Source organism: Bacillus sp. TSO22 (genome assembly GCF_020223595.1).
Lineage (GTDB): Bacteria > Bacillota > Bacilli > Bacillales > Bacillaceae > Bacillus > Bacillus inaquosorum.
This window is the reverse complement of record NZ_JAHAWO010000009.1, coordinates 1-115,343: the sequence shown is the minus strand read 5'-3', so window position 1 is coordinate 115,343 and position 115,343 is coordinate 1. Positions and strand designations below refer to the sequence as shown.

Sequence of the window (115,343 nt, the reverse complement as noted above, 5' to 3'; positions counted from 1 at the left end):
CTTTACTTTTACATATGACCCGCAAGGAGTGGAGCGATGAGATTTGCAATCAATTTGGTATTTCTACAGGTATTTGTCCTCCGCTGATTGAATCTCATGATTGTGTAGGATCGCTGCTTCCGAACGTTGCGGCGAAGACCGGGTTGTTAGAAAAAACAAAAGTGTACGCTGGGGGAGCAGATAATGCTTGCGGTGCTATTGGGGCCGGTATTCTTTCTTCTGGAAAAACATTATGCAGTATTGGGACGTCCGGGGTCATACTTTCTTACGAAGAAGGCAAAGAAAGAGACTTTAAAGGGAAAGTGCACTTTTTTAATCATGGAAAAGAGGATTCTTTTTATACGATGGGAGTCACGCTCGCTGCAGGATACAGCTTAGACTGGTTTAAAAAAACGTTTGCACCAAACGAATCGTTTGAGCAATTATTGCAGGGGATAGAATCTATTCCGATAGGATCAAACGGACTGCTATTCACTCCTTATTTGGTTGGTGAAAGAACGCCGCATGCTGATTCTTCTATTCGGGGAAGCTTGATCGGAATGGATGGAGCCCACAAAAGAGAGCACTTTTTGAGGGCGATAATGGAAGGGATCACATTCTCTTTACATGAATCAATTGAGTTATTCCGCGAAGTAGGGAAATCAGTTCATACTGTTGTTTCTATTGGCGGGGGAGCTAAAAATGAAACGTGGCTGCAAATGCAAGCTGATATTTTCAATGCGAGGGTGATCAAGTTAGAAAATGAACAAGGTCCAGCCTTGGGGGCTGCGATGCTAGCTGCCTTTGGAAGTGGGTGGTTTGAATCCCTTGAAGAATGTGCAGAGAAGTTCATTCGTGAGGCTGCTGCATTTTATCCAAATGAACAAAATGTTCAAAAATACAAAACACTATTCGATTTGTATAAAAAAATTTACACTCACACAAAGGATCTAAATACAGCTTTAAAGAGCTTTCGAAAAAACTAATGATAAATGACGTAAGAACAATTAACGGCTAATCATCATCAAAGCCCTTTGATGACTCACTACAGATGCATCATTGGGTTTATATATCTGGTAACCAAATTAAAAGCGGCATCAAAAAATCAGTTGCTCCATTCTATTTCCCATCAAAAACATAAAGCTATTACATGATAAACGAAACTTTTTATTAGGTTAGCAGGAACAATAATATAACTGCCTTGTGAAAGGTGGTGAGTAAACAAAACATTACGGTACCTAAATACAATCTAATCAAACTGGAGGCATACCAAATGAAACAAAAAAGAATGAAGTTTTTGTTAGCAGTTTTATTTAGTCTAGCGCTGACATTACCTGCATGGTCCGCACAGGCGGCAACTACAATCACCTCAAATCAAACCGGCTCCCACGATGGCTATGATTATGAACTGTGGAAGGATCACGGGAACACCAGTATGACGCTCAATAGCGGCGGCGCGTTTAGTGCCCAGTGGAATAACATCGGGAATGCGTTATTTCGAACAGGCAAGAAATTCGACTCTACCAAGACTCACTCACAACTTGGAAACATATCAATTCATTATAACGCAACCTTCAATCCAGGCGGAAATTCCTATCTGTGTGTGTATGGATGGACGAAGGACCCGCTCGTTGAATATTACATCGTCGATAATTGGGGCACCTATAGACCGACCGGAACGCCGAAGGGTAGTTTTACTGTTGATGGAGGCACATATGACATTTATGAAACGATTCGAATTAACCAGCCTTCTATTATAGGTATCGCAACCTTTAAACAGTATTGGAGTGTCCGCCAGACAAAACGAACGAGCGGAACTGTATCTGTCAGCGAACACTTCAAGAAGTGGGAAAGCTTAGGAATGCCAATGGGTAAGATGTATGAAACCGCGCTTACGGTAGAGGGATATCAAAGTAATGGCAGTGCTAATGTAACGACTAATGTACTGACTATTGGAGGAAAAAGAAATTAATCCTTTTAAGTTTTGATTCGTGTTTCAGTCCGAATTCTTGATTTACGATAAAACCGAAAGTAAGTTTCATACAAAAATATCCCCTCACCTTAACGTGAAGGGTGCTTTTTTATTATCTAAATAGCTGTTTTTACGTTAGTCAACAAGATTCATGTTTAAAAAGCAGGATTAACTCTAACTATTAGGAATATACAGATCTCTGGCATTACTTACACAGCAGAAAATTTAACAGGCATAGTTGTCATGATCTCTGTCTGTTTTAGCTTGGTAAGCAGAATGGAAACTAGACAAGCCAGAGCTTTTTTTCTAATTCAATTTGCAAACGCTTCTGTTCCTCCAGTTGACGCTGCAGCATAAGAGGTTTTATTTTCATTTGCATTAGAAGTTTCACTCAATTCTTTAAAAGTTGCATTCTGCTTTGTTGTTGCTTATTCAACCGCAGGGTCTTTCTATTTCACACAGCCATTAAATCCTCTATTAGTCACATATCCATTCCTGCTCCAGATTGAACGTTTTTCTGATTTTGCCTCTTGCTCATCTAGTCTGAATTGGTCTATGTATTTGGTGTTTGGCTCATATACATATGCTACTCTGGCCAACCCTTCTTTCAATAATGTCTCTTGAACAGATTTGCCGTCAACATAAACGTAAGCTAACAGTCTTCCATACTTATCTCTTCGATCGCCTTTATCGAACTCCAGCTGCAGCTCACCGCTGTTGACCAATTCTTTATTTCGTTTTGACGCATCTTCACCGTACGGCTGAACACAAGAATTCGGTTTCTTCGTCTCAGGTGTATCAACGAGCAAGTAGCGAACTGTGTCTTTCTTTCCATTGTAAATAACCTTAATCGTATCTCCATCCACTGCTCTATCTAATGTAACATCCGCTAATTTCTTATGTTTTTTTGAATATGATGTGCCAGCCTTTTGTTCTTGCTGTTTATCAACATTAGATGGAGTACCTTGAGAGACCTGTTCTTTTTCATTCGTTTTTGAATGGCTTTTTTCTGCGTGATTTGATTCACAGGCTGCCAAATTCATGCTTAAAACCAATGTGATAATACTCATTAAAACTTTCTTCATTTTGATTCCTTCTTTAGCAAGTAAGTTCTTGTATGCTTTTCTTTTAATCGGTTAACTTCATCATTATAACGATATGGACATTTTTTGTGAATGGATATAACCATAACTTCATGGGAGCTTCATACAATGAATTTACAAACGGTAAAATATGAACTTGCCAATAAAATAACCAAAACATATCCTCGAAAAGATAAAAACAAATAATTCTGAAAATTTTATTGACTTAAAACCCTTTTGGAATTATGATAATATCAGAAATGACAATAAAGTGACAAAAACATCACTACAACATAACAATTAAGGGTTTGTGTGTTTTTTTGGTGAAAATTGAAAGCGATTACAAATGCAGAGTCGGAAATCTAAGATAGACATGATTTTCAAACGATCTTACTTTTAGTTAAAATTCTATATCCTTGTTTCAATAGCCATACCGAAAGGAAATTATTAAGTATTCTTAATAAAGGCAGGGGAAATGGATATGAATGAACATCAAAATCGCAGATTGAAATTAATTATGATTTCAGCAACATTTGGAGGGCTTCTCTTTGGATATGACACCGGAGTTATAAATGGAGCTTTACCTTTTATGGCGAGAGCAGATCAGCTTCATTTAACACCGGTTACAGAAGGGCTTGTGACAAGTATTCTTTTATTAGGTGCGGCGTTTGGAGCGTTGTTATGCGGCAGATTAGCTGATCGCTATGGCCGCCGGAAAATGATCCTTCATCTTTCTTTTTTATTCTTCCTGGCATCTCTCGGAACAGCATTAGCCCCTAATGTTTCAATCATGGCGATCTTTCGTTTTTTGCTCGGGCTGGCTGTTGGTGGAGCTTCAGCGATGGTTCCGGCCTTTTTGGCAGAAATGGCACCGCATGAGAAGAGAGGACGTATGGTAACCCAAAATGAGCTAATGATTGTCGGCGGGCAATTTTTAGCATATGTTTTTAATGCGATCCTTGGCGTTACAATGGCAAATACCGGACATGTTTGGAGATACATGCTTGCCCTTTGTGCCGTTCCGGCTATCATGTTATTTGCCAGTATGCTCAAGGTGCCAGAAAGCCCGAGATGGCTAACCTCCAAAGGGAAAAAAAGTGAGGCGCTGCGTGTTCTTAAAGAAATTCGAGAAGATAAGCGTGCAGAAGCTGAATTTAGAGAAATTCAAGCAGCGGTAGAAAAAGATACAGAACTAGAGAAGGCATCACTCAAGGACTTTTCTACACCATGGCTGCGCCGTCTTTTACTGATTGGAATCGGTGTTGCCATAGTGAATCAAATTACAGGTGTTAACTCGATTATGTATTATGGCACTCAAATCCTTAAAGAATCTGGTTTTGGTACAAAAGCGGCTTTAATCGCTAATATTGGGAATGGGCTGATATCAGTCATAGCAGTTATATTTGGGATTTGGCTGGTCGGAAAAGTGAGCCGGCGCCCAATATTATTGATTGGTTTGGCGGGAACGACTACAGCACTTTTATTCATTGCAATATTCTCAATAGTGCTTGATGGATCTGAAGCACTCCCTTATGTTGTACTTTCCTTGACCGTTTTATTTCTTGCCTTTATGCAAGGGTGCGTAGGCCCTGTGACTTGGCTGGTCATTGCGGAAATATTCCCTCAAAGATTAAGAGGGCTTGGTTCTGGAATAAGTGTTTTTTTTCTGTGGATATTAAACTTTATGATCGGTTTTGCTTTTCCGATTTTGCTTAGCTCTGCAGGTTTGTCTTTTACATTCTTTATATTCGTCGCTTTGGGTGTATTGGCAATCGGTTTTGTGTACAAATGCATGCCGGAAACAAAGGGGCGTACACTTGAAGAACTAGAAGAGCATTTTCGTTCTCGACACGTTAAAGATACCCCTGAAAAGTCAGTTATTGAGGTGTAATTATTTATAATAAAATCATTGAACTGAAAGAGTACTCCCACTACGCAAGTATATAGCAAAGCAAATTATACAACCAATCGTTTTGTAAAAGACAGTCAGATTATTTTGGCTGTCTTTCTTGTGTTGTATAAATAAAAAATAAATGGAGTCGGCCGGTCTAAAAACTTTGCCTGACTCTTGTGACAGTAGCTTTCAGAGAAGTTAAACGTAGTGCTTGAATGGGCGGAGAACAGCAAAACCTTTCAATAATCATTTTTGATAGGGAAGTGATAAAATAATGAGGCTGATTAAATTAGAAAAACTAATTAAAATTTGTAAAGTAAGTGAGTTATAAGAAAGAAGAGCGGTATCAAATGGCAGTCGATTCTTGTTACGCTAACCTAACAGTTGAGTATGATTTTAGAGAGGGGTTTATATGAAAAGGGGAGTTAGTTTTCAAATACCGAATGAATATGGAAATGTCCTATGGAGAATACTGCAACCGTTTGAAATCACTCATTATATGTGGAAAATGAGGGGAGAAACTTATTTTGTAACAGATGGGAGCTAGATGATCAGGAATTCTTCAAAGACAACTCAGTTGTTGAAGGGGCAGTCTTTGCGAATCACTTAAAAACCAATCAGTACTATACCATTTTCGTTGAATTGCAAGCATATCCATTTGGACAAGCGGTTAATCTAGTCCAGACATACGAAGAGTTTGTTGACAGTGATTGCGAACTTGTCCTATTGTTGGCAGATAGCAGCTATGTTTCGATATACTGTAAAGACAGAAATGTCATTGAAAAGCTTTTCATTAATGCTCTAAAGAACGATTCTGAAGAGGTTCAACTTATAACTGATGACAATGACACAAGAACAGGCCTTACCATATAATAATTCTATAATTAAAGGGAGTAATACATATGACAATGCAAATTAAAATCAAATATCTAGATGAAACACAAACAAGAATCAGCAAAATTGAGCAAGGAGATTGGATTGATCTTCGGGCTGCCGAAGGTGTAACAATGAAAAAAGATGAATTTAAACTTGTCCCATTAGGTGTAGCAATGGAGTTGCCTGAGGGTTACGAAGCACATGTCGTTCCCCGTTCAAGTACATATAAGAATTTTGGCGTTATTCAAACAAACTCAATGGGGGTAATTGATGAGTCATACAAGGGAGACAACGATTTTTGGTTCTTTCCTGCTTACGCATTACGTGATACAGAAATTAAAAAGGGAGACCGTATCTGTCAATTTAGGATTATGAAAAAAATGCCGGCACTTGAATTAATTGAAGTTGAGCGTTTAGGGAATGAAGATAGAGGCGGGCACGGTTCTACGGGAACGAAGTAAATAATAAAACCTTGGCTGCCTTCATGTTGTGTAATTGACCTTATGGAGGTTACAGCCAAGGTGCATATTACCTTATGGATAGATCAAAAAATTACTCAATGTTTATTAGGTATTACTTTTAAAGCGATAAGTTACTCTTTTATAAAACATGCTTAAAATGAAAAAGAGCCAATACCCTATCACAGTTCCTAAGGTGTTAAGAATTAAATCATCTACGTCAAAACTTCTGTAAACAGATCTTATATACACTGAAATCGAAAGCTGTGCTAGTTCAATAAACAAAGATATGAAAAATCCAGTTAGCAAAATTCTTTTTACGTTATTTAATTTCTTAAATAAAAGAGGAAACAGCAAGCCAACTGGCAGTAATAATATTAGGTTTCCTCCAATTGATCTAATTACATAATATTGCAGTCCTTCATGATAAACATCTACAAAAAAGTAAAACGGGATAAAGTTATTTCCTGATACGAATGGGATATAAGAGTCGTATTTCATATCCTTAATTAAATCAGCATCTATTGGCATAGGGAATAATGTAACACTAATCAAGTTGAAAAAGTAAACCAATAAACAAAAGATAACGATATGTTTATGTATGGGTAGCCGGCTTTTTTTGTAAAGGACTCGTCTTATGAGTCTATAAAATATAAAGCAAAAATAAAGAACCATTAAGTATGGCAAGAGAAAAGCTGAGTGAGTCGAGCATAAATCACCACAATTTCCTTTTTGACTCATTTTAACATAAATAGGGAAAAGGGAAGATTCAGATTTCAATAAAAGAATACTTTTATCTAGAATAAAAAAGTAGGACAGGGCAAATAAAAACTACAAATGAAACTAATTTAAAGCCAAGTTAATGACTGTTTTCATAAATAAAAAAGCCCCGGTATGTCACCGGGGGAATAAATAGATGTTTAAGTGATTTAGTGATGTTTTTTATATGATTCGACAAAATCATAGTAATGATCATCGTCATCATAATACTTTTTTTCATAATGATAATCGTGATCATCATAATACTTTTTATCATGATCATGTTTTTTATCATGGTCATAATACTTTTTGTCGCAATCATAATGTTTTTTATCATGATCGTAATATTTTTTGTCACAATCATAATGCTTCTTATCATGATCATAATACTTTTTGTAATACGTTTTTTTCCAAGTGTAATACTCTTCTTTATACTTTTTGTAATAACCCAATTAAAGCCCTCCTTTTATTCTAATCGAAATTAATATATGAAGTTTCAATGATATGGTATAGTCAAATGAAATAATAAAATAATAATTGTAAAAAGAGGCTGTTTAAAATACTTTCTGAAAACAAAAATAAAAAAGCCCCGGTATGTCACCGGGGGAATAAATAGATGTTTAAGTGATTTAGTGATGTTTTTTATATGATTTGACAAAATCATAGTAATGATCATCGTCATCATAAAACTTTTTTTCATAATGATAATCGTGATCATCATAATACTTTTTATCATGATCATAATACTTTTTGTCACAATCATAATGTTTTTTATCATGATCATAATATTTTTTGTCACAATCATAATGCTTCTTATCATGATCATAATACTTTTTGTAATACGTTTTTTTCCAAGTGTAATATTCTTCTTTATACTTTTTGTAATAACCCAATTAAAGCCCTCCTTTTATTCTAATCGAAATTAATATATGAAGTTTCAATGATATGGTATAGTCAAATGAAATAATAATTGTAAAAAGAGGCTGTTTAAAAACTTTCTGAAAACAAAATGGATAAATTACTTATTAAAATAAGAGCAGGAGAATGGATTCAATTACAATAAATTAGATGAAAGTGTATGGAGAAGAAGAGGGACTTTCAGAAAATGATGAAGAATATTTGCTTGGTTAAAAGTCAGGAGCTCTATGATATTATTTCTGATGCTGCTTTGGAAGCTCAACAATCAGTAAAACCAGTCAAAACGATTTAAAGAGGGAATGATCTGTTACTAAATACAATAAAAGAAAGTGCAATGATCAAATGAATGAAATTAGAGGGATTTGTTTTAAACAAAGCCCAATTTCACATGGACAAATGACAATTGATATTGAGGTAAATACAATGCATTAAGCCAAGGGGAGCGAGTGGAGGAATTAATATGTTTAGACAATATCCAATTTGGTACACACAGACACCTTACTATTTTAATTTTCATATGCCTCAATATCAAATCATCTCTTATAATCCTCAACGATGTTATCAACGGTGTATGTTTCAAACTGGCGGTAACTATGAGCTATGTGACAGACTATGTTATAGGGAAATACAGGTGTAAAAGAGGGGGCTAACTCCTCTTTAAGCACACAATGATTGGAATCACAATCTCATTTTATCTGCACATGCATAGTTTTTGCGATAAAATTGGTATCGTAAAATCATTTCTTGAAATGCCTAGAAACTGAAAAAGAAAGAAGGATATGAACAGTCATGACCCAATTTGATAAACAATACAATTCAATTATCAAGGATATTTTAAAAAATGGAATCTCAGACGAAGAATTTAATGTAAGAACAAAGTGGGACTCTGATGGAACACCGGCTCACACACTAAGCATCATCAGCAAGCAAATGAGATTCGACAACTCAGAAGTTCCTATTTTAACAACAAAAAAAGTTGCCTGGAAAACAGCGATTAAAGAGTTGCTCTGGATTTGGCAGCTGAAATCGAACGATGTTACAGAATTAAACAAAATGGGCGTACATATCTGGGATCAATGGAAACAAGAAGATGGCAGCATCGGACATGCATATGGATTCCAGCTGGGCAAGAAAAACAGAAATCTAAATGGAGAAAAGGTAGATCAGGTTGATTATCTTCTGCATCAATTGAAGAACAACCCATCTTCACGGAGACACATTACAATGCTTTGGAATCCTGATGAATTAGACTCAATGGCCTTAACACCATGTGTATACGAGACGCAATGGTATGCTAAGCAAGGAAAACTCCACCTAGAGGTAAGAGCACGGAGCAATGATATGGCATTGGGAAATCCCTTCAATGTATTTCAGTACAATGTTTTGCAGCGCATGATTGCTCAAGTGACTGGTTATGAGCTTGGTGAATATATCTTTAACATTGGTGATTGCCATGTGTACACACGTCATATAGATAATTTGAAAATCCAAATGGAAAGAGAGCAGTTTGAAGCACCTGAATTATGGATCAATCCTGAAGTCAAAGATTTTTATGACTTTACCATTGATGATTTCAAGTTAATCAACTATAAACATGGGGACAGGCTTTCATTTGAGGTAGCAGTTTAATGCTGCCTCTTTATTGTTCATTAAAAAGAAAACAAAATTAGAGAGCAATCGAAGCAAAGGGATTGTTAGAAAAGCGTTAGATGGTCTTGCGTACTAGAGAATGACGGATTCTTTGGTCTGAAAAAATTGAATGAACGATGAAAAGGCCGGTTGGATTTATAAGGTGTTAATTGCTGCAAATAATACCATAAGGCTCAAGAATATTGTAATGCAAAGAAAAGCCCATACAATAGCTGTAAAGGGATTGTTGAGTCCCATCCTTTCTTTCCAACTTATATTAGTGGAATGACTGGTTTTGTATTTTGCTAACTGGATACATAAGATCACATTCAAAAAAACTGAAATAACAAGAGCTACAACTAAATAAAGGTTCATTTTCATCAACCTTTCTAGATTTCTTAAACATTTGAATAGCTAAAGTGTAAACCTAATATTAACATATACATATTTTACCTTAAAAGACCAAGATCGAAAATACGATTACTTTGTGCACTTTGAGGGTTGAAATGCAATATTTTTGGTCCTTGAATAAATGCAACCAAAAGAAGATATGAATCTACCCTTAACCATAATTAAAGGGGGCAGTTTCATATTTTTTAGCACGGAATTGTGTTCATGCCATTTCTAAGTGAACTTGGTCTGAAATTCGGCAGAATATGGTGAACAAGCACCATGTCAAATAATATTATACCAAGGGTTACAGTATTATACTGTAACCCTTGCTTCTCTATATTTCCATTAAAAATATTCTTAATATTCGAAAATAACCATTTAAATATATTTCTAGAAATTGTATACTTATATGGTACTAAATGAATACATAGAAAGGACTGTTGTCGATGAAAAAAGTTTTTTGTAAGTTAGCCATTAGTTCCATAGCTCTATTTATCTTAGCTTTTCCTAATGGCAATGTATTAGCTGCTGAAAAAGGGGCAGACAAGCCTGTCTCAATTGAATCACAAGTGCATACCGTATTTGCAAACGAGTCAACTGGCTTAACAAGTAACTCAGGAGGCGGGGAGTTTACTGCGCAATTTGTGAACGATTTTCGTAATGTTAAGATGAATGTTAAAACATATAAAAGCTGGTCTAGCTTTAAAAGAGTTTCTGATAATATAGCAACGGGGAGTAAAGGGGGATCCATTACTGCAAACAAAACAGTTACTTTTACAACAACTGTAAGCGGATCTATTAGTGGTTTAGGAATCTCAACTGCAGGCTCTGTAGCTAGCTCTAAAGGATATACTCTAAATGTTGGAGCTAATAAAAGAGTTTATATGGCATATAGAGTTAGGTATAATGTAGAAGAAGGATACAACTGTCTTAAAGATATTGTTACCGGTAAATGTGTATCAAAGAAAAAATACGTAGTTAAAAAACCTATGTATGGAGAATATGCTCTAAAAAACTATTAATTTCATATAAAAAAAGATTAGCTTTTGAAGCTAATCTTTTTTATTAAGAAGAAAATACCCTAATTTTGAAACTAGATACAAAGTGAAAGCAATCATTAATGTTCTTGAAATAACAATTCCATGAATAGCCAGATCGTATCCAGCAGGTATCAACGCTTTTGTATTAAACATAAAATACATTGATACCAAAAGAGCAATAATAACTAAAATAATCCCAAAAAGACCTGTTTTTCCGTATTTCATACAAATTCCACCCTATATTAAAATATGATATAAATAAACAAAGGAGCTGAAGATTTCGATAATTCACTTTAAAATAATCAAGCAATGACCCAACATTGAACTCTGTTAGTGTAATTGTCAACCTAAGCTTCAAGGTACTTATTTTATTAAAAGAATAATTGAAAGCCCCACAAATGAGGGGCTTTTAATTTTATGTAGTTCAATAGTAATTGAATTAATCATACCAAAGTTATTTCAAAATTTCAACTTTTGTTTGTTACTCTTTTATAATCCTGAAAACAAAAACGTCATATTCTACCGCAAATAAAGTTACACTTAGAAAAGGAAAATGCTTTTGTTAAATCTCTATAGGATTTGGAATCCGAACCGAATTCTTTATGAGGATGGAAAATGATAAGAAAACCGCCTGGCAATGCCGGCGGTCTTTTGTTACTTTATTTATTAACAGAAATCGTAACGTTATTTCCTGAAACAGCAACCTTTGCGAAATCTTGTGTATCTACGACAGGTGTGACAGCTTTATTGTCGATTGTAATATTGTTAAAAGCTGTTGAAAAAGTTGCTTTGATGGCATTACGCTGACTTTCATAAGAAACAGCCGCAGTAGCAAGTGTTTTCCATTTTGAGATCGTGCCGATGTTGGTTCCTTGAATTTCCGTGATAATCCGTCCGGTATAACCGTCATTGTTCGTTCCCCATAGGGTCATACGTGTATTGCCGTTCAAATTTTTATAGATTGTCATTTGGACTGTGCTTCCAGGACGGAAGCCTTTATTGTATGTGAATTTGTCTTTTCCTTCGATGTATGTTTCTTCATTTTTGGACCCAACCTTCATGAGGGGCTTCCAGACGTTGTATTGTTTGCTGTACTGAAGCCCGATATCCGCCTCAGTTCCGCTTTTTGCGCTAAAGCCTGAATAAATGTAAGGCGTAGAGACCGAGTCATCATTTTTTACGGTGTCAGGCAGCTTAATTTTAGCTGTGAAAACTGCGCCAGAACTGTTCAGGTAGGCGCGGCCGCCGATCCCCTTAGGCAGCTGGGAGGCCGCTTTTGCGACTTGAGTGTCTGCCGCGGGCAAGCCTGGTATACCCGATGAAAGTGTTCCGAAAAGAACTGCTGTTCCTACTGCACCTGCAATCAATACTTTTTTCAACAAAATTCCCCCTTTTGATAGTGGTTTCGTCATTCATTATACCTTATTTTGGAACTTGATTTATGTATATAAATCAACAAAATATTTCATTTTATTCATAAATTTCATATTGGATTGTTTATGTAGAGAAACTGCTCCTACAATCTATCTGTTTTCAATCGTTTTAACCGATTTGAAACCTTCCTCAAAATAAAAGCACAAGTGTTTATAGAAACGATAATCAAGAGAACGATCGCTATCGTTTCCCAGCCGGTAAGGAAGGGGTGATCTTTTATAACTGCTTGTCCTTTCAAAATAATAAAAGTACAGAAACCGACTAAGAAAAGAAAACAAATGCTTAGGATCGCTAACGCTTTACGTGTATATGTTTTTATTTCCTCTTTAACGTACAGCAAAACGAAAACAAAGCAGCTAACATTGGCAATCATTCTTATCACATCAAAGCTTTTCATGACAATTGATATAAATAGACAAAGTAAAATGAGATAAAATACTTTATTTTTAGACAAACAATCTCTCCCTTTATGTATGACCCTCAAAAAGTTTACAAAATTTTCATTGTAACTGCAATACTTGGAAGCGGGATAAATATACTTCTATATAAACTAATTAAACTATGTACTAAATATTCATTATAAATTCAGATTCAGTCATTAAGGTCTACATAAAAAAAGGCGGGAAGCTTCAGATTATACGAACAATGGTCAAACAAAAAAACCCGGCATTTAGCCGGGGAAAAAGGAAAACGAGGAGATGTTAATGGAGTTTAGTAATGTTTCTTATGCTTCTTATACTCTACAACATAATCATAGTCTTTTTTGTCGTGATCATAATATTTCTTATCATGGTCATAATATTTTTTGTCATAATCACAGTCGTAATATTTTTTATCATGGTGGTCATAGTATTTTTTATCATATTCGTAATACTTCTTATAATACGTTTTTTTGACCGTATAATACTCTTCTTTATATTTTTTGTAATAACCCATATATACTCCTCCTTTATTGTTAATACGCTTTATTATATGGCGAATAGATTGTGCGGATTGGACAATTTAAATCATAAAGGGAAAAAAGGGCTGTCCAAATTCATAGAAAAAGAGGCAGGTGACACAGAAACAAATCAAAATAAAAAGGCCGATTTTTCATCGGCCAAATCATTTATCCTACATTTGTTTGTCATCTTTGTTTTCTGAATCACTTTTTCTTACATCCTGAGTCAGTCCGCTGGTCGCTTGTTTAAATTCTGATAAGGCTTTTCCAGCAGCACGGCCAAGCGCCGGCAGTTTATCAGGACCAAATACTAAAAAGCCTACAAATAAAATAACGAGTATTTTTGTGAAGCTTAATTCCATGTTCTTTTCCTCCTGATTGAAGTTCAACCTTCTAAACAAATTATAAGAGATGGCGGTTTAAATGGAAATACGTTTATTTTGAACATTTTAAAAACCGCCAGCAGGCGTGTTGAGATAATATTCATAAAACGGCTGCTGCAGAATATAATGTCCAATGCCATTAACAAAAAGATGCGAGGAGGTGAGCTGGATCAAATGCTGTGTTGAGGCTATAGGGATCATATCGCTGCCATACGGGATGGCATATCAGGCACAAAGAAATGACTACGTATAGTACTGTGACTTGCTATGATTGAAATAGAGGAGAGATCTGGATGATGAAATACACTAAGGTAATTGGATTCCTGTCTGTTTTAGGGTTCGCTGCGGTTTTTCCATTAACGGCACAAGCAGAAAAAGCGGGAACCACTGGAGCTGGGGAGTGGGATAAGCTGGGGACTTACACATATACTTATTCAAGTCCGACAGTGTATTCGAGCGGAGGAGATTTTAGAGTATGTCTTTCAGGAAGCACTCCTTTTTCTGTTTCGCTGCACCTATATGAAGATGATGCCGGTGACAATCCTGATGATTATGTAGGGTCAAATTATTTTTCGCCCGGAGAATGTCATACCTTTAGCAGTATCGGGAAATTTGTAGATGGAAGCAATAACAAGGCGGAGTTCTTTGTTACCGATTACTCTGGTAAATCAAAAACCGTTACGTTTTATGATTGATGGACTTAGACTTTCGAAAACAAAAAAGAGAGATACTCTCTCTTTTTTATTCTTCGACAGCCTTACGAAGCCGTTCATTCACAATACCTGTCCAGCCTCCATCCATTTTATCCCGAATGATGGAGCTTTTCTCGTTTGCTTTGCCGATCACTTCATTTGGCTCCTTCCATCCGCTGTGAATAAGGGTAAACCTCGTCTTTTCTCCCAAGTCTTCTAATTGAAAGGTAACGACCCATCCGTCTGTATCCCATTCAAAAGAAAGTTCAGTGGGAACTTGAACAGTCAACACTCTACAAGGAGACGGTCCAAACGGTGATTGTAAGTGGAATACTTGTCCTTCTTTCAGCTGAAAGTCATTGGGCATAAACCACTTGGCGATGCCTTCTGAAGTTGAGACTGTCTCCCAGATCTTCTGAATAGGTGCCTCCAAGGTAATGTTTTTCGTAATATCGGGTAATGTATTCTTATGATTTTGATCCATTTCGTTTACCTCTTGACATATGATGTTTTTTCATTTAAATCATATTATAACTAATAAGATCATGTCCATAGCTTGTATGAATTATGCTGAGTCTGTTGATGAACCTTGTATCAGTCATCCAGTTTAATCTGTGAAAGGGGGAGGGGCTGCGTGTACGAGAAAGAAAATACAGTGAGAGAGTGGAAAGTGTATATTTTCGTCCTTTCACTCATGATTGTTTGTGCAGTAGCAATGGTTATTTTTGAACCAGAAATCCTGTTCAGCCCAATCGTTCTGCGAGGATTTGATGCGTTCATCAGTTTTGTTTTATTAGCTATTGTTTTTCTGGAGGAAGAGCAAACGTATAGCATATGTTTCAGGAGTTTTAGCTGTCATTAATCTCATTATGGTTATATCTCTGGTTTAGAATCTAAAACAGGAGGTTTTTTATGCTTGGAAAAATCAAAGCAGCTATTGATAACAGCCCAGGAAAGCCGGCTAGAATTGTAGTCAGTGAAAAAACGTTTCAGCAATTAGAGGAAGAGATGCGCTTTGTTTACGTTTCAAAACCGAAAACGATAATGGGGATACCTGTGGAAGTTTCAGATCAGGCAGAAAGCTTCAAACTGGAATTTTAGTCTATTCCCGACTGCAAACATGCTCATTTTGAGTCTTTTTTTATGATAAAAAAGGTAAGGAGTGTCAGCATTTTTCCGTTTGTTCTGCATCATTTTCAAACAAGCACTTGTATACATGTTTCAGTTTTTTATACTTAAGTTGTTAATATACTTTTTAAAAATGATGAGGAAGAGATGCGCGAACATAAGGGCAGCAGCTTTAAAACTCTGATAGAAATCTTAATTGTTTCAACAAGACTTGGGTTTACATCATTCGGAGGTCCCATTGCTCATCTGGGTTATTTCTATGAAGAATATATTCGCAAAAGAAAATGGCTGGATGAAAAAAGCTATGCTGATTTGGTTGCTTTGTGCCAGTTCTTTCCTGGACCGGCGAGCAGCCAAGTTGGGATTGGGATTGGTGTTATGCGTGGCGGATTACTCGGCGGTGTCGTTTCATTTCTCGGCTTTATGCTGCGTTGGCTTTCTATGTTTGACAGCTTTTATAGGGCGGGGTCCTTGGTTTTTGGCGGGGGACATGTTGTATTGCCGCTATTGGAACAGGAATTTGTACCAGCTGGAATGGTCAGTAAAGAAGCATTTTTAGCAGGTTATGGTGCAGCACAAGCTGTGCCGGGGCCGTTATTTACATTTGCCGCCTATCTTGGTGCGGTCATGGGCGGCTGGCAGGGAGGAACGTTAGCCGCCATTGCCATTTTCCTGCCTGCGTTTTTGCTTATTTTAGGTGCGTTGCCTTATTGGGATGCTTTGCGGAGGAATCATCCTAAACTAAAGGGAGCTCTTGCAGGAGTGAATGCAGCGGTAGTCGGAATTTTAATTTCAGCTTTTTATTTTCCGATTTGGACAAGTGCGATTTTGAATCAGATTGATTTTGCGTTTGCGGCCGTATTGTTCAGTATGCTTGCTTATTGGAAGCTGCCTCCTTGGGTAGTTGTAGTCACCGGTGTGATTGGCGGCTTTCTTCTGAGCCTTCTTTAATATTGATTTCTCTAAAGCGTGATGAAGACGTTCATCATGCTTTTTTTATTGTGAAAAAAGACGAACATAAATAATAGATGTATGGGAAAAATAATCTTATGAAAGAGAAGGGAATTGACAGATGGATAACATGGTATCAACACTTACTGACTGGACAGTATGGTTTCAAGCATTAGTTGTATTTCTCGTTCCATATGCAATCTATAAAGTGTTTACTTGGATTCATACATAAGAAGGTGCAATCATGAGGTGGCGGAGCAATCAGTACAAAACACAGAAGCAGCATCAAGGATCAGATCATTCAAAAGCTGAAAAGCAGGACCATGATGTGTTAACCGGTAACTTTGAAGACGACATTGAGCTAGTAAAAAGAAAGATCGGACATAACGGAGACGTTCATATCCGGGAACTTGAGATCACTCATTTACATGTGAAATCGGCATTGATCTTTGTTGATGGATTGTCTGATCAGGATATGATTAATAAAGGACTATCAGCGTTAATCATGAATCATCATCAGGTAAGCGATGAAATTTCTCATTCCGGCAAAGACATTTTTACTCCGCAATCTATAAAGAATCAAATCGTATCAATTAGTGATGTTATAGAATCAGAGAAAATCAGTGATATTGTGCTGAATGTTTTCATGGGTTCAACAGCGCTTCTTATCGATGGAATGCCGCAGGCCTTTCTTCTGGGAACAGTAAAAAAACAAAATCGAAGTATCGAGGAGCCGCTTTCAGAAGCGCTTGTTAGAGGGCCGCGCACGGGCTTTACAGAAGAGTTGAGTACGAATACAGCTCTTTTAAGACAGCAAGGAAAAAATGATCAATTAACATTGCAGAAATTTGAAGTAGGGACACGGCTAAAAAAGGATTTAATCATCGCTTATATGAATGACATTGCAGATCCAAAAGTGGTCGAGGAAGTAAAAAAAAGAGTGAGAGGGATTGAGATAGATCATTTGCCGGAATCAGGCTACGTTGAACAGTTAATTGAGGATAATTATTTGAGCCCCTTTCCGCAAGTGCAGAGTACAGAACGGCCTGATCGCGTTATAAGCGGATTAATGGAAGGCAGAGTAGCCATTCTGCTTGACGGTACGCCGTTTGCCTTGCTTGTTCCGGTCACTTTCAGCATGGTGCTTCAATCGCCTGAAGATTATTATGAACGGTGGTTCCCAAGCTCGCTCATCAGATTGCTGAGGTTCATTGCGGCAATCATAACGTTATTTGCGCCGGCTTTATATATATCATTTATTTCTTTTCATCCGGGGTTAATTCCGACCAAACTGGCAATTTCAATTTCCGGGACGCGTATGGGTGTTCCGTTCCCATCCATCATTGAAGCTTTATTTATGGAAATTGCAATCGAAATCTTACGAGAAGCGGGGCTGCGTCTGCCAAAACCGATTGGACCTGCGATAGGCATAGTTGGCGGATTAATCATCGGAGAAGCAGCTGTGCAGGCAGGGATTGTCAGTCCAATTATGGTCATTGTCGTTGCGCTCACAGCAATTTCTTCATTTGCCATCCCGCATTACAGTACAGGCATAGCACTTCGGATGCTTCGGTTTGGCGCGATGTTTTGCGCTGCGGTGTTTGGATTATTTGGTGTCATTATGTATTATCTGCTTCTAAGCAGCCATGTCGTAAAGCTAAAGAGTTTTGGTGTCCCATACGCAAGTCCGGCAGTTCCTTATCATTTGAAAGATTGGAAAGACTTCGTCATCAGAATGCCTCTTTTAGTCATGAAGCGCCGGCCTAAAATGATGAATACAGATAATACCAAACGGGTGAAGTGACGAACTCGACAGGATGGTGATAAAGTCTCATGTTCAGCCCAACCAGTAAAATCACAACCGCTCAGGCAACGATTATCATCATTAATTATATGCTTGCCGCCGGAGTTCTTACACTCCCCCGGACAGTAACAGAACAAACGAAATCTCCTGATGGATGGATTTCAGTTTTATTAGGCGGGGGCATTGCGGTAATAGCCGGGATAATTATAGTTAAATTAAGCCAGCAGTATCCTAAGGAAACCTTTTATGAATACTCCGGACATATTGTAGGAAAATGGCTCGGCCGTTTGATCAGTATTGTTTTTATTACTTATTTTCTGGCACTCGGTGCATTTGAAGTCAGAGTCATGTCCGAAATTGTGGAGTTTTTTCTCCTTGAAGGGACACCGTTTTGGGCCATTATTATGACAGTTCTTTGGATTGGGCTTTATTCGATAACACAAGGGCTCGATCCAATTGCCCGGCTATTTGAAATGATCTTTCCGATTACGGTTATCATCTTTTTAACTGTAGCCCTCATGAGTATAGGTATATTTGAGGTCAACAATTTACGCCCTGTATTAGGTAATGGAATAATGCCGGTCCTCAAAGGAGTTAAGACAACGACACTTTCATTTACGTGTTCAGAAATTATGCTCATTCTAGTAGCGTTTATGAAGAAGCCGAAGAATGCAGTGAAAGCGGTGTTCATGGGCACAGGGGTTGTAACGTGTTTTTATATGATTACCCTGATTATGGTCATCGGTGCACTGTCAGTTGATGGTGTTGTAACGAGAACATGGCCTGGACTTGACCTGATGAGAAGTTTTGAAATACCGGGTTTAATCTTTGAACGGTTTGAATCATTTTTGCTAGTCATTTGGATTATGCAGCTTTTTGCCACATTTATTATCACTTTTTATGCAGCATCTTTAGGAGTCTCGCAAGTTTTCAAAAAGAAACCCATTTCATGCATGTTTGGGCTGCTTCCTGTTATTTATATCCTCTCTTGCATGCCGAAAAATGAAAATGATGTGTTTATTTTGGGTGATATGGTCAGTCATATGGCTTTGTATATATTTGGCGCTTTGCCGATTTTGCTTTTAGTTATATCGAAATGGAGGAAAAGAGGTGAAAAGTAAAATAAAACATCCACTGTCCGCTATCGTCATATTATGTCTGCTGATGATTTGTGTAACAGGGTGCTGGAGCAGCCGGGAAATAGAAGAGCTCGGTCTCACATTCGCTATCGCAATTGATAAAGGGAAAGAAACAAACACTGAGAAAGAATTAAAAGAAGAAGGCGGGAGCTATCCGAAAAAAGACAACATTACGCTGACCTATCAATTTGTTAATGAAAAAGCGGCAGGTGCAGGGACAAGCAGTGGAGGCGGTGGCGGGCAAGGGGCGCAGAAAGCGTATATTAATATTAGTGAAACAGGGGATTCGTTACAGCAGATTGGAAGCGAGATTGCGTTAAGAAGGGACCGTGAAGTGTTTAGCCCGCATTTAAAAGTTGTTGTCATGAGTGAAGATGTGCTGCGTACATATCCTATCGACAAAATACTGGATCAATTTTTTCGTGATAATGAAATTAGGCTGAGCTGTCTTGTTTTATCTGCAAAAGGGGAGGCGAGGGAGGCCCTCCAGCTGAAAGAGAGCGGTGAAATTCCGGCATTTCGGCTGGTTGGATTAGGTGAAAATGAACATAAAGTTTCCAGAATTCTTCCCCCTGTGACACTCGCGAAACTAATTGGCAAACTTCATTCTGGCAGCAGTTTTTTACTGCAAAATGTGGTCGCGGCGAATGGAGCAATCAAGTATTCCGGAGCGGCGGTAATCAACGGGAAGTCTAAAAAAATGATTGGCACTTTAAATGAATATGAAACGGAGGGGATTACATGGATTGCCGGGGAAGGAAAAGGCGGAGTTGTCAAAAGTTATGATAAAAAGAGCCAACAGGTGATTGCGTACGATATCAATTATATAAAAAGCAAAATCAAGCCCATAGTAAAAGGAACAGATATTTCATTCCATGTCGATATTGAATCAGAAGGGGACTTGGTTGAAAACTGGAACACAAAAGAGACTTTGGACACCCAGTTTTTAGAACGTATTGAAACGAATACTGAAAACGAAGTAAAGAAAATAGTCGGTAATGTATTAAAAAAACTTCAGGATGATTATAAAGCAGATGTTGCGGGTTTTGATGAATCATTAAGACTTGAACATCCGGACTTATGGAAAAAGGTGAAAAATAATTGGGAGGACACCTTCAGTAAGGCTACCATCACGTACAGCGTTAAAGCCACAATTACTCATTATGGAACGGTTAAAACACAGCAATGAATCAAATAGGTGCTTAAAATCAGAAGAGAAGAAACATCTCTTCTTTTTCTATGCATTTTTCGGGATTGAGATATACTTTTTTTGGGAGGTAAGCATTTTTAAAATGGTCAATATGCTAATATAGGAATTGCTTGAAATAGAAGGGAGGAGGGGCTGTGAGACAGAAACCGATTTATGTAGAAATCGAAATGAGATCTGATCTGGATAAGCTCTGGGAATATACACAAAACCCATCGCTGCATAAGGAATGGGACCTCCGGTTTTCAAATATCACATATTTGCATAAGCAGCCATACGAAAAGCAGAAGTTTCTTTACGAAACAAGGATAGGCTTTGGATTAAAGGTATCAGGTACAGGAGAAACAGTTGGTGTTATCAACGAAGGTTCATCTGAAAGAGTTTCCTCACTGGCTTTTGGCTCTGATCATCCGTTATCTCTGATTCAGCACGGCAGCGGCTACTGGAAGTACATACAGCAAGATAACGGGAAAATTACTTTTTTAACACAGTACCAATATAAAACAGCCTACGGACTACCGGGAAAATGGATCGATCGTTTATTATTTCGGCCGCTGCTTGGCTGGGCGACTGCATGGAGCTTTGATGCATTAAGGCTTTGGATCGAGCAAAATAAACATCCCAAACACACAATTCGATCTGCTATCGTTTATGTGATAATATGTCTGTTTTTCAGTCTGTTTTGGTTTTATCAAGGCTTTACAGGTTTTGAAACAAGCATTTTTGCAGGAACAGCGGAGATAGGTATGGGTATGTTATGGCTGATTCCTTTAAAGAGAAAATGGATCATTCACGCCGGCCAGGCTTGTATCTTTGCTGGATTCGCTTTTGTAGGTTCCGAGATATTATTATCGATGCTGTTGTGTGTGTTTTCTGCGGCAAGCGGTGTTCTTAGTCTTCAGCTCCCCAGTGCCTGGCACACAAAACGAAAAAGAAAGAAGTGACATTGTGAGTTCGATTTATGAAAAAACGATCATTAACTATCATTTGCTGCATCCCAAGCTGCAAAAACGCTATCAGTTAGACGAATCTCATACATTCAGCGGGACAGGAACGATGTCAGAGATAAGCGGAGGCTCTTTTCTGGTCAGAATGCTGTTAAAACTGGGTGTTTTTTTCAGGTGCTTCTTTTCAGAAAGAGGCAAAGACATCCCTTTTACGATACAAAATAGAGCTTGTCTTATGAATCGGGATCATATCGGGATAGAATGGAATCGTACATTTTACTTTAAAGGCAATAAACGTTTCTTTGACGCGATCATGGTATACGACGAAAAAGAAGATAGAATACTTGATTTCTTCGGCAAACCTCATCTTCTGCTGTCTGTTTTAGCGTTCGAGGCATCTCCTGATGGCTCTCTTACGATTACATCGGGAAAGCAATGGCTATTGCTATGCGGAAAAAGAATACCGCTGCCAAAATGGCTGACGGGTACATCAGTTGTTTGCGAAACGTTTGACGAAAACAAGAATTGCTTCACCATTCAAGTGCATGTGCAAAATACAATTCTCGGTACTCTTTTCTTTTATAAAGGAACGTTTCAGGAAGAAGAGAGAGAATCATGCTAAAACGAAATGGCATGATCAGTACGCTTTGCTTTATAGGATTTTTTGCAGCGGAAGCACCCCATATATCAGTGGCAGAGACACTTGTTTTGCTATCCATTCTTTATTTTGTACCGGGAATTTTTCCTTTTGTCTTTCATCAATCGCCGCTCCGGGCTGCTCAATCTCTAGAATCTGGGTTAATAAAGTGCTATCCGGCAGCCGCTTTCTTTGCGGTACTGGCTCTTGTGACAGACATCGGAGGTTTCGCTCTGATCTGGTGGATGTACACAATTTTTCTTGCATTTTATGGAATCCTTCGCCTTTGGGAAACAAATATACATAGAATTGAAGAGACATCAGTTTTGTTCGGGCTTATCTATTTGGCGGGCGGAGGGTTTTGGTTTTTTGCTTATGCTGCACATTTGAAGATAATGCAATTTGGCCCTCTCATCATTTTGCTGACTGCTGTCCACTTTCACTATTCAGCTTTTCTGATTCCAATCTTTAACGGCTTGCTCGGGAGAATCACCAGAAAAAAGCGGATGTTGTACAGGTGGATAACATGGGTAATTTTATTTTCGCCCCTTCTTATCGCGCTTGGCATCACATATTCAAAAACACTTGATGTCATTGCGGTTGGCATCTATATGGTGGCCCTTTATCTTTACGCTTTTTTGGTGTTCACCACAGCTTTTCGCAGCAAGACGGCTAAAATTCTTATTCGGCTTTCTTCGGCCGTTTTAATGATAACGATCACTTTCTCGATGGTTTATTCATTTGGTGTATTTCGGCAAGAGGTTACATTGAACATCAATCAGATGATTTGGATTCACGGTTTTGTCAACGCGTTTGCTGTTATATTGCCCGCTCTCATTGGATGGAGAATAGAAGCTCCGAAGCCTTTTGATGCAGACAGCGTAAAGACATTCAGCCGTATCTACGGAAAAAGAAGGATTGGAAAAGACTTTTTAGCTAACATTCAAGCTGAAAATAACGCTCAATACAGAGGGCTTGTGGATGATATGGGAAGCCTTCGTTCAAAAGATTTTTCACCGGAAAATCTGGCGCCGTTCATCCTATCGTTTTATGAACAAACCATTGATTATGATGTAAAGGCAAAAGTGACGTGGAGCACATGGTTTCGGCCGTTTGCAATTGTTTACGAATGGTTCAGCAGAAGAACCGGCCAAATACATCTGTCGACGAACCCAGACTGGTATAGGATGTACAGCACGATAAAGGGTGTCAATTCGAAAAAAGACGGAAGAAACAAAGTGCGTGCCTGGATCAGAACAAATGAGAAAAACGAAACCATTTTTACCGCTCTATATTCAGTGTATCGTTCAAATGGAGAAGGGTATATGAACATCTCCCTCCCGCTTCCATTCAGCAGCATGACAGGTATTTTAAAGCCTTATCATCATCAGGAGAAACTAGTTTTGACGAGCAGGCGTAGAAAAAGCGGAGCTGGAGATGAGGGGATTTATCTGCAAACCAGAGCGGGAACTTGTCCGCTGCCTTTGTCTGAAACCTTTCTGATAGAAGCTGCGCATGACAACAGATTAACCGCCATTCATCACATGTGGCTGTTTGGAATAAAATTTCTAACTGTTCATTACAGCATTACACATATTGCCCGCCCAAATGAAAGAACCTAACATAAAGAAGAGGCTTCGGCTGAAAGCTGTTTGACGATTCAATCAGCCACATTCCCATTCTGCGCATCTAGACGGGAAAGGAAGGATATTATGATGTTTTTTATCAGTAGTTTTCTGATTCTTTGGCTGGCTGCGGGATTTGCAGTGGGAATGAAACAACTGTATGTCGATCAGCTGTTTGATAAAGATGTGATCGAAAGGCTGGAAAAAGAGGCGGATGTTCATGGACGCGTTGACCGGTTTATCAAACACCGTGTCCTTTACATCGCAGCAGTGACATTAAGCGGGTTTATCGCTGTTTATCGTGAAGTGAAAACAATCCCGCAAAGGCGAAAAATAAGAAAAATTGAAAAAAACATCATGAAACTGAATAAAGCAAAGAAAAGAAGAATGAAAAGAAGGTAAAAACGCACAGGCCAAAGGGCAGGTGCGTTTTTCTGTTTGATATGGGAATTGGGAAAAAGGTGATGCCAACTTACTTTTCATAAATTCAGAAATGAGAAGAACAGCGCCCGGGCTAATGGTATATAATATTGTGAATTTAACAAAAATTTAACAAGGAGGATGAGAGAATTCGTGCTAAAGCCTCAAAGAAACCGACATCCTGTTTATTTGGACTTAGAGGCGGAGTAGATGAAACCGGCCAAAGTATCCCTGCTCCGCCGTTTGCTCCATTCCTTGAAGCATGTTGATTGTAACATAGCCAAATGTTTTCCATCAACTCTTAAAATTGTAAAAATATTGTTTATTTTTGTGGTGTTCACTCCGATTTCTTCAATATATGCTGAAGATGTATATCAGAATTTTGAGGAATTAAAAAACAATGAAGATCCTTCTGATTACGGCATTGTTACGAAGGAAACCGGCAGCCCTGTCCTTGTTTTAGCCATTCATGGAGGAGGTATTGAAGGCGGGACAAGTGAAATAGCGAGAGAGCTCAGCAAAGAGTACTCGATGTATTTATTTGAAGGCTTGAAATCGTCAGGAAACTCAGTGCTGCATATTACGAGCACGCATTTTGATGAGCCACGGGCCCTGAAGATGACGGGAAGTCATGAATATGTCATTTCATTGCACGGATATGCAGAAGAAGATCAGCAGATCGAAGTCGGCGGTACAGATCGCGGAAGAGCGGCAGATTTAGTTGAGAAACTAAAAAATGCCGGTTTTCCTGCTGTATTGCTCAGTACGGACCATCCGCATGCAGGCATAAGTCCGAATAACATTGCAAACAAATCAAAAACAGGCCTGAGCATCCAGCTAGAAATGAGCACAGGTTTTAGAAAATCTTTGTTCGGCATTTTTTCCTTAGAAAGCAGATCTGTTACCCAAAATGAGAGGTTTTATGATTTTACAGAAGTGGTATCCAGTTTTTTAAAAAGTAACTACTGAAAAATAGGAGGCGACAAGGCAGCCTCCTATTCCTCATGCTTCTCATTCGTAACGTCAGGAAACAGCTCATCTGCGGCTTCTGTTTGATATTGCAGAGTGTTATCCTTGGCTGCCAGTTCATTTCGAAAGGTTTCATCCAGCACATTTTCCAGCAAATACCGATGAAAAAAGTATTCAAAAACAGTAAGACAGGCAGCGGAAAGAAGAGCGGCTGCAAACGGTGGGAAATCGTTTCTTGTTTGAGTTAAAACAAAGACCCAAAGAATAACGAATGAAAGTCCAAAGTCAGCCAATGAAGCTGTAATATTGTTTGTTCTCGGAAGAACGATCATGTCACCGGAAAGGTATGACACAAAACCTAAGAAAAATGCAATAAACAGCACGCTTAAAAATGGCGCGTGATAGACTCTGTCCAAAATTACATATAAAAGGGCGAGAGTGAAAGCAATCTTTGAAGCAAGTGCAATGATATGTTTCATTTGACCACCTAAATTGTTATTTTTGAGGAAACTCCTAGCAAGTAAGGCCATGTTTGTTACAGTCATTATTTTGAACAAACCGATTTTGTTTACACTGGTATTTTTTTCTGGCTGTATGGAACTTTCTTGGAAAAAGAACGTACATATGGGATGATCAGCTTTCGAGGAGGAATGATTTGTGGAGATAAAAGGAATCAATCACTTGTTATATTCAGTTTCTCATCTGGATACATCGATTGAGTTTTATCAAAATGTGTTTGGTGCTAAGCTGCTGGTAAAGGGGAGAACAACAGCATATTTTGATTTAAATGGCATCTGGCTTGCACTTAATGAAGAACCTGACATTCCGAGAAATGACATTAAGGCGTCTTATACCCATATTGCTTTTACCATTGAAGAGCGGGAGTTTGAGGAAATGTCAACAAAATTAAAAAGGTTTCATGCCAATATTCTGCCTGGCAGAGAACGAGATAAACGCGATCGAAAATCGATTTATTTTACCGACCCTGACGGCCACAAATTTGAATTTCATACCGGAACCCTTCAAGATAGGCTTCGTTATTATAAACAGGAAAAAACGCATATGGAATTTTATGATTAAAACACACTCGAGATACACACAGAACATATACATAAATCTCATGTATGGTAAAAATATGGTGAAGGGGGGAGTAGTTGAAAATAAAAATCTTAACTTTATCGGCAGTTTTGATGTGTTTTTTTGGCGTTGGCAGTACCCATGTGACAGCTTTAGATTTTGAGCATAAAACAGACTTTATTTTAAATGACAGTACAAAATCTTTTGTTTTGGAAAATATCAGTGATGTTCCGGCAATCGACTATTTTTTAGGCTATCAGTTTACGATCTTGGGGGCCAATACTTGCTCAGTTGAGATTAAACTTCAGCGGCTGGGGCTTACGGGGGATTATACTACGCTGAGCACGAAGCAATTCAGCGGCAGCTGGTTAGATTTTAGAGCTCAGGATAAGGTTTCTATTGACCCATTTCATCGATACCGTATATTTGCCGAAGAGCATTCAGAATACTGCACAAGTGTTCGAGTAAAGGGCAGTTATGGTATAGAATATTTTCATTTTGATTAAAGCTCACGACGATTAAGGAAGTGAGCTGTTTTTTAGTATATGTTGAACTAACTAAACTATGTACCAAATTTTCATAAAATTCAGTTGGCGCGCTCCTTAAATGAACATGAAGCCTTATCATTCCACGACCTCAGAAAATGAAACATTTTTAAGAAGATAACGTCTAATGTTTTAAACAGACAACATTCATAAAAGTTTCCTGAAGGAAAGAAAATTTCTTGACTTCAACAATCGTTTGGTGGATAATTATGGTGTAAACATGATGTTCTTTTTCCTCCTATTCAGGCTCGCACCTAAAAGTTAGGGCGGGCCTGCTTTTTTTTGAACAATAAACCCCCTCTCCATAAAGGAAGAGGGGGTTGTTTTATGCTTCTGATAGATCAATAGATTAATGGACGGTTCTGAATACGCCAATCACTTTCCCTAGAATGCTGACATTCTGCAAGATGATAGGTTCCATCGTTGGGTTTTCAGGCTGTAAGCGAATGTGAGTATCCTCTTTATAGAAACGTTTTACCGTAGCTTCATCATCTTCTGTCATCGCAACTACAATTTCCCCGTTGTTCGCTGTGTTTTGCTGTTTAACGATTACATAATCCTTATCGAGAATACCAGCGTCAATCATACTGTCTCCCATAATCTCCAGCATAAACACATGCTCGTCAGGGGGAACCATTCGGTCTGGAAGCGGAAAATATTCTTCAATGTTTTCTACTGCTGTAATAGGAGATCCCGCCGTGACTTTCCCGATGACCGGCACATTAACGACCTGGCTTTGCGGAATGTCTACTTCTTCATCAAGAATTTCTATAGCTCTTGGTTTTGTCGGATCCCGTCTGATCAGCCCTTTTGTTTCCAAACGGGCCAAGTGACCGTGGACAGTTGAACTAGAAGCAAGCCCGACAGCCTCTCCGATCTCTCTCACGGAAGGCGGATATCCTTTTGATTTAACCTCTGCTTTAATAAAACGGAGGATATCAAGTTGCCTTTTTGATAGCTTCGTCATTTTTTGCACCTCAAAACGTCGATTTTAAGAAGATTATAGCATGATTTTCCTTACAGTACAAACATAGGTTCGAAAAAACAATTGACAGAAACGTGTGTTCGTATATACTGAAATTATAAAAAGGCGAACAAACATTCCTGTTGGAGGTTATGATCATGAGTAAAGAATCTATTATTTTTGTCGGTCTGTTCACAGTGATTTTGAGCGCGGTTATCCTTTTGCTGTCATATACAAGCAGCGGCCAGGAGCTTAATCAGTATGTTAAAATAGAAGTTCAGCAAGGCGATACATTATGGTCAATTGCTGATCAGGTAGCAGATAAAAAAAATATAAACAAAAGTGAATTTATTGAATGGGTAGCTGATAACAATCATCTTCAGACGTCTGATATCCAGCCGGGAGATGAATTGGTGATTCCGTTGAAAAAGAAGCATCAGGATGCATATGAATTGGCAACTGTAAGATAGAGAGGATAGATAGAAAAAATGAAAGCACTCATTTATGCCCGCGTAAGTACAAATAAAGAACAGCAGGAGACTTCATTAAAGCGGCAGGAGGAGGAGCTTACAGCGATTGCAGCCGAGAACGGCATGGAAGTCGTCAAAGTGATTTCTGAAAAAGCCAGCGGATATGAAATGGATCGGGACGGTGTATTTGAGCTGCTTGATGAGATCAAGAATTCGGGAATTGATGTTATTTTGGTTCAGGATGAGACTAGGCTTGGACGGGGAAATGCAAAAATCGCACTGCTTCATTGTATCTACAGAGAAGGTGTGAAAGTCTATACAACAGCTCACAGAGGGGAACTGGAGTTATCGGAGGCTGACTCGATGGTGCTGGAGATCGTCAGCATTGTGGAAGAGTACCAGCGGAAAATTCACAACATGAAAATCAAGCGGGGAATGAAGCGTGCAGTAAAAAACGGGTTTAAACCGCAAAAAAACCTGAAAAACCAACATGAAAACAGCGGAAAAGAAAGAATAGAGGTACCAATCTCAGAGATCGTCCGCCTAAGAGCGAATAAACTGACGTTCGCAGAAATCGCGGCTACGCTAAGAGGGTTTGGCTATGATGTGTCTAAAGCGACCGTCCACCGGCGGTTTCAGGAATACATAGAGAATGAAGAGACAGCCGAGTGAATCAGTTGTAAAACTCTTTTTGATCTAGTACTATATAGACAAAATGCAATAAAGGAGTTTAACATGATTTCAAACGCAAAAATTGCAAGAATTAATGAACTTGCTGCCAAAGCCAAAGCTGGCGTTATTACAGAAGAAGAAAAAGCCGAACAGCAAAAGCTCCGTCAAGAGTACCTGAAAGGGTTTCGCTCTTCTATGAAAAACACTTTAAAAAGCGTGAAAATCATTGACCCAGAAGGCAATGATGTTACACCAGAAAAACTAAAAAGAGAACAAAGAAATAACAAACTTCACTAATATAAGAGGAATACGGAAATATCGTATTCCTCTTTTGTATATACTATAAGCAAAACTTTTATGTGACAAAATTCAACAAGTTTCTCTCAAATTTAAGCTGAAACAGTTGAGAAAAAGTCGTCAGACATTTATGATGTAAGGGTACAACACATAAGGAAGGGGATTTTTATGGATACAATTGAAAAGAAATCAGTTGCTACCATTCGCACACTGTCAATAGACGCTATTGAAAAAGCAAATTCTGGTCACCCAGGGATGCCAATGGGGACCGCTCCAATGGCATACACACTGTGGACAAAATTTATGAACGTAAGTCCGGCAAACCCTGGCTGGTTTAACCGTGACCGTTTTGTTTTATCTGCTGGACACGGATCAGCACTTTTATACAGCATGCTTCATTTAAGCGGGTTTGATCTTAGCATCGAAGATCTTAAGGGATTCCGCCAATGGGGCAGCAAAACACCTGGACACCCGGAATTTGGACATACTGCCGGTGTTGATGCAACAACAGGTCCGCTTGGCCAAGGAATTGCCATGGCGGTCGGAATGGCTATTGCTGAACGCCATTTAGCAGAAACTTACAACCGTGATTCATTTAACGTAGTCGATCATTATACATACAGTATTTGCGGTGATGGTGATTTAATGGAAGGCATTTCTTCTGAAGCCGCTTCACTCGCAGGCCATCTTCAGCTTGGCCGTCTGATCGTATTATACGATTCTAATGACATCTCTCTCGATGGAGATCTTGACCGTTCATTCTCTGAAAACGTGAAACAGCGTTTTGAGGCCATGAATTGGGAAGTTCTTTATGTTGAGGATGGAAACAACATTGAAGAATTAACAGCGGCTATCGAAAAAGCACGCCAAAATGAAAAGAAACCTACATTAATTGAAGTGAAAACGACAATCGGTTTCGGTTCACCTAACCGTGCCGGCACATCCGGTGTTCACGGTGCGCCGCTTGGTAAAGAGGAAAGCAAGTTAACAAAAGAAGCTTACGCGTGGACGTATGAAGAGGATTTCTACGTTCCGTCAGAAGTATATGAGCATTTCGCTGCAGCGGTTAAAGAATCAGGCGAGAAAAAAGAACAGGAATGGAATGCCCAATTCGCTAAATATAAAGAAGTTTATCCTGAACTTGCTGAACAGCTTGAGCTGGCAATCAAAGGAGAGCTTCCGAAGGACTGGGATCAAGAGGTTCCTGTTTATGAAAAAGGAAGCAGCCTGGCATCCCGTGCATCTTCCGGTGAAGTTCTCAACGGACTTGCGAAAAAAATTCCTTTCTTTGTCGGAGGTTCTGCTGACCTAGCGGGATCAAACAAAACGACAATTAAAAATGCCGGTGATTTTACAGCGGTTGATTACTCAGGCAAAAACTTCTGGTTTGGTGTTCGTGAATTTGCGATGGGTGCAGCCTTAAATGGCATGGCGCTTCATGGCGGACTTCGTGTATTCGGCGGAACTTTCTTTGTCTTCTCTGATTACTTGCGTCCAGCGATTCGCCTTGCAGCATTAATGGGTCTTCCTGTCACATATGTCTTCACACATGACAGTATTGCGGTAGGTGAAGACGGCCCGACGCACGAGCCTGTTGAACAGCTTGCTTCACTCCGTGCGATGCCTAATCTTTCCTTGATCCGTCCTGCAGACGGCAATGAGACAGCGGCAGCATGGAAGCTTGCAGTGCAAAGCACTGATCAGCCAACAGCGCTGGTACTGACACGCCAAAACCTTCCTACGATCGACCAAACAGCTGAAGAAGCGTTGGCGGGAGTAGAAAAAGGTGCATATATCGTATCTAAATCTAAAAACGAAACACCTGACGCTCTTCTCATCGCTTCAGGCTCTGAAGTAGGTCTTGCGATTGAAGCGCAGGCTGAACTGGCAAAAGAAAATATCGATGTTTCTGTTGTCAGCATGCCTTCAATGGACCGTTTCGAGAAACAATCTGATGAATACAAAAACACTGTCCTCCCTGCAGATGTGAAAAAACGCCTTGCGATTGAAATGGGTGCATCATTTGGCTGGGGCAAATACACAGGGCTTGAAGGAGATGTGCTTGGCATAGACCGATTCGGTGCATCTGCTCCTGGCGAAACCATCATCAACGAATACGGCTTCTCAGTTCCAAACGTAGTGAATCGAGTTAAAGCATTACTAAATAAGTAAGTCTTTCAAAGAGGATGAGTCAAATCATCCTCTTTTTCTTGTTTATCCGACAAAAATAGTATTGGCTGTTTAACAGTAATAGACAATTCTTTCTTTTCTTCTTTTGTATAATAGAGAGCAAATGAAATGCTGCCGCAAAAGGGGATGAAAAGATGGAACGTCACTACTATACGTACCTGATAAAAGAGGAATTTGCCAATCACTATTTCGGGCGGGAATCGGTTATGTTTGAGCTGTTTCAAGACTATCATTGGACAAGCCTGACAAAGCAGCAGTATGAAATGACAGAGAAACAGATTCAATATATTACACAGCCAATCCCGATTTTACATATGCATCAGCGGTTAAAAATGAATTTAAACAATGCGGATTACAGGCAGCTGGATTATATTTATAGATTAGCTTTGCCGAAAGCCAAAGGCCATGCGACGTTTATGATGAAGGAGCACATGATAGAAATTGTAGCTTCGGGGGATTACGAGGCAGAAACGATTTTCTTTGAAGTGTTGAGAAAAGTAAGCCCTTGCTTTCTAGCAATGGATTTCAATTCGAAGCGTTATGGATGGCTAAATCCGGTGAAAGAAAGAAATTTTGTCTAAAACCGAAGAAAAAGAGATGTAAATGTTGTATAATAGCTTTTGGTTTAGTACACTTTAAACTAGACAACATGAAGGAGGAAATAAAATGACTTTATGGGTTGGCATCCTAGTGGGCGTTGTTGCATTGCTCATAGGTGTTGCACTCGGGTTTTTTATTGCTCGTAAATATATGATGAGCTACCTTAAAAAGAATCCGCCTATTAATGAACAAATGTTACGCATGATGATGATGCAAATGGGAATGAAACCTTCTCAAAAGAAAATCAATCAAATGATGAAAGCCATGAATAATCAAACGAAATAATACGTAAAGATTATGATATAGAGAAACATGGTTATAAAATAAAAAACCCTTATACGGGTTTTTTATTTTGCAATCAATCATCACCCGCTACTGCTCGAAGGCGCTGCTTTTGATATTGTATGAGAAGATGGTCAAGCTCCTGACTGAGCTCTATCGTAGTATGAGATGTCATTCCGTTCGCCATGACAATTTGCAGCAGCTCTGCTCTTTTTTTTTCGATTTCATTTAATAGATGCTCTCTAATCACAGGGATGTATCCTTTCATACATTAGATCTTCAAAGTGAATGTTTATATTATATCCATATTTATACTAATTTTCAAATGAGAAGGAGTACAATATCTCAATGTCAAATTAAATTATATAAGTTTTTTCTAAAAATAGAAATCCTTCAAGTGAAAGTGTTAAAAAAATGAAATGATTTTGTCATAACTTGAAGGAATGTCAAATCATGAGGGGATGATGACATGGGAGACGTGAATTATTTTTTGACATTTGGAGCGGGATTCCTATCCTTTATTTCACCTTGCTGCCTGCCGCTTTACCCAGCTTTCTTGTCATATATTACAGGGGTCAGCATGGATGATGTGAAAACAGAAAAACTGCTGCTGCAGAAAAGAAGCTTGTTTCATACTTTGTGTTTTTTGCTTGGCTTTTCAGTCATTTTTATCGCTTTAGGCTATGGAACATCTTTTATTGGCAGCCTGTTTAGGGATTATCACGATGCGATTCGGCAAATTGGCGCGTTGCTTATTATTTTGTTCGGTTTCATTACGCTTGGCGTGTTCCGGCCAGAGGCGATCATGAAAGAACGCAGAATCCATTTTAAGCACAAACCAAGCGGGTTTTTAGGTTCCGTCTTAATCGGAATGGCATTTGCGGCGGGATGGACGCCCTGTACCGGTCCGATATTAGCGGCTGTTATCACACTTGCAAGCACAAATCCAGGCTCAGCGGTGCCGTACATGATGTTATATGTACTCGGTTTTGCTGTTCCGTTTCTTTTATTGTCTTTTTTTATCACAAAGCTGAAGTGGATAAGAAAGAACCAGCTTTTAATCATGAAAGCAGGCGGCGTTTTGATGATTGTGATTGGCGTGCTGTTATTCTTTGATTGGATGAGCCTGATTATTATTTTGCTGTCTGATCTGTTTGGAGGATTTACTGGTTTTTGACGTTAAATTACTTTCGCACTACTACTAATCCTTTTGTTTTTGGTACAATAAGACTATTATCTGTGGAAATCGATTTTTGGAGGGGAATATGACAAGAGTTTTAGTTGTAGACGACGCCAAGTTCATGAGGGTGAAAATCAGAGAGATCTTGGAAGAGGCAAATTATATAATCGCAGGCGAAGCGGCGGACGGAGAGCAAGCAGCTGACCTGTATAAAAAACTGCGGCCGGACATTGTGACAATGGATATTACAATGCCAGTGAAAAACGGTATTAAGGCTCTTCGTGATATCTTAACCTTTGATCCTAAGGCGAAGGTCATCATGTGCACTGCCATGCGCCAGCAAAGAATTGTATCTGAAGCGATTGAGCTGGGAGCAAAGGACTTTATTGTTAAGCCGTTCGAGGAAACAAAAGTGTTAGAAGCTGTTAGCCGTGTTATGGGACATTAAAGTCATTTCTTTTCAAAATGGTTTTTTTTATTGTTTTGGAGTATAGTATATAGTATCAACACTCCGAGAAACAAAGGAATGATAAGTATGATGATTATAGTTTCATCGATTATTGCTGTGTTAATGGCTGTAGCTGTAATGGTGGTCAGAATTAAGTCCTCTGACAAGCCCGTTTCACCGAAAAAAATCATTCTTCCGCCGATTTTTATGAGTACGGGAGCGTTAATGTTTTTATTTCCGGTATTTTGGGTAACTGGTGCAGAGTTTTTAGAAGCGATCACTTTAGGCGTGATTTTCTCTATTTTTCTCATCAAAACTTCTAAGTTTGAAATTAAAAATAATGAAATTTACATGAAACGCTCTAAAGCATTTGTATTTATATTAGTCGGTCTTTTAGTGATCAGAATCGTGATGAAATCGATCTTAAGCACATCGATTGACTACGGCGCACTGAGCGGAATGTTTTGGATTCTGGCTTTCGGTATGATTGTACCGTGGAGAATCGCCATGTATTTATCATACCGAAAACTTCATAACGAGCTGCAGTCAGCTAATATTCAAATGAATTAAAAAACCTTTCCTCCTGTCAGGAAAGGTTTTTTAGTTTAAGAAGGGCTTGATAAGGTTCGAGATCGATTTTTTTGTCTCGCAGATGCCTTTTTAAGAAGGTATGGTCTCTTTTAGGAGTTGCGAGAATATACCCTCTGATCATCAGTTGCTGATCAATCTTTGATACCTTTTCTTTTAATGCAAGCTCACCGATTTTACCTGCGATTTTGGCTTTTGCTGCATCTCTGAACAGCTCCGGAACCGGAGATACCAATTCATTCAGAAATTGTTTGTTTTCATCGCTCCACAAGTGCCTGCTGTTTTTGATATAGTAATCCTGCCAATCAAGCTCTGACCTGCCGTCTTCTTTTGGTAAACGCTTTAGAAATTTTCGAAACATAAAAAAACCGCCGATTGATAATAAGACAACCATCATGATCACCCAAAACAGAATAAACCACAAAAACCAGCCTTCCAGCATCAATCATTCCCCCTTATTCTAACCATATTGTATACGAAGAGAGATTAGAAGAACACAGTAAAAAAAGAATAGAAAAAAGTGATAGACGTCTAGTCAAAAGAGATAGTAGATCATATTCTATTGTATAGTGAATCTGCTATTTGGCCATGGGAGAGTCACTAGAGGGTATTTGACGATAAATGGACGGAAAAAAGTCACTTTCATAATAGGGGATGAAAGTGACTTTTTATGTTAGCTGAGAGGAAATTGAAGAGAAAAAGAAGAACCATCTTCTGTTTCTTTATTGACGGCAACTGTGAGTATTTGATTTTCACATTCGGTTTGAATGGTTTTGTCATTTAAATAAAAAGGAAGCATCATTTGTTTTTCAAAAGTCTGTCCTGACGATTTGACCGTTAAGATGAAATCGCATCCAGACAGGGTAACCGTTACTTGTGTCGGCTTTAAAAAAGTCAGATCCGCTTCAATAATATACTGCTGACTTGTTTCATATAAATCAATAGGCAATGTTTCGTCGTACCAGGCGAAGGGGTCTTCAAAAAATTGCCGAAGCCATTCATCCATACCATCGAAATCATTAGCATCATTACGTTTTGAATGGGTCATGGAAGCATTCCTCCACATATCAACCTTGCTTTACATCATATGCGGAGGATCGGAAATGGGTGAACGCATAAAAAAACAGACACTAAGGTCTGCTTTTCTTACATATCATGGCTTGAGTTGTGCTTCTGTCTTGTGTGGTTTCGGTTCTTCACTTTTTTGCTTCCGCTGAGAGGCTCCGGCTGACCCGGATTGTGTCCTTTAGGGGCGTTTTTATGCATATCTTTACTTGTATTTTTATTGGTCATAAAATAAAACCTCCTTAAGAGTCTGGTGTTATTGATTGGTTTTTCTTTTTTTATTATTTTGGCGTTCAGCTTCAGTCAGTACAAGCTGGTCGTTTTCGACGTAGCCGGCGCCTTTGCCTTGGCTTTTCGCGTCATTCATTCCGTTTATTACGTGATTCGCTTTTCTTTTAACCATCATTATCACCTCAATCATAATATGGCTCCTTTTGTTGCGTTATATGAGAGAGCATAAACAGTAATAATTACCGGTACATTTGTCCGATAAGCCGAACTTATTGTATTTAATAAAAACATTGATATTTACTTATGTATGATTTTGTTTTAATATGAAATTGTGAGAAAATTGTGATGGAATTTACGTTCATCTAAGAATGATCTGATCTGAAGGGGGATTTTGGAGAATGGCAAACGAGCAAAAAACTGCAGCAAAAGACGTTTTCCAAGCGAGAAAAACGTTTACTACAAATGGGAAAACATATCATTACTACTCTTTAAAAGCGTTAGAAGATTCAGGTATCGGGAAGGTTTCGAAGCTTCCTTATTCCATCAAAGTTCTTTTAGAATCAGTATTACGTCAGGTTGACGGATTCGTCATCAAAAAAGAACACGTGGAAAATTTGGCAAAATGGGGAACTGCCGAATTAAAGGAAATCGACGTTCCGTTCAAACCGTCTCGTGTTATTTTACAAGACTTTACAGGGGTTCCAGCAGTAGTAGACCTTGCTTCTCTGCGTAAAGCGATGGCAGCTGTCGGCGGAGATCCAGATAAAATTAACCCTGAAATTCCTGTTGATCTCGTTATCGACCACTCTGTACAGGTTGATAAAGCGGGAACAGAAGATGCGTTAGCTATTAATATGGACTTGGAATTCGAAAGAAATGCAGAGCGCTACAAATTTTTAAGCTGGGCAAAGAAAGCGTTTAATAACTATCAGGCAGTGCCGCCTGCAACAGGTATCGTGCACCAGGTAAACCTAGAGTTCCTGGCAAGTGTCGTCCATGCCATTGAAGAAGACGGCGAGCTTGTAACGTATCCTGATACGCTTGTCGGAACAGACTCACATACTACAATGATTAACGGTATCGGCGTTCTCGGCTGGGGTGTCGGCGGAATTGAAGCTGAAGCGGGAATGCTTGGACAGCCTTCTTACTTCCCAGTTCCTGAGGTAATCGGCGCGAAACTTGTCGGCAAGCTTCCAAACGGAACAACAGCTACTGACTTGGCGTTAAAAGTGACACAGGTGCTGCGTCAAAAAGGCGTTGTCGGCAAGTTTGTTGAATTCTTCGGACCGGGAATTGCTGAACTGCCGCTTGCGGATCGTGCAACAATTGCGAACATGGCTCCGGAATACGGTGCTACATGCGGTTTCTTCCCAGTAGATGAAGAAGCGCTCAACTACTTGCGTCTGACAGGCCGTGATCCTGAACATATTGATGTTGTTGAAGCATACTGCAGAAGCAATGGCTTGTTCTATACTCCTGATGCTGAAGACCCTCAATTTACTGATGTGGTTGAAATTGACCTGTCGCAAATTGAAGCAAACTTATCAGGTCCAAAGCGTCCTCAGGATTTAATCCCGCTTTCTGCTATGCAGGAAACATTTAAAAAGCATTTAGTCAGCCCTGCTGGTAACCAAGGATTCGGTTTAAATGCTGAAGAAGAAGATAAAGAAATTAAATTTAAACTCCTTAACGGCGAAGAAACAGTTATGAAAACGGGTGCAATCGCCATTGCGGCGATTACAAGCTGTACGAATACATCAAACCCGTACGTTCTGATCGGCGCCGGACTCGTAGCGAAAAAAGCGGTTGAATTAGGGCTTAAGGTGCCTAATTACGTGAAAACGTCACTTGCACCAGGTTCTAAAGTCGTTACAGGATATCTTGTGAATTCAGGCCTTCTTCCATACATGAAAGAGCTTGGTTTTAACCTCGTTGGGTACGGATGTACAACATGTATCGGAAACTCAGGTCCGCTTTCACCAGAAATTGAAGAAGCAGTTGCGAAAAATGATCTTCTGATTACGTCTGTCCTTTCCGGAAACCGTAACTTTGAAGGGCGTATTCATCCGCTTGTTAAAGGCAACTATCTTGCTTCACCGCCGCTTGTTGTGGCATATGCGCTGGCTGGAACGGTAAACATTAACCTGAAAACCGATCCGATCGGTGTGGGCAAAGATGGTCAAAACGTATACTTTAACGACATTTGGCCGTCAATGGACGAAATTAATTCACTTGTTAAGCAAACTGTTACGCCTGAGCTCTTCCGCAAAGAGTATGAAACGGTATTTGACGATAACAAGCGCTGGAACGAGATAGAAACAACAGATGAAGCATTATATAAATGGGATAGCGAGTCAACTTACATTCAGAACCCGCCATTCTTCGAAGAAATGTCTGTTGAACCAGGCAAGGTTGAACCATTAAAAGGCCTGCGTGTTGTCGGTAAATTCGGCGATTCAGTCACAACTGACCATATTTCTCCTGCAGGGGCAATCGGAAAAGACACGCCTGCCGGTAAGTACTTGCAAGAGAAAGGTGTTTCTCCTCGTGACTTTAACTCCTACGGTTCCCGCCGCGGTAACCATGAAGTCATGATGAGAGGAACATTTGCAAACATCCGCATCAAAAACCAAATTGCGCCGGGTACAGAAGGTGGATTTACAACGTACTGGCCGACTGGTGAAGTAACATCGATCTATGATGCGTGCATGAGATACAAAGAAGATAAAACCGGTCTTGTCGTATTAGCTGGAAAAGACTATGGTATGGGTTCTTCACGCGACTGGGCTGCAAAAGGAACAAACCTTCTTGGCATCAGAACGGTAATTGCTGAGAGCTTTGAAAGAATTCACAGAAGCAACCTTGTATTCATGGGTGTGCTGCCGCTTCAATTTAAACAAGGTGAAAATGCGGAAACACTCGGCTTAACTGGTAAAGAAGTCATCGAGGTAGATGTTGATGAAAGCGTACGCCCTCGTGATATCGTTACAGTAAGAGCAATTGATGAAGACGGAAATGTAAAAACATTTGAAGCACTTGTCCGCTTTGATAGTGAAGTTGAAATTGATTACTACCGCCATGGCGGTATCCTGCAAATGGTGCTTCGCGATAAAATGAAGCAATCCTGATGAATCAATAGGAAGAGAAGGCATTAAGCTTTCTCTTCTTTTTATGACAAAGTGTGCTGCGGAGGTGGCATATGCTGAAAAAATGGCTCGCAGGGATCCTGCTTATCGTGCTTGCCGGTTATATGGGATGGAATTTGTATCAAACATACAGCAAAAAAGAAGTGGGGATTGAAGAGGGACAGCAAGCACCTGATTTTTCTTTGAAAACGCTATCAGGAGAGAAAAGTTCCTTACAGGACACAAAAGGCAAAAAAGTGCTGCTCAATTTCTGGGCAACTTGGTGTAAACCGTGCCGTCAAGAAATGCCAGCGATGGAACAGCTGCAAAAAGAGCACGCTGACGAACTTGCGGTTGTTGCGGTTAATTTCACTTCAGCTGAGAAAAGCGAAAAACAGGTTCAGGCGTTTGCTGATACCTATGACTTAACGTTTCCCATCCTGATTGATAAAAAAGGGATTAATGCTGACTATAATGTGATGTCATACCCAACGACGTATATCTTAGATGAAAAAGGCGTCATACAAGACATACACATTGGCACCATGACAAAAAAAGAAATGGAACAAAAACTGGATCTTGATTAGATTCAGTTTTTTTATGTTCAGATATGCTTACAAGTTTTCAGAATTGGAAAAAATAAAAGAATATGCGGAGGTGAGAAGAGTGAAGAAGATGAGAAAGCGTTCTTTTCATGAGCTCGTCATGGAAAACAAAAAAGAGCTGATGACCAATACAGAGTATTTAAATCAGCTTGAGGAAAAGCTTGAACAGCGATTTAAGCAAAAATAACCTTTAATTTGTATTCATGTTTACCCCTCCTTTTGAGAATCCTATCTATTGAGGAGGGATAAACATGGGAAACAACAAGAAAAACGGTCAGCCTCAATATGCTCCAAGCCACTTGGGTACAAAGCCTGTGAAATATAAAGCCAATAAAGGGGAAAAAATGCATGATACTTCCGGGCAGCAGCCTATCATCATGCAGACAAAAGGCGAGTAACGCCGAACCGAGTTTATTTCTAGGAGGTATATCCGAATGACGAATAACCAAAATCAATATCAGCAGCAGCCAAAACCTGATGATCGTTCTGATAATGTAGAAAAATTGCAGGATATGGTTCAAAACACAATTGAAAACATAGAAGAAGCAGAAGAATCAATGGAGTTTGCTTCGGGAGAAGATAAGCAGCGCATCAAAGAAAAAAATGCAAGACGCGAACAGAGCATCGAAGCTTTTCGCAATGAAATTCAAGACGAGTCCGCAGCGAGAGAAAACGGATACCGCTCTTAAAAACCAGGGAAACCTGGTTTTTTTCTTTCTGATTTGATTATGGTAAAATGGGGCTAAATTGACGTTAAGGGAGCAGAGTAATCTTGCATGTATCAAAAAAAGAAATAGAAGTGCGTTATGCAGAAACAGATCAAATGGGGATTGTCTATCACGCAAATTATCTTGTGTGGATGGAGCTCGGCAGAACGGCCCTCATTAAGGACTTAGGCTTTTTATACAGTGATATGGAAAAGAAAGGCGTTCTTTCTCCAGTCGTTGATATCAATATTTCCTATAAAAAGCCGCTTCATTACGGAGAAACCGCGGTTGTGCACACATGGATAGAGGAATACAACGGCTTTAAAACCATTTATGGTTATCACATTTATAATCCGGCCGGTGAGCTTTCTATCGAAGCCACCTCATCTCATATTTGTGTGGATAAAGAAAGCTTTAAGCCTATTCAGTTCCGCAAAGCTTTCCCAGATTGGCACGCAGCATATGAAAAGGCCAAAAAATAGGGAAGTGAACGAGATATGGCGTTTGGTGTAAAACGTGAGGAACTCAACCGGTGGAAACACGCCGTGAAAAGAGGAGAAATCGCATTTTTAACACATTATTGGCTGGATGACCGGTTTCCAGAAGCAAAGACCGTGACAAAAGCCGGCTGTGCAGATATTGATAAGCTGATTCAATGGGGAGCGGCGTACGGTTTAAAAAAAGAATGGATACATAGAAAAAGTGAATTTCCTCACTTTGATCTGCTGGGTGAGACACAAAAATATATTTTGGAACAAGAAAACCTGACCGATCATCTTACACGATTTCATTTGTAAAAAAAGAACGCACATTATGTGCGTTCTTTTTTATTGGTATTCAAAAACCGGTTCACCAGCGTCCTCTGAATAGCTGACTAGAAGGTCGTGGTTATCGAAGTACCATAGATCACTTTCTTCAATAAAGAAGGTTATGCCGCCGGCTTCTGCAGTGGCTCCAGCCTCTTGTGGGGCATCTTTTGCCACTCCGAGGGAAAATCCCTTTTGAACGTTGCTGCAGCCGCCGTAGCGGACGAAAAAGCGAACTTGGTCTCCGCTTTCTAAATCGAGCTCTTCCTTATACCAGTTCAGTGCGTCTTCGTTAATTGTCATATTCATAACAGAACACCCCTTTGTTCTTCATTTGAATTTTCTCTATTATAAACGTATTAGGCTATTCTGTGTCAAAAGAGAAGGTTTATAACCATTTTACTTTAGGTTCTGTTTTATTGATAATTCGTTTAATGTTCGCCCGGTGTCTGTATATCACAAAAATAGTGAGCAGGGTAACGACAATCAATAAATACTTATCATGGACAAAGAGACTATATATAACAGTATAGATCCCTGTTAACATCGATGACAGAGAAACAAATTTAGTCAAGTATAAAAAGATAAAGAATACCGCAACCATCGTGATAAATAACAGAGGTGCGTAAAATAGCAAAACGCCTCCGGACGTTGCCACGGCTTTGCCGCCTTTAAATTTAGCGAAGATGGGAAACACATGGCCTAAAACTGCAAAGACCCCTGCTAGAAGCGGGTGAATATCAACATGCATGAGAAATGGCAATGCAGTTGCCAGCGTCCCTTTCAAAATATCTCCGGCTATCACGATCGAACCTGCTTTTACGCCCAGCGTACGGAATGCATTGGTAGCGCCTAAGTTGCCGCTTCCGTGCTCCCGAATATCAATTCCCTTGGCAAGCTTGCCCACAATTAAGCCAGATGGAATGCTGCCTATCAAGTAGGCCAAAATAATCAATAAAGCAATTAACATCTACATTTCTCCTTTTTCAAAGTCCCTTCTTTCTATTTTAACATGAGATATCATAATCTGATGATAAGTTTTTTTAAAGTTTGCTTGCAAATTCAATCAAACATGCATCATATTTTGATTTCTTACATTTTGATCATGTAAAATAGATGAAAAAGGAGTGGTACATGATGCAAAACCCTTCCAAAGCGGAAATTAAAGAGATTCTTGAAAGAAGCAAGCGAATTGCAGTAGTGGGGCTTTCAGACCGGCCGGATAGAACGTCGCATATGGTTTCCAAAGCGATGCAGGATGCGGGCTATGAAATCATTCCCGTTAATCCTACAATCGATGAGGCGCTTGGTGTCAAAGCCGTTTCATCTTTAAAAGAGATTGACGGTCCAATTGACATCGTCAATGTATTCCGGCGCTCAGAACAGCTGCCAGGCGTGGCGGAAGAGTTTTTGGAGACAGATGCCCCAGTATTTTGGGCACAGCAAGGGCTGGTAAACGAAGAAGCTTACCAGATGCTAAAAGAAAAAGACAGAACGGTTATCATGGATCTGTGCATAAAAGTGGCGCACGCTGTAACAAAATAGGTGCAGAACTGCAAAAATCCTTGTGAATTCAAGGATTTTTGCTTTTTAATTTTAAGATATTGTTTGCGTATTACGGTGAAACAGATACAATAAAGCTTGAACAGCTTTTTTTGAATACCTTGTCTAGCTGGGTTTCGGCCGTTCGATTTGCGAAGGTCTGCTGCTTTATATATAATAAACAAACATATGTTCTCATAGTGTAAAAACAGCACTAGCCGATGTTTTGCGAACTGATTCGTTAGCTCTATGTTGCGATTGTGAACATATTGGTTATAATGGGGAGTCCAAGGCAGTACCGGCTCGAGGCAAGGTTTTAACAAATACTTTATACAATTGATGCGTAACACTGAAAAAGAGAAAGACAATGTTAGTTTTTGAAAGGGGTTTGTACGTTTGGCTAGAAAACAGCAATTTGATTACAACGAAGATGCCATACAGGTGCTCGAAGGCCTTGAGGCCGTCAGGAAAAGGCCGGGTATGTATATTGGTTCTACTGACGCGCGTGGCTTGCACCACTTGGTTTATGAAATTGTAGATAACTCTGTCGACGAGGTGCTTGCCGGCCATGGAGATCACATAATCGTCAAAATACATAAAGACAACAGTATTTCTGTCCAGGATAGAGGCCGCGGCATGCCGACCGGAATGCATAAGCTCGGCAAACCAACCCCTGAAGTGATTTTAACGGTGCTTCATGCCGGAGGAAAGTTCGGCCAAGGCGGCTATAAGACAAGCGGAGGGCTGCACGGAGTTGGTGCATCAGTCGTGAATGCTTTATCTGAATGGCTGACGGTTACGATTGAGCGGGACGGTTTCGTCTATCAGCAGCGATTTGAAAATGGAGGAAAACCGGTTACATCTCTTGAAAAGATCGGCAAAACAAAAAAGACAGGAACGCTTACGCACTTTAAGCCAGATCCAACGATGTTCAGCGCAACAACTTATAATTTTGAAACGCTTTCTGAGCGCTTAAGAGAATCTGCGTTTTTGTTAAAAGGATTAAAAATTGAGCTGATTGACGAGCGCAATGACCAACATGAGGTCTTTTATTATGAGAACGGCATAGAAGCGTTTGTCGCTTACTTAAATGAGGAAAAAGACGTCTTGTCTGAAGTGGTCTCGTTTGAGGGAGAGCATCATTCAATAGAAGTAGACTTTGCGTTCCAGTTTAACGACGGCTATTCTGAAAACATTTTATCGTTTGTTAACAACGTTAGAACAAAAGACGGCGGGACTCATGAGTCAGGTGCAAAAACTGCGATGACACGTGCTTTTAATGAATATGCGAGAAAAGTGGCTTTGCTGAAAGAAAAGGATAAGAACCTTGAAGGCACTGATATAAGGGAAGGGCTTTCAGCCATTATTTCTGTCCGCATTCCTGAGGAGCTTCTTCAATTTGAGGGACAAACAAAAGGAAAGCTCGGTACTAGTGAAGCGAGGTCAGCGGTTGATGCGATTGTTTCAGAGCAGCTTGCTTACTTTTTAGAGGAAAACCGGGATACTGCAACGCTTCTTGTTAAAAAAGCAATCAAAGCGAGCCAGGCGCGCGAAGCGGCACGCAAAGCCCGTGAAGAAGCAAGAAGCGGCAAAAAACGAAAAAAATCAGAAGCGACATTAAGCGGGAAGCTGACGCCTGCGGGTTCGAGAAACCCGGCAAAGAATGAATTGTATCTCGTTGAGGGTGATTCAGCAGGCGGGTCAGCTAAGCAGGGAAGAGACCGCAGATTCCAAGCGGTTCTGCCTTTACGCGGTAAAGTCATTAATACGGAAAAAGCTAAGCTTGCTGATATCTTTAAAAATGAAGAGATCAATACGATCATTCATGCGATTGGCGGGGGTGTCGGAGCGGATTTCTCAATCGATGACATCAACTATGACAAAATCATCATTATGACAGATGCCGATACCGACGGCGCTCATATTCAAGTGCTGCTTCTCACCTTTTTCTATCGCTATATGAAGCCGCTCATTGAGCATGGCAAGGTGTTCATTGCACTGCCTCCTTTATATAAGGTCAGCAAAGGAAGCGGGAAAAAGGAAATCATTGAATACGCATGGTCTGATGAAGAGATGGATGATGTCCTGAAAAAAGTCGGAAAAGGATATACCATTCAGCGATACAAGGGTCTTGGAGAGATGAACGCAGACCAGCTGTGGGAAACGACAATGAATCCGGAGTCCCGCACGCTTGTAAGAGTCAAAATCGACGATGCGGCACGTGTAGAGAGACGTGTGACGACGTTAATGGGAGACAAAGTAGAGCCGCGCAGAAAGTGGATTGAGAAAAACGTCGCTTTCGGCTTAGATGAAGAAAGCAATATTTTAGAAAATGAAAACTTATCGGTCGCTGAGGAGGTTTAATGATTGTCACAGCCAGAATTATTTCATGATTTACCATTAGAAGAGGTCATCGGCGACCGTTTTGGACGCTACAGTAAATATATTATTCAAGACAGGGCGCTTCCTGATGCAAGAGACGGCTTAAAGCCGGTACAGCGCAGAATTCTGTATGCGATGCATACAGATGGAAACACGTTTGATAAAAACTTCAGAAAAGCAGCCAAAACGGTCGGTAACGTTATCGGTAACTATCATCCGCACGGTGACAGTTCGGTTTATGAAGCAATGGTGCGGATGAGCCAGGATTGGAAAGTGCGAAATGTGTTAATCGAAATGCACGGGAACAACGGAAGCATCGACGGAGATCCCCCGGCAGCCATGCGTTATACAGAGGCACGACTATCTCCGATTGCATCTGAGCTTCTTCGGGATATTGACAAAAATACGGTTGAATTTGTGCCGAACTTCGATGATACAAGCAAGGAGCCTGTTGTACTCCCGGCGATGTTTCCTAACCTATTGGTCAACGGATCTACCGGGATATCAGCAGGATACGCGACCGACATTCCCCCTCATCATCTGGGAGAAGTCATTGATGCTGTCATTAAGCGTATTCAAATGCCATCTTGCTCTGTTGATGAACTCATGGAAGTCATTAAAGGGCCTGATTTTCCGACAGGCGGTATTATTCAAGGCGTTGACGGGATAAGAAAAGCATACGAAACCGGAAAAGGAAAAATCATTATCCGCGGAAAAGCTGAAATTGAATCCATCAGAGGCGGACGAGAACAAATTGTCATTACGGAAATTCCATTTGAAGTAAACAAAGCAAATCTTGTGAAAAAAATGGACGAGTACCGCCTTGATAAAAAGGTTGAGGGCATCTCAGAGGTTCGCGATGAAACGGATCGGACAGGGCTGAGAGTGGTCATTGAACTGAAGAAAGAAGCGGATGCCAAAGGCATTTTGAATTTCTTATATAAAAATACCGATTTGCAGATCACATATAACTTTAATATGGTGGCCATTCATAACCGCCGTCCGATGCTGATGAGCCTGCCGTCTATTTTGGATGCATATATCGGCCACCAGAAGGAAGTCGTCACAAACCGGTCTGTCTACGAGCTTCAAAAAGCAAAAGACAGACATCACATCGTAGAAGGTCTCATGAAAGCTTTGTCCATTTTGGATGAAGTCATTGCAACGATCCGTTCTTCAAGCGATAAACGTGACGCTAAAAACAACTTGATAGCGAAATATAATTTTACAGAGCCTCAGGCTGAAGCCATCGTGTCATTGCAGCTATATCGTTTAACTAATACAGATATCACAGCGCTGAAGGAAGAGGCAGAAGAGCTCGGCAAAAAAATCGAAGAGCTCGAATCCATTCTGAGCAATGATAAAAAGCTGTTAAAAGTGATCACAAACAGCTTAAAAGCACTGAAAAAGAAATATGCAGACACGAGACGCTCTGTGATTGAAGAAAAAATTGAGGAAATTAAAATTAACCTTGAAGTCATGGTAGCGTCTGAGGACGTATATGTGACCGTTACGAAGGATGGTTACCTAAAACGGACGAGCCAGCGCTCATTTGCCGCTTCCAACGGTCAAGATTTCGGAATGAAAGATACGGACAGGATGCTGCATCAGTTTGAAATGAATACGACGGATGTGCTGCTGCTCTTTACGAACAAAGGAAGCTACATCTATTGTCCGGTTCACCAGCTGCCTGATATCAGATGGAAGGACATGGGCCAGCATTTTTCAAATATGATCACCATTGACCGTGATGAAACGATTGTAAAGGCCATACCGATAAAAGAATTTGACCCGTCGGCGTATCTATTGTTCTTCACGAAAAACGGCATGGTGAAAAAGACAGAACTCACCCATTATAAAGCACAGCGTTATTCTAAAGCGCTTGTGGCCTTAAATCTCAAGGGTGAAGACGAACTGATTGATGTACATGTGACAAATGGGGAAAGCCAGATCTTTATGGCCACTCACCTAGGGTACGGCCTATGGTTTGGAGAAGACGAAGTAAATGTAGTTGGCGCACGTGCGGCAGGTGTCAAAGGGATTAACCTAAAAGAAGATGACTTTGTTGTCTCCGGAGAGATCCTTCAAGAATCCGATTCAATTGTATTGTTCACTCAGCGGGGAGCGGTGAAACGCATGAGCCTTTCTGAGTTTGAAAAAACATCCCGCGCAAAACGCGGTGTCGTAATGCTAAGGGAACTGAAGAAGAACCCTCACCGAGTCGCAGCATTGTTTGCTTGCGGTCTTCATCAGCGATTTATGGCTGAAACAGAAAAAGGTGACAGAAAAGAACTGCAGGCAAAAGACTTCCGGACAAACGACAGATACAGCAATGGCTCTTTCTTTATTGATGAAGAGGAGTCAGGCAAGGTCACGGCTGTCTGGCGCCTTCATACAGAACAATAATAAAAAACCCGCTCACATTATGCGAGCGGGTTTCATTTGTTTTTTAATCAGCTTTCATGGCTGGAGAAAAGATCTGTCATGGCATGAATGACTTCGATTCCTTGCCATACAAATAAATTCAGTGCTGTGAAAGAAAATAAGCCTAAAATCACCATTCTTAAGATAAACAACATGTTTAACAGCCTCCTCATATTTTCGTTATATAATCGGGTGATGTTGAACATGAAGTTTGCCGAAATAAGACGATTGATAAAATTTGGCCAGTATAAAGCTTTTTTTCCGCTGGCGCCTGCGGGAGTAACCCGTATTTTTGCTTTCAGCGGTTATAAGCAGAACAGCCATTGCCCATAAAGCAGTCAGCGCAAATGCTCCTGTGATGGATTTCTTTTCATCATCTGCATTTTGCCCAACTTTCATCTCATGCATTTCCTGCTGGTCGGCTACAGCTTTATAATGATGGCCAATATCAAAGGCATGGGGAATTGAGAACAAATGAAAACTGGCAATCGCCAAGAACAAGATGGACGCTTTCAGTATCGTTACCTTTTTCAAATGATCTTCCCCCCTTTAATATTACTGAATATTTTTATAATAATACCCTAATCCATCCTAAAAGTAAACCTGATTTATTAAATTTAAAAATAAAGTTCACTTTGTTAAGTATATATCTTTTTGCTTATTTTTGAAAGAGAAATTTCTTTTATTAGTGTATGTATACCCGGTCTAAGATGTGAATAAAAACGCATTTTAGATGATATGTTTGTTGTTTAGGATTTATGACTTTATGTATCAAAGGAAACAGAAAGTGTCAGGGGAGAAATTCTAATATTTTAAAAGAGAACTCTTTTTAAAATGCAAGCTTATAAGAAATATTTCTATTCATAGGAAAATAATAGAGAGAGACCGAAGGCGTGAACTTCAATCTAGAACAATAATCTTCACGAAAAAACTTCCTAATTCGACATATTGTGATATAATAAGACTCGTTATGTTAAAAAATCTAACATCAAATTTGAATTCACCATGAATTGATGAAAACGGGAGGTAAATATGGGGTCATTTTTCAACAGTTTAATTAATATTCCAAGTGATTTCATCTGGAATTACCTATTTTATATTTTAATAGGGCTTGGATTGTTTTTTACCATACGTTTTGGTTTTATCCAATTCCGTTACTTTATTGAAATGTTCAGAATAGTAGGGGAGAAACCAGAAGGAAATAAAGGTGTCTCATCTATGCAGGCATTCTTTATTTCGGCCGCATCCCGAGTCGGCACAGGGAATTTGACTGGTGTAGCCTTAGCAATTGCGACAGGCGGACCGGGCGCTGTATTTTGGATGTGGGTTGTAGCTGCTGTAGGGATGGCTTCAAGTTTTGTTGAGAGTACGTTAGCGCAGCTTTATAAAGTGAAGGACGGGGATAACTTCCGCGGTGGACCAGCCTACTATATCCAAAAGGGTCTTGGGGTCAGATGGCTTGGCGTTGTTTTTGCTGTCTTAATTACGGTCTCATTCGGTTTAATCTTTAACGCTGTTCAAACGAATACAATTGCAGGGGCGTTGGATGGCGCATTCCATGTAAACAAAATAGTTGTAGCCATCGTTCTGGCAGCTTTAACTGCGTTTATCATTTTTGGCGGTTTGAAACGTGTTGTAGCTGTATCACAGCTAATTGTGCCGGTTATGGCAGGCATTTATATCCTCATTGCTTTGTTTGTCGTTATTACCAATATAACGGCATTCCCTGGCATTATCGCAACAATTGTTAAAAATGCTTTCGGTATTGAGCAAATCGTCGGCGGCGGATTAGGAGGCATCATCGTTATCGGTGCTCAGCGCGGACTTTTCTCGAACGAAGCAGGAATGGGAAGCGCTCCGAACGCGGCTGCGACGGCTCATGTATCGCATCCGGCAAAGCAAGGCTTTATTCAAACATTAGGCGTATTTTTCGATACATTTATCGTATGTACGTCCACAGCGTTCATTATTTTGCTGTATAGTGTAACACCAAAAGGTGATGGTATCCAAGTAACGCAGGCTGCCCTTAATCATCATATTGGAGGCTGGGCGCCTAGCTTCATCGCAGTCGCAATGTTCTTGTTTGCATTCAGTTCGGTTGTCGGAAACTATTATTATGGCGAGACAAACATTGAATTTATTAAAACAAGCAAAACATGGCTGAATATTTACCGTATCGCTGTTATTGCGATGGTTGTCTATGGATCTTTATCTGGCTTCCAAATCGTTTGGGATATGGCGGACCTCTTTATGGGTATCATGGCGCTGATTAATTTAATTGTTATTGCGCTGCTGTCAAACGTTGCTTATAAAGTGTATAAAGATTACGCGAAACAGCGTAAGCAAGGATTAGATCCTGTATTCAAAGCGAAAAACATCCCGGGCCTGAAAAACGCTGAAACTTGGGAAGATGAGAAACAAGAAGCATAAGAACACGGCTGCATTCAATTCATTGAATGCAGCTTTTTATTTGCCCAAAAGAAGCGGAATGTTTTGATTTCATAAAAAAATAACGTGTAAAGTCCTGGTTAAACACTTTTATCTTTGGTTCCGCATGTGTCAGCTGTATCTGAGATAAGACAAAAAGAGCAAATAGACAGGCTTTTAAGCCGTCTAAAAACAAGAAATTAGGTTGATAGACAATCGTGAGAAAGATTTTTACAATGAGTCCGTGCTAAAAAGCGAAAGGGAGGGAGAGCGGTGAGTTACTAGGCATATTTTATATAATTTAAAGGAGGAGAAAATATCATATATGAAACGTTCAGTCTCTATCTTAATCGTATGTTTATTCATTGCATTATTAGCAATCGGCGGTTTGGCGGCTCCAGAAGCATCTGCAGCAGAGGCAAAAACGCCAGTATCCATAAATGGCCAGCTTAGCATAAAAGGTACACAGCTAGTCAATCAAGACGGCAAAGCGGTACAGCTGAAGGGGATCAGTTCACACGGATTGCAATGGTATGGCGATTTCGTCAATAAAGACAGCTTAAAATGGCTGAGAGACGATTGGGGCATTACGGTTTTCCGTGCGGCAATGTATACGGCAGACGGCGGTTATATTGATAATCCGTCTGTGAAAAACAAAGTGAAAGAAGCGGTTGAAGCGGCAAAAGAGCTTGGGGTATATGTCATCATTGACTGGCATATCTTAAATGACGGCAATCCAAATCAAAATAAAGAGAAGGCAAAAGAATTTTTCGAGGAAATGTCGAGCCTTTACGGAAACACGCCAAACGTCATTTATGAAATTGCGAACGAACCAAACGGCGATGTGAACTGGAAGCGTGATATTAAACCGTATGCGGAAGAAGTGATTTCCGTTATCCGTAAACATGATCCCGACAACCTCATCATCGTCGGAACCGGTACATGGAGCCAGGATGTGAATGATGCTGCCGATGATCAGCTAAAGGATGCAAATGTCATGTACGCGCTTCATTTTTATGCCGGCACACATGGCCAGTTTTTACGGGATAAAGCAAACTATGCCCTCAGCAAAGGAGCGCCTATTTTTGTGACGGAATGGGGGACAAGTGATGCTTCCGGAAATGGCGGAGTATTTCTTGACCAGTCGCGGGAATGGCTGAATTATCTCAATAGCAAGAATATCAGCTGGGTGAACTGGAATCTTTCTGATAAGCAGGAATCGTCTTCAGCTTTAAAGCCGGGAGCATCTAAAACAGGCGGCTGGCCGTTGACCGATTTATCCGCTTCAGGAACATTCGTAAGAGAAAACATTCTCGGCACCAAAGATTCGACAAAGGACAGTCCTGAAACGCCAACACAAGATAAACCGACACAGAAAAACAGTATCTCTGTGCAATACAGAGCAGGTGATGGAAGTGTGACCGGCAACCAAATACGACCGCAGATTCACATAAAAAATAATGGCAGCACCACGGTTGGTTTAAAAGATGTCACTGTCCGTTACTGGTATAACGCGAAAAACAAAGGCCAAAACTATGACTGTGACTACGCGCAGATCGGATGCAGCAATGTGACACACAAGTTTATGATGTTACATAAACCTAAGCAAGGCGCAGATGCCTATCTGGAACTAGGTTTTAAAAACGGAACGCTGTCACCGGGAGCAAGCACCGGGGACGTTCAGCTTCGTCTTCATAATGATGACTGGAGCAATTATGCACAAAACGGGGATTATTCCTTTTTCCAATCAAATACGTTTAAAACAACGAAAAAAATCACATTATATAAGCACGGAAAACTGATTTGGGGTACAGAACCCAAATAGTTATGCTTTTGACGGACATCAGCAATAATGATGTCCGTTTTCATCATCTTATACAGCAAATAAGGAGGTTTACATTGTGGATGAAACATTGAAACAGTATATGGTGCTGTTCAAAGAAATGAATGATGTGATCAATGGTCCGGACTATCCAGGTAAGGAAAAAGACATCCAAAATCAAAAAGAACAGATCGAAGTTTACGAAAAACAGCTGCAGCAAGGTTTTTCTACAGATTATGACTACGATGTGTTTGCGGACTCGGTTATCAAATGTGCATATGGCGATATGACGCTGGAAGATTTAGAAGCGGTTTATTATGGATTGACTACGCCATTTTTTTGATTAGAGATTCAACTGTAAAATTTCATTTTCTGTCTCACTAACTTAAGTATACTTTTATATTGAGACAGAAATTCATTTATTTTGTTTACTTCCTAGAATATATATTATGTAAACTGAAAAAGCTAGAGATATAAGCTTTGCTGTTGTACATCCTTCTTCTCCCCCTAATTTATATCTCCTTGACAAGCTGATGCCTTCCGCATTTAAAATGGCAATAAGCATGCAGCTTCAAAACGATGAAAGATATAAAAAAAGCGATTTCCCTATCAGAAAATCGCAAATTCAGACATTCTATGAGTTACGTGCCTTAGGTACCCTTAACGATTTGCGACAAATGTTGTCACGCTTTGAGCTGGAAGATGGGCCCAAAAATGATTGCCCGTTACGTTGAGATTCGTTCCAGGTTGAAGATTGCTGCTGCTGCTCGTGATCCATCTAGATACCTGAGAAGCAGATCCATTCTGCAAAACAAAGTTTTGGTTTACACCTGTGTTGCTTTTGTTAATGGCAACAATAACGACCTTGTTGTCACCTTTATAGGCTGACACGTAAACGTTCGCATTAGGATTTTTCGTTGCATCAATCCTTACATAGCCGGGACGCACAAACTTCGAGAAATGAGCCATATTGTAACCACGTTTGCTGATCGTACCATCTTCTTTCATAGGACCATATGATCTTCGGATATACCACCAGACATAAGCTTGAAAATCTCCCTCTACCATTGAATTGTGAATATGATGTGAAACATCCAACGCCTCGGGCCATCGATCCGCCGAGTTGTTATCACTGTTCGGATAGTATACTTCCGTCATCCAAAGGTCCTTCCCCGCTCCTTTTTGTTTGAAAAGAGGATAAGGGAAATGACTGATCTGAGTGCCGTACAGGTGGGTTCCGAGAATATCCATATTGGCAAGAGCCTGCGGATCGTTCAAAATCGGGTCCGACAAATCCTTCAAGTATTGAAATGACTCAGGCGCAATGACGCGGGCATTGATCGAGCCGGCGTTTTCTCTCATAAAGCGAAGTATTTCTTGCGGCGTCCACCACGTCCACTCGTGAGCGTAATCAGGCTCGTTTTGGACCGAAATCGCGTAAAGATTCACACCATTATTCTTCATGAAGGTAACAAAATCGTTAAGATGCTGCGCATATGCGGCGTATTTATCGTATTTCAGCCGTTTAGCCGATGTATCACCATTACGGTTAAAGGTCTCAACCATATCACTTGGAGGATTCCAGGGAGAAGCAAAAACGATTGCTCCATGTTTGATCGCACTCTTTGCAGTCTCCACTTCTCTGTACCAATTATTTCTATTTTCATCTACATGAATTCTTAAGATTGAAAAGCCTAACTGAATCTGTCCATTGCCAAAAGCAGTTTCTCTTTGAGCTGCTGTCAAATCCCCAATCCAAGCCGGGTGGTTCATTCCTCCAAATCCGCGAATCACTTGTTTTTCTGCAGATACATTAACTGTTACATCACTTGCTGCCAAAACTTCAGTAGCGCATGGACCGGTTAACATTACTGACAGCATAGTGAAACATACCAATAATACACAAATTGGTTTTTTTACGCATGATATCATTTTTTCCTCTCCTTCATATGTCTTTTACGGTATTGGAAAAATACGTTATGGCGAATATCCTATTCAAAATATGTTTTGCAATTGCAGCATACGCAGACTTCCCAGATAAGCAACTCAATAATAAAGCAAGAACCCATAAACATACGCTACACTTTTTACGCATAACTTAACATCCTCCTTTTTCCTTAAAATGGAGGAGTTTCTTTTTAACATTTGGTGACTGGTCAAGAAGAACACATAAAATGGAGTATTTCTAGAATAAACCGTAGCAAACACATGAGTATTACTCGCACTTTTTTTAATAAAAAAATGCCGCTGACTGCCAGCAGCGGCATTTTTCACTAGATCATTTACATTTTGTTAAACTTTGTGTCTCCTGCAAACGATCCCATTGACAGTTGTTCATCAAGAACAAGTCCTTGATGATGCCGTTCTTCAATTCTTTTGATAATAGATTGAATTGTATCCACATTTTCTTCGATATTATAAGGTTCAAAGATCGTCACATGGTCTCCTTTTAATTTGTACTCAAGGTAATGCTGTGCAGTTGATTGCGTCCATCCTCTATCAGTCAAATCACCACACACCAAATGATGTATGTTGGCGTTGACAGCGCCGGAATTGATCAGTTCATTGTGATACGCAAGGTAGCTTCTGAGTTTATCCTTAATCGAAGGAATGGTTAATAACTCTCTATAATAATCCGGAATGATATCCAGATTCAGATGGATGATCTCTTCAGTTTCCTCTTCCGATAAATAAGTCACAGAAACGGCTATTTTAGAATCCAGCATCATAATGTCTGATACGACGCGTCCACGCTTCTCCAAGGCTTTAGCAACCTCAAAAGCCAAATTCGAGCCCGAAGAATAACCAAGCAAAACATAAGGCCCTTTTTCTTGAATGCCTATTATGCTTTCTGCATACCGGTCAACGATCTCTTTCTCATAAGACGGCTCTTCCAAGAAATCAGCGGCATAGACGGTGCAGCTGCCATCAAGTCTTTTCGCCATTTCATTATAAACCAGCCCATACCCGATTAAAGGCGGGAAACAGAACACAGGGATTGAACCGTTCTGATTCATCTTGACGAATACGTTATCCGTCTTGGACTCGAACACCGCTGCTTGAATGGCGCGTGCCATTGCTTCAATGGTCGGAAAATCGTATACGGCTTGATAATGCATTTTGATTCCCATACTGGCGTTAATTTGATGAATAACTTGCAAAACTTTGAGCGAATGGCCGCCAACGTCAAAGAAATTATCTTTAACCCCCGGGTCACTGAGAGCTAAAATGTTCTTCCATATCTCGGCCAGCTGCTTTTCAATTAACGTTTCGGGTGCTGCGTATTCGGTTCCGGTGAGCCTATTTCCCTTAGGAGCCGGCAAAGCTTTCCAGTCGATTTTTCCATTAGCGGTTATCGGCATCTTCTCTACTTGTACAAAATAGGCTGGAATCATATACGCGGGCAGTTTGTTCAGCAAATGCCGCTTCAGCTGCGCCGTATTGAATGATTCGTCTCCTGTCAAGTAGGCGCACAGCTGCTTGGAGCCCTCTTCTTCAATCGCGATGACGACCGCTTCTTTGACAGATTCCAGTTGCAATAAAGCTGTCTCGATCTCGCCGAGTTCAATCCGGTAACCCCGGATTTTCACCTGATGATCAATTCTTCCCAAATACTCGATATTGCCGTCAGGCAGCCATCGGGCGACATCTCCCGTTTTGTACATTTTTTCGCCTGGGGCAAATGGGTGTTCAACAAATTTCTCTGCCGTTAATTCCGGGCGGTTCAAATATCCTCTAGCCAGCCCCTCTCCTGCAACATAGAGCTCTCCCGGTATGCCCATTACCTGAATGCGTTGATATTCGTCCAAAATATACGCTTGCAGGGTAGGAATAGGTTGTCCGATGTTGCTTCTGCCCTCGTCGATTTCTCGTTCCGTGATTTCTTTATATGTGACATGAACGGTGGTTTCCGTGATGCCGTACATATTGATTAATTGCGTTAAAGGATATTTAATCTTCCAGTCTTTCAAGAAGGATGGATTTAACGCCTCTCCGCCAAATATGATTTTTCGGATGTTTAAATTGGATTCGGAATATGCTCTCTCCTCCTGCATCAGTTGGTAGAAATAACTTGGCGTTTGATTTAAAATTGTCACTGCTTCCGACTTTAACAATTGCAAATACCTTTCGGGGTTTTTTGCTGTTTGTTTCGGAACAATCACTAATTTGCCCCCATGCAGCAGCGCTCCGTACATTTCCCACACTGAAAAATCAAAGCAGAAGGAATGGAACAAAGTCCATGTGTCCGATGCGTTAAAATCAAAAAGGTTTTTGTTATTAAATAATAGACGGACCACATTTTTATGTTCAATGAGCGTTCCTTTCGGATTCCCCGTTGTTCCTGATGTATAGATGACGTAGGCTAATTGATTTGGCGCTGTCCTTAGATTGAGATTGGATGCTTCGACGTCGTATGATGACGGATCGTCAAGGAAGACAGCATGACTTTGATAAGCGGTACATTTTAGAAGATGATTTTGCAATAATAATATAGAGACGTTAGAATCTTCAAGCATATAATGGATGCGTTCTTCCGGATATTCCGGATCGACCGGTACATAAACTCCTCCCGCTTTCAAAATAGCGAGGATGCCTAACACCATCTCCGGTGAACGTTCCGCCATAATGCCAACAAGCTGCTCAGCCTGAAGTCCTTTGGCGACCAAGGTTCGGGCCAACTGATTAGCGCGTTCATTTAATGCCCGATACGTCAGCTTCTGACCTTCAAAAACAATCGCCACTTGCTCCGGCGTTCGCTCCGCTTGTTCCTCAAACAATTGATGAATCGTCTTTTTCTTTGGATACTCGGCCGCTGTATCGTTAAACTTGTCTATCAGGAGCGATCGTTCATCCGCTGTTACTATATCCAGTTCTTGGACGCGAGTTTCCTGATCGTCCGCCATTTGCTTAATGATTTGCATGAAGTGCGCCTGCATCCGTTCGACACATGCTTGATCATAAACATCACGATTGTATACAAAACGAATTTCAATTTCTCCGGCCGGCATAACTATAAAAGTAAAATCGTAATGGGTATGTTCTTCCATATGAAAATCGATAATGTCTAATGCTTTGTCATCCTGCTTCATATGTTCTATTTGTTTCTCGACCGGGTAATTCTCAAAAACCATAATATGATTGATCAACTGCTGCTTTTGCTCAGTTTGAGCCTGAATTTCATACAACGGAAATGTATCGTATGCTTGAGAAGCCAGTGCCCGCTCCTGGTTCATTTTCAATACTTGTGCAGCTGTCATTTCAGGTTGCGTATGAATACGTACGGGAATGGTATTGATAAATAAACCGACCATAGTTTCAATTCCCGGGATTTCTGCCGGCCGGCCGGATACGACAGTGCCGAAAACGACATCCTGACTCCCGTTATATCTTTGCAGCAATAAGCCCCATGCGGTTTGTATCCATGTATTGAGCGTGACTTGATGGTGGCTTGCGGCCCGTTTGATCTCGTCTGTGAGCTGCTTTCCTAAACGAAACGCATGCTCTCCTTTTTCGTATCCTTTCGGCTGGTTGGAGGATTGTTCTTGTAACAAAACAGTTTGCCCTTCATAGCCTTCCAAATAATTACGCCAATAGACTGCTGCCTGCTTGTGATCTTTTTTATCCAGCCATTCGATATATTGGCTGTATGGAGTGACGGCTCCCCGTTTCGGCTGCCTCCGCTCAAGAATCGCATAATAGGTTTCAAACACTTCTTTCGTAACAAGAGGCAAACACCAGCCATCCATTAAAATATGATGAAAGCTCCATATCAATCGCGCTTGGTCTACATCTGTCCGCAGGATCGATACGCGCATTAAAGCATCTCGGGTGAGATTGAATCCTCGCGCCTTATCTCTTCTCGCAAAATCGGCAATAAACTCGCTGCGTTGATGACTGTTCATGCTGCGAATATCTTCAACGACCGTTTCAATCGGCTTTTGCCGGAATACAATCTGCAAAGGCTGATCTTTCCATTCTGTATAAAAAAGAGTTCGAAGAATGTCATATCTTTCGGCCAGCTGCGCCAAGCTCATCCTAAATGCCTCGATATCCAAGAAACCTTTCAGATCAAAAGCGGCTTGTTCAAAGTAAGCTTCGGAATCCGAATCGATCAAGCTATGGAACAACATTCCTTTCTGCATAGGGGTTAATGGGTATATATTTTCAATTTCACCAAGGTGATGTGTTTGTTGCACAAATTGATCTAGTTCACCGATCGTTATATCTTTTAATGAAATATCGCTTGGCGTCAGGTGAATTTGATCTTGAGCATCACAATGTTCGATGACTTGCTGCAAACTGCTTTTTAAGAGATCGGCACAGGCTTCCATTGTTTCTCTTTGATATTGTTTACTGCAATAACTGACTGCCAACGACAATTGACCGTTTGAAATCATGCCATTGATATCAAGTGCATAGGTTATGGGGCGCTTGTCACTGACTGTTTTCCCGCTTGAGTACGGAGATACCTCCATCCTGCCGTTTCGGAAATCTTGATCAAATTGACCCAAATAATTGAAACTGATTTCCGGCTGTCCGGTAAATTCGGAAGCCTTCGGGTGATCGGACAAATACTTAATCAGGCCATAACCTATTCCTTTTCGGGGGATCTTACGCAAATTTTCTTTCACTGTTTTAATTCGCTGCGAGATATCCTGGTCTGCCTTAATTTGGAGCGAAACCGGGTATAGGCTTGTGAACCATCCCACCGTACGTGAAATATCAAGGTCTTGAAAAATAGATTCTCTGCCGTGTCCTTCCAGATGAATGAGAATGTCTTCATAACCGGTCCAACGATGAATAGCCGTTCCAAGTCCGGTCAGCAATAAATCGTTAATGTCAGTTGTATAGGCCCGGTTAGATTTTTTTAATAAAGATTCGGTTTCTTCCGCCGTCCATTGGACGATGATCGTTTCCCGGTCTTCGGCCAGACCGGTCTCCTGTTCTTTGTCCTTTGGCAATGTATGTTGCGGGTTATGTTTCTGCCCGAACCAGTATTGATTTTCTGCTTCGAATTCCTGACTTTCTGCATAACGTTTCAATTGTTCAGCCCATAAAAGGTATGAGTCTGTCTTCTTCGGAAGCCGGATCGCTTCGCCGTTTTGAAGCTGCTCATAAGCTGCTGCAATATCCTCAAGTAAAATCCTCCACGATACGCCATCGACGACCAAATGATGAATCGCAATCAGCAAATGATCTCCATCCTGACATTGAAACAATCCCAGTTTCATGAGCGGACCTTCGGCTAAATGGATGGATTGCTGAATGTCATTGGAGATCGTTTCTATCGTTTGGGCAGGGTTGTTTTCTTCAAGTAAGGAGAACACTTCAAGGCTGAATAAATCTCCTTCATCGATCCCCCGGTTTCGGGCTTGATATCCATGTTCTGTCGGAACATAAACCATACGTAAAGCATCGTGATGCTCAGCAATCTTCTTCATGACTTTGCGAAGCTTCGATTCATCCAATTTCTCTTTCCAACAAAGCATGATGGATTGGTTATAATGATGCAAATCCGGATATTGCTGGGCGAAAAACCAATGCTGAATCGGTGTCAGAAGCGACCGGCCTTTAATTTCTCCTTGTTCAGCGATTCGGATGACCGGCTCTGCAAAAGGAACAACCCCAGCGATCGTCGGATGCTTGAACAAGTGTTTGATGTCAAGCTTATACCCTGATTGATATAAGCTTGATGTCACTTGAATCGACTTAATTGAATCTCCCCCCAGCTCAAAGAAATGATCGTCGATTCCGACGCGTTCTGCGCCTAATACCGACTCCCACACTCCGGCTAGGATTTTTTCCAGTTCTGTCCGCGGAGCTGTATAGGTATTGCCCGTGAGATTTCCTGTTGGAACAGGCAGTGCCTGACGATCTATTTTTCCGTTTGAAGTAAGCGGCATCGCTTTCAGCTGTACGAAATAAGCAGGTATCATATAGTCCGGAAGCTGCCGGGACAGATGTTTCCGGATCTCACCTGCGGTTAAAGAACGCTGTGCTGTATAATAGGCGCACAAAGATGTTTCCCCGTTGGTTTCTTGTGCAATAACGAGGGCTTCTTGAATCGGCGGTATATGAAAAAATGCGGCTTCGACTTCACCGATTTCAATGCGGTAACCGCGGATTTTCACCTGATGGTCGATCCTTACGAGGTATTCGATATTACCGTCCGGCAGCCGCCTGGCCAAGTCTCCCGTCCGGTACATTTTCCCCTCCGGTACAAAGGGATGCCGCAGAAACCTTTCCGCCGTTAATTCCGGCCGGTTCAAATAACCTCTGGCAATGCCGTCCCCGCTGATATAAATTTCTCCCGGGACGCCGATTGGCACCGGCTTCATGCTCTTATCCAGTACATAAATGTTCATATTGTCCGCAGCGGTTCCGATCGGCACTGATTCCCGTCTGTCGTTTTGTGGATCAAAGGAATAAATCATACAGCCGACGACTGTCTCTGTAGGGCCGTATTCGTTAAAGATTTCGATTCTGCCGCCGAATTGTCCGCTGATATTTTGGGCGAGACGCGTGCTTAAATTGTCGCCGCCAACAATTAATTTCCGAATGGTGCACTCAGGAGAGATGTTCATTTCTTTTAATAACTGCAAATGAGCCGGAGTTAATTTGATAATATCCACCCTCGGATCCTGCACAATGGAATAAAGCAAGGCCGCCCTGTTTTCTCCTCCGTAGACAATAATGGCATTGCCGGTAATAAGCGGAGTAAAAACAGACGTTACCGTCAGATCAAAAGCGATGGACGAGTATAGCGGAAAGTTGGTTTTTTCTCCTTTGACATATACCCTGCGGGCCCACCAAATATAATTGGTTAAGCCTTGATGCTCAATTGCCACACCTTTAGGCTTGCCTGTGGAACCCGACGTATAGATGACATAGGCCAAATCCTTCATACTGCTGATCGGTTCAAGGTCAGAGCCGTCTTCGTGGTAAGAACTTTCCTCATCGATGAAAACCATTGTGCCCGTAAGTTCCAATTGCTTTCGGAGATGGCTCTGCGTCAAGACGATATCAGCTTGGGAGTCATCTACTATATACTGTATGCGATGCTTCGGATAATCCGGATCAATTGGCACATAGGCACCGCCCGCTTTTAATACGGCCAGTATTCCAACTACCACCTCAATGTTATGATCGCTGATGATGGCTGCGAGCCGATCCGTCCGCATGCCCTTGGCTCTCAACGTTCGGGCTAATTGATTGGCACGTTCATTAAGCTGACGATACGTGAATTGTTTTTCTCCGCAAATAATGGCTGCTTGATCGGGTGTTCGTTTCATCTGTTCTTCGAATAACTGATAGATCGTCTTATCTCGCGGATATTCAGTTTTCGTATGATGATAGTCAACGAGAAATGTATTTGTCTCCGCTTCAGACAAAATATTTACTTCACTGAGAGTGAGGTCCGGTTGAAATAACATGATAGAAAATAGACGGTTTAAATGCCCGATTACCTGCATCATATACTGACGGTCATAGGCTTGTTCATTAAAAAATAACTTTACATCAATCGAGTCTTCCTCCATAGCAAACTGAAATAAGGCATCTGAAGCAGCCGTTTCTATGAAACGCTCAGAATGAATTTGCTCTAATGAAACAACCGTATGGATGATCGGCAAATGATTTGTATTGTAGTTCAGTCGCAGCTGTCCGGCCATTTTATCAAAGGGAACGTCCTGATATAGGATCGCTTCGTCCAGCGTATGTTTCAGTTCATGGAATATAGATTTAAACGTACTGTCGGCATTTATATTTTGTTTGATTAACATGAGTTGATCTAAACGAAGATCTTCATCAGTTTCGTCTTCAAAGGTTGGAACCCCTGTAATTACACCCTCTTCCCCCGTGTATTTGTACAATAGGGACTCAATTCCGATCAGGAGAACCAGATAGACGGCCATTGGCGTTTGATTCGTCATGGTCAGGATGCGCCGTGATACATCTGAACTCAATGAACTGTGAATACAGTCAGATGCACTCGATACATCACGCTTTAATGTTGAGTCGGACACTTGAAACGAAGGGAATGCACTGGGACGGTCTTCCACGTGAAACATGCGGCCCCAGAACAACTCCTGTTGTTTGAATTCTGACATTCATATCCCTCCAGTTGGTTTCATTCCTGTTTTGAAGGCGGCTTGCGGCAGCCGCGGCATTCGTGCCGGGACAGCCGCGCCGGCCATTATTAGAAATCCAATTCGATTGTGCTTGCGAGGTGTTTACTTTTGTTTACTTTTTCGCTTAATTGAATTTCTCTTAAAGGAATGGATGGATTTCGTAAAATCGCCGAGAGGATCATGACGTAATCCTTGGCCAATACAGATATGGTTTTCTTTTTAAATAGCTTCGTGCAGTAATCAAAGCTGCCTTGTATCTCATCCTGGTCTATTACAAAGGTCAGCTGTAAATCAAACTTGGCAGCCGTATTTGTTTGTTCATAAGGTCTGACGGCGAGAGAGTCTACCTCAATATCCGTTTGTTCCGTATTTTGCATGACAAACATCGTATCGAACAATGGATTGCGGCTTAAGTCCCGTTTCACACCCAGTTTTTCAACTAATTCTTCAAAAGGATACTCCTGATTTTCATAAGCCTTCAGCATTGTTTCTTTTGTTTCCGTTATATAATCCATAAATGTCTTTTCCGCCATCGGAGCGGTACGGATGGCTAATGTATTTACAAACATTCCGATGATATGTTGCAAATCTTCATGCATTCTCCCCGCAATAGGTGTACCGACGACGATATCATCCTGGCCGCTGTATTTAGCCAGCAGTATGGAATAGGCCGAAAACAAAATCATATAAGCGGTCGATTCGGTCAATTCTTCCAGCTGCTTTACACCTTGGATGACAGTCTTATCGAGCACAAAATTGTGCCGCTTCCCATCGAAGCTTCTCACCGGCGGCCTCGCAAAATCTTTCGGCAGCTCGAATGACGGAAGCTCCTCATGAAATACACCCAGCCAATACTCTTCCTGCCTCTTGATTCGTTCTCTTTGCTCTTTTTGCAGCTTCCATTCAGTGAAGTCTTTGTATTGAATACGGAGCGGAGCTAACTCTCTGCCGTCATACAATTGAATCAGTTCTTCGACAAAAATATTCATGGAGGCGCCGTCCGTAATGATATGGTGCATGTCAAACATAAAAATATGCCGGTCTTGTTCCAACTCGATGAGTCCAGCCCGAAGTAATGGAGCCTGGCTGAGATCGAATGGCCGCACGAAGGCGCGGAAAAGTTCCTCAACCTCGTCAGGTGCTGCCTTATACCTTTCCATAGAGAACTCCATTTGCGGTTTGATCACCTGCACCAGTTCTCCGCGGATCATTTCAAATCCGGTGCGCAGCGACTCATGACGCTGGATCAGTCTTTGGAAAGCGGTTTGTAAGCGATTCATATCGATTTTTCCTTCTAATGCAAGGATTCCCGGCATATTGTAGCTAAGTTCGCCGCCTTCGATCTGTGTTGACAGGTAAACCATCTTCTGCACGGAGGATACAGGATAGACATCTTTTTCTTTGGCAGCCGGAATATAATCCGGTCCGCAGGCTTCAGCTTCAGCAATGGCCTTTGCCATTTCTTCAACTTTCGGATATTGAAATACTTCTCTTAATGAAATGCTTTTATTGAATTGCTTATGGATTTTGGCAACGAGCGTCATTCCCCGTAACGAGTGGCCGCCCAGATCAAAAAAGTTATCTTTCACGCCTATTTCTTTTACCTTCAAAACGTCTTGCCAGATGCATACCAGCTTCTCTTCCATACTCGTCCGCGGAGCGACGTAGTCAGTCCCGGTTTGCAAACCGACTTCAGGAATCGGTAATGCTCTTCGATTTACTTTTCCATTGGAGGTTAACGGCAGTTTCTCCAGCTGAATGAAGTATGAAGGAATCATGTAGCCCGGTATTTGATCAGCAAGTTTTTCTTTTAGCTGACTGATCGGCAATGATTGTTCCGCTGTAAAATAGGCATACAAATCGTTTTGTCCATCTGCATTTTCTTTTGACAGGACAACGGCTTCCTGAACATGCTCGATGCTTAGCAGAGCGGCTTCCACCTCGCCGAGCTCAATCCGGTAACCGCGGATTTTGACCTGATGGTCCATCCTTCCCGCATATTCAATGTTTCCGTCGGGAAGGTAACGGGCCAGATCACCTGTTTTATACATTCGTTGTTTCGTGTCATATGGGTGCGGAACAAATGTTTCGAGCGTCAAAGACTCCCTGTTATGATAACCTCTGGCTAAGCTGACCCCGGAAATACAAAGCTCACCGACGATCCCGACAGGCTGAAGCGTTCCGGCCTCATTTAAAATGAAAATCTCCGTATTTGAAATCGGTTTGCCGATCGGCTGAAGCTCCTGATCACTATCCGGATCAACGGTATACATGGTCACGACATGCGTTTCCGACGGACCGTAATGATTATGAAGAGTGACATGGTGGTGCGCCAGCATGTCACGCAGTATACTTGTTGTGATGAGCTGTTCTCCCGCAGCGATAATGTGATCCACGCACTCGGCAAACGGTTCGAAATAGTGTTTCTCCGAGCCAAGGAGCCTAAGGAACGCGGTCGGAAGAAATGCTGTTTGTACCCTGTGCGTTCTGACAAAATCATTGAACTGACGTATTTCCCGTTTTGCCTCATTGCTGATGATAAAGAGTGTCCCTCCGCTTGAAAGCGCGGAGAAAATTTCTTGATAGCAGACATCAAAGCTCATGGCAGCAAATTGCAGCACTCTGTCAAAACGCAGCTGCGTATGATCTCGTTCATATGCGAACAGATTCGTCATCGTTTTATGTTCTAATTGAACCCCTTTTGGCTTCCCTGTTGTACCAGATGTGTAAATGACGTACATTAAGTCATTTTCCGAATAGGAAAGTTGAAGATTATCTGTCCCACCTTGATATAGTAACGGATCGTCAAGCAGAAGAACTTCCCCTTCAAAGAGCGGCGGAATGGCATGACCTGCACTAGTCAATAGCACACCGGCACCGCTGTCTTTCATCAAAAAAGCCCGCCGTTCATCAGGAAGTTCCGGATCGATAGGAAGAAATGCTCCGCCGGCCTTTAATATGGCTAAAATGCCGATCATCATTTTTGCTGAGCGATCCGTGAGAACGGCAACCACCTGATCTGTGCCTACACCCTTATCTTGAAGGACGCGCGCCAGCTGATTGGAACGTTCATTCAGCTGACGATAAGTCAGAGTCTGATTTTCAAACAGGACGGCTTCATGGTCTGGGTTAAGCTCAGCCTGCTGCTCAAAAAGTTGATGAATCGTTGGCGGAATACGTTTTTCTGCGGTTGCAGTATCGTTAAAGAGTTTCTGAATTTCACTCTTCTCTTCTTGGGTTATCATATCCAAATCAGCCAGCTCGGCCTCAGGTTGTTTGATAATCGAATCAACCAGCTGCACAAAATGCCCCATCATACGTTCGATCGTTTCCGGTTTAAACAGAGCCGTCAAGTATTCCATCGTGAAATGAATACCCGAGTCTTCTTCCACAGCCGTTAAGGTTAAATCAAATTTAGCCATCGTATGTTCGCTTGGGTATGGTTTGAAAGTTACGTCATTTATATCTAACTGTTCCTGCTCCGTGTTTTGAAGCACAAACATGGTGTCAAACAACGGATTACGGCTCAAATCTCTGGCGATATTCAGTTGGTCAATCAGCGCTTCAAAAGGGTAATCTTGATGCTCATAAGCTTTTAAGGCATTCTCCTTAACCTCGGACAGATACTGAGAGAACGTCTTCCCTTTTTCGGGGTGATTTCTCATCGCCAGTGTATTCACAAACATTCCGATAATGGGTTCCAAATCCGCATGCGGTCTCCCCGCAATAGGGCTGCCGACAATAATGTCTTCCTGGCCGCTGTATTTTGAAAGCAATAATGTATAAGACGCAAGGAGCACCATATATAAAGTAGATTCGTTTTGGGATGCCAATTGCTTTAACCCGGCGCTTTTTTGCTTATCAAGCGTGAAATGCATCGTAGCTCCCGCAAAATCCCGTGCCGACGGCCGTATATAATCTGTAGGCAGATGAAGGACAGGAACGTCGCCGCTGTACAGCTCTAACCAATAGGCTTCTTGGTTTTGGATCTGTTTTAACCGCGCTTCTCCGGTCTGCCATACTGCGTAGTCCTTGTACTGGATGCGCAGGGGCGGTAATGTCTCTCCTTCATAAATCCGAATAAATTCTTTAATCAATACGCTCATAGATGTTCCGTCAGAAATAATGTGATGCATATCAAACAGCAGAATTCCGCGGTCAGGTTGAAGTTCAATCAGCCCCACACGAAGCAGCGGCGGCTTCTCCAGATGAAACGGGCGAATAAATTGGCGGATATAAAGGCCTGCATCATTTTCTTCTGCCTGATACCACTCTACTTCAAACTCTGCGTGATCCAAGACATACTGAACAGGTTCTCCGCCGGCCATTTTAAAACCGGTGCGCAAAGATTCATGACGTTGAATCAGTGCGAGGAAGGCTTGCTGCAGCTTATCACGATCAAGCTTGCCTTCGACAGCCATCAGACCCAGCATGTTGTAACTGAGTTCTCCGCCTTCCAGATGATTGAGAATGTACAATCGTTTTTGCGCCGAAGATACCGGATAATAAGGTCTTTTCTCAATTGCAGGAATCCCGGCATACCCGGTTTGCTCCATCGTCGTGATTTCCCGCGCGAGCTGTTCAATGGTTGGGAAACGGAACACGTTTCGCAAAGGAATTTGGACATGCAATTGCTTTTGTATCTTTGCAATGAGCGCCGTTGCCCGCAGGGAGTGTCCGCCGATATCAAAAAAGTTATCTCGGATCCCCACCTGCTCTAACCCGAGAACATCCTGCCAAATTGCTGCCAGATGGATTTCTGCCGAAGTCTGCGGCGGCACGTATTCTATGCCTCTGTCCCGCTTTTTGACCGGAACCGGTAATAACTGACGGTTCAGCTTCCCGTTTGGCGTCAGCGGCATCTTATCCAGCTGCACAAAATGAGCCGGTATCATATATCCTGGTAAATGCCGTGCCATACTTTCGCGGAGTTCACTGATTTGTATTGGCTTATCCGCAGCATAATATCCGCATAGGTAATATTCTCCATCCGCATCTCTAAGGGCAATTGCGACGGCTTCTTGAATATCAGGAATGTTCAGCATTACCGATTCGATTTCACCGAGTTCAATCCGAAAACCGTGAATTTTCACCTGATGATCAATCCGGCCGATAAATTCAATATTTCCATCCGGCATAAGGCGGGCCAGATCACCGGTTCTATACATTCGGTCCGTCGGGACAAACGGATCGGCAGCAAATTTTTCATCCGTTAGTTCCGGCAGGTTCAAGTAGCCCCGCCCGACACCGTCCCCTGCAATATACAGCTCGCCTTGAACGCCCACAGGCTGCAACCGCTTTTTTGAATCAAGAATGTACATGCGGTTGCTGCCTAACGGCTTGCCTATAGGAACATGAATTTGACTGCGTGCCCAAGCATCGGCAGAACATTCTATGTTGAACAGGGACGCGTCTACGCAAGTTTCTGTAGGCCCATATACATTGGTGATCGAAGGCGCAGCGCCATAATCGCCGAATAATCGCATGAGCTTATTTACCGTTGTTTTGGAAAGAGCCTCTCCTCCGATTAAAAGGTGCCGAAGCGGGACTTCCTGCAAATCACCTGCAGCTATCAAGAGCTTTAAGTGGGCAGGTGTTCCGTCCGTTATGTCAATGCAATGCTGCCGATAGTAACGGCATAATGCTGCACCGTCTGACACGACCTCTTTTGGAGCAATAAACAGGGTATGTCCTAACAACAAGGAAGCATACATTTGCTGAACAGAAGCATCAAAATAATATGGAGCAAGCATGGCTACATTCAGCTCCGCATCATAGGCAGAATAAACTTGGCGGCGAAGTCCTTCAATCAGGTGAATGACCTGGCGATGTTCAATTAACGCGCCTTTAGGCTTGCCCGTCGTACCGGAAGTATAAATGGCATAGGCCAGTTGACTCGACTGACAAGAGAGCGCAAGGCCGTTGTCTTTTTCGTGATAGGCATGTTCCTCTATGAGATCGATACATGTCCCTGGGAAGCCGATGTTATTCTGCAGCTTCTCACGATAAAGCAATACGCTGATGCCCGAATCACTTAAAATATAACGGATGCGTTCAGGCGGAGAATCAGGATCTATCGGCAAATATGCTCCGCCCGCTTTTAAAATCCCTAAAATGCCTACAATCATTTCCAGAGAGCGTTCAGTCATAATGCCGACAAGCTGATCCGCCTGCACTCCTTTTGCCTGCAAGGTTCGCGCTAGCTGATTGGATCGCCGGTTCAGTTCTCCGTAGGTTAATTGTTTACCCTCGAATACAGCCGCCGCATGGTCAGGTGTACGATGCGCTTGTTCCTCGAACAACTCATGAATCGTTTGTTCACGTGGGTAATCCATCTCGTCAGATTGAATACGACTGAGCAGATGTTCTTTTTCTTGCTGAGTCAGAAGCTCCAATTCTTCTATTTTGACAGACGGTTGCTGCAATACTTGCTGCATGAGCTGTTCAAAATGCCCGCGGAGCCGCTCCACTTCTGATTTTTCATATTCGTTTTCATTAAAACCGAAATGGATGGCAAGCTTTTCGCCAGGAATGACAACCACATTCAAATCATAGTGGGAGTGTTCTTGCATATGAAAATTCATGATGTCCAGTCCCGCATCATGATGGCCTGCCTGTTCAACTTGTTGTCCTATCGGATAGTTTTCAAAGATCATGATATGGTCAATCAGGTTTTGCTTTTGTTCCGTTTTTGTCTGAATTTCATATAAAGGATAGGTATCGAATGCTTGGGAAGTCAATGCCTTTTGTTGAACCATTTGCATCGCTTCAGCAAAAGAGCTGTCCTCATCACAGCGGATGCGAACCGGAATGGTATTGATGAACAGGCCGATCATCTGTTCCACACCGGGGATTTCCGCCGGCCTTCCCGACACGACACTGCCAAATACAACGTCCCCGGACCCGCTGTATTTCTGTAATAAAACCCCCCACAATGTTTGGATCAACGAATTTAATGTCACTTGATGCTGATTTGCGATCTGCTGTAATTGTTTTGTCTGTTCGTGATCGAATTGGCAGATCACATTGGCATAAGCGTATTCTTTTTGTTCATGCTGCGGTGTTTTATGAAGAAGCTTGGTTTCACCTTTATACCCTTCAAGATACTCGCTCCAGTACCGTTTGGCAGCTCTCTGATCTTGGCGGTCAAGCCACTCGATATAGTCGCTGTAAGGAGCTGCAGATGGTGGTTCTGTTTCCCTGCCTTCTTGCAAGGCGTTATAATGCTCAAACACTTCCTTCGTGATAAGTGGCAGGCACCAGCCGTCCATGACAATATGATGAAAGCTCCAAATCAAATGATATTTGCGGTCTTCCATACGGAAAATCGCTATGCGCATCAGCGGACCCCGAGTCAAGTCAAATCCTTTTGCCTTGTCCTCTCTTTGGTAGGCAGCGATTTTATCCTCACGCCGGTGCTCCTCTATGTCACGCAAATCTGCAAAATAAATTTGCGGTTTTTGTGTTTTATAGACGATTTGTAAAGGAGTATCGTTCCAGCCGCTGTAAAAACGGGTTCTGAGCACGGCGTATTTTTCAAATAATCGTTCCAAGCTTGCTTTAAACCAATCAATCTTTAACTCTCCCTGCAAATCGAACGATGCTTGTTCAAAATAAGATCTTGTGGCCTCATCCAGCAAGCTGTGGAAGAGCATTCCTTTCTGCATCGGAGTGAGCGGATACACGTTTTCGATCTTACCTGAATGCGGCAGTTGAATGAGGAGCTGGTCCAATTCATCAATGGTCATGCCTTTTAACAAAATATCGCTTGGTGTCAGTTCCGATTGTTCTTTATGAACGCAATGCGTAATGATTGTCCGCAGGCGGCTTTGAATCGTTTCCGATAGCCGCTTGATCGTTTCTCTTGCGTACTGTTTGCTGCTATAACTGATCGTAAGCCTCATTCGGCCCTCGGTTATCATTCCGTTTATATTCAATACATACGGTCTGGCTTGATTCCCGCTTGAGTCTGAACCGCAGGAGTAGGAGGATAATTGAATCGCATGCTGCTGCAAATCTTGGTCAAACTGCCCCAGGTAGTTAAAACTAATCTCCGGATTCAGTTTTGATGGCATTGACCCGCTTAAGTACCTTGCTATTCCATATCCGATCCCTTTATGCGGAATTTGGCGCAGTCCTTCTTTGGTCGTCTTGATATAATCAGAGATTTCTTTGCCTGGCTGCGCGTGAAGCACAACCGGATACAGACTTGTGAACCATCCAACCGTACGGGAGATATCCATATCTTGAATCGTCTGTTCTCTTCCGTGTCCCTCTAAATGTATCGGAATCTGTTCAAGTCCTGACCAATGCGATATGGAAAGACCCAGAGAGGTTAAAAGCAAATCGTTTATTTGAGTGTTATAAGCGCGATTCGCTTGTTTTAATAACAGCTCCGTTTCTTCTATAGTCCATTCCACGGTTTCCGTTTGACTGTCCTTTGAGGTCGTATGTGTTTCATGAAAATCCTTAGGCAGCGGTTTCACATCGGTTTGTTCGATCTCTGTCCAATATTCCTGTTCTTGTTTTATGGTTTCACTTTGCGCATATTCTGAAAGCCTCTTGGCCCATAATTGGAAAGAGTCTGTTTTTTGCGGCAGTTGAATCACTTGCCCGTTCTCAGCTTGTTTGTAACCATTAGCAATATCATCCAATAAAATGCGCCATGAAACCCCGTCTACAATCAAATGATGGATGGCAATCAGCAAGTGATCTCCATCTGCACATTGAAACAATCCGGCCTTCATTAACGGCCCGTCACCTAAACGCATACAGCCTTGTATCTCATTAGCCTTGGCTTCAATTGTCTGCCCCGGGTCGGATTCTGCTTTCAGATTCAGGACTTCAAGGTGGTACAGCCCGCTTTGAGCAATCTCTGCAATCTTTGCCTCGTATCCCTTTTCCGTCTGCTGGAACGTCATGCGGAGCGCATCATGATGTTCTGCAAGCTTTTCCAGGGTTTGACGAAGCAGCGTTTCCCGAAAACCTTCCGGTGCATACAGCATGACGGCTTGATTATAATAATGCGGTTCTATCGTTATGTGATCAAAGAACCAATGCTGAATAGGAGTCAGGCTGACTTTTCCTTTGACTTCACCTTGATCGGCTATACGCAGATTCTGCTTGATATGCGGACTCAAATCGGCAATCGTTGCATATTGAAACAAGTCTTTGATTTCCATTTTGTATCCGCTCTGTTTTAATCTTGATGACACTTGGATTGATTTAATAGAATCTCCGCCAAGGTCAAAGAAATTATCCAGAATACTGACGTTCTCTGCACCTAATACAGCTTCCCAGGCGGAAACTAATATTTCTTCCACTTTTGTTCGGGGAGCCTTATACTCTGCTCTGTCCTGCAGCCCGAAATCCGGAGCCGGCAGCCCTTTTCTGTTTATTTTTCCGTTGGAGGTTAAAGGCATTTCATCCAGCTCGATAAAATAGGCCGGAACCATATAACTTGCCAGAGTATGAGACAATTGTTTCCGGAGCCGGGAAACCGTTATTTGCCCGCCGCTCACGTAATATGCACACAATTGTTTAAACCCGTGGATATCTTCTCTGGCTGTAACAACAGCTTCCTTGATCGCTTCTTCTTGATGCAGTGCCGCCTCGATCTCGCCTAATTCGATACGGTAGCCTCTGATTTTCACTTGTTCATCCATTCTGCACGCATATTCAATGTTTCCGTCAGCCAGCCACTTGGCCAAATCTCCGGTCTTATACATCTTGGCTCCGGGTTCAAACGGGTCATCGACAAATTTCTTTGCCGTCAATTCCGGCCGGTTCAAATATCCTCTTGCCACACCAGCGCCGCTGATATAGATTTCTCCTGGGACACCGACCGGCGCGGGTTTCATATTCTCATCCAGCACATAAATGCTCATGTTTGCTGCAGCCGTTCCAATCGGTACCGATTCCCGCCTGTCCTTCACGGCATCGTAACGGTAAATCATGCAGCCGACAACGGTTTCCGTCGGTCCGTACTCATTGCATATTTCAATTCGGCCTTCGAACTGTTTATGAATACTTTGGGCTAACCGGGTGCTTAGATTCTCCCCGCCCACAATCATTCTTCGGACAGCCGTTTTATCGGCGATATTCATTTCTTTCAAAACCTGTAAATGGGCCGGCGTCAATTTAATGATATCCACCCTCGGGTCCTGCACAATCGATGCAAGCAGTGCTGTTTTGTCCTCTCCGTCATAGGCGATGATTGTATTGCCTGTGACAAGCGGTGTGAAAATAGAAGTCACCGTTAGATCAAAAGAGATTGACGAATACAACGGGAAGTTGGTTTTCTCGCCTTTTACATAAACCTCTTTCGCCCACCAAATATAATTGGTCAAACCTCGGTGCTCGATTAATACGCCTTTTGGCCGGCCTGTGGAACCTGACGTATAAATGACATATGCCAAATGGCTAGCATCACTTATCGGTGCAAGGTCAGAGTCATCTTGGTGATACGAGCTTTCATCATCCAGTAAAACCGTGACGCCTTCATAGGCAAGCTGCTTCCTGACATCTCGCTGCATCAAAACGATTCCGGCTTGAGAGTCATCCAGCATATACCGGATGCGGTCTTGCGGATATTCCGGATCTATAGGGACGTAGGCTCCGCCTGATTTTAAAACGGCAAGGATCCCGACTACTGATTCGATACTGTTTCTGCTGATGACAGCCACAGGATGATCCGCCTGTACGCCCTTCGCTCTTAACGTTCGCGCCAGTTGGTTTGCCCGCTTATTGAGCTCTCCGTACGTGAGCTCCCTGTCCTTATCGATAACGGCCGCTTGATCGGGCGTACGCTGCGATTGTTTTTCAAATAATTGATAAATCGGCGTCTTCGGAAATGGTGCAGCCGTATCGTTAAGAGTATGAAGAAGGGTTCTTTTTTCGTTTTCCGTTAACAATTCCACTTGCTCCACCTGGATATCCGCATCTGTCATGACTTGATGCAAGATTTGCATGAAATGTTCCCGAATCCGCTCTATACTTGAGCGATCATACACACTGGCATTGTATTCAAAATAGATGTTCATCGCTTCGCCCGGTACAACGGTCAAATGAAAATCATAGTTGGTCTGTTCTTCCATTTGCACGTTGGAAATTGTGATGGATGATCCGTTTTGCCGGCCTATGCTTTCCATATACTGATCTACAGGATAATTTTCGAAAATCATTAAATGTGTAATTAAATCTTGCTTTTGCGTTGTACGTGCTTGAATATCGTATAGCGGGTACGTCTCAAATTTTTGAGACGCTACTGCTTTTTCCTGCGCTTCTTTCATAAGTTCGGTAAACGTTGTCCCGGCTTCACATCGGATCCGGACGGGAATGGTGTTAATGAATAAGCCAATCATGGTTTCCACGTTTGGAATTCCAGCCGGTCTTCCGGATACAACACTTCCAAAAACAACATCTCGGCTTCGGTTATATTTCTGCAGCAAAACCGCCCATGCCGTCTGCAGCAGCGTGTTCAGCGTGACATGGTGTTTGCCGACCGTCTGCTTCATTTTCAAAGTGAGGTCGGTGCTTATTTCACATGTCACTTTCTCCGGAATGTATCGCTCATCTTCCGCCGCATGGTGATCCTTAGGGAGGATGGTTTGCTCTTCATATCCCTCCAAATACTGATCCCAATAACGCATGGCCTCTTCTGCATCTTGCCGGCCGAGCCATTCAATGTATTGACTGTACGGAGTAATCGACGGTTGTTCAGGCTGCTTTTGCTGAAGCAAAGCTAAGTAATGCTCGAATATTTCTTTTGTAATCAGCGGCAGGCACCAGCCGTCCATCAAAATATGGTGAAAACTCCATATAAAACGGTATGTCGTGTCATCCGTGCGAAGAATGAATAACCGCATTAACGCGCCTCTTTCTAAGTCAAACCCCTGTAACTTATCTCTTCTGGCATATTCCTGAATCATCTCTTCTTTTTGTGATTCCTTCATGTCGCGTAAGTCAATGAATTCAAAACCGATCTTTTTTGTTCTGAATATGATTTGCAACGGCTGATCTTTCCAGCCTCTGTAAAAATTCGTGCGGAAAATATCATATTTTTGTGATAAGCCATCCAAGCTTTTCGAAAATGAGTCAATATCCAGATCTCCATGCAGATCAAACATCGTTTGCTGAAAATAGGCACCTGAACTCGGGTCAAACAAGCTGTGAAACAGCATACCCTTCTGCATCGGTGTTAATGGATAAATATTTTCTGCTTCGCCCCATTCACGCGTCTGCTCCAAGAGCTGTTCCAGTTCGTCTATTGTGATATCTTTTAACAGAATGTCACTTGGCGTCAGGGTAGTCTGCTGCCGACTTACGCAATGCGCAATGACTTCTTGCAGACTTTCTTTCAATTTTCGCGCAAATTGCGCCATAGTCGATCTTTCGTATTGTTTGTTGCTGTAGCTCAGTGTTATCGATAATTTCCCTTCAGCAATCATGCCGTTCAAATCAAGCACGGCCGTTCTCTCTTGGTTTTCATTCATCGATAACCCTGTGGAAAAAGGCGATATGCGTAAAGCTTGATGCTCCAGATCTTGGTCAAATTGCCCCAAGTAATTAAACGATATTTCCGGATTCAGCTGCAGACTGGCGGCTTCCGGACGCCCGGATACATATTTGATGATGCTGTAATTCATTCCTTTATCAGGAATACGGCGCAGTCCTTCTTTGACGATCTTAATCCGCTGCGACAGATCTTTTCCGGCTTCCATCCTCAGTACGACAGGGTACTGGCTTGTAAACCATCCTATCGTCCGGGAAATATCCGCATCCGGAATAATAGGTTCTCTCCCGTGGCCTTCCAAATTCACGAGAATGTCTTTTATGCCAGTCCACCTGTGAACGGCGAGTCCTAATGAAGTCAGCAGCAGATCATTGATCTCCGTGTTGTAGGCGCGATTCGCTTGTTTTAATAATTGCTCTGTTTCCTCTTTTGTCCATTGAATCGTCACTTCTTCGCTGTCTCTTAATAACGAACCTTTGCCGATGTTGTCCTTGGGCAATGGCTGCGGTTTCATGCTTGACAGCTCAGTCCAATAAGCAATCTCCTGTTCCATGTCGGTTTCCGCCGCATACTTGGACAATTGATCCGCCCAGAATGGAAATGAATCTGTTTTTTGCGGGAGGCGGATCGTTTGTCCGCGCTCTGCCTGCTCATAACCGCTTGCAAAATCCTCAAGTAAAATTCGCCAGGATACTCCGTCAATCGTCAAGTGATGAATTGCAATCAGCAAATGATCTCCGTCCGGACATTGGAACAAACCAAGCTTCATCAAAGGCCCTTTTTCTAATACCATGCTGCTTTGAATCTCATTCGCTTTATCGGCAATTGCTTGAGCCGGATCTGTTTCCTCTTTATAATTCATCACTTCCAGATGGTATAATTCACTTTCATCCGTGCCTGTAATTCGCGGAGCATATCCATTCGGCTTTTTTTCAAAAATCATCCTCAAGGCATCATGATGCGAGGCGATGCGTTCCATCGTCCGGCGAAGCGAAGCCTCTTTAAAGCCTTCCGCCGAATATAACATGACGGCCTGATTGTAATGGTGTGCATTCGGCATTTTTTGTTCAAAAAACCAATGCTGAATCGGGGTCAGACTTGTCCTGCCGTTCACTTCCTCTTGATCAGCCATTCTGCCGAGCGGCACTACAAACTGACTTAGTTCAGCAATCACGGGGTATTTAAACAGATGCTTCATATCCACCTTGTAACCGGCCTGATACAATCTCGAAGACACCTGAATTGATTTAATCGAATCTCCGCCAAAATCAAAGAAATTATCCAGAATTCCTATACGCTCTGCCCCTAATACTTCTTGCCAGATGGACGCCAGCAGTTCTTCTGTTGAGTTTCGCGGGGCTATGTATTCGTTATCCGTCCGCGTTTTTTCTTCGGCAGCAGGCAAAGCTTTCAAATCAATTTTCCCATTGGAAGTGAGCGGTATGTGTTCCAAATGGATAAAATAGGAGGGAATCATATAATCCGGCAGTTTACGGGACAAATCGTCTCTGAACTGCGCAACGGACAAAGAAGGATCGCCGACATAATAGGCATACAATTGCTTGGCTCCGTCTTCGGCTTCCCGCGCAACGACTGCAGCTTCACGAACTTTTTCAAGATTGCACAAGGCTGCCTCTACCTCGCCGATCTCGATACGGTAGCCACGAATTTTCACTTGAAGATCGATTCGCCCTAAATATTCGATTCTTCCATCTGGCAGCCATCTGGCGAGGTCACCCGTTTTATACATCTTTTGACCAGGGAGGAGCAAATGCTGAACAAACTTTTCTTCCGTTAATTCAGGCTGATTGAGGTAGCCGCGGGCCACGCCGGCTCCTCCGACATACAGCTCTCCGGGTACGCCGATCGGCTGGATTTGATGGTGCGCTCCTAAAATATAGGCTTGGTGGTTGGCCACCGGTTTGCCGATTGTGATCTGTTCATCAGCGGACTGGACAGGGTGAAATGTAGATACCACGCTATTTTCTGTCGGTCCGTATTCATTATTGATTCGAATGTGAGGCTGCAGAGAATATAGCTTCTCAACTGTATCTAGTTCCAGCTGCTCACCGCCTACAACAACATGCTGAACATGAATGAAGTCCTCTGCATTCATCTGTTCGATCATCGTTTTCAGAAGACGGGGAGAAGTTGAAAAATGTGTAATCCTCTCTTGTTTCATGGCATTTTGAATGGCGAAAAGGTCTTTATTCTCTTCATTCGGCAAAAGATGCAAGGTTGCACCCGAGATTAGCGGGCCGAAGAAATTTAAAATGAATGCATCAAAAACATAGGGATACAAGACAAGCACTCGATCCTTGGCAGAATGCTTAAAAAACGCCTTTTTCCACTGGAGCGAGTTCACAATGCCGCCGTGTTCAACCATGACCCCTTTCGGCTTTCCTGTTGTGCCCGAGGTGTAAATGACATAGGCTAAATGGTTGTGTTCCGCTATGGGTGATAACAATGAGCAATCGGCATGGTAAGATGCTTCATCATTCAGATCGATCGTCGGTCCGTCAAAGGTGAGGCTGTTTTTCAAATGACGCTGAACAAGGAGAACATCTGTATTCGCATCATGAAGCAAATATTGAAGCCGCTCTTTTGGATATTCAGGGTCCAGGGGCACATAAGCGCCCCCCGCCTTCCAAATGGCTATAATAGACACGATCATCTCTAATGAACGATCAGCCAGAATGGCGACTAACGTATCGGCTTGAACTCCGCAGTTACGCAATGTTCTTGCCAAACGGCAGGCCTGTTCATTCAATTCCCTGTATGTCAAATGGCAGTTTTTGAACTTGACGGCTGCATGATCAGGCGTTCTTTCTGCTTGCTCTTCAAATAACTGATAGACGGTTCTGCTCCCGGAATAATTTGCGCTGGTGTCATTAAAATCAAATAATAGTTTCTGTTTTTCCGCTTCGGGTATGACCTCTGCCTTATGGATCGCAGCTTGGGGCTGAAATAAGATCACAGACAGCAGTTGATCCAAATGAGATACAATTTGATCCATATAGCGCTCATTGTACAGATTGCCGTTATAAAAAAGCTTCAAATGAATCCCGTTGTTCTCCAAATCAAAGTGAAACAGCGTATCGGTTGCAGCATCTTCTTTAAATTGCAAGGAATGAATTTCGTTAAGTGAAACGACGGTATGAATCAACGGTATACGCTCATCATTGTATTGCACGTTCAGATGCTGAACCATTTTTCGAAACGGCAGGTTTTGATTTTTCAGCGAATCATTAACGGCTTCTTTCAGTTGCTCGAATACGGTTTTAAACGTGCTCTGGCTTGAAAGCGTATTTTTCAAAAGGACAATGGTGTTAACGGCTGACTGGCTGCTTTTTTGCTTCGATACCGTTGGAATGCCAAGAATCAGCCGCGTTCGATCCGTATATTTATACAACAAGCATTCAATACCTGCCAATAAAATCAAATAGGCTGCCATTTCAGAATGATTAGACATTGTGATTATTCTTTGGGATACTTTCGGAGATAAGGAACGGCAGATGCATTTTTCCTGATAGCCGGTACGGGCCAATGGCGCCTTATCTGCTGCTTTAAAGTAAGGGAATGCGCTTAGGCTGTCATCTTCATCAAACAGGTTATCCCAGTACGTTTCCTGATTTTTAAATGCCGACATTGGAGCACCTCATTTTGTATAATTTAAACAAATAAATATATGCTTTTCCCTAAAAGTTCAATTGAATAGAATCAAGCATGTTCTCTTGTTCCTCATAGCTGCCGCTCAATCCGATATGTTCAATTAGAATGCTTGGTTGTTCTAAAATCGCGGATAGAATGTGTAAGTAGTCGTTTGATAAAGCCTCGATTCTGCTTTTCTTAAACAGTTTTTTCGAATATTCAAACAGGCCTTGGTAGTTGTCTTGGTCCGCCTGAATCGACAAGGTCAAATCGAATTTGGCAACCGGATGATGAAACTGATACGGCTTGAGCTGAAGGGAATCGAGTGTCAATTCAGCGTGATCGAGATTTTGCAGCACAAACATCGTATCGAACAAAGGATTGCGGCTTGGATCTTTCGAAAGATGTAAATGCTGAATCAATTCTTCTAACGGGTAGTCTTGATTTTTATAGGCATTCAGCATGTTTTCCTTTACTTCGTTTAAGTAGGCATCAAATGTTTTACGGCCCGCCGGCTGATTGCGGATGACTAACGTATTGACGAACATTCCCACGACCGACTCCACATCCAAATGATTCCGCCCGGCAGATGGCGTTCCTACGACAATATCCTCTTGACCGCTGTATTTGGATAAAAGAATCGTATAAGCTGCCAATAAAATCATATACAGTGTTGCTCCTGTGTTTTCTTCCATTTGGCTTAAGCCTTGTTTCAAGTGTTCCGGTATAACAAATTCAAAGGATTCGCCTTCGTAATCGCGTACGGCAGGCCGCTCGTAATCCGCAGGGATGTCCAGTACAGGAATGTCATCACGAAACTGATCCAGCCAGTACGCTTCCTGACTCTTGATATTCCGTTTCTGAATATCTGATTGCTGCCAAACTGCATAGTCTTTATATTGAACAGAAAGCGGATCGGGTTCGTTCCCCTCGTAGAGCCGGCTTAAATCTTTCATCAGAATGTTGACGGATACGCCGTCAGAAATGATATGATGCATATCAACCACAAGCACATGCCGCGCAGGTTCTAGTTCAATCAGTGCGGCCCGCATCAGCGGCGGTTTGGCTAAATCAAACGCTTGGATGAAATCAAGCACACGATCGTCCGCTTCTTCTTCGCTTGCTTGAATTCGTTCTATTGTAAATTCGACGTTCTGATGAATACGCTGTGCCGGTTCGCCTTCATATAATTCAAAGCTGGTCCGCAAAGCTTCATGACGCTCGATTAATTTTTGGAAAGCGGCGTTTAACCGGTCAGGATCAATCGACCCTTCCACTCTCATGGCACCCGTCATATTGTAAGTCAGCTCGCCGCCCTCTGCGTGACTTAACAAATACATTCGCCTTTGAGCTGAAGAAACTGGATAATAGGACATTTCCTTTGCGGCCGGGATCGGTGTATATCGATTTTTGTTCATGTGTAACGCCTTGTCAGCCAATTGTTCAATGGTAGGAAACTTGAATATGTCTTTTAGCGTCAGGTTTACATCCAGCTCTTTATGAATTCTGGCGGCTAAGGCCGCCGCGCGAATGGAATTTCCTCCGAGATCAAAGAAATTATGTTTGATCCCCGCACGGCTTATTCCGAGCACTTCCTGCCATAAATCTGTCAGTTTGGACTCCACCTCATTGCCCGGCGGAACATATTCAGCTGTCTGTTGCAGACTTGCTTCGGGTGCGGGCAGTGCTTTACGGTTTATTTTCCCGTTGGACGTTAATGGCATATGCTCAAGATGGACAAAATAGGACGGAACCATGTAGCCCGGGAGCTCCGATGACAATTGTTCCCTAAGCTGCCCAGCCGCTATAGGTTTGTCGCTTATGTAATACGCGCACAATTGTATTAAGCCGTCTTCTGCTTCTTCGGCTGTAACAGCGGCTTTTTGCACCGCTTCCACGTTATGCATCGCTGCTTCGATTTCACCAAGTTCGATTCGGTGACCCCTGATTTTGACTTGTTCATCGATGCGTCCCACATATACAAGATTTCCATCCCTCAATCGCTTAGCCAAGTCCCCTGATTTGTACATCTTCGCTCCCGGGATATACGGGTTATCAACGAACTTCTCTGCCGTTAAATCTGGGCGATTCCAATACCCTCTGGCAACACCGGGTCCGCTGATATACATTTCACCGATTACCCCGATCGGAACCAGGTTTCTGCTTGCATCCATCACATAAATGTCCGTGTTGGCAGCCGCAGTGCCGATCGGTACAGATTCCCGGTTGTCCCGTTTTGGGTCGTAACGGTAAATCATACATCCGACGACAGTTTCCGTCGGCCCGTATTCATTGAAAATGTCCAGCCGGCCTTTAAACTGCTCGCTGACACTTTTGGCCAGACGGGTGCTTAAATTTTCTCCGCCCACAATCATTTTCCGTATTGTGGTGCCGCCTGCTATATTCATCTCCTTGATTACATGCAAATGTGCCGGGGTCAATTTGATTATGTCGATTCTTGAGTCCTGCATAATCGCAGAAAGCACAGCGCTTTTGTCTTCTCCGTCGTAGACAATGATGGTATTTCCCGTCACCAGCGGTGTAAATATCGAAGTCACCGTCAGGTCAAAAGAAATAGAGGAGTATAATGGGAAGTTGGTTTTCTCTCCTGTCACATAAACTTCTTTCGCCCACCAAATATAATTGGCCAGCCCCTGGTGCTCAATGAGTACACCTTTCGGATTTCCAGTGGAACCAGACGTATAGATCATGTAGGCCAAATCATGCGCATTGCTGAATAATTCAAGATTTGAGCGGTCTTCATGATAAGAGTTTCCCTCATCCAAAAGCACAACTTCACCATCATAAGGTAATCGATCTTGCAGGTTGTGGTGTGTCAACACAATCTTCGCTTTTGAATCCCTCAGCATATAATGGATCCGGTCCTCCGGATACTCAGGGTCAATGGGCACGTATGCGCCGCCGGATTTCAGCACAGCCAAAATTCCAACAACCAGCTCGATACAATGCGGAGAGAGGATGGCAACGAATTGATCCGCTTGTATGCCTTTTCTCCGTAACGTTCGCGCCAATTGGTTTGCCCGTTCATTGAGCTGTCTGTACGTATACCGCTCATTGCCAAAAATAACGGCTTCATGATCAGGCCGCTGTTCCGCCTGAATTTCAAACCATCGAGAAACCGTTTCGTTATGCGGATACGACGTCTTTGTGTCATTCAACTCCGTCAGCAATTGATACCGTTCGGTTTCAGACAGCATAGGAATGGAAGACAACGTCATCTCCGGCTGCTTAACAAGGTTGTGTAAAATGCTGATATAGTGTTTTGTGATCTGTTCAATAATTTCTTGTTCAAACTGTCCCTGTTTAAAATCAAAATGCATCTCTATCTGTTGCCTGGCATCTTCGACCGTCAGCATCAAATCATATAAAGAGACTCCGGGGTTTCGCTCTTTCACCTTAAATGTACATTCATTGTGCGTTATTTCATGAAATTCAATATTTTGAAACACAAACATCGTGTTAAACAGTGATTTTCCTGTTGTTTCCCGCTGTACATTTAATTTTTCAACCAGCCGGTCGAATGGATAGTCTTGGTTTTCGAAAGCGTCAAGCGTCTGCCGCTTTACTTCTTCCAGATAATCCGTAAACTTTCTATTGGCGTGCGGCTTCGTCCGGATTCCGATGGTTTGAATGAAAATACCGATGATATTTTCGACATCCGGATGATTTCTTCCTGAAGCAGGCGTGCCTACGACAATGTCTTCTTGTCCTGTATATTTATGAAGCAGCACTTTGTAGGCGGCCAGAAGCACCGTATAAAGGGTCGTTCCCGCCTTTTGCGCCAGATCTTGCAGCGAACGGATTACATTCGGCCGCAGAGAGCACGTCACCCGCTGCCCCTCGGAAGACCGTACCGCCGCTTTTGAACCATCTGTCGGCAGTTGAAGAACCGGGATTTCTTCTTGAAATTGTTCCAGCCAATATGTCTCCTGCTGTTTCATGGCATCCTCATTCAGCCATTGGTTCTGCCATTCTGCGAAATCTTTATATTCAAATTCAATGTCCGGTAATGGTTTCCGATGATATAAGGCCAGCAATTCATTTGTAAGGATGTTGATGGAATAACCGTCCGAAATGATATGATGCATATCAATGAGCAGCTCGGCCTGCCCGTTATCAATCTTGATCAGCTCCGCGCGAACCAAAGGAGCTTGTTCCAAGCGAAATGGTTTTACGAACCGGTCTGCATAGTCATCAAATTCGTCCCGGCTCATTGTCCGAACATGAACGTTAACATCAACTTCGTTTTCAAGTTTCTGGACAATTTCGCCGTCTGAGATTTCAAAATACGTGCGAAACGCTTCATGCCGTTGCATGACTTGCTGAAGAGAAGAAATCAGGGCCTGCTCATCGTACTGCCCTATAATTGATATTTGGCCGAACATATTTTGAGCCAATTGATCCGGTTCCATTTGGTGAAGGAAATATACTCTTTGCTGCGCCGGTGATGTCGGATAATGCGCTTTTTTCTCAGCAGCCTTCATCGGGAGGTACATGACTTTCTTTTCATTCTCAATGAAACGTGCTAATTCCTTAACAGTCTGGTGATTGAAAAATTGTCCGATGGAAACTTTTTGATGAAATGTCTTCTGAACTTTGGAAAGCATCAGCGTCGCTTGGAGTGAGTTTCCTCCCAGAGCCAGGAAGCGATCTGATCTTCCAACCCGCTCAAGGCCGAAAAGTTCCTCCCAAATCTGCGCCAGCTGTCGCTCCGTTTCATTTACCGGCGCCTCGTAGGCGTCAGCAAAGTTTGTCGTTTTGCTTACTATTGAAGAGACCCGCTGCTGGTGTTCGGCATACAGTTCTTGTAAATCTTGCTGTTCTTCATCGGAAAACATCATCAGGGCGTCAAGAGGGACAGAATCCTCCTCAACCATTTTTTGCAGCAATTTCGTAAAGCCCGCTCCCCACTTTTTCATGATTTCCGGACTGATGACGTTCGTTTTAAAGTCGAAATCAAGAACATATTCTTCATTCGTGTCTGTTATGTTAAGAAATAAATCGTACAGCATGCGTTTCACCGGGTATGCAATGGGCTCCGCCTCCGCCTTTCCGAAATGCAGCTTTCGAAAAGGCCTGTCCAAATTAAAGATAATACGCATATCCGGCACTTGATCGTGCGGAAGCTGTCTGGCTACCAGTGTCATCGGAACAGCTTGATGCTGCATGGCGTGATTCACGTTTTCTTTCATATTGCCAAGATAACCGGATAAAGTGCTTTCTGAAGAAGACGTGTTCTTCACAGGAATCATATTGACGCAATTTCCAATCAGAGCATGATGTTTCATATGCGATTGACCTGCTGCAGGAATCCCGATCATAAGACCCGTCTGTTTGGTCAGCTGGTGCAGAAAAAGATGAAATGCGCCCAGCATCGTCACAAATACACTATTTTTCATCCGAATACTTAATGATTTTAAAGCCTCGCTTAAAGGCCGTCCAAGCCTGATAGTACATCTGTCTCCCTCATATCCGTTAGGATAACGGGCGGAAGCGACGCTCGGCAGGACTGCCTGCTGTATCGGTTCAGAGAAATGATGCCGCCAATAACGGACGCCTTCTTCATAGTGGCCGCTATCAATCTGCGCCTGCTGCCAGTCTAAATATTGACGAAACGAAGGAGCAGCCTCTTTTGGCAGAAACGGTTTTCCTTGTACAATTGCTGTATAGTTGCTCTCCAGCTCTTGAATAAAAACAGCGATTGACCATCCATCGGCAATGACATGATGGAACGTGAGCACAATCAGATGTTCATCTTGAGTCGATGTAAGCACATGGATTCTAAACAAGGGTTTTTGTTCATGAAAATGAAATGGCCGCTTGGCATCTTCTGTTAGCCAATTCTGCATTTCCAACTCCCGTTGCTCATCCGGATGACCGGTAAAATCAATGACAGGAATGTCTATATTTATCCGTTCCTGCACCTGCTGTACCTCGTCATCCACATGAATCACCGTACGTAAAGCCTCGTGGCGGTCGATGATATGCTGCACGGCTTGTTTTAACTGCGGATGCTGCAGTTCACCCTCCACTTTTAGCATAATGGACTGGTTTAAAGCTGCAGAAGCTCCATTCCCATAATGGGATGCCATAACCAATTGTTTTTGTTCAGGTGAAAGCTCGTACGTCCCGGATTTTTTATGGCTGCCGTCGTTAGGGGAATCCGGGCCTTCCGGGATAAATCCGCCTCGGCGAAGATCCTTCACCGTGTCTTTAACGGCTTGAATGATATGTTCAATATCATCCGCGCTATGCGCAGCAGACAAGAAGCAGTTGCGTCCTTCCCATACATAGACCCCTTTATAATTGAGATGGTAAAAGAACAAGTCGTTATCAAGCGATGAGACAAAACGGAATAAAGAACCGAATTGAACCATACGGATAGGCACTTGCGATTGTTCAAAGTAGCGATTTAACTGATCGACCAGGGAGGTAGTGTTTTGATTTAGCTGCTCATACAGGTGTTCTCCCTCGGTTTGTAAATGGTGAAGCACGGCTAATGACATTCTCATGGTAAGCGGGTGAGTATTGAAGGTGCCGGCCACAAACGTGCGTTTCGCCTCATCCTGTGGATAGGAGTCGTCCCCATACTGCCAGGTTCCCCCGTCGATCGCATTCATGAACTCAGCTTTTCCGGCAACTATCCCTAACGGCTGTCCGCCGCCGATGATTTTTCCGTAGGTCACCAAATCGGCTTGAATGCCGAACCATTCCTGCGCGCCGCCGAGACCGATCCGAAATCCGGTAATAATTTCATCCATAATCAGGGCTGTCCCGGATTGCTGCGTGATTGCCCGCAGTTCTTTCAAAAATGCTCCCGGCTGCAAATCCGGCCTGCGGCTTTGTACAGGTTCCACCAATACGGCTGCCAATTCATCTCCAAGACTGCGAATCACATCGAGTGAATCTGGATTGTTGTAATGCAAAATAATCAAATCATCCATAAAGCTCTGCAGTATGCCCGGAGCAAGCGGATTCGCAGACGCAGCTCCACCTTTTGTACTGGCAACCCCTAATACGCCGTCAAACGTACCGTGATAAGAGCCTGAGAACGCCACAACTTTCTTTCTTCCTGTTGCCGCCCTTGCCAAACGAAGGGCAACCATGACGGCTTCTGTTCCGGAATTATAGAAAGCGACCCTTTCTACCCCGGTACATGTGCGGATTCGATCAGCAACTTCACCGGCGACATCCGACATCGGGCCGAGCGGAGGCAATGATGAACGGATTGAATCATCGATAACCTGTGTAATAAAGGGCGGATGATGCCCGAAAAGATTAACCCCGAATCCCATGGTGATATCGATATATTCGTTTCCATCAATATCCCACATCTTGGAACCGTCAGAACGTTGGGCAATAATCGGGTACACGATTTCCTTCCAGTATGAACGGAAACTGGACAAGTTGCGGTTGTTTGCATGAGCAAATCGGGTTTTGTCCGTATATTGTTTGGAACCTTTCGTTTTATCTGCGTATTTCCCAATGAAATCTTCTAAATATCGTCTTTGCTGTGCGGTATAGTGTCCCTGTTCATACAGGTTCTGGGGCTGAAAAGGAACATAGGGTTTCGCTTCTTGAGCCAATTTCTTTTCTGCAGTGACGGTCGGCGTCCCTTGCTTGACAGAAGGAATTGATTTTTCTAGCGCTTTAGCGTAGTCTTTCACATCGGAATGATGTCCGCTGTTTCTCAGCAAATTAAAGCTATTTAATTGAGCCTGCAAGGTATCCTGAATTAATTGATTCTGAGAAGCGATTATTTTTTCGAGCATGTGCTCTTGATGCTCTTCTCTGTGACCAGATTCAGGCTGTGTTTCTGAAATGACCAATTTTTCCTCCGCCGGAACATTCTCTTGAGCCGGTGCGGATGCAAAGGACGATGGAGCGGTATCAGCCAAGTAATCTATGACACTTTGGAGGTTGTTCATCGTATCGAAAAAACGATCCATCGGGATGTCTACACCAAATTCGTCAGCGATGGCTTTTTTGACCTGTGACAGCATGATGGAATCCATTCCGAGCCCGATAAAATGCGCATTCAAATCGAGTTCATCCGCTCTGATTCCCGAAGCATTGCCGATTACAGTTTTCAGAAAGGATTCAATATGCGCCTTCGTTTGATTGATATTCATTGCCGCTTCTCCTCTCTCTCCGTCCTCGTTTAAGCGCAAATGGTCAGCTTCAGCCCAGCAGCGGTTTCGTTCAAACGGATATAAGGGCAATGGCGTTTTTTGTACAGTTTCACCGGCATAAAGCGCGCGCCAATCTATAACGGCTCCTTGCACAAATAATTCGGCGGCGCGATTCAGCCATGTGATTCGTTCATCATGCGTACGCATACACTGCTCAATCAGATCAGCAGCTTGTTTATTCAGCTCTTCTTTATGAGCAGGCAGCATTTCCTTCAAGTTCTTATAACCAATGTGTACCCCGGGAAGATGGCTGTCTCCTTGAACCACGGAGGTCAGCTTGTCACATAATTCTTGCTTACTGAATACAACCATGGCCATACCATGATCCAATTGAGCCCTTCCTGTACTGGCTGTATAGCAAATGGACTTCAATGAAGCTTGGCTGCCATCCGATACATATTGCCGATACTGCTGTGCGAGTTCATAGAGTGAATTTTCAGTATGAGCGGATAAAACAAATAGATGCGGCTCATTTTCGTCCGCGAGTGCTTCCTCACTTTGAGAAATATATTCTTCCAACACCACATGAGCATTCGTTCCGCTAAAACCGAACGAGCTGACTCCGCCCCGCAGCGGCTCATCCCCGGATGTGAACTCCGCAACTTCCTGATTTACATAAAACGGTGAAGAGTGAAAATGGATGAACGGATTGGGTTCATTAAAGTGGGCTAACGGCGGGTTTTTCTTTTGATTCAGCATGAGGACAGATTTGATCAGCCCAACGACGCCTGCCGCTTCAAACAAATGACCGATGTTCGATTTAACAGAACCAATCGCACAAAATTGTTTTTTTGCCGTATACTTTTCAAATGCTTTACAAAGCCCGTTAAATTCAACCGGATCTCCAAGCTTGGTTCCGGTGCCATGCGCTTCGATGAATGACAGCGTTTCAGGAGCAATGCCCGCGTCTTTCCAGGCCGTTTCAATGACCTCAGTCTGAGCTGCCGGGTTCGGTGCAGTAATCCCGGCGGTTGTTCCGTCTTGATTCATCGCGCTCCCTTTGATTACGCCGTAAATATGGTCTCCGTCGCGAACCGCATCCTGCAAAGGTTTTAATAGGACTGCCGCCGCGCCTTCACCTGAGCCCGTGCCGTCTGAATCTTTGCTGAACGTTTTCGTGTATCCGTCCGAAGATTCCATATCAAGTCCGATACGCATCGGCAAGAGCGATGTCCGGATACCTCCGGCAATAGCCATTACACACTCGCCAGAATTTAAAGATTTGCACGCCATATGAACGGCAGCAAGCGATGAAGAACAAGCTGTATCCACTGTGACCGCCGGCCCTTTTAGATTTAAGAAATAAGCGATTCGGCTGGCTAACACTGAAGGAAGATTGCCTACAATATATTGATGAAGTTCCTCCGGATAATTGGCAGAAAGGAGGCGTTCATAATCGTAGCCCACCTTCGAGTACCCTGCATATACCCCGACCCGACTCCCGTTCATGCTGTTTCCGGCATAGCCCGCATCTTCCATCGCATGCCATGCAGACTGCAAAAACAGTCTTTGATTTGGATCCATAAACTGAGCCGTTTTAGGAGCTAAACCGAAGAACGAATAATCAAAGCGGTCGATTTCATCTAAATAGCCACCTTTAACAAACTGATTCTCATTGAATTCACTTTGGATGGACTTTAAATAATCCGCCGCATCTTTCAGCCGAGATGCAGGGTATTCTCGAATGCTGTGCTCTCCTTTTTCAAGCAGATTCCAAAAATCGCTTTTAGTCGATGCTCCCGGGACATTGAGCGACATTCCGATAATGGCAATGTCTTTCGGCGACATTTGGCTTCGCTTCTCTGTCACATAATGCTTGATTTCAGCATGGTTTTCAGACAGAAATGCCGCTAAATCAGTGATGGAAGGATACGTAAAGAGGTCGGAAACGGCAAGCTCGCGCCCAAATTTCTGTTCTATGCACTCAGCAATCTGCGATAACTGTAATGAATTTGCTCCCATATCAAAATAACTATCAGTGAGGTGAACCTTTCTTCCATCGAGAACCTCAGAAAAGATAGACAGCAATTCCGTTTCTATCTCATGAATCGGCGTCTGTCCGGATTTTTCAGGGCTGCTCTCCAAAAATTCATTGATGGCGGCAGACTCTATCGAAAAATTCCCTGCCTCATACTGTCTGGCCAGTTCATATCGCTTAACCTTTCCGCTGGTTGTTTTTGGAAGCTTCCGGATTGGAAGGACTTCTTTTATGTTCCAGCCGCCCCGCTTGTACAAATACTTTTTAATCTCTTTGACAAGCGGTGCAAATTTTTCAGGTGATTTTTTGAAAACAACAAAGAGCACGATTTCTCCGCTTCGCGTCTTTTGATCATATACACCGCAGGCGGCAACCCTTCCTAAGTCAACCTCTTCCATTTCAATCGCGACCCGTTCAATATCGTGAGGGTAGATATTTTTTCCGTTCACGAAAATAATGTCCTTTTCTCTTCCGGTTACGACTAAGTTACCACTTTCACTAATGAACCCAAGGTCTCCTGTTTTTACCCAGCCGTCAGAAGTCAACGCTCTGTCCGTACTTTCGGGGTTGTTATAATACCCTTGCGTCACATTGTCTCCTTTGATCTGGATATGGCCGATGATTCCGTCTTCTGCTCTTTCATTTTCTCCGTTGGAGATTCGAATCTGACAATAGTCAATAGGCTGTCCCACTTCGACGAATGAAGCGCAATTTTGATCTTCTTTGCTGACTTTTACAGCTCTTTCGCCGAGGTTTAAATGATCGCGATGCAAATAAACGGGGACGAATTCTTCGCCTGTTTTAGAGAACGTTGCGCCGACTGAAGCTTCCGCTAAACCGTAAACATTTAAAATGGCGGATCTTTTCATATTGAATGTTGCGCATCTTTTTAAAAATTCGTCACATAGCTCCGGCAATATCGGTTCTGCACCGTTTGCAATGACTCTGATATGGGATAAATCCCAGTCTGGTTCGTTTTTCAGAAATTTAAGGAAGTAGTTGTATCCGAAATTAGGAGAGGATAGAATGCTGGTTTTATGTTCATGAGCTTTTTTCATCCAAAGGATAGGTCTACGAATAAATAATTCTGTAGGCATTAGATTTTGATTGATTCCGACTAAGAAGGGAACAAGGTGGCAGGCGATAAGCCCCATATCATGCGTTAAAGGCATCCAAGATAAGAAAGAGTCTTTCGAATCAATGGACAGAGCATTCCGAATGGCACACGTGTTATGTATTAAGTTGTGATGCGTTAACATGACTCCTTTTGGATGTCCTGTCGATCCTGAAGAAAATTGGATAAAGGCCAGTTCATCCGCATCAGGTTCATATATAGAAGCGGGGTAATCGTAGGTTTGATCTTGAATAATGTCAGATTTCTCGTTTAATTGATGATGAAAATCTTGTAAATCGTGTTCTGCGGCGTATTTCTTTATTTTATCCAATACTTTCTCAGAGGCAATCAGATACGGATGATTTAATATATTCCAAATGCGCCAGACCTTCAGCTTATGGTCATCATCTTCTCCGATACTGACCGGTACCGGGATCATTCCTCCTAATAAACAAGCCCAAAAAGCAACGACAAATGATTTGTTTTCTTGGATTTGAAATACAATTTCCTGCTTCGGCTGAATGCCGATATGCTGTAAATAGCCAAGAAACCCCTGTGCCTCATCAAACAATTGGCGGTAAGAGACAACTGTCTCTTTTTTATCGGATTCGATAAAACGGATCCCGCGATCAGAGATATTGCTTCTTTCCCGAATGACATCGACTAAGGTTTGGAATTGACTGGTATACATAGGTCCCCTCCTGGGCGCTTTATTTTAAAATCCGTAATTGTTCCCAAGCCGGAAGCTGTTTAGCCTCGCAAATTAATTTGCACAAATGGATCGAATGTTCGAGTTCTTGTTCTGAAAGCTCATCTTTATGTATTTCCATTCTCTTTTTCAGCTCTTGGATTTGCGTAAATAATGGCGTCGTCATGTTGGAATAAGCCAATGAATCCTTATTGTAATTTCGCGCAATGGTGGATTGAATCATCAATTTATTCAGTTGTTTTTTGCGTAAGTGGACAATATTTTTATTTCTTTCCGTTGAATTGGAAAGTAGATGAAGATCAGATGTCTGCCCTAAAGAATAAGGTGCAATATGATTCGTTATTTTTCTCAGCAGACTGGCTAAGACATTCTTTGGGCCCATTTCGATGACTTCCGTCACTCCGTGTAAAAGCAAGTAATGCATCGATTCTGTCCATCTTACCGGCAGCGTCATGTGCTGCTTGAGATGTTCGTTGATCGATTTTCCGCTGCTGTAAGGGTGCGTCGTGACATTCGAAATGATCGGCCATGCGGCATCCCGGAAGGAATACAGGTGTAATACAGTCTGGAATTGTTCGGATGCTGATCGTATCATCGAACTGTGAAAAGGCGCACTGACATTCAAATAAGTATATTTGGCCCCCTTTTCCTCCGCTATCCTGATGACACGTTCCACAGCTTGCCGATGTCCGGAAATCACATGCTGCTGGTCTGAATTCATGCAGGCGACACCTGCGGGAAATTCTTCCGTCGACACTTTCGAACATATTTCTTGCAATGTTTGAAGAGGGAGCTGAGTCACGGCGGCCATCGCCCCCTGCTGCTGAGGATCCGCATTTTGCATAAGAATTCCCCGCTGCCTTACAAGTGTAACGGCATCATGAAATGAAAGAGCGCCAGCACAGACAAGCGCAGAGTATTCGCCTAAACTATGACCTGCAAGAAAGCGAGGCTTAACCCCTATCTCCTGCATATACACTTGAAAAGCAATCACACTGACGGTTAAAATAGCGGGCTGCGCATTCATTGTCTTTGTCAGTTCATTTATATCACCGTTAAAACACAGTTTTTTTACATCCAAGGAGATCGCATCGCTCGCTTCTTCAAATAATCTCTTTGCGAGCACAAAATCATTCCAAAAACTTTTGCCCATTCCTACAAATTGAGATCCTTGTCCAGGAAATAAAAAGGCAAGATTGTTCATGAGCTCCCTCCGATCACATTGAACAGAGATACAATATTATACAAAATATCCCTTTATCTAACATCCTAGCATGATTATAATAAATGTGTATAGAATACTTTTGTAGGAGTTATTGTTCGGTTTTACAAAGGGCCTGGATTACATTTGTTTATTAAATATAAAATGGGGCAACACCGAAAAATCAGTCTTTAAGAGAGATGACAGAGTCGGAATGGAAGGCTGTTACCGACTCTTCTTCACTTAGACCGCGCCCTCGATGTTCATATGTTTTAGGTCTATCGGCATAATTGTGTCAGAAATTCCATATTTTTGTTTTTTTATAAAAATTAATCTGTATATCTGTGAAGGATTGTAAACTGATAGCGCTTGTTTATAGATGTTGCACAAGAAATGGATCTTGAGGAGGAAACTCTGCGAGGATGAAATACGACGCAGAACATATGAATGATCCTGCTTGGATACTGATTGATCGCAGTAAATCGGTCCATTACATTGCTGAATGCGAGCTGCATCATCATAAGAGGAATATATCATTAGAAACAAATTGTTTTGGTTCTGGTTCAGTCTTGCTGTAGGCTGATAGGGAATCAAAGCGCGGAACTTTTCAATCTATTGAATTCCGGCTGCTTCTTCTGCTGATTCCTGTTTCCATTATTCTCTTCTTTGTAAGACATTTCGTTAACATTCCGCAACCCCCTTTCGAAACCCGTCATATTTTGTCATCCATATGTGAACAAGGTATTCAGGCACAAAAAACAGCCGTTCAGAGCGGCTGTTTTTTTCAAGAGTATAAGAACTATTGAACGGTATATACGCCGTCAATGACTACGGCCTGACCTTTGGTTTGCCCTTTTTCTACCGTAGCTGTTTGATGTACGGCAATCGTTAAAGGGCGGATCGTTTTGATCGGTTCATTAACGCTTTCAAGCTGAATCTGCATAAAATCAGTGTCCGAGAAGCCTTTATGTAATAAGCATTCACCGCTTCCTGTAAATCGTTGTAAGTGATGAGCTGTTCTCAGCGGGAAATGTGTTTTCCGTCTTGTTCATGGGGACGTCATGGGAAGTTCTCATTCTGACACTGTAATATATTTTTTCCTGATCACGTTTCCCTTCTTTCTCGCATGGAAATCAATGTTAACTAAATAACGTTAACACTTAGGTTCCTAGCAAAATGCGCCAACCCAAACTATCAAAATGGTAACTTAATGAATCTGCAAGACCCCATTACTTTTCATGTTTTGTTCATATTTTATTAATTGTTTATTCAACACTGTCCGCTAAAGTAATCCATATCAACAAATAAGAAAGCCATCCGCATCTTTTATGAAGGGAGGTCAAAGCCGGGTGCCGTTATGCTGAAAGAAAAAATAAAGACATTAGGCCGTTTTTGCACCGTGGGCGTCGGCAATACGCTGATAGATTTTGGTGTCTTCTTTCTTCTCACCGCTTGTCATGTCCCTTATCTGCCGGCGCAGATCTGCTCCTATTCGGCAGGTATCATCAACAGCTATGTGTGGAACCGGAGTTGGACGTTTCGTGTTAAACGTAAGGCCGGCGGGAAAGAGATCGTGCGCTTTCTCATGATTAATATTGCCGCGTCTGGGATTACCTTTTTGCTGCTTTATTTGTTTCAAAAAGGCGGCTGTTCGCTTTTGGTGAGTAAGCTCGCCGCCACTATCGGCGGAATGATGGTGAATTTTATCGGAAACCGAATCTGGGTATTTGGAGATTCGCTGAAAAACATACAGGATCAGGAGTGAAGATGAATGAGAAAAAAAGTGAGAAAAGCGGTCATTCCCGCAGCGGGTTTAGGAACGAGATTTCTGCCGGCGACAAAGGCGCAGCCGAAAGAAATGCTCCCGATCGTCGACAAACCAGCAATCCAATACATTGTAGAAGAGGCCGCAGAGTCAGGAATTGAAGATATACTGATTATTACAGGGAGAAACAAACGCTCGATTGAAGATCATTTTGACCGGTCGGCGGAATTGGAATTCAATTTGCGGGAAAAAGGCAAGACGGAGACGCTTAAGGAAATGCAGCAGATTGCCGATTTGGCCAACATTCATTACATCCGCCAGAAAGAACCGCTCGGATTAGGCCATGCGGTGCTGTGTGCGGAGCATTTTATCGGAGATGAGCCTTTCGCCGTTCTCTTAGGCGATGATATTATGGTGTCTGAAAAACCGGCTCTTCGGCAATTAATGGATGTATACGATGCTTATGGCACAGAGGTTGTCGGAGTACAGTCAGTTCTCCCTGAGGATGTCAGCAAATATGGTATTATAAATACATCAGGCTCTCAAGGGCATGTGTATGAAGTGACAGATTTAGTTGAAAAGCCTTCTCCTGAAGAAGCGCCTTCGGAAATCGCCGTGATGGGACGTTACGTGCTGAATTCTTCGATCTTCCCCGTTTTGAAGTCAATTGGCAGAGGCGCGGGCAACGAAATTCAGCTCACAGATGCGCTTCGTGAGGTTTGCTGTAAGCAGCCTATCCATGCCCGGCTGCTAGAAGGAAATCGATATGACATTGGCGATAAGCTGGGCTGTTTTAAAGCGAGCACTGAAATCGGCTTAATGCGCCCCGAAATGAGATCTCAGCTTTTGGCTTATTTAGAAGATGTGATCAAACGGGAAACGAAAGAAATGCTGCGATAAAAAAATTGTAACCATCTTGCTCGTCAATCAGTCATATAATAGTGAAAAAGATTAGGACAGGTTGTGAAGAATGTGGGCAGTTTGATAAGCGAAATTTTAACATGGCTGACGAATATGGGATATGCGGGCATTGCAATTGGCTTAATGATTGAGATCATCCCGAGTGAAATTGTATTGGCCTATGGCGGCTATATGGTATCGGAAGGCACGATTGGATTTATTGGCGCCATTATTGCGGGTGTTATCGGGGGCACCATTGCCCAGATCTTTATTTATTGGATCGGACGCTATGGCGGCAGACCGTTTTTGGACAAATACGGGAAGTACTTATTGATTAAAAAGCATCATATTGACATGTCAGAAAACTGGTTTCAAAAGTACGGAACGGGTGTTGTCTTCTCGGCACGTTTTATACCAGTTGTCAGACATGCGATATCCATTCCCGCAGGCATTGCCAAAATGCCGTTTCTCAAATTTGTGGTACTGACTGTACTTGCTATCATACCGTGGTCTATCCTCTTTGTTTATTTAGGCATCCAGCTTGGAAGTCAGTGGGATGATGTTGAGAACATTGCAGGTACTTATACAACGCCGATAATGATACTGGCGATTGTCGTTATCGCCCTTTATTTTGTGATTAAAAAACGTGCAGCCATATTTAAACGATAGCTAGCGGATATGCATAGGGATGATTGATTCTCCCCTATGCATATTTTTTTATCTGCGATGCTGGTTTGCCAGCTTCAAATGCTCCGCTAAAAATGCGACAAATACTTCATCACGCACGAGTGATGCGGCATAATTTCTTTTAATAAACCATTCTGCTTCTTCAAATGCTGCGAATGTTTCATCCTGTGTTTCCCCGTTAATTTGGATATTCCACTCGTTGTTTAAAGGGAACAGAAAAAATCTCATTTGTGCGCGATTTTCGTATAGTGATCCGTTCGCTGATCCCTTTAGATTATAGATGTTACGGAAAGCATCAGGCCGGACAGGATCAATCCGGAATGCTTCAGCAACAAACAAATCATATACTTCGTCGGTTATCGAACAGCCTGATGCCTTTGCATGCCCTCCTCCTCCGTATCGGCCGGCGATTTCTGAAACATCGACGTAATCATGAATGGTGCGCAGGCTGACCCGTTTTGACCCCATGCTTAAAATCGCAATGTAATCGAGATGCGGATTTTCTTTTCCGAGCCTGTTTCCAAGCTCTGAATGGTACGATTCTGCGTGAACGATGCCCACACAGTGTTCATGAACAAAGGTTTGCACCATTTCCCTTTTCTTTCTCCGTAGATAGCGCTCGATTTTTGCGTCTTCTAAATCAAGCAGTTTTTCTTCAAAATCATCAAAGAAAAATTCATCATGCGCAGAAAGACGCTGAATCATTTTTTCTTCAAATTCATCAATTGACAGCAAAAAGAAAAGGTCATTAAGCCGCTTCGCCTGTTTTTGATCGTACCGCTCCCACTCCCATGTATCATATTGGCGGACGAGCTCTGTGAATTGATCTAAGGCATTTGTCGGTTTCATGAAACCATTTTCAACGAGATAGCCATATAAAAGCGATGTGGCCGATGAAAGCCGTCCATCATCGTATTCCACTTGAACAAATCCCCATTCATGCTCATTTAAATGAAGGGCTGTTTTATGGTGGTCAATCAGCTTCACTTTTCCGCCCGCATGAACATACTCATTCAATCTCTCTTCGTTTTCTTCGTTGACGGCGAGATCGGTAATGAATAACGCGTCTTGTCTGTTGCTCTCTTTCGCTTTTTCTAAAAAGTACTGGACTTGAGCGTTTAAGCCGTTGACAGAGTTATACCGGACCTCAACATCTTTTCCGAATGCCAATTTTGCTACGATTCCGCACCCTACTCCGTCCAAGTCGTTATGTGAATATAAATGATACATAATGTAGGCCCCTTTTTATGATGAACTGACAATTGCCGCTAGAGGTGCGGCAGCCTTTATTTACTATTCTAAAAAACATAGCATTTTATGCAATGTTGATTAGTTTACATAATGTAATTATTGTAAATATATAAAAGGAGCGCTTTTTTACGCTCCTGAGTCATTGCTTTTATACCGGATACACCGGATGCTTTCGATTTGTAAATGTCATTTCCTTTGTCATGTATGCCTTCAGCCGTTTGTCCAGCTCATCCCGCAGCGAATTGGCTGGGATCACGGCATCGATGATCATCTCTGAAGCCAGGCGGTATATATTAATGTCCTCTTTATATTCCTCCCGTTTGCTGCTGATAAATTGGGCCCTCTCTTCTATCGGCAGCTCGGCGATTTTTTTAGCATAGACGGCATTTACAGCTGCTTCAGGACCCATGACGGCGATTTGAGCGGTTGGGAGCGCTAAGCAGCAATCTGGTTCAAAGGCCGGCCCAGCCATTGCGTACAACCCCGCACCGTACGCTTTTCGGACAATGACAGAGAGCTTAGGGACGGTTGCCTCCGACATCGCTGAAATCATTTTTGCCCCGTGCCTGATAATACCCGCTTGTTCTACCTTTGTGCCGATCATAAAGCCGGGGATATCTGCTAAGAACAGCAATGGGATATGAAACGCGTCACATAAGGTAATAAACTTAGCCGCTTTGTCTGCGGAATCGTGGAATAAGACGCCTCCTTTTACCTTTGGCTGATTTGCAATAATACCGACAGGCTGTCCTTGGATTCGTGCGAGGCCCGTTATTAATTCTGGTGCAAATAAAGCTTTGATTTCAAAAAATGAGCCTTCATCAATGACCCGCTCAATCAGCTCATGCATATCAAAAGGTGCATTTTGGTTTTGCGGAATGACGTCGGCAAGCGGGATGTCGAAGTGTTTTGGCGGGCGTTTCTTTTGCATGGGCGCTTTTTCTTGATAATTTGCCGGAAAGTACGATAAATAAGCCCGTGCCAGACGTATGGCTTCTTCTTCAGTTTTTGCAAGAATATCTCCGCAGCCTGAGATTGAGCAATGCATACGGGCGCCTCCCATTTCTTCGAGGGACACTTTTTCGCCAATGACCATTTCTGCCATCCGCGGCGAGCCTAAATACATGGAGGCGTTACCATCTACCATGACGACAATGTCACAGAAGGCTGGAATATAAGCGCCTCCTGCCGCAGACGGGCCGAAAAGCAAGCAGATTTGCGGAATGCGTCCCGATAATTTGACTTGATTGTAAAAAATTCTTCCTGCACCGCGTCTCCCTGGAAAGACATTGATTTGGTCGGTGATTCTGGCACCCGCTGAATCGACTAAATAGATGAGCGGACAGTTTAATTTTTCGGCTGTTTCTTGAATGCGAATGATTTTTTCAACGGTTTTCGCCCCCCATGACCCTGCTTTAACCGTTGAGTCATTTGCCATCACACAGACGGTTTGGCCGCTGATTTTGCCGATGGCGGTTACGACTCCGTCAGCGGGAAGCCCGTCTGACATGCATTCCGCAAAAAAAGCGTCTTCAAGCTCAATGTCATCGTCAAACAAAAGAGCAAGCCGCTCTCTGACAAAGAGCTTGCCCTTTTCTTGGTTGCTCTTATGATACTTTTCCGCCCCACCTTTTCGTATCCGTTCAGCCCGTTCTGTTCGTTCCTTTTCATAATCCATGAGCATTGCCTCCCTTTTATATTCCCTTGTATACGGCCCGTCTTTTTTCTTGAAACGCCTGAAGCCCTTCTCTCCTGTCTTTTGTCGGAATGGTATGTTCATATGCTTTTTGTTCAATCGCCAGACCTGTAGCAAGATCTGTCTCCAACCCTTTATTGATTGCGAATTTAGCCTGACGGACAGCGATCGGCCCGTTAGCAGAAATGGCTGCGGCCAGCTCTTCTGCTTTTGGCATGAGGTCACAAGAAGCCGTGACATGCTCTACAAGGCCTATCTCTTTTGCTTTGTGTGCAGTTACACGTGTGCCAGTATAAATTAATTCTTTTGCTTTTCCTCTGCCAATCAGACGCGGCAGCCTTTGGGTTCCTCCGGCGCCTGGGATAATGGCTAACCCTGTTTCTGGAAGGCCCAGCACAGCAGATTCAGCTGCGATTCGAAGGTCGCATGCCAATGCCAATTCAAGCCCGCCGCCTAATGCGCTTCCGTTTATCGCAGCTATGACCGGCTGCGGCAAGGATTCAAGTAAAGCCGCGGTTCTTTGAATGAGAGATACACTTTCCAGAACCTGATCTTCTTTCAGTTTTATCCGTTCTTTCAGATCTGCCCCCGCGCAAAACGCTTTTTCACCGGTGCCTGTGAGGATAACGCAGCGGATGTTTGAGTTGAATTCAATTTCCTGAAGAATCAATTGCAGGCTTCTAAGCATTTCCGCTGAAAGAGCATTTGCCGCCTGAGGCCTGTTTAAGGTGATCACGGCAATGTGATCATTTTGGACAGTAAAAAGAATAGATTCTCCCATTGTTTTTGTCCTCTCTTTAATCAAGATGATTTAAATACCTGTAAATTTCGGCTCGGCAGCTGTTTGCCTATTTTCTCTTCTATCCATTTGGCTGCGGATAGCAGTTTATCCAGCTTTATATTGGTTTTGATATCCATCTGTTCAAGCATGTACACGATATCCTCAGTTGCGGCGTTTCCTGACGAACCTGGAGCATATGGGCAGCCACCAAGCCCGCCTGCTGAGCCGTCGAACACAGTGATGCCCATTTGGAGTGCTGTGACCATGTTTGCCAGCGCCGTTCCTCTCGTATCATGAAAATGCAGGGCAATTTGATTGGCCGGAAATCGTGCCAAAAGAGCTTCAAGCACGGTTTCAACTTGAGCGGGATTTGCCGCTCCGATCGTATCTCCAAGCGACAGTTCAGAAATCCCGAATTCAAATAGGGCTTCAGAAAGGCGAATGACTTGTTCAATGGGGACATTTTTTTCGTACGGACAGCCGAAAACGGTTGAGAGGTAGGCTCTTGTTGTGAGGTTTGCTTTTTTTGCGTCATCGTTTACTTGTTTAAGAATTTGAAGAGTTTCAGAAGTGGATTTATTGATGTTTTTTCTATTGTGCGTCTCGCTTGCAGACATAAAGACACAAGCTTCGTCAATGCCTCCTTCAAGCGCATTCTCCAGCCCCTTCTGATTCGGGACAAGTGCCGCGTACGTTACCCCTTTTACACGGTCTATGCCTTTTGCCACGTCTATAGCATCTCGAAGTGCCGGAATCCATTTTGGGTGAACGAAGGATGTGATTTCGATATATGAAAGTCCAGTCCGGGAAAGCTGGTTGATCCAAGCGATTTTGTCTTCTGTTGCGATCCAGACGGACTCGTTTTGTAAGCCGTCACGCGGGCCGACTTCTTTGATTTTCACTTTTTTAGGATATGACATTGTCTTCCTCCAGTTTATTGAGTGGAATCGCTCAGTTCGAGCAGCACGTCTCCTTCATTCACGAAATCACCCTCATTTTTTTTGACTTCTTTTACGGTTCCGCTTCTGTCTGCAACGATCGGAATTTCCATTTTCATTGATTCCAAAATGGCAACTTCCTGGCCTTTTTCAATTTGGTCGCCAGCTTTGACGTGCACTTTCCACAGGTTTCCCGCCATTTGTATCTTAACTGTCATGACAACTGCCTCCTTTATAGGTGTTGTTTCAAAAAGTCAGTCGTGACATCCCCTTCTTTAAATGCTTTTGATGAAGCAGCCTGTATGAGAAGCGGGAGATTTGTTTTGATTCCCTCTATCCGGTAGTTACGGAGCGCTGTCTCCAGTTTTTCAATTGCCTCCGCTCTGTTTTGGCCTTTGACAATCATTTTGGCGATCATCGGGTCATAAAAAGGAGTGACGGTGCTGTCTTTTGCTACTGCACACTCGTGTCTGACTCCTTTTTGGTCAGGGAGTGAAAATGCAGTGATTGTACCCGGTGACGGATAGAAGGTCTTGGGATCTTCCGCATATATTCGGACCTCTATCGCATGCCCGTTTCGTTTGATGTCTTCCTGTGAGAATGTGAGTGTATGGCCCGCAGCAATCCGCAGCTGCTGCTCAACTAAGTCCAGGCCTGTTATTTCTTCAGTCACGGGGTGTTCAACCTGCAATCTCGTATTCATTTCGAGGAAGTAAAAGTTTTGGTTCGGGTCAACTAAAAATTCGATGGTGCCCGCGTTTGTATAGCTGATCGCTTTTGCTGCTTTTACGGCCGTTTGCCCGATCTTCATTCTCAATTCATCGTCTAAAAATGATGACGGCGCTTCTTCAATGACCTTTTGATGCCGCCTTTGTACAGAGCAATCGCGTTCAAACAGGTGTACTGTATGGCCGTGCTGATCGGCCAAAAGCTGAACTTCGATGTGGCGGGCATGTTCAATCACTTTCTCTATATACATCGATCCGTCACCGAAAAAATCTGCTGCGCGCTTTTTGTTCCCCTCGTACGCCTTTATTAATGCTTCCTCGTTTTTTACAAGCTGCATTCCGATGCCTCCTCCGCCCGCTGAAGCTTTCAGCATGACAGGGTAGCCGATTTGATTTGCAGCGTGACAGGCTGCCTGTACGTCTCCGAGGGATTCAGAAACACCGGGAACGACAGGGACACCTGCAGCCTCCATTGCTTTTCGTGCTTCAATTTTGCTGCCCATTTTTGCAATGATATCGGGTGAAGGTCCGATAAACACGATGTTTTCTTGCTTGCAGCGTTCTGCGAATCGGCTGTTTTCTGATAATAACCCGTAGCCGGGATGGATGGCGTCGGCGTTTGCTTTTTTCGCCGTCTCTATGATTCTCTCTATATTTAAATAGCTTTCACTGACTCTTGATTCCCCAATTAAATAGGACTCTGTGGCTTCCTTTGTATGGAGCGCGTCTCGGTCTGCTTCAGAAAAAACCGCAGCCGTTTTGATGCCGAGACGGCTGCACGTTCGGATAATTCTCATTGCAATTTCTCCGCGGTTGGCGATCAGTACTTTTGTAAACATGACTTCACCTCATTGACATGATGATAAGCGGTACATTTCAATCGTTTTTTCACGCAGTTTATATTTTTGAATTTTGCCTGAAGCTGTCATCGGATAGTCGTCTGTAAAAATAACATAACGCGGAATTTTGTGGCGGGCGATTTTCCCTTTGCAATAGGCTTTAAGCTCTTCAGGTGAAACGCTTTTTCCATCTTTCAGTTTAATCCAGGCTGCGGCCTCCTCCCCGAATTTGGCGTCAGGCACACCAACGACCTGTACATCTAAAATAGCAGGATGCCGGTATAGGAATTCTTCGATTTCCCGCGGATAAATGTTCTCGCCGCCTCTAATGAGCATGTCTTTTAATCTTCCGGTGATGCGGCAGTACCCGTCTTCATCCATGACAGCAAGATCACCGGTGAATAGCCATCCGTCGGGATTGATTGCTTTTCTAGTCGCTTCTTCGTCTTTATAATAGCCTTTCATGACGTGGTAGCCGCGGGTGCATAGCTCTCCTTGCACGCCTCTTTGAACTTCTTGACATGTCCCGGGTTCTACGATTTTCACTTCTGCATGAGGCAGGGCACGGCCGGTTGTTTCGACCCTCCGGATGAAGGAATCATTTGCCCTTGTTTGCGTAATGACCGGTGAGGCTTCAGTTTGACCATAGGCTATGGTAATGTCTTTCATGCCCATCTTTTCAATGACAGCTTTCATCACTTCACTCGGACAGGGAGAACCGGCCATGATGCCTGTTCGGAGCGTCGATAAATCATATGCTTCAAAATCCGGATGATGCAGCTCTGCGATAAACATGGTTGGCACGCCGTGGAGCGCTGTGCACTTCTCTTTTTCTACCGTTTTAAGGACGGTAACCGGATCAAATTCTTGTACAGGTATCATGGCTGCCCCGACGGACACACACGCCAAAACCCCGAGCACGCATCCGAAGCAGTGAAAAAACGGAACCGGGATGCACATGCGGTCTTGAGAGGTTAATGCCATACATTCAGCGATATTGGCAGCGTTATTGATGACATTAAAATGGGTCAGCATCACTCCTTTAGGAAATCCAGTCGTTCCTGATGTGTATTGCATATTAATCACATCGTCTTTTTCAAGGCTGTTCATTCTTGCTTCCAGCTCAGCATCCGTCACCGTTTTCGCCAATATCTCTGTATCGTCCCAATGATACATGCCAGGCAAACGTTTTTCGCCAATATAAATGAGCGTTTTTAAAAAGGGATAACGTTCTGAGTTCAGCTGGCCGGGCTTTGCTTCCTGCGACTCTGGAATTAGGCTGTTCACGATATCTGTGTAAGAAGTGCCCCGGTAAGAATCCATGACAATAAGCGCCGCAGCATCCGATTGCTTCAGCAAGTAATCGAGCTCGTGTGCTTGATAATTGGTATTGACGGTAACGAGCACGGCTCCGATTTTCGCGGTGGCGAACTGAACGGCAAGCCATTCGGGGATATTCGAAGCCCATATGGCTACGTGGTCTCCTTTCCCAAGCCCCATCCGCATAAGTCCTTTAGCGGTTTGACGGCACAGACTGTTAAATTGGGCGTACGTATAGCGGATATTTCTGTCTGGATAAACAACCGCTTCTTGATCGGGATAGGTTTCAGCGATTTGTTCCAGCAGTCTGCCGATTGTGGAATGGATGAGTTCAGCCATGCAATGTTCCTCCTTTCCAAGTGATCGAAAGCGTTTACATTTTATTTTAAAAGCTGTCTGGCGATCACGATACGCTGAATTTCAGATGTGCCTTCACCGATTTCCATTAATTTTGCGTCCCGCAGCATCCGTTCTACCCCATATTCTTTCATGTAGCCTGAACCTCCATGGATTTGAATGGCTTGATTGCAAGCCCTTGTCGCCATTTCAGATGCAAACAGCTTGGCATACGCCGCTTCTTTTGTGAACGGGCGGTGATGGTCTTTCAGCCAAGCAGCTTTTAACACCATTTGCCGGGCCAGATCAATTTCCATCGCCATGTCGGCAAGCTTAAATTGAATCGCCTGAAAGGAAGAAATCGGCTGTCCGAACTGCTTTCGTTCTTTCGCGTATGCCAATGATGCTTCAAGTGCCGCTTGGGCGATGCCGACTGCAAGAGCAGCGATGGAGATCCGTCCGCCGTCCAGCGTATATAGAAACTGCTTAAACCCTTTTGTTGGATCGCCGAGTAAGTTGCCCGCAGGCACTCTGACATCCTCAAGCAAAATTTCCGCTGTATTTGACCCCCGGACGCCCATTTTATCGTACGGGCTCGTAATCGTAAGTCCGGGTGTGTCAGTTGGTACGATCAATGCGGAGATGATATTTTTTCCGTCTTTGTTTTTGCCTGATACTGCGGTCACAATCACCGTACGTGCGTAGCTTGCATTCGTGATCCAGCATTTTTCGCCGTTGATCACATACTCGTCACCATTTGTAACCGCTTTTGTTTGAGTGCCTCCTGCATCTGATCCGGCATTTGGTTCCGTCAGGCCGAATGATCCGAGTGCTTTTCCCGAAGCCAGCGGAGTCAAATGCGCCCGTTTTTGTTCTTCTGTTCCAAAGTAATAAAGAGGGCTTGCGCCGAGCGAGACCGCAGCAGCATAGCTTAATCCAGTACTGCCGCAGGCTTTGCCGATTTCTTCAACCGCTAAGGCATATGAAACCGTATCTCCTCCCGAACCGCCGTATTCTTCTGGAAATGGGATGCCCATCAGCCCGAGTTCACCCATTTTTTTAAATGTTTGGATCGGGAACTCGCCCGTTTGATCTACATGTTCAGCGTGAGGAGCAATCTCCTTTTTCGCAAAATCCTTTACCATTTCACGCACCATTTGCTGTTCTTTTGTCAGCTCAAAATTCACATGGGTTCCTCCTTCACATCTTTGTAACATCCTATTAGGCGAGTTCTGTAATCATTCCCTGACAAAAGAAGTCTGAAAATTAAAACTGAATCATTTTTTATGTGAAAACATCAACGGGATGAGCAAATACATGGCATAGGCGCATACCATCCATATGGCAAATGCAATGACTTGCCCCTTTGATAGTGCCGGGAAGATGATGGGGTGATTCCAAAGGGAAAACGTATCAATCAATAACCCGACTGCTGATCCCCATATGCCAAGCTTGATGACAGCGTACTGTGATTGATCGAGTTTTTGATAGAGAAAGAACACAAGGCATAAAACGAGAGCGGTGCCCGCTTCCAGGAGAAGAAAGTTCAGCAAAAAGGGTTCTTCGGCCGGATCAGTTAAAACAGTGTCTCCGAACAGGGCAAAGAATAGTGTAGCACCTAACCAGACTAGAAATGAAAATGTAAGGACAAGACCTAATTTTTGAGTAAACATGTTTGGTCTCCTTTCGTGTTACGTCATTTTTTCAGTCAGCTTCAGCAGCATCAATTCGAGTTCCTGATAAACATCTTCTGAGAGAAAATCATCGGAAACGAGAGACTGTATGGCAAGGCCGTCAATTAAAGCATTCAGCATTATTCCCCAGGCTGTTAAGGAAACGCCATCAATTGGAGATTCGCCCCACAATTGAGTGAGCTCTTTTGTCAGATATTGATTTTCCGATTGTAGCAGATGACTTAGCTGCTCTTTGATTTGTTCATTTTGAAAGCTTGATACGATCAGCGTTAAAAATAACCGATGATAATCTGCATTTTCCTTCGTTCGAAATTTTGCTGACAGCAATGCCTCTCTCATCTTTTCGATTGTCGGGAGCCGACTGTTCTTTACGTTCGCCCATGAGCTGCCGCATACGTGGCGTACCACCTCCAGCATGAGGTTTTCTTTCGTTCGGAAATGATAATAAACCGTGCCTTGGCTGACATTTGCTTGTTCCGCAACTGATTTTAACGTCAGTTTTTCTAACCCGTTTTCTGAGATGCATTTCTTGGCTGATTCAATGAGTGTTTCTTTGGAAATGACATTTGGTTTTGCCATGACGCTCCTCCTTATGAGTTAGTTAGTTGAATAACTAACTTTTAAAAATACTATAATATGGTACACATGAGATTTCAATACTGCTAATGCTGAAAACTTTCTTTTTTCAAAAAAGAAAGTTTTATATGTATTCGTTCTTAAGAATGCCGTATATTTCTAAATCGACAACTCCTTTACCTGACCAATAGGAAGCTTGTCTGACTAATCCTTCTTTCATAAAATTGTTTTTTAAGAGGATTTTTTTTGAAGCCTCATTTGCAGGCATGACTTCAGCTTGAATTCTATTTACATTGGCTTTCTCAAATAAAAAGGAGATCACCGTGCTGACGGATTCCGTTGCAATGCCTTTCCCCCAGTATTCTTCAGCCAAGTAGTAGCCAATCGTTACCATGTTTACTTTTTGGTTAAAATCCATCGCTTCAATGACTCCCATCAACGTATTCTCTTGACTTTTCGAAAAAATCCCCCACTTAATTCTGCTTTTTTTGTTGTAATCCCTATCAAAATGGCCGATCATTTTATGTACCGTTTTTATGTTATGTTTCGGGATGATGCCGCAGTATTCGAATACTTTGTCATTATCGTAGATTGAAAATACATCCTGTACGTGCTCCTCTTCGATTTTACTTAATATTAAATTCTCAGATTCCAATACTGGGAAATGTCCAAAAACCGCTTCCATATTCATGTGAGTCTCTCCCTCGCTTTTTTTCTTTAACAAATTCAGCGGCTTATCTTAAGTATCCTGTCTCCAAAATAACTTTTTTTAAAAAAAAAGACGACTTAGAAAGCCGTCCTTCTCATTTCTTATTTAGTCTTTCGTTTGGAAGCCTTGCTTTCGTTATGAAGCCGGTCTGCTGAAGTGACATAATACGTATACTTCGTGTTTGGCTCTGCCGTGTCATCTAAGAAGGTTTGCTGCTCATTTGTCTTTCTCGCGGTTGCCAGCAATGTTTTGTTCTTTTCCCCTTCGGCTCTGTATATCGCATAATAGGCTGTTTCTTTCGTTTTGTGATTGGATGGGTGATCTTTCATGTGCAGAAGGTTGCCGTTTTTGTTTTCGGTCACTTTCGTAAGCTTTGGCATTTTTGGGGCTGTGCTGTCAAGCCAAGGCATCTGCGGAACCAATGCCGGCTGGCTGTAAAGCTCGGTGATGAGCCTGTCTTTGATGCCAAGCGGATTTTTGTTGAGGTCTTTGAGGCTGAAATGCATACTTCCTTTTACAAGATCAAGCTGACGGTTTAAGGTGATTTGTCTTACATACTCCTCGGGCTCGGACCATGGCGGATCAAAGTTATTATTGATTTTATAAGCTGCCTGGCCAATATATAAATGAACAGGCCTATTCTTGACTTCATTGCTCCACCAATCAGCCAGCACGTCGTAAGCTGCTGCGTTAAAGCCGATGCTCCAATAGATTTGCGGGGCAATATAATCGATGTCGCCTTCTTGAATCCAATGTCTCGTATCTGCATAAAGGTCGTCATAATTTCTGACGCCTGCCTTGGTATTCGATCCGGTCGGGTCATCTGCCGCGTTTCTCCATACGCCAAAGGGACTGATGCCGAATTTGACATATGGCTTTGCGGCTTTAATTGTTTGGTTGATTTGTTTGACAAGCTGGTTGACATTATCCCGCCGCCAGTCATCAATTTTGGAAAAATCGTCTTTTCCGTATTGCTCATACTGTGCTTGATCAGGAAATTCCTGTCCGGCTATTTTATAAGGGTAAAAATAATCATCCATATGAACGGCATCGATATCATAACGTTTTACGACTTCTTCAATGCCTTTAACGATAAAATCTCTCGCTTCAGGAATGCCCGGATGATAATAAAGCTGTTTTCCGTAAGCGGCAACCCAGTCTGGATGCTTTCTTGCGGGGTGATCCTCAGACAATTTATTGAGGTCCGTATGATTCATCGTAATACGGTAAGGATTAAACCATGCGTGAAATTCTAAATTTCGTTTATGGGTTTCTTCAATCATAAATGCTAGCGGATCATAGCCCGGGTCTTTCCCTTGGACACCGGTTAAGTATTCAGACCAAGGTCCGTAAGCGGACGGATAAAAGGCATCTGCCGTCGGTTTAATCTGAACAATAACGGCATTCATCCCCATTTTTTGTACATCGTCCAGCAGTTTGATATACTCCTGCTTTTGCTCTTCCACTGATAAACCTTTTTTTGACGGCCAATCAATGTTTAATACGGAAGCAATCCATACGGCTCTCAGTTCCCTGTCCGGCTGCGCATTGGCCATAAACGGAACGGATATGACAAACGTTCCGATGATCAAGCTGACAAGGAAACGGACAATCGACTTTTGACAAACCTTCATTCTGTTTCTTCTCCCCCATTACATCACTTTCACTATTCGCTATTACGGTATTCCCGGGCTGTAAAAGGGTGCTTAATCGAATGAAAGAAATCAGGATTTATGTCTATATCACCAGATAAATAAAAAAGTCCTGAAGCATTTTATTCCTCTGCTTTAGGACTTTTTATCATTTATCATAGTTTGCAGGCTCTTTAACACATCAATGAGTTTCACGCCGACACCGACAGCTGTTTCAAGAATCGCCTGTGCTCCTGCAATGGCTAAAATAAAGATCACTGGAACTGCAATACGAGGCAAAAAGAGATAGCCCAGCCCGATCAAGATGGCACACCAAACGCCGGCGCACCAGTAGCAGTTCAGCATGTATCCAAAGTTAGAAGCCGGCACGCTTTTTTCGTTCACATGCCCGTTTTGATCAACGATCCTTTTCTTTTTCATAAATGGTTTCCGGATAAATTCCGTGATTTTGTCGAATACAATCAAATGTGTCAGCCTGTAACTGGCAAGAATCAGCATGATAAAAGTAAGCCAAGAAAGATGGTCCATGAGAAGCCTCCAAGAAAAAGGATGATGTTATCATTCCCAAGTGTCCCTTATCCATTCTTGATACAAAAAGAAAGACGGACAGAGAATGGCCTCTGTCCGCTAATCCGCTTTATCGTTTGTGCAGTATTGCTTGATTTGAAGTGATCTTGTCTAAAATGTCAAGGATGATGTCAGCGTTCTTTTCAGCATATGCGCCTTCCAGCATGTCTTTGTGAGCGCCAAAACCAGTATATTCGCTGTAGTTTCCGTAGGCAGCGCCTTTCCATTTCATTAAGCCTGTATGCCCGCTGGTTTCAGTTTGGACTCCAGCTTCGATGAAATGAATGTTTGCTTTGATGTGTCCTTTATTCAGCAACTGCGCCCAATATTCCTGATAGTTTCTTTTTTTCTTCATCACCTTTTCTCTGACTGCTTCGGGCAGGTATGCTGCAGATTCGTCATTGCCGGTATCCATAGACAAAGGCTGTTCTTTTAAATAAGCGTCCACGATAATGAAGTCACTGACTTCCAATCCTCTGCGTTCCATAGCCTGTGCCACTTCAAAAGCCAGGTTTCCGCCTGCAGAGTAGCCTAATAAAACATATGGGCCATCAGGCTGTATGTCCGTCATGCAATTGACATATTGTTCAATGCGGTTGTCATGTTCAATAAAGTGAAATCCGTATACAGCTGCCTTGTCATTCAGCAATAAAGCAAGTTCTTTGAAATAAATGCCAAAGCCTGATATCGGCGGGAAGCAAAAAAGATTTTGCGCACCGTGGTGATTCAGTTTGATCACATGCTGTTCATCTGCCGCTGTCAGCTGTTTGGAATAAAGTTTTTCGGCAAGCTGAGCAATTGTCGGATGTTCGAACAAGAAATCAATCGGTATGTCAATTTGCTGCTGGTGCTTCAGTGTGTGTATGACCTGCAGCGCTTTTAGTGAATGTCCGCCAAGAGCAAAGAAGTCATCATCAATACTGATTGTGTTGACACCGAGGACATTCTTCCAAATGTTCGCCAATTCTTCTTCAACCAAGTTTCTTGGCAATGTGATGTCCTGTCGTTTGTCATTCTTATTTTCTGGAATAGGCAGCGCGCTGCGGTCTATTTTTCCGTTTCCGGTAAGCGGCATCCGCTCCACACGCACCCAGTGCTGCGGGATCATATAGTCTGGGAGCACACGCGCCAAATCTGCGCGGATATCCGTTTCTGTTCGTTTGTCATCACCGACGTAATGAGTGTACAGCTGCGCCTCTCCATCTTTTTCTCTCAATGTCACTGCCGCTTCCTGAACGCCTTCCATTTCTAAAAGGCGAGCTTCAATTTCGGCGGGCTCAATTCGTTTTCCGCGGATTTTAATCTGCCTGTCAATCCTGCTGATGTATTCTAAGTTTCCATCAGGCAGCCAGCGCGCCAAATCACCAGTACGATATATTCTTTCTCCAGACAAGAAAGGATGGGGAGAAAAAACTGCTTTTGTCAGGTCATCTCTGTTCAAATAGCCTTTTGCGACCCCGTCGCCGCCGACACAAAGCTCGCCGGGAACGCCTATTGGCAAAAGATGTCCTTTTGCATCTAAGATGAAAGCGGTACTATTGCTGATTGGTTTTCCGATCGGAATCGGCCCCGCATAGTCTCTTTTCACCTCAAAAAAGGTTGAAAATGTCGTGTTTTCCGTAGGCCCGTAGATATTATGAAGTGCCAGATCTGGACAGGCGTGTCTGACAGCATTCATAAGGGCAGGCGAGAGTGCTTCTCCGCCGACATATAACGTATGGAGCCCGCGGAACATGTCTGCTTGAGCCTGAGCCAGCTGATTAAAAAGAGCCGTTGTTAAAAATAGCACTGTGATGTCATTTTCAAGCAAATACGTCCCAAACCGATCAGGTGACAGCATTGTCGATTTATCAATGATATGAAGGCTTGCACCATTTAAAAGCGCCCCGAACATTTCAAAGGTGACGGCGTCAAAGCTGATAGATCCAGTCAGAATAAACCGGTCATCAACGGACGCAGACGTGTAATTGCTATTGCTGACAAGGGACACGACATTGCGATTCGTGATCATGACGCCTTTCGGCCGGCCTGTTGATCCTGAGGTATACATGATGTATGCAAGTTCATCCGGGCTGGAGCCGATGTTGATAGGGATATGGTTTTCTTCCATCAATGTCTGTGCATCTGAAGTAAGACATGTTCCTGAGAACGCAGCGTTTTGCTCCAGCCCCTTTTGAACAATCAGCATTTTTGCCTGCGTTTCCTCGAGCATAAAGCTGACCCGTTCAAGCGGAAGCTCAGCATCAAGCGGGAGGTATGCTCCCCCTGCTTTTAAAACAGCAAGCACACTGATAATAAATTCAGGAGAATGAGCAGCCAATATTCCGGCTGTCTCGTTTTTCCGAAACCCATTTTGGTATAACTCTCTGGCAAGTGCATTAGACCGTTTATCAAGCTCTTCATACGAAAATGACATATTATCATACACAAGTGCGGTATGGTCTGGCGTCTCTTCTGCTTGTTCACGAAATAAATCTATGATTGTATGATTCTTTGGATACTCTGTTTTTGTATTGTTGAACTGTGTGACAATCTGCTCTTTTTCTGTTACATCAAGAAAAGAAAAATCTGCAATGGGAATATCAGGGTGCTGTGCCGCTGTGCTTAGTGCTTGTGTCAATTGCCTCTTGATACAGCTGATCCATGCAGCATCGTAAACAAACGCATTATAGCTGAACTTAATAACAAGTTCTTCCCCGGGAGCAACGACAAGGTTAAAGTTATATCCTGATTGCTCGGATACCTTAACTTGATCGATTTGCAATGGTGAATCGGCGCGATCAGCTGAATCGGCGATTTTCTGCTGTAACGGATAGTTTTCAAATACAATAATGTGATCAATCAGTTCCTGTTTTAAAGCGGTGTTTGCCTGGATATCAAATAAAGGCTGGCAGGTGAACGGCTCAGCTTCCAGCATTTCTTTCTGGCAGCGTCTGAGCAGCTCTTGAAACGTTTCGTCTTGATGTGTTTTAATCCGAACCGGAATGGTATTGATAAACAACCCTATCATTTGCTCCACGCCCGGAATTTCTGATGGTCTGCCTGATACAACTGCGCCAAATACAACGTCGTCTGTGCGGTTATATTGCTGCAGCATCACGCCCCAGACTGCCTGAATAAGGGTGGCAAGCGTGACGCCGTGTTGTTTGGCAGTCTCTTTCAGCTTGTCTGTCAGTGGTTTATTTAATGAAAATATCAAATCTTCACGGTGATAACCTTCTTTTTTTTCTTCATCAGACACACGAGGCAGAGGAGATGGAGTGCTGTAGTTTTTTAAATAGGAACCCCAGTACTCCGCAGCTGTTTCTTTGTCTCGGTTTGTCAGCCAGGAAATATAGGTGCTGTAAGGACGGACAGGGTCCAAAGAAAGTGGTTTTCCTGCATGGATAGATTGATAAATTTGCATAAATTCCTGCAGAACGATGCCGAGGCACCAGCCGTCCATTAAAATGTGATGGTGACTCCAGAGACAGACATGCTCATCTTCAGCTGTTTTGAATAGAGAAATCCGCATCAGCATGTCTTTTTGTAAATCAAAGCCTTTCTGCTTGTCCTTCTCCTTAAAACAATCAATAAACTCATTCTGGTCGTTTATTTGCAGATGGGAAATGTCTTCGCTGTACAAATGGAATTCGCATTCTGTCATTACGACTTGCCGAGGTCCCGACAAATGCGGGACGTGCGGCAAAAATACGGTTCTGAAAATATCATGGCGGTCGATGATGGCTTGAATACTGCGCTGAAACCAGTCATAGCTTAGGCTTCCTTTGATGGTGAAGAGCGACTGCTCAACATACGCCCCCTCCTCTTTACGAAGGAAGGAATGAAACAGCATTCCCTCCTGCATATGACTCAGAGGATAAATGTTCTTGATTTTTTTGATGTTATCCATAGTGTCTGCACCTTTCTTCACGGATTCATTAGTGAAAACTGAGCATATCAGCAATCTCTTGCAGCGCGTCCTCGGTCAGTTCTTGATCATCAAAATCGCTGATCGTCTTTTCTGTTTCTCTTTTGTTCTGGCAGTGTTCGATCAGCTGTAATAAAAATTGACGGCAATACTCGCTAAGCTGTTCCATCGTTTTGCGCTGAAAGCGGGTATTGTCATAAGTCATGCTGACAGCCATTTTTCCTTCTGCGGCGATTGCGCTGATATCCAGCGACTGTTCACGATTCCATGTTGCGCTGATATCGTCCCCGGCACCCAGCGGAGAGAAAGAGAAGGCGTCCTCCTCAGGTCCTTCAGCTGTGCTGCCGCTTTCAAACTGACCCAGATAATTGAAGCTGATTTCTGGCGAACCTGTGAAATCGATGTCTTTTTTGTCAGGCGGAGTCAAATATTTGATGACACCGTAGCCGAATCCTTTGTCCGGTACGCGTCTCAGTGTATCTTTTGTTGTTTTTAGTACATGAACCATGTATTCTTCCGGATCAGGAAGGTCTGAGTTCAGGTTAACCAATAACGGATAAATGGCGGTAAACCATCCAACCGTACGGCTCACATCTATTCCGTCTAATACATCCTCTCGCCCGTGGCTCTCTAATGATAGTTTGAAGGCGGATTGATTGGTCCAATGGCGCAGCGCAAGAATAACAGAAGCAAGCAGCATATCCTGAGTATCTGTGTTATATGCGCTGTTGGCATCTTTTAAGAGCGCAGCTGTTTCTTTATCGTTTAAGGTAAACGAAATCGTGGAACGTTTACTCTCGTTTGCTATGGTTCCGTCGATATGATCAAAAGGCAGTGCTTCTGTTTCATATTCTTCGGTTTCACGCCAATACTTGAACTGTTTCATAAGCTGCTGGCTTCCCGCATAGTCAGAGAGCTTTTTTGTGTACGCTTTGAATGAGCTTGTTTTAGGCGGCAGCTGGATATCTTCCCCGCCTGCAGCTTGGCGATAGCCTAAAGCCAAATCCTCAAGCAGAACTCGCCACGAGATGCCGTCAACGACGAAGTGATGAGCAGATAAAAATAAAAAATCACCGTCAATTGTGCGGAAAAGACCGGCTTGCAGCAGCGGGCCATTCTTCAAATCCATTTTTTGCTGAATATCACGTACATGGCGTTTGATAAGAGGCTCATACGATCTATTGTCTGGATTTTGTAAATCAACAATGTGAAGGCCATACAGCGCATCGTCCGAATGACTGAGCGGCCGATTATATTGACTCCACTTTCCTTGTTCATTCTGTGTAAACACCATCCGCAGCGCATCATGATGACACGTTATTGCTTTTAAAGTTTTGCGAAGTGCGTCTTCTTGTACAGAGGTGCTTCGATGCAGCATAACGGACTGATTAAAATGGTGTTTTTCTTTTATATCTTGAGAAAGAAACCATTTTTGAACAGGCGACCATTGTACGTCTCCCTCAACCGGAGCTTGACTGGAACTTGTATCTGAATCCCGGATATAAGCTGCCAATTCTTGAATGGTCGGATGGCTGAACAAATCTTTCACTGCCATTTGTTTTCCTATCCGGTGAAGCCGTGCGGAAACCTGTAACGCTTTGATCGAATCTCCTCCAAGCTCAAAGAATGAATCAGCTGTTCCGATTTTTTCTGCCCCCAGTACTTCCTTCCATATATCCGCCAGTATTTGTTCCATCTTGCTGGCAGGTGTGCGGAATGGACGTTCAGTTTCACCATTGAATACAGGTTTTGGAATTGCTCTGCGATCCAGTTTACCGTTTGGTGACAATGGAAGTGAGCCCAGTTTTTCAATAAACGCAGGAATCATGAACACCGGCAGCTTGTTTTGTAATTCTAAGCGTATCGTATCTGTGCTCAATTCTGGTTCGGTCACAACATAAGCACTTAATTCAGTTTGTCCTGATGCTGTTACATGAGCGAGTACGGTGGCGTCTTTTACACCGTTTATACAACGGATGACCGATTCAATTTCTTTCGTTTCTACACGATAGCCTCTGATTTTGACTTGTTCATCAATTCTTCCCAGATACTCGAGTGTTCCGTCGGCCATCCATCTGGCGGCGTCTCCTGTTCGGTACATTCGCATTTCAGGTTTGTATGGGTTCTGTATGAATGCTCTCTCTGTCAGCTCCGGAAGGTTAATATACCCTCTTGCAAGCCCCGTTCCCGCTATACAAAGCTCTCCCGCAACACCAATTGGCTGAAGCTGATGATTGCCATTTAAAATAAGCACTTGGGTCCCGTCAATCGGCTGGCCGATGCTTACGTATTTCTGCTTTTCCATATGTCTCATGACGGTAGTGGCCACACTGTTTTCTGTCGGTCCATATTCGTTGGCGAGTTCGGTGTGTGGACATATGGCCAGGCTACGGTTTATCAATTCGCGGTCAGCTGCTTCTCCCGCCAGAGTGACGATTCTAAGCGTCTTTACATCTTCCGGCTGCAATACATCCAAAAGCGCTCGATATAAAACAGGCACAATAATCATATGTGTAATCCGTTGATGAGACAGCTGATGCTTGATGGCCAGAATGTCCTTCGCTTCCTCTTCCTTAAGCAGAACTGCTTTTGCACCTGACAAAAGCGGTGTGAACATACTTGTTAAAAAGCCGTCAAATGAGAAAGAAAAGAGCTGCAGGATGGCGTCTGTCTCGTTGAAAGCATAAGCGTTTCGCCGCCACTGAAGAGTGTTGGCAATGCCTTTATGCTCGACCGTCACCCCTTTTGGACGGCCCGTCGTCCCTGACGTATAAATGATATAAGCCAAATGATGGGCAGACGATACTTGCGGCAGCGGTGATTTGTCGTATGCCTCCGCGCTCTCTATCGTCAAGATTTCTCCTTCAAAATCAGCAAGCGCCCCCCAATCCGCTTCATTTATTGTCATCAGCAGTTTCGTTCCGCTGTCGCTGAGGATATAGCGTTTCCGTTCCACCGGGTATTCCGGATCAATGGGAACGTAACAGCCTCCTGCTTTCCAAACACCAAGTACGGCCGCTATCATGCTGAACGAACGAGGCATCATGATGCTTACTGGTGTGTCCGGTTTAACACCTCGGCTGCGCAATATACGAGCGATTCCATTGGACCACTCGTCCAACTCTTGATAAGTCAGTGTTTTGTCTCCGCTGACAAGTGCAGAAGCTTTTGGAGTTCGTGCAGCTTGCTGCTCAAACAAACGGTCAATTGTTTGTTCTTCGTATTGATTCGCTTGTCCGGTGTTAAACTCATTGAGCAGCTGGTTCCACTCTTCTTGGGTCAGGATGTCGATATGGTTGAGTGTCACCTCAGGGTTTTTAACGATGATGTTAAGTACATTAGTCAAATGCGATGCCCAGCGTTCTATAGTTGTTTTTTCAAACAGTGCGGTTGAATATTCAAAATGGAAATAAATGTTCCCGTCACCCTCAGATGCTTGTAATGTCAAATCGAATTTAGAAACGAGATGAGAAACTTGTGACGGCTTCATTTGCAAATCATTCAGATGCAATGGCTGGTGATCATTATTTTGAACGACTAACATGGCATCAAACAGCGGGTTTCTGCTCATATCCCTCGTCACCCCGAGCTTATCGACGAGCTCTTCGAACGGATAATCCTGATGCTCAAAGGCTTCCAATGCTGTCTCGCGCACTTCCTGCAAATACTCCACAAACGGCTTCCCGCCCTCCGGGCGTGTCCGCAGCGCCAGCGTGTTCACAAACATGCCGAGTATCGGCTCAAGATCCTTGTGCGGCC

Annotated in this window: 86 protein-coding genes and 4 pseudogenes (1 of these 90 running past the window's edge); 47 read left to right on the top strand and 43 right to left on the bottom strand. The window is 42.6% G+C overall.

The genetic code is table 11. From position 1 onward, the window contains the following. Both xylB and KHQ79_RS09345 read left to right on the top strand, forming a co-directional pair. Window positions 1–965, top strand: the 3' portion of a protein-coding gene (xylB, locus tag KHQ79_RS09350; protein ID WP_225514946.1) for a xylulokinase. It extends 535 nt beyond the left edge of the window; 965 of the gene's 1,500 nt are visible here — the last part of the coding sequence; its start codon lies beyond the left edge, outside the window; its stop codon occupies window positions 963–965. Between the two features lie 287 nt (window positions 966–1,252). Further along, entirely contained in the window at window positions 1,253–1,951 is a 699-nt protein-coding gene (locus tag KHQ79_RS09345; protein WP_225514944.1) for a glycoside hydrolase family 11 protein, read from the top strand. Between the two features lie 449 nt (window positions 1,952–2,400). On the opposite strand, the gene KHQ79_RS09340 is transcribed toward KHQ79_RS09345, so the two are convergent. Further along, window positions 2,401–3,036 carry a thermonuclease family protein gene (locus KHQ79_RS09340; protein WP_225514942.1) on the bottom strand — a complete coding sequence of 212 codons (636 nt, stop codon included), beginning with the start codon at window positions 3,034–3,036 and terminating at the stop codon, window positions 2,401–2,403. Window positions 3,037–3,508: 472 nt separating this feature from the next. Between KHQ79_RS09340 and KHQ79_RS09335 the strand changes: the two genes are divergently transcribed. The 3 genes and pseudogenes from KHQ79_RS09335 (at window position 3,509) to dutA (ending at window position 6,264) form a co-directional block, all read left to right on the top strand. Then, the gene (locus KHQ79_RS09335; protein WP_225514941.1) at window positions 3,509–4,924 is read left to right on the top strand and encodes a sugar porter family MFS transporter; all 1,416 of its coding nucleotides are present in this window, start codon (window positions 3,509–3,511) and stop codon (window positions 4,922–4,924) included. Window positions 4,925–5,339: 415 nt separating this feature from the next. Further along, window positions 5,340–5,800, top strand: a pseudogene (locus KHQ79_RS22325) (DUF2691 family protein). Window positions 5,801–5,829: 29 nt separating this feature from the next. Further along, a complete protein-coding gene (gene dutA / locus KHQ79_RS09325; protein WP_225514939.1) occupies window positions 5,830–6,264 on the top strand; it encodes a dUTP diphosphatase in 435 nt (144 codons plus the stop codon). A gap of 105 nt (window positions 6,265–6,369) precedes the next feature. On the opposite strand, the gene KHQ79_RS09320 is transcribed toward dutA, so the two are convergent. The 3 genes from KHQ79_RS09320 to cotU (KHQ79_RS09310) all read right to left on the bottom strand — a co-directional run bounded on the left by KHQ79_RS09320 (window position 6,370) and on the right by cotU (KHQ79_RS09310) (window position 7,913). Continuing rightward, the gene (locus KHQ79_RS09320) at window positions 6,370–6,792 is read right to left on the bottom strand and encodes a VanZ family protein (RefSeq protein ID WP_250648263.1); all 423 of its coding nucleotides are present in this window, start codon (window positions 6,790–6,792) and stop codon (window positions 6,370–6,372) included. Window positions 6,793–7,190: 398 nt separating this feature from the next. Then, window positions 7,191–7,472, bottom strand: a complete 282-nt coding sequence (gene cotU / locus KHQ79_RS09315) for a spore coat protein CotU (RefSeq protein ID WP_060398691.1) — start codon at window positions 7,470–7,472, stop codon at window positions 7,191–7,193. 177 nt (window positions 7,473–7,649) lie between these two features. Next, window positions 7,650–7,913: a spore coat protein CotU gene (cotU, locus tag KHQ79_RS09310; protein WP_225514937.1), complete on the bottom strand. Its 264-nt coding sequence runs from the start codon at window positions 7,911–7,913 to the stop codon at window positions 7,650–7,652. 814 nt (window positions 7,914–8,727) lie between these two features. Between cotU (KHQ79_RS09310) and KHQ79_RS09305 the strand changes: the two genes are divergently transcribed. Continuing rightward, complete coding sequence (locus KHQ79_RS09305) at window positions 8,728–9,567, top strand: thymidylate synthase (protein ID WP_225514935.1); 840 nt, start codon at window positions 8,728–8,730, stop codon at window positions 9,565–9,567. Window positions 9,568–10,406: 839 nt separating this feature from the next. After that, a complete protein-coding gene (locus tag KHQ79_RS09300) occupies window positions 10,407–10,982 on the top strand; it encodes a hypothetical protein (RefSeq protein WP_032732005.1) in 576 nt (191 codons plus the stop codon). A 30-nt stretch (window positions 10,983–11,012) separates the two neighbouring features. Here KHQ79_RS09300 and KHQ79_RS09295 read toward each other — a convergent pair whose 3' ends face one another. The 5 genes from KHQ79_RS09295 to tatAC form a co-directional block, all read right to left on the bottom strand. Continuing rightward, window positions 11,013–11,225, bottom strand: coding sequence for a hypothetical protein (locus tag KHQ79_RS09295; protein ID WP_003238233.1), 213 nt, complete (start codon window positions 11,223–11,225; stop codon window positions 11,013–11,015). Between the two features lie 434 nt (window positions 11,226–11,659). Then, on the bottom strand, window positions 11,660–12,382 hold the full coding sequence (locus KHQ79_RS09290; RefSeq protein WP_003238232.1) for a YrpD family protein: 723 nt from the start codon (window positions 12,380–12,382) through the stop codon (window positions 11,660–11,662). Between the two features lie 134 nt (window positions 12,383–12,516). Next, window positions 12,517–12,888, bottom strand: a complete 372-nt coding sequence (locus KHQ79_RS09285; protein WP_003238230.1) for a YoqO family protein — start codon at window positions 12,886–12,888, stop codon at window positions 12,517–12,519. A 257-nt stretch (window positions 12,889–13,145) separates the two neighbouring features. Continuing rightward, window positions 13,146–13,370, bottom strand: a complete 225-nt coding sequence (locus KHQ79_RS09280) for a hypothetical protein (protein WP_003238229.1) — start codon at window positions 13,368–13,370, stop codon at window positions 13,146–13,148. A gap of 177 nt (window positions 13,371–13,547) precedes the next feature. Beyond that, window positions 13,548–13,736, bottom strand: coding sequence for a twin-arginine translocase TatAC (gene tatAC / locus KHQ79_RS09275; RefSeq protein WP_003238227.1), 189 nt, complete (start codon window positions 13,734–13,736; stop codon window positions 13,548–13,550). A 317-nt stretch (window positions 13,737–14,053) separates the two neighbouring features. Here tatAC and KHQ79_RS09265 point away from each other — a divergent pair, with 317 nt between their 5' ends. Continuing rightward, window positions 14,054–14,452 (top strand): hypothetical protein, encoded by a 399-nt coding sequence (locus KHQ79_RS09265; protein WP_029316835.1) that lies wholly within the window; start codon window positions 14,054–14,056, stop codon window positions 14,450–14,452. Between the two features lie 46 nt (window positions 14,453–14,498). On the opposite strand, the gene KHQ79_RS09260 is transcribed toward KHQ79_RS09265, so the two are convergent. Then, complete coding sequence (locus tag KHQ79_RS09260; RefSeq protein WP_225514933.1) at window positions 14,499–14,933, bottom strand: SRPBCC family protein; 435 nt, start codon at window positions 14,931–14,933, stop codon at window positions 14,499–14,501. Between the two features lie 150 nt (window positions 14,934–15,083). Here KHQ79_RS09260 and KHQ79_RS09255 point away from each other — a divergent pair. The 11 genes and pseudogenes from KHQ79_RS09255 (at window position 15,084) to KHQ79_RS09205 (ending at window position 25,276) form a co-directional block, all read left to right on the top strand. Further along, window positions 15,084–15,339: pseudogene (locus KHQ79_RS09255) on the top strand (hypothetical protein). Window positions 15,340–15,361: 22 nt separating this feature from the next. Further along, a complete protein-coding gene (locus KHQ79_RS09250; protein WP_084992289.1) occupies window positions 15,362–15,550 on the top strand; it encodes a hypothetical protein in 189 nt (62 codons plus the stop codon). Between the two features lie 174 nt (window positions 15,551–15,724). Continuing rightward, a complete protein-coding gene (locus tag KHQ79_RS09245) occupies window positions 15,725–16,528 on the top strand; it encodes a chromate transporter (protein WP_225514929.1) in 804 nt (267 codons plus the stop codon). 241 nt (window positions 16,529–16,769) lie between these two features. After that, entirely contained in the window at window positions 16,770–18,332 is a 1,563-nt protein-coding gene (locus tag KHQ79_RS09240) for a spore germination protein (RefSeq protein ID WP_080010813.1), read from the top strand. Window positions 18,333–18,361: 29 nt separating this feature from the next. Next, window positions 18,362–19,453 (top strand): spore germination protein, encoded by a 1,092-nt coding sequence (locus KHQ79_RS09235; protein WP_084992293.1) that lies wholly within the window; start codon window positions 18,362–18,364, stop codon window positions 19,451–19,453. Then, a complete protein-coding gene (locus KHQ79_RS09230; RefSeq protein ID WP_225514928.1) occupies window positions 19,443–20,660 on the top strand; it encodes a Ger(x)C family spore germination protein in 1,218 nt (405 codons plus the stop codon). Before KHQ79_RS09235 ends, KHQ79_RS09230 begins: the two co-directional genes overlap by 11 nt. 155 nt (window positions 20,661–20,815) lie before the next feature. Further along, window positions 20,816–21,622: a hypothetical protein gene (locus KHQ79_RS09225; protein ID WP_003238218.1), complete on the top strand. Its 807-nt coding sequence runs from the start codon at window positions 20,816–20,818 to the stop codon at window positions 21,620–21,622. A gap of 4 nt (window positions 21,623–21,626) precedes the next feature. Then, window positions 21,627–22,247, top strand: a complete 621-nt coding sequence (locus tag KHQ79_RS09220) for a DUF4166 domain-containing protein (protein WP_003238217.1) — start codon at window positions 21,627–21,629, stop codon at window positions 22,245–22,247. Then, entirely contained in the window at window positions 22,241–23,884 is a 1,644-nt protein-coding gene (locus tag KHQ79_RS09215) for a YndJ family protein (protein WP_003238216.1), read from the top strand. Before KHQ79_RS09220 ends, KHQ79_RS09215 begins: the two co-directional genes overlap by 7 nt. Before the next feature lie 90 nt (window positions 23,885–23,974). Beyond that, complete coding sequence (locus KHQ79_RS09210) at window positions 23,975–24,289, top strand: hypothetical protein (RefSeq protein ID WP_003238215.1); 315 nt, start codon at window positions 23,975–23,977, stop codon at window positions 24,287–24,289. A gap of 228 nt (window positions 24,290–24,517) precedes the next feature. Beyond that, window positions 24,518–25,276, top strand: a complete 759-nt coding sequence (locus tag KHQ79_RS09205; RefSeq protein WP_225514926.1) for a poly-gamma-glutamate hydrolase family protein — start codon at window positions 24,518–24,520, stop codon at window positions 25,274–25,276. A 26-nt stretch (window positions 25,277–25,302) separates the two neighbouring features. Here the strand turns inward: KHQ79_RS09205 and KHQ79_RS09200 are convergent, their stop codons facing one another. Next, a complete protein-coding gene (locus KHQ79_RS09200) occupies window positions 25,303–25,755 on the bottom strand; it encodes a YndM family protein (protein WP_003238213.1) in 453 nt (150 codons plus the stop codon). A 178-nt stretch (window positions 25,756–25,933) separates the two neighbouring features. Here KHQ79_RS09200 and fosB point away from each other — a divergent pair, with 178 nt between their 5' ends. Both fosB and KHQ79_RS09190 read left to right on the top strand, forming a co-directional pair. Then, complete coding sequence (fosB, locus tag KHQ79_RS09195) at window positions 25,934–26,356, top strand: metallothiol transferase FosB (RefSeq protein ID WP_225514924.1); 423 nt, start codon at window positions 25,934–25,936, stop codon at window positions 26,354–26,356. Window positions 26,357–26,430: 74 nt separating this feature from the next. Next, on the top strand, window positions 26,431–26,859 hold the full coding sequence (locus KHQ79_RS09190) for a hypothetical protein (RefSeq protein WP_225514922.1): 429 nt from the start codon (window positions 26,431–26,433) through the stop codon (window positions 26,857–26,859). Window positions 26,860–27,247: 388 nt separating this feature from the next. Here the strand turns inward: KHQ79_RS09190 and lexA are convergent, their stop codons facing one another. Next, window positions 27,248–27,865 (bottom strand): transcriptional repressor LexA, encoded by a 618-nt coding sequence (gene lexA, locus KHQ79_RS09185; protein ID WP_003238209.1) that lies wholly within the window; start codon window positions 27,863–27,865, stop codon window positions 27,248–27,250. Window positions 27,866–28,014: 149 nt separating this feature from the next. Between lexA and yneA the strand changes: the two genes are divergently transcribed. From yneA to KHQ79_RS09155, 6 genes are all read left to right on the top strand, one after another. After that, window positions 28,015–28,332 carry a cell division suppressor protein YneA gene (yneA, locus tag KHQ79_RS09180; protein ID WP_225514920.1) on the top strand — a complete coding sequence of 106 codons (318 nt, stop codon included), beginning with the start codon at window positions 28,015–28,017 and terminating at the stop codon, window positions 28,330–28,332. A gap of 18 nt (window positions 28,333–28,350) precedes the next feature. Beyond that, the gene (locus KHQ79_RS09175; RefSeq protein ID WP_019258523.1) at window positions 28,351–29,004 is read left to right on the top strand and encodes a YneB family resolvase-like protein; all 654 of its coding nucleotides are present in this window, start codon (window positions 28,351–28,353) and stop codon (window positions 29,002–29,004) included. A 63-nt stretch (window positions 29,005–29,067) separates the two neighbouring features. Further along, complete coding sequence (locus KHQ79_RS09170) at window positions 29,068–29,301, top strand: DUF896 domain-containing protein (RefSeq protein WP_003231595.1); 234 nt, start codon at window positions 29,068–29,070, stop codon at window positions 29,299–29,301. A gap of 168 nt (window positions 29,302–29,469) precedes the next feature. Beyond that, window positions 29,470–31,473: a transketolase gene (gene tkt, locus KHQ79_RS09165; protein ID WP_148981826.1), complete on the top strand. Its 2,004-nt coding sequence runs from the start codon at window positions 29,470–29,472 to the stop codon at window positions 31,471–31,473. 152 nt (window positions 31,474–31,625) lie between these two features. Further along, the gene (gene sirA / locus KHQ79_RS09160; protein WP_003238200.1) at window positions 31,626–32,072 is read left to right on the top strand and encodes a sporulation inhibitor of replication protein SirA; all 447 of its coding nucleotides are present in this window, start codon (window positions 31,626–31,628) and stop codon (window positions 32,070–32,072) included. An 85-nt stretch (window positions 32,073–32,157) separates the two neighbouring features. Continuing rightward, window positions 32,158–32,376 (top strand): YneF family protein, encoded by a 219-nt coding sequence (locus KHQ79_RS09155; protein WP_003221221.1) that lies wholly within the window; start codon window positions 32,158–32,160, stop codon window positions 32,374–32,376. A 73-nt stretch (window positions 32,377–32,449) separates the two neighbouring features. Here KHQ79_RS09155 and ynzD read toward each other — a convergent pair whose 3' ends face one another. Then, window positions 32,450–32,623 (bottom strand): aspartyl-phosphate phosphatase YnzD, encoded by a 174-nt coding sequence (gene ynzD / locus KHQ79_RS09150; protein WP_080429100.1) that lies wholly within the window; start codon window positions 32,621–32,623, stop codon window positions 32,450–32,452. 219 nt (window positions 32,624–32,842) lie between these two features. On the opposite strand from ynzD, the gene ccdA reads away from it, so the two are divergent. The 3 genes from ccdA to KHQ79_RS09135 all read left to right on the top strand — a co-directional run bounded on the left by ccdA (window position 32,843) and on the right by KHQ79_RS09135 (window position 34,571). After that, a complete protein-coding gene (gene ccdA / locus KHQ79_RS09145; RefSeq protein WP_003238193.1) occupies window positions 32,843–33,550 on the top strand; it encodes a cytochrome c-type biogenesis protein CcdA in 708 nt (235 codons plus the stop codon). 88 nt (window positions 33,551–33,638) lie between these two features. Further along, a complete protein-coding gene (locus KHQ79_RS09140; protein ID WP_003238192.1) occupies window positions 33,639–34,001 on the top strand; it encodes a response regulator in 363 nt (120 codons plus the stop codon). Between the two features lie 78 nt (window positions 34,002–34,079). Further along, window positions 34,080–34,571, top strand: coding sequence for a CcdC family protein (locus KHQ79_RS09135; RefSeq protein WP_080010815.1), 492 nt, complete (start codon window positions 34,080–34,082; stop codon window positions 34,569–34,571). Between the two features lie 16 nt (window positions 34,572–34,587). On the opposite strand, the gene yneK is transcribed toward KHQ79_RS09135, so the two are convergent. The 4 genes from yneK to sspO all read right to left on the bottom strand — a co-directional run bounded on the left by yneK (window position 34,588) and on the right by sspO (window position 36,057). Further along, window positions 34,588–35,031 carry a DynA interaction protein YneK gene (gene yneK / locus KHQ79_RS09130; protein ID WP_225514918.1) on the bottom strand — a complete coding sequence of 148 codons (444 nt, stop codon included), beginning with the start codon at window positions 35,029–35,031 and terminating at the stop codon, window positions 34,588–34,590. A gap of 231 nt (window positions 35,032–35,262) precedes the next feature. Beyond that, entirely contained in the window at window positions 35,263–35,655 is a 393-nt protein-coding gene (gene cotM / locus KHQ79_RS09125; RefSeq protein WP_080010816.1) for an outer spore coat protein CotM, read from the bottom strand. An 80-nt stretch (window positions 35,656–35,735) separates the two neighbouring features. After that, entirely contained in the window at window positions 35,736–35,882 is a 147-nt protein-coding gene (locus KHQ79_RS09120) for a small acid-soluble spore protein P (protein WP_003221237.1), read from the bottom strand. Window positions 35,883–35,910: 28 nt separating this feature from the next. Beyond that, window positions 35,911–36,057 carry an acid-soluble spore protein SspO gene (gene sspO / locus KHQ79_RS09115; protein WP_003221239.1) on the bottom strand — a complete coding sequence of 49 codons (147 nt, stop codon included), beginning with the start codon at window positions 36,055–36,057 and terminating at the stop codon, window positions 35,911–35,913. Window positions 36,058–36,283: 226 nt separating this feature from the next. Between sspO and acnA the strand changes: the two genes are divergently transcribed. The 7 genes from acnA to KHQ79_RS09080 all read left to right on the top strand — a co-directional run bounded on the left by acnA (window position 36,284) and on the right by KHQ79_RS09080 (window position 41,119). Further along, complete coding sequence (gene acnA, locus KHQ79_RS09110; RefSeq protein WP_019258526.1) at window positions 36,284–39,013, top strand: aconitate hydratase AcnA; 2,730 nt, start codon at window positions 36,284–36,286, stop codon at window positions 39,011–39,013. A 71-nt stretch (window positions 39,014–39,084) separates the two neighbouring features. Next, on the top strand, window positions 39,085–39,597 hold the full coding sequence (locus KHQ79_RS09105; protein WP_003238185.1) for a redoxin domain-containing protein: 513 nt from the start codon (window positions 39,085–39,087) through the stop codon (window positions 39,595–39,597). 79 nt (window positions 39,598–39,676) lie between these two features. After that, window positions 39,677–39,802 carry an FbpB family small basic protein gene (locus KHQ79_RS09100; RefSeq protein WP_003244964.1) on the top strand — a complete coding sequence of 42 codons (126 nt, stop codon included), beginning with the start codon at window positions 39,677–39,679 and terminating at the stop codon, window positions 39,800–39,802. 64 nt (window positions 39,803–39,866) lie between these two features. Continuing rightward, window positions 39,867–40,013, top strand: coding sequence for an acid-soluble spore protein SspN (sspN, locus tag KHQ79_RS09095; protein ID WP_003221249.1), 147 nt, complete (start codon window positions 39,867–39,869; stop codon window positions 40,011–40,013). A gap of 36 nt (window positions 40,014–40,049) precedes the next feature. Beyond that, on the top strand, window positions 40,050–40,304 hold the full coding sequence (gene tlp, locus KHQ79_RS09090; RefSeq protein WP_003238183.1) for a small acid-soluble spore protein Tlp: 255 nt from the start codon (window positions 40,050–40,052) through the stop codon (window positions 40,302–40,304). An 83-nt stretch (window positions 40,305–40,387) separates the two neighbouring features. Continuing rightward, a complete protein-coding gene (locus KHQ79_RS09085; protein WP_060398713.1) occupies window positions 40,388–40,804 on the top strand; it encodes a YbgC/FadM family acyl-CoA thioesterase in 417 nt (138 codons plus the stop codon). 15 nt (window positions 40,805–40,819) lie between these two features. Next, window positions 40,820–41,119, top strand: a complete 300-nt coding sequence (locus KHQ79_RS09080) for a hypothetical protein (RefSeq protein ID WP_060398714.1) — start codon at window positions 40,820–40,822, stop codon at window positions 41,117–41,119. Window positions 41,120–41,149: 30 nt separating this feature from the next. Here KHQ79_RS09080 and KHQ79_RS09075 read toward each other — a convergent pair whose 3' ends face one another. Together KHQ79_RS09075 and plsY are read right to left on the bottom strand one after the other, a co-directional pair. Beyond that, complete coding sequence (locus tag KHQ79_RS09075) at window positions 41,150–41,437, bottom strand: HesB/YadR/YfhF family protein (protein WP_003238180.1); 288 nt, start codon at window positions 41,435–41,437, stop codon at window positions 41,150–41,152. A gap of 79 nt (window positions 41,438–41,516) precedes the next feature. Beyond that, window positions 41,517–42,098 carry a glycerol-3-phosphate 1-O-acyltransferase PlsY gene (plsY, locus tag KHQ79_RS09070; RefSeq protein ID WP_003238179.1) on the bottom strand — a complete coding sequence of 194 codons (582 nt, stop codon included), beginning with the start codon at window positions 42,096–42,098 and terminating at the stop codon, window positions 41,517–41,519. 167 nt (window positions 42,099–42,265) lie between these two features. Here plsY and KHQ79_RS09065 point away from each other — a divergent pair, with 167 nt between their 5' ends. The 3 genes from KHQ79_RS09065 to parC all read left to right on the top strand — a co-directional run bounded on the left by KHQ79_RS09065 (window position 42,266) and on the right by parC (window position 47,458). Continuing rightward, the gene (locus tag KHQ79_RS09065) at window positions 42,266–42,673 is read left to right on the top strand and encodes a CoA-binding protein (RefSeq protein WP_032732000.1); all 408 of its coding nucleotides are present in this window, start codon (window positions 42,266–42,268) and stop codon (window positions 42,671–42,673) included. A 393-nt stretch (window positions 42,674–43,066) separates the two neighbouring features. Then, a complete protein-coding gene (gene parE, locus KHQ79_RS09060; RefSeq protein ID WP_019258532.1) occupies window positions 43,067–45,034 on the top strand; it encodes a DNA topoisomerase IV subunit B in 1,968 nt (655 codons plus the stop codon). Between the two features lie 3 nt (window positions 45,035–45,037). Continuing rightward, window positions 45,038–47,458, top strand: coding sequence for a DNA topoisomerase IV subunit A (parC, locus tag KHQ79_RS09055; protein WP_225514916.1), 2,421 nt, complete (start codon window positions 45,038–45,040; stop codon window positions 47,456–47,458). A gap of 47 nt (window positions 47,459–47,505) precedes the next feature. Here the strand turns inward: parC and KHQ79_RS22225 are convergent, their stop codons facing one another. Together KHQ79_RS22225 and KHQ79_RS09050 are read right to left on the bottom strand one after the other, a co-directional pair. Continuing rightward, window positions 47,506–47,631, bottom strand: a complete 126-nt coding sequence (locus KHQ79_RS22225; RefSeq protein ID WP_003238174.1) for a hypothetical protein — start codon at window positions 47,629–47,631, stop codon at window positions 47,506–47,508. A 25-nt stretch (window positions 47,632–47,656) separates the two neighbouring features. Then, a complete protein-coding gene (locus KHQ79_RS09050) occupies window positions 47,657–48,010 on the bottom strand; it encodes a hypothetical protein (RefSeq protein WP_019258534.1) in 354 nt (117 codons plus the stop codon). A 498-nt stretch (window positions 48,011–48,508) separates the two neighbouring features. On the opposite strand from KHQ79_RS09050, the gene KHQ79_RS09045 reads away from it, so the two are divergent. From KHQ79_RS09045 to KHQ79_RS09035, 3 genes are all read left to right on the top strand, one after another. Further along, window positions 48,509–49,906: an alanine/glycine:cation symporter family protein gene (locus KHQ79_RS09045; protein ID WP_003238169.1), complete on the top strand. Its 1,398-nt coding sequence runs from the start codon at window positions 48,509–48,511 to the stop codon at window positions 49,904–49,906. A gap of 322 nt (window positions 49,907–50,228) precedes the next feature. Beyond that, window positions 50,229–51,728, top strand: coding sequence for a cellulase family glycosylhydrolase (locus KHQ79_RS09040; protein WP_225514914.1), 1,500 nt, complete (start codon window positions 50,229–50,231; stop codon window positions 51,726–51,728). Between the two features lie 76 nt (window positions 51,729–51,804). Further along, the gene (locus KHQ79_RS09035) at window positions 51,805–52,068 is read left to right on the top strand and encodes a YnfE family protein (RefSeq protein ID WP_019258537.1); all 264 of its coding nucleotides are present in this window, start codon (window positions 51,805–51,807) and stop codon (window positions 52,066–52,068) included. A 317-nt stretch (window positions 52,069–52,385) separates the two neighbouring features. On the opposite strand, the gene xynC is transcribed toward KHQ79_RS09035, so the two are convergent. From xynC to fabD, 6 genes and pseudogenes are all read right to left on the bottom strand, one after another. Beyond that, window positions 52,386–53,657, bottom strand: coding sequence for a glucuronoarabinoxylan endo-1,4-beta-xylanase XynC (gene xynC, locus KHQ79_RS09030; RefSeq protein ID WP_225514912.1), 1,272 nt, complete (start codon window positions 53,655–53,657; stop codon window positions 52,386–52,388). A gap of 61 nt (window positions 53,658–53,718) precedes the next feature. Next, window positions 53,719–53,820: pseudogene (locus tag KHQ79_RS09025) on the bottom strand (hypothetical protein); the annotation flags it as partial. Between the two features lie 187 nt (window positions 53,821–54,007). Beyond that, window positions 54,008–61,834, bottom strand: a complete 7,827-nt coding sequence (locus KHQ79_RS09020) for a non-ribosomal peptide synthetase (RefSeq protein ID WP_225514910.1) — start codon at window positions 61,832–61,834, stop codon at window positions 54,008–54,010. Window positions 61,835–61,923: 89 nt separating this feature from the next. Continuing rightward, the gene (locus KHQ79_RS09015) at window positions 61,924–78,018 is read right to left on the bottom strand and encodes a non-ribosomal peptide synthetase (protein WP_225514907.1); all 16,095 of its coding nucleotides are present in this window, start codon (window positions 78,016–78,018) and stop codon (window positions 61,924–61,926) included. A 49-nt stretch (window positions 78,019–78,067) separates the two neighbouring features. Next, complete coding sequence (locus tag KHQ79_RS09010; RefSeq protein ID WP_225514906.1) at window positions 78,068–90,016, bottom strand: non-ribosomal peptide synthetase/type I polyketide synthase; 11,949 nt, start codon at window positions 90,014–90,016, stop codon at window positions 78,068–78,070. 19 nt (window positions 90,017–90,035) lie between these two features. After that, window positions 90,036–91,238: an ACP S-malonyltransferase gene (fabD, locus tag KHQ79_RS09005; RefSeq protein ID WP_225514904.1), complete on the bottom strand. Its 1,203-nt coding sequence runs from the start codon at window positions 91,236–91,238 to the stop codon at window positions 90,036–90,038. Window positions 91,239–91,657: 419 nt separating this feature from the next. On the opposite strand from fabD, the gene KHQ79_RS09000 reads away from it, so the two are divergent. After that, a complete protein-coding gene (locus KHQ79_RS09000; protein ID WP_162301202.1) occupies window positions 91,658–91,813 on the top strand; it encodes a hypothetical protein in 156 nt (51 codons plus the stop codon). A gap of 269 nt (window positions 91,814–92,082) precedes the next feature. Here the strand turns inward: KHQ79_RS09000 and KHQ79_RS22320 are convergent. Further along, window positions 92,083–92,311, bottom strand: a pseudogene (locus KHQ79_RS22320) (6-carboxyhexanoate--CoA ligase); the annotation flags it as partial. A 281-nt stretch (window positions 92,312–92,592) separates the two neighbouring features. Here KHQ79_RS22320 and KHQ79_RS08990 point away from each other — a divergent pair. From KHQ79_RS08990 to uptA, 3 genes are all read left to right on the top strand, one after another. Further along, on the top strand, window positions 92,593–93,000 hold the full coding sequence (locus KHQ79_RS08990; protein WP_003238141.1) for a GtrA family protein: 408 nt from the start codon (window positions 92,593–92,595) through the stop codon (window positions 92,998–93,000). A 6-nt stretch (window positions 93,001–93,006) separates the two neighbouring features. Continuing rightward, complete coding sequence (gene galU / locus KHQ79_RS08985) at window positions 93,007–93,900, top strand: UTP--glucose-1-phosphate uridylyltransferase GalU (protein ID WP_003238139.1); 894 nt, start codon at window positions 93,007–93,009, stop codon at window positions 93,898–93,900. 72 nt (window positions 93,901–93,972) lie between these two features. Continuing rightward, complete coding sequence (gene uptA / locus KHQ79_RS08980) at window positions 93,973–94,569, top strand: undecaprenyl phosphate transporter UptA (RefSeq protein ID WP_019258543.1); 597 nt, start codon at window positions 93,973–93,975, stop codon at window positions 94,567–94,569. Between the two features lie 48 nt (window positions 94,570–94,617). Here the strand turns inward: uptA and nrnB are convergent, their stop codons facing one another. The 15 genes from nrnB to KHQ79_RS08905 form a co-directional block, all read right to left on the bottom strand. Then, entirely contained in the window at window positions 94,618–95,817 is a 1,200-nt protein-coding gene (gene nrnB, locus KHQ79_RS08975; protein WP_019258544.1) for an oligoribonuclease NrnB, read from the bottom strand. A gap of 169 nt (window positions 95,818–95,986) precedes the next feature. Beyond that, window positions 95,987–97,522 carry an acyl-CoA carboxylase subunit beta gene (locus KHQ79_RS08970; RefSeq protein WP_080429017.1) on the bottom strand — a complete coding sequence of 512 codons (1,536 nt, stop codon included), beginning with the start codon at window positions 97,520–97,522 and terminating at the stop codon, window positions 95,987–95,989. Window positions 97,523–97,532: 10 nt separating this feature from the next. Further along, window positions 97,533–98,315, bottom strand: coding sequence for an enoyl-CoA hydratase (locus KHQ79_RS08965; RefSeq protein ID WP_003238132.1), 783 nt, complete (start codon window positions 98,313–98,315; stop codon window positions 97,533–97,535). 20 nt (window positions 98,316–98,335) lie between these two features. Continuing rightward, window positions 98,336–99,235, bottom strand: a complete 900-nt coding sequence (gene ldeG / locus KHQ79_RS08960; protein ID WP_003238130.1) for a hydroxymethylglutaryl-CoA lyase — start codon at window positions 99,233–99,235, stop codon at window positions 98,336–98,338. Window positions 99,236–99,249: 14 nt separating this feature from the next. Next, window positions 99,250–99,471, bottom strand: coding sequence for an acetyl-CoA carboxylase biotin carboxyl carrier protein subunit (locus KHQ79_RS08955; protein ID WP_003238128.1), 222 nt, complete (start codon window positions 99,469–99,471; stop codon window positions 99,250–99,252). 14 nt (window positions 99,472–99,485) lie between these two features. Then, entirely contained in the window at window positions 99,486–100,820 is a 1,335-nt protein-coding gene (locus KHQ79_RS08950) for an acetyl-CoA carboxylase biotin carboxylase subunit (RefSeq protein ID WP_003238126.1), read from the bottom strand. 9 nt (window positions 100,821–100,829) lie between these two features. After that, entirely contained in the window at window positions 100,830–102,479 is a 1,650-nt protein-coding gene (locus KHQ79_RS08945; RefSeq protein ID WP_003238124.1) for an AMP-binding protein, read from the bottom strand. A gap of 41 nt (window positions 102,480–102,520) precedes the next feature. Beyond that, entirely contained in the window at window positions 102,521–103,663 is a 1,143-nt protein-coding gene (locus tag KHQ79_RS08940; protein ID WP_225514902.1) for an acyl-CoA dehydrogenase family protein, read from the bottom strand. Window positions 103,664–103,753: 90 nt separating this feature from the next. Beyond that, entirely contained in the window at window positions 103,754–104,074 is a 321-nt protein-coding gene (locus KHQ79_RS08935; protein ID WP_225515342.1) for a DUF5367 family protein, read from the bottom strand. Window positions 104,075–104,167: 93 nt separating this feature from the next. Beyond that, window positions 104,168–104,749 carry a TetR/AcrR family transcriptional regulator gene (locus KHQ79_RS08930; RefSeq protein ID WP_225514900.1) on the bottom strand — a complete coding sequence of 194 codons (582 nt, stop codon included), beginning with the start codon at window positions 104,747–104,749 and terminating at the stop codon, window positions 104,168–104,170. Between the two features lie 121 nt (window positions 104,750–104,870). Then, on the bottom strand, window positions 104,871–105,437 hold the full coding sequence (locus KHQ79_RS08925) for a GNAT family N-acetyltransferase (protein ID WP_003238116.1): 567 nt from the start codon (window positions 105,435–105,437) through the stop codon (window positions 104,871–104,873). Window positions 105,438–105,556: 119 nt separating this feature from the next. Continuing rightward, a complete protein-coding gene (locus KHQ79_RS08920) occupies window positions 105,557–107,089 on the bottom strand; it encodes a glycoside hydrolase family 10-like protein (RefSeq protein ID WP_225514898.1) in 1,533 nt (510 codons plus the stop codon). A gap of 153 nt (window positions 107,090–107,242) precedes the next feature. After that, on the bottom strand, window positions 107,243–107,635 hold the full coding sequence (locus tag KHQ79_RS08915; protein ID WP_003238112.1) for a DUF1360 domain-containing protein: 393 nt from the start codon (window positions 107,633–107,635) through the stop codon (window positions 107,243–107,245). A 109-nt stretch (window positions 107,636–107,744) separates the two neighbouring features. Next, window positions 107,745–111,587, bottom strand: a complete 3,843-nt coding sequence (locus KHQ79_RS08910; protein ID WP_225515340.1) for a non-ribosomal peptide synthetase — start codon at window positions 111,585–111,587, stop codon at window positions 107,745–107,747. 7 nt (window positions 111,588–111,594) lie between these two features. Further along, the coding region (locus tag KHQ79_RS08905; RefSeq protein ID WP_225514896.1) for a non-ribosomal peptide synthetase at window positions 111,595–115,343 on the bottom strand (3,749 nt) is incomplete at its 5' end.

Excerpts from the sequence above, each read along its gene's own strand:
- KHQ79_RS09075 (WP_003238180.1), bottom strand. The coding sequence starts at position 41,437 with ATGAATATGACAATTAACGAAGACGCACTGAACTGGTATAAGGAAGAG.
- KHQ79_RS09010 (WP_225514906.1), bottom strand. The coding sequence starts at position 90,016 with ATGTATACCAGTCAATTCCAAACCTTAGTCGATGTCATTCGGGAAAGA.
- KHQ79_RS09235 (WP_084992293.1), top strand. The coding sequence starts at position 18,362 with ATGTTCAGCCCAACCAGTAAAATCACAACCGCTCAGGCAACGATTATC.
- KHQ79_RS09080 (WP_060398714.1), top strand. The coding sequence starts at position 40,820 with ATGGCGTTTGGTGTAAAACGTGAGGAACTCAACCGGTGGAAACACGCC.
- KHQ79_RS09265 (WP_029316835.1), top strand. The coding sequence starts at position 14,054 with ATGAAATACACTAAGGTAATTGGATTCCTGTCTGTTTTAGGGTTCGCT.
- KHQ79_RS08945 (WP_003238124.1), bottom strand. The coding sequence starts at position 102,479 with ATGGCTGAACTCATCCATTCCACAATCGGCAGACTGCTGGAACAAATC.
- KHQ79_RS09170 (WP_003231595.1), top strand. The coding sequence starts at position 29,068 with ATGATTTCAAACGCAAAAATTGCAAGAATTAATGAACTTGCTGCCAAA.
- KHQ79_RS09210 (WP_003238215.1), top strand. The coding sequence starts at position 23,975 with ATGATGTTTTTTATCAGTAGTTTTCTGATTCTTTGGCTGGCTGCGGGA.
- KHQ79_RS09065 (WP_032732000.1), top strand. The coding sequence starts at position 42,266 with ATGCAAAACCCTTCCAAAGCGGAAATTAAAGAGATTCTTGAAAGAAGC.
- sirA (WP_003238200.1), top strand. The coding sequence starts at position 31,626 with ATGGAACGTCACTACTATACGTACCTGATAAAAGAGGAATTTGCCAAT.
- ldeG (WP_003238130.1), bottom strand. The coding sequence starts at position 99,235 with ATGTCATATCCTAAAAAAGTGAAAATCAAAGAAGTCGGCCCGCGTGAC.
- KHQ79_RS09015 (WP_225514907.1), bottom strand. The coding sequence starts at position 78,018 with ATGTCGGCATTTAAAAATCAGGAAACGTACTGGGATAACCTGTTTGAT.
- KHQ79_RS09295 (WP_003238233.1), bottom strand. The coding sequence starts at position 11,225 with ATGAAATACGGAAAAACAGGTCTTTTTGGGATTATTTTAGTTATTATT.
- KHQ79_RS09045 (WP_003238169.1), top strand. The coding sequence starts at position 48,509 with ATGGGGTCATTTTTCAACAGTTTAATTAATATTCCAAGTGATTTCATC.
- KHQ79_RS09105 (WP_003238185.1), top strand. The coding sequence starts at position 39,085 with ATGCTGAAAAAATGGCTCGCAGGGATCCTGCTTATCGTGCTTGCCGGT.
- KHQ79_RS22225 (WP_003238174.1), bottom strand. The coding sequence starts at position 47,631 with ATGTTGTTTATCTTAAGAATGGTGATTTTAGGCTTATTTTCTTTCACA.
- KHQ79_RS09320 (WP_250648263.1), bottom strand. The coding sequence starts at position 6,792 with ATGCCAATAGATGCTGATTTAATTAAGGATATGAAATACGACTCTTAT.
- KHQ79_RS09175 (WP_019258523.1), top strand. The coding sequence starts at position 28,351 with ATGAAAGCACTCATTTATGCCCGCGTAAGTACAAATAAAGAACAGCAG.
- KHQ79_RS09040 (WP_225514914.1), top strand. The coding sequence starts at position 50,229 with ATGAAACGTTCAGTCTCTATCTTAATCGTATGTTTATTCATTGCATTA.
- KHQ79_RS08930 (WP_225514900.1), bottom strand. The coding sequence starts at position 104,749 with ATGGCAAAACCAAATGTCATTTCCAAAGAAACACTCATTGAATCAGCC.
- KHQ79_RS09020 (WP_225514910.1), bottom strand. The coding sequence starts at position 61,834 with ATGTCAGAATTCAAACAACAGGAGTTGTTCTGGGGCCGCATGTTTCAC.
- KHQ79_RS09280 (WP_003238229.1), bottom strand. The coding sequence starts at position 13,370 with ATGGGTTATTACAAAAAATATAAAGAAGAGTATTATACGGTCAAAAAA.
- galU (WP_003238139.1), top strand. The coding sequence starts at position 93,007 with ATGAGAAAAAAAGTGAGAAAAGCGGTCATTCCCGCAGCGGGTTTAGGA.
- tkt (WP_148981826.1), top strand. The coding sequence starts at position 29,470 with ATGGATACAATTGAAAAGAAATCAGTTGCTACCATTCGCACACTGTCA.
- KHQ79_RS08925 (WP_003238116.1), bottom strand. The coding sequence starts at position 105,437 with ATGAATATGGAAGCGGTTTTTGGACATTTCCCAGTATTGGAATCTGAG.
- KHQ79_RS09305 (WP_225514935.1), top strand. The coding sequence starts at position 8,728 with ATGACCCAATTTGATAAACAATACAATTCAATTATCAAGGATATTTTA.
- xynC (WP_225514912.1), bottom strand. The coding sequence starts at position 53,657 with ATGATATCATGCGTAAAAAAACCAATTTGTGTATTATTGGTATGTTTC.
- yneA (WP_225514920.1), top strand. The coding sequence starts at position 28,015 with ATGATCATGAGTAAAGAATCTATTATTTTTGTCGGTCTGTTCACAGTG.
- KHQ79_RS09200 (WP_003238213.1), bottom strand. The coding sequence starts at position 25,755 with ATGAAACATATCATTGCACTTGCTTCAAAGATTGCTTTCACTCTCGCC.
- ccdA (WP_003238193.1), top strand. The coding sequence starts at position 32,843 with ATGGGAGACGTGAATTATTTTTTGACATTTGGAGCGGGATTCCTATCC.
- KHQ79_RS09245 (WP_225514929.1), top strand. The coding sequence starts at position 15,725 with ATGCGCGAACATAAGGGCAGCAGCTTTAAAACTCTGATAGAAATCTTA.
- KHQ79_RS09215 (WP_003238216.1), top strand. The coding sequence starts at position 22,241 with ATGCTAAAACGAAATGGCATGATCAGTACGCTTTGCTTTATAGGATTT.
- cotM (WP_080010816.1), bottom strand. The coding sequence starts at position 35,655 with ATGTGGAGGAATGCTTCCATGACCCATTCAAAACGTAATGATGCTAAT.
- dutA (WP_225514939.1), top strand. The coding sequence starts at position 5,830 with ATGACAATGCAAATTAAAATCAAATATCTAGATGAAACACAAACAAGA.
- sspO (WP_003221239.1), bottom strand. The coding sequence starts at position 36,057 with ATGGTTAAAAGAAAAGCGAATCACGTAATAAACGGAATGAATGACGCG.
- KHQ79_RS08990 (WP_003238141.1), top strand. The coding sequence starts at position 92,593 with ATGCTGAAAGAAAAAATAAAGACATTAGGCCGTTTTTGCACCGTGGGC.
- lexA (WP_003238209.1), bottom strand. The coding sequence starts at position 27,865 with ATGACGAAGCTATCAAAAAGGCAACTTGATATCCTCCGTTTTATTAAA.
- KHQ79_RS09140 (WP_003238192.1), top strand. The coding sequence starts at position 33,639 with ATGACAAGAGTTTTAGTTGTAGACGACGCCAAGTTCATGAGGGTGAAA.
- KHQ79_RS09205 (WP_225514926.1), top strand. The coding sequence starts at position 24,518 with ATGAAACCGGCCAAAGTATCCCTGCTCCGCCGTTTGCTCCATTCCTTG.
- KHQ79_RS09345 (WP_225514944.1), top strand. The coding sequence starts at position 1,253 with ATGAAACAAAAAAGAATGAAGTTTTTGTTAGCAGTTTTATTTAGTCTA.
- nrnB (WP_019258544.1), bottom strand. The coding sequence starts at position 95,817 with ATGTATCATTTATATTCACATAACGACTTGGACGGAGTAGGGTGCGGA.
- acnA (WP_019258526.1), top strand. The coding sequence starts at position 36,284 with ATGGCAAACGAGCAAAAAACTGCAGCAAAAGACGTTTTCCAAGCGAGA.
- plsY (WP_003238179.1), bottom strand. The coding sequence starts at position 42,098 with ATGTTAATTGCTTTATTGATTATTTTGGCCTACTTGATAGGCAGCATT.
- KHQ79_RS08915 (WP_003238112.1), bottom strand. The coding sequence starts at position 107,635 with ATGGACCATCTTTCTTGGCTTACTTTTATCATGCTGATTCTTGCCAGT.
- sspN (WP_003221249.1), top strand. The coding sequence starts at position 39,867 with ATGGGAAACAACAAGAAAAACGGTCAGCCTCAATATGCTCCAAGCCAC.
- KHQ79_RS08970 (WP_080429017.1), bottom strand. The coding sequence starts at position 97,522 with ATGCTCATGGATTATGAAAAGGAACGAACAGAACGGGCTGAACGGATA.
- KHQ79_RS08955 (WP_003238128.1), bottom strand. The coding sequence starts at position 99,471 with ATGACAGTTAAGATACAAATGGCGGGAAACCTGTGGAAAGTGCACGTC.
- KHQ79_RS09335 (WP_225514941.1), top strand. The coding sequence starts at position 3,509 with ATGGATATGAATGAACATCAAAATCGCAGATTGAAATTAATTATGATT.
- KHQ79_RS09340 (WP_225514942.1), bottom strand. The coding sequence starts at position 3,036 with ATGAAGAAAGTTTTAATGAGTATTATCACATTGGTTTTAAGCATGAAT.
- fabD (WP_225514904.1), bottom strand. The coding sequence starts at position 91,238 with ATGAACAATCTTGCCTTTTTATTTCCTGGACAAGGATCTCAATTTGTA.
- yneK (WP_225514918.1), bottom strand. The coding sequence starts at position 35,031 with ATGCTGGAAGGCTGGTTTTTGTGGTTTATTCTGTTTTGGGTGATCATG.
- tatAC (WP_003238227.1), bottom strand. The coding sequence starts at position 13,736 with ATGGAATTAAGCTTCACAAAAATACTCGTTATTTTATTTGTAGGCTTT.
- KHQ79_RS09120 (WP_003221237.1), bottom strand. The coding sequence starts at position 35,882 with ATGACCAATAAAAATACAAGTAAAGATATGCATAAAAACGCCCCTAAA.
- KHQ79_RS09250 (WP_084992289.1), top strand. The coding sequence starts at position 15,362 with ATGCTTGGAAAAATCAAAGCAGCTATTGATAACAGCCCAGGAAAGCCG.
- KHQ79_RS08920 (WP_225514898.1), bottom strand. The coding sequence starts at position 107,089 with ATGAAGGTTTGTCAAAAGTCGATTGTCCGTTTCCTTGTCAGCTTGATC.
- KHQ79_RS09000 (WP_162301202.1), top strand. The coding sequence starts at position 91,658 with ATGAAATACGACGCAGAACATATGAATGATCCTGCTTGGATACTGATT.
- tlp (WP_003238183.1), top strand. The coding sequence starts at position 40,050 with ATGACGAATAACCAAAATCAATATCAGCAGCAGCCAAAACCTGATGAT.
- KHQ79_RS08965 (WP_003238132.1), bottom strand. The coding sequence starts at position 98,315 with ATGGGAGAATCTATTCTTTTTACTGTCCAAAATGATCACATTGCCGTG.
- KHQ79_RS09135 (WP_080010815.1), top strand. The coding sequence starts at position 34,080 with ATGATAAGTATGATGATTATAGTTTCATCGATTATTGCTGTGTTAATG.
- KHQ79_RS09260 (WP_225514933.1), bottom strand. The coding sequence starts at position 14,933 with ATGGATCAAAATCATAAGAATACATTACCCGATATTACGAAAAACATT.
- KHQ79_RS08950 (WP_003238126.1), bottom strand. The coding sequence starts at position 100,820 with ATGTTTACAAAAGTACTGATCGCCAACCGCGGAGAAATTGCAATGAGA.
- KHQ79_RS09155 (WP_003221221.1), top strand. The coding sequence starts at position 32,158 with ATGACTTTATGGGTTGGCATCCTAGTGGGCGTTGTTGCATTGCTCATA.
- KHQ79_RS09300 (WP_032732005.1), top strand. The coding sequence starts at position 10,407 with ATGAAAAAAGTTTTTTGTAAGTTAGCCATTAGTTCCATAGCTCTATTT.